Source organism: Streptomyces sp. NPDC088910, assembly GCF_044749865.1.
In the GTDB taxonomy this organism is placed as follows: Bacteria; Actinomycetota; Actinomycetes; order Streptomycetales; family Streptomycetaceae; genus Actinacidiphila.
Map to the genome: position 1 here is coordinate 590,463 of NZ_JBIVIV010000001.1, position 115,343 is coordinate 705,805.

The 115,343-nt window shown below is 71.7% G+C and carries 84 protein-coding genes and 4 tRNA genes (1 of these 88 only partly in view); 26 read left to right on the plus strand and 62 right to left on the minus strand.

Features of this window, described 5'->3' with window-relative positions; all coding sequences use genetic code 11:
- Window positions 1-5: 5 nt before the first annotated feature.
- On the minus strand, window positions 6-992 hold the full coding sequence (gene holA, locus ACIP4Z_RS02575; protein ID WP_355348876.1) for a DNA polymerase III subunit delta: 987 nt from the start codon (window positions 990-992) through the stop codon (window positions 6-8).
- Between the two features lie 60 nt (window positions 993-1,052).
- Here holA and ACIP4Z_RS02580 point away from each other — a divergent pair, with 60 nt between their 5' ends.
- The gene (locus tag ACIP4Z_RS02580) at window positions 1,053-1,292 is read left to right on the plus strand and encodes a hypothetical protein (protein WP_391047534.1); all 240 of its coding nucleotides are present in this window, start codon (window positions 1,053-1,055) and stop codon (window positions 1,290-1,292) included.
- 33 nt (window positions 1,293-1,325) lie between these two features.
- Here the strand turns inward: ACIP4Z_RS02580 and ACIP4Z_RS02585 are convergent, their stop codons facing one another.
- From ACIP4Z_RS02585 to ACIP4Z_RS02630, 10 genes are all read right to left on the minus strand, one after another.
- Window positions 1,326-2,630 carry an MFS transporter gene (locus tag ACIP4Z_RS02585; protein WP_401304477.1) on the minus strand — a complete coding sequence of 435 codons (1,305 nt, stop codon included), beginning with the start codon at window positions 2,628-2,630 and terminating at the stop codon, window positions 1,326-1,328.
- Window positions 2,627-3,250: a helix-turn-helix domain-containing protein gene (locus ACIP4Z_RS02590; protein ID WP_401304480.1), complete on the minus strand. Its 624-nt coding sequence runs from the start codon at window positions 3,248-3,250 to the stop codon at window positions 2,627-2,629. Before ACIP4Z_RS02590 ends, ACIP4Z_RS02585 begins: the two co-directional genes overlap by 4 nt.
- A gap of 58 nt (window positions 3,251-3,308) precedes the next feature.
- Window positions 3,309-5,822: a ComEC/Rec2 family competence protein gene (locus tag ACIP4Z_RS02595; RefSeq protein WP_401304483.1), complete on the minus strand. Its 2,514-nt coding sequence runs from the start codon at window positions 5,820-5,822 to the stop codon at window positions 3,309-3,311.
- Window positions 5,819-6,811: a helix-hairpin-helix domain-containing protein gene (locus ACIP4Z_RS02600; protein ID WP_401304485.1), complete on the minus strand. Its 993-nt coding sequence runs from the start codon at window positions 6,809-6,811 to the stop codon at window positions 5,819-5,821. Before ACIP4Z_RS02600 ends, ACIP4Z_RS02595 begins: the two co-directional genes overlap by 4 nt.
- Window positions 6,812-7,039: 228 nt before the next feature.
- A complete protein-coding gene (locus ACIP4Z_RS02605) occupies window positions 7,040-7,885 on the minus strand; it encodes a DegV family protein (RefSeq protein ID WP_355348894.1) in 846 nt (281 codons plus the stop codon).
- Between the two features lie 417 nt (window positions 7,886-8,302).
- The gene (locus tag ACIP4Z_RS02610) at window positions 8,303-8,869 is read right to left on the minus strand and encodes a hypothetical protein (protein WP_355348897.1); all 567 of its coding nucleotides are present in this window, start codon (window positions 8,867-8,869) and stop codon (window positions 8,303-8,305) included.
- A gap of 162 nt (window positions 8,870-9,031) precedes the next feature.
- Window positions 9,032-11,899, minus strand: coding sequence for a leucine--tRNA ligase (gene leuS / locus ACIP4Z_RS02615; protein WP_401304488.1), 2,868 nt, complete (start codon window positions 11,897-11,899; stop codon window positions 9,032-9,034).
- Between the two features lie 364 nt (window positions 11,900-12,263).
- Entirely contained in the window at window positions 12,264-14,231 is a 1,968-nt protein-coding gene (locus tag ACIP4Z_RS02620) for a protease pro-enzyme activation domain-containing protein (protein WP_401304491.1), read from the minus strand.
- A gap of 217 nt (window positions 14,232-14,448) precedes the next feature.
- Window positions 14,449-16,236, minus strand: a complete 1,788-nt coding sequence (locus ACIP4Z_RS02625; RefSeq protein ID WP_355348906.1) for a hypothetical protein — start codon at window positions 16,234-16,236, stop codon at window positions 14,449-14,451.
- Between the two features lie 217 nt (window positions 16,237-16,453).
- Window positions 16,454-16,526, minus strand: a tRNA-Ala gene (locus tag ACIP4Z_RS02630).
- 133 nt (window positions 16,527-16,659) lie between these two features.
- Here ACIP4Z_RS02630 and ACIP4Z_RS02635 point away from each other — a divergent pair.
- Complete coding sequence (locus ACIP4Z_RS02635; protein WP_401304494.1) at window positions 16,660-18,027, plus strand: glycosyltransferase 87 family protein; 1,368 nt, start codon at window positions 16,660-16,662, stop codon at window positions 18,025-18,027.
- An 87-nt stretch (window positions 18,028-18,114) separates the two neighbouring features.
- Window positions 18,115-19,203 carry an alkene reductase gene (locus ACIP4Z_RS02640; RefSeq protein ID WP_401304497.1) on the plus strand — a complete coding sequence of 363 codons (1,089 nt, stop codon included), beginning with the start codon at window positions 18,115-18,117 and terminating at the stop codon, window positions 19,201-19,203.
- Window positions 19,204-19,311: 108 nt separating this feature from the next.
- On the opposite strand, the gene ACIP4Z_RS02645 is transcribed toward ACIP4Z_RS02640, so the two are convergent.
- Window positions 19,312-19,533, minus strand: coding sequence for a hypothetical protein (locus ACIP4Z_RS02645; RefSeq protein ID WP_401304500.1), 222 nt, complete (start codon window positions 19,531-19,533; stop codon window positions 19,312-19,314).
- On the opposite strand from ACIP4Z_RS02645, the gene ACIP4Z_RS02650 reads away from it, so the two are divergent.
- Complete coding sequence (locus ACIP4Z_RS02650; protein WP_401304502.1) at window positions 19,532-19,726, plus strand: hypothetical protein; 195 nt, start codon at window positions 19,532-19,534, stop codon at window positions 19,724-19,726. The genes ACIP4Z_RS02645 and ACIP4Z_RS02650 overlap by 2 nt on opposite strands.
- A 186-nt stretch (window positions 19,727-19,912) precedes the next feature.
- On the opposite strand, the gene ACIP4Z_RS02655 is transcribed toward ACIP4Z_RS02650, so the two are convergent.
- The 6 genes from ACIP4Z_RS02655 to ACIP4Z_RS02680 all read right to left on the minus strand — a co-directional run bounded on the left by ACIP4Z_RS02655 (window position 19,913) and on the right by ACIP4Z_RS02680 (window position 24,226).
- Window positions 19,913-19,985 (minus strand) — tRNA-Ala (locus tag ACIP4Z_RS02655).
- Between the two features lie 148 nt (window positions 19,986-20,133).
- Window positions 20,134-20,787: a histidine phosphatase family protein gene (locus tag ACIP4Z_RS02660; RefSeq protein ID WP_355348981.1), complete on the minus strand. Its 654-nt coding sequence runs from the start codon at window positions 20,785-20,787 to the stop codon at window positions 20,134-20,136.
- Entirely contained in the window at window positions 20,784-21,218 is a 435-nt protein-coding gene (gene rsfS / locus ACIP4Z_RS02665) for a ribosome silencing factor (protein WP_355348921.1), read from the minus strand. Before rsfS ends, ACIP4Z_RS02660 begins: the two co-directional genes overlap by 4 nt.
- Window positions 21,219-21,448: 230 nt before the next feature.
- The gene (locus tag ACIP4Z_RS02670) at window positions 21,449-23,443 is read right to left on the minus strand and encodes a LytR C-terminal domain-containing protein (protein WP_401304506.1); all 1,995 of its coding nucleotides are present in this window, start codon (window positions 23,441-23,443) and stop codon (window positions 21,449-21,451) included.
- A 31-nt stretch (window positions 23,444-23,474) separates the two neighbouring features.
- Window positions 23,475-24,077: a nicotinate-nucleotide adenylyltransferase gene (gene nadD / locus ACIP4Z_RS02675; RefSeq protein ID WP_355348927.1), complete on the minus strand. Its 603-nt coding sequence runs from the start codon at window positions 24,075-24,077 to the stop codon at window positions 23,475-23,477.
- Between the two features lie 2 nt (window positions 24,078-24,079).
- Entirely contained in the window at window positions 24,080-24,226 is a 147-nt protein-coding gene (locus ACIP4Z_RS02680; protein WP_401305065.1) for a hypothetical protein, read from the minus strand.
- A 144-nt stretch (window positions 24,227-24,370) separates the two neighbouring features.
- On the opposite strand from ACIP4Z_RS02680, the gene ACIP4Z_RS02685 reads away from it, so the two are divergent.
- A complete protein-coding gene (locus tag ACIP4Z_RS02685) occupies window positions 24,371-25,504 on the plus strand; it encodes a M48 family metallopeptidase (RefSeq protein ID WP_355348930.1) in 1,134 nt (377 codons plus the stop codon).
- Here ACIP4Z_RS02685 and ACIP4Z_RS02690 read toward each other — a convergent pair.
- From ACIP4Z_RS02690 to galE (ACIP4Z_RS02715), 6 genes are all read right to left on the minus strand, one after another.
- Window positions 25,398-26,696, minus strand: a complete 1,299-nt coding sequence (locus ACIP4Z_RS02690) for a hypothetical protein (RefSeq protein ID WP_401304510.1) — start codon at window positions 26,694-26,696, stop codon at window positions 25,398-25,400. The genes ACIP4Z_RS02685 and ACIP4Z_RS02690 overlap by 107 nt on opposite strands.
- Window positions 26,697-26,762: 66 nt before the next feature.
- Window positions 26,763-27,197, minus strand: coding sequence for a hypothetical protein (locus ACIP4Z_RS02695; protein ID WP_188283116.1), 435 nt, complete (start codon window positions 27,195-27,197; stop codon window positions 26,763-26,765).
- 93 nt (window positions 27,198-27,290) lie between these two features.
- A complete protein-coding gene (locus ACIP4Z_RS02700; protein ID WP_401304513.1) occupies window positions 27,291-28,586 on the minus strand; it encodes a glutamate-5-semialdehyde dehydrogenase in 1,296 nt (431 codons plus the stop codon).
- A gap of 69 nt (window positions 28,587-28,655) precedes the next feature.
- Window positions 28,656-29,126, minus strand: coding sequence for a hypothetical protein (locus ACIP4Z_RS02705; protein ID WP_355348939.1), 471 nt, complete (start codon window positions 29,124-29,126; stop codon window positions 28,656-28,658).
- Window positions 29,127-29,309: 183 nt separating this feature from the next.
- Entirely contained in the window at window positions 29,310-30,470 is a 1,161-nt protein-coding gene (proB, locus tag ACIP4Z_RS02710) for a glutamate 5-kinase (protein WP_355348942.1), read from the minus strand.
- 153 nt (window positions 30,471-30,623) lie between these two features.
- Window positions 30,624-31,598: a UDP-glucose 4-epimerase GalE gene (gene galE, locus ACIP4Z_RS02715; protein WP_355348945.1), complete on the minus strand. Its 975-nt coding sequence runs from the start codon at window positions 31,596-31,598 to the stop codon at window positions 30,624-30,626.
- Between the two features lie 160 nt (window positions 31,599-31,758).
- Here galE (ACIP4Z_RS02715) and ACIP4Z_RS02720 point away from each other — a divergent pair, with 160 nt between their 5' ends.
- Window positions 31,759-33,456, plus strand: a complete 1,698-nt coding sequence (locus ACIP4Z_RS02720) for an FG-GAP repeat domain-containing protein (RefSeq protein ID WP_401304518.1) — start codon at window positions 31,759-31,761, stop codon at window positions 33,454-33,456.
- Window positions 33,457-33,554: 98 nt separating this feature from the next.
- On the opposite strand, the gene ACIP4Z_RS02725 is transcribed toward ACIP4Z_RS02720, so the two are convergent.
- Both ACIP4Z_RS02725 and galE (ACIP4Z_RS02730) read right to left on the minus strand, forming a co-directional pair.
- On the minus strand, window positions 33,555-35,717 hold the full coding sequence (locus ACIP4Z_RS02725) for a PIG-L family deacetylase (RefSeq protein ID WP_401304520.1): 2,163 nt from the start codon (window positions 35,715-35,717) through the stop codon (window positions 33,555-33,557).
- Window positions 35,718-36,029: 312 nt separating this feature from the next.
- A complete protein-coding gene (gene galE, locus ACIP4Z_RS02730) occupies window positions 36,030-37,001 on the minus strand; it encodes a UDP-glucose 4-epimerase GalE (RefSeq protein ID WP_391047568.1) in 972 nt (323 codons plus the stop codon).
- 334 nt (window positions 37,002-37,335) lie between these two features.
- On the opposite strand from galE (ACIP4Z_RS02730), the gene ACIP4Z_RS02735 reads away from it, so the two are divergent.
- Window positions 37,336-38,328: a hypothetical protein gene (locus ACIP4Z_RS02735; RefSeq protein WP_401304524.1), complete on the plus strand. Its 993-nt coding sequence runs from the start codon at window positions 37,336-37,338 to the stop codon at window positions 38,326-38,328.
- The gene (locus tag ACIP4Z_RS02740; protein ID WP_391160344.1) at window positions 38,325-41,147 is read left to right on the plus strand and encodes a stealth conserved region 3 domain-containing protein; all 2,823 of its coding nucleotides are present in this window, start codon (window positions 38,325-38,327) and stop codon (window positions 41,145-41,147) included. Before ACIP4Z_RS02735 ends, ACIP4Z_RS02740 begins: the two co-directional genes overlap by 4 nt.
- A gap of 38 nt (window positions 41,148-41,185) precedes the next feature.
- Here the strand turns inward: ACIP4Z_RS02740 and ACIP4Z_RS02745 are convergent, their stop codons facing one another.
- On the minus strand, window positions 41,186-42,931 hold the full coding sequence (locus tag ACIP4Z_RS02745; RefSeq protein WP_355348962.1) for a stealth family protein: 1,746 nt from the start codon (window positions 42,929-42,931) through the stop codon (window positions 41,186-41,188).
- Window positions 42,932-43,369: 438 nt separating this feature from the next.
- Between ACIP4Z_RS02745 and ACIP4Z_RS02750 the strand changes: the two genes are divergently transcribed.
- Both ACIP4Z_RS02750 and ACIP4Z_RS02755 read left to right on the plus strand, forming a co-directional pair.
- Entirely contained in the window at window positions 43,370-44,365 is a 996-nt protein-coding gene (locus ACIP4Z_RS02750) for a glycosyltransferase family 2 protein (protein WP_355348965.1), read from the plus strand.
- Window positions 44,362-44,805: a GtrA family protein gene (locus tag ACIP4Z_RS02755; protein ID WP_355348968.1), complete on the plus strand. Its 444-nt coding sequence runs from the start codon at window positions 44,362-44,364 to the stop codon at window positions 44,803-44,805. The genes ACIP4Z_RS02750 and ACIP4Z_RS02755 overlap by 4 nt, the downstream gene beginning before the upstream one ends.
- 42 nt (window positions 44,806-44,847) lie before the next feature.
- Here the strand turns inward: ACIP4Z_RS02755 and obgE are convergent, their stop codons facing one another.
- From obgE to ACIP4Z_RS02785, 6 genes are all read right to left on the minus strand, one after another.
- Complete coding sequence (gene obgE, locus ACIP4Z_RS02760) at window positions 44,848-46,290, minus strand: GTPase ObgE (protein ID WP_355348971.1); 1,443 nt, start codon at window positions 46,288-46,290, stop codon at window positions 44,848-44,850.
- 168 nt (window positions 46,291-46,458) lie between these two features.
- The gene (gene rpmA, locus ACIP4Z_RS02765) at window positions 46,459-46,713 is read right to left on the minus strand and encodes a 50S ribosomal protein L27 (RefSeq protein WP_031514533.1); all 255 of its coding nucleotides are present in this window, start codon (window positions 46,711-46,713) and stop codon (window positions 46,459-46,461) included.
- A gap of 14 nt (window positions 46,714-46,727) precedes the next feature.
- Window positions 46,728-47,048 (minus strand): 50S ribosomal protein L21, encoded by a 321-nt coding sequence (gene rplU / locus ACIP4Z_RS02770; RefSeq protein WP_355348975.1) that lies wholly within the window; start codon window positions 47,046-47,048, stop codon window positions 46,728-46,730.
- Window positions 47,049-47,499: 451 nt separating this feature from the next.
- Window positions 47,500-51,705, minus strand: coding sequence for a ribonuclease E/G (locus ACIP4Z_RS02775; protein ID WP_401304532.1), 4,206 nt, complete (start codon window positions 51,703-51,705; stop codon window positions 47,500-47,502).
- 216 nt (window positions 51,706-51,921) lie between these two features.
- Window positions 51,922-52,704 carry a TIGR03936 family radical SAM-associated protein gene (locus ACIP4Z_RS02780; protein ID WP_401304535.1) on the minus strand — a complete coding sequence of 261 codons (783 nt, stop codon included), beginning with the start codon at window positions 52,702-52,704 and terminating at the stop codon, window positions 51,922-51,924.
- Between the two features lie 216 nt (window positions 52,705-52,920).
- Window positions 52,921-54,192, minus strand: a complete 1,272-nt coding sequence (locus tag ACIP4Z_RS02785) for a hypothetical protein (protein WP_401304538.1) — start codon at window positions 54,190-54,192, stop codon at window positions 52,921-52,923.
- Between the two features lie 544 nt (window positions 54,193-54,736).
- On the opposite strand from ACIP4Z_RS02785, the gene ACIP4Z_RS02790 reads away from it, so the two are divergent.
- Entirely contained in the window at window positions 54,737-58,144 is a 3,408-nt protein-coding gene (locus ACIP4Z_RS02790; protein ID WP_401304540.1) for a CARDB domain-containing protein, read from the plus strand.
- Between the two features lie 98 nt (window positions 58,145-58,242).
- Here ACIP4Z_RS02790 and ACIP4Z_RS02795 read toward each other — a convergent pair whose 3' ends face one another.
- From ACIP4Z_RS02795 to ACIP4Z_RS02845, 11 genes are all read right to left on the minus strand, one after another.
- Window positions 58,243-60,168, minus strand: coding sequence for a TIGR03960 family B12-binding radical SAM protein (locus ACIP4Z_RS02795; RefSeq protein WP_401304543.1), 1,926 nt, complete (start codon window positions 60,166-60,168; stop codon window positions 58,243-58,245).
- Between the two features lie 172 nt (window positions 60,169-60,340).
- Window positions 60,341-61,960 carry a CHAD domain-containing protein gene (locus ACIP4Z_RS02800; protein ID WP_401304546.1) on the minus strand — a complete coding sequence of 540 codons (1,620 nt, stop codon included), beginning with the start codon at window positions 61,958-61,960 and terminating at the stop codon, window positions 60,341-60,343.
- Between the two features lie 93 nt (window positions 61,961-62,053).
- Window positions 62,054-63,253 carry a rod shape-determining protein RodA gene (gene rodA / locus ACIP4Z_RS02805; protein WP_355349549.1) on the minus strand — a complete coding sequence of 400 codons (1,200 nt, stop codon included), beginning with the start codon at window positions 63,251-63,253 and terminating at the stop codon, window positions 62,054-62,056.
- The gene (mrdA, locus tag ACIP4Z_RS02810) at window positions 63,250-65,460 is read right to left on the minus strand and encodes a penicillin-binding protein 2 (RefSeq protein WP_401304549.1); all 2,211 of its coding nucleotides are present in this window, start codon (window positions 65,458-65,460) and stop codon (window positions 63,250-63,252) included. Before mrdA ends, rodA begins: the two co-directional genes overlap by 4 nt.
- Entirely contained in the window at window positions 65,457-66,113 is a 657-nt protein-coding gene (gene mreD / locus ACIP4Z_RS02815) for a rod shape-determining protein MreD (protein ID WP_391047608.1), read from the minus strand. Before mreD ends, mrdA begins: the two co-directional genes overlap by 4 nt.
- Before the next feature lie 6 nt (window positions 66,114-66,119).
- The gene (mreC, locus tag ACIP4Z_RS02820; protein ID WP_391160352.1) at window positions 66,120-67,106 is read right to left on the minus strand and encodes a rod shape-determining protein MreC; all 987 of its coding nucleotides are present in this window, start codon (window positions 67,104-67,106) and stop codon (window positions 66,120-66,122) included.
- Between the two features lie 124 nt (window positions 67,107-67,230).
- Window positions 67,231-68,253: a rod shape-determining protein gene (locus ACIP4Z_RS02825; RefSeq protein ID WP_355349577.1), complete on the minus strand. Its 1,023-nt coding sequence runs from the start codon at window positions 68,251-68,253 to the stop codon at window positions 67,231-67,233.
- Between the two features lie 264 nt (window positions 68,254-68,517).
- Window positions 68,518-68,931 carry a nucleoside-diphosphate kinase gene (gene ndk / locus ACIP4Z_RS02830; RefSeq protein WP_188282321.1) on the minus strand — a complete coding sequence of 138 codons (414 nt, stop codon included), beginning with the start codon at window positions 68,929-68,931 and terminating at the stop codon, window positions 68,518-68,520.
- Between the two features lie 206 nt (window positions 68,932-69,137).
- Complete coding sequence (locus ACIP4Z_RS02835; RefSeq protein ID WP_355349537.1) at window positions 69,138-69,509, minus strand: DUF4233 domain-containing protein; 372 nt, start codon at window positions 69,507-69,509, stop codon at window positions 69,138-69,140.
- Between the two features lie 13 nt (window positions 69,510-69,522).
- Window positions 69,523-71,085, minus strand: coding sequence for a bifunctional folylpolyglutamate synthase/dihydrofolate synthase (locus ACIP4Z_RS02840; RefSeq protein ID WP_401304554.1), 1,563 nt, complete (start codon window positions 71,083-71,085; stop codon window positions 69,523-69,525).
- A gap of 114 nt (window positions 71,086-71,199) precedes the next feature.
- Window positions 71,200-73,833, minus strand: a complete 2,634-nt coding sequence (locus tag ACIP4Z_RS02845) for a valine--tRNA ligase (RefSeq protein ID WP_391160356.1) — start codon at window positions 73,831-73,833, stop codon at window positions 71,200-71,202.
- 118 nt (window positions 73,834-73,951) lie between these two features.
- On the opposite strand from ACIP4Z_RS02845, the gene ACIP4Z_RS02850 reads away from it, so the two are divergent.
- Window positions 73,952-74,929 (plus strand): hypothetical protein, encoded by a 978-nt coding sequence (locus tag ACIP4Z_RS02850; RefSeq protein WP_401304557.1) that lies wholly within the window; start codon window positions 73,952-73,954, stop codon window positions 74,927-74,929.
- A 128-nt stretch (window positions 74,930-75,057) separates the two neighbouring features.
- On the opposite strand, the gene clpX is transcribed toward ACIP4Z_RS02850, so the two are convergent.
- The 5 genes from clpX to ACIP4Z_RS02875 all read right to left on the minus strand — a co-directional run bounded on the left by clpX (window position 75,058) and on the right by ACIP4Z_RS02875 (window position 79,923).
- Window positions 75,058-76,341, minus strand: coding sequence for an ATP-dependent Clp protease ATP-binding subunit ClpX (clpX, locus tag ACIP4Z_RS02855; protein WP_188282316.1), 1,284 nt, complete (start codon window positions 76,339-76,341; stop codon window positions 75,058-75,060).
- Between the two features lie 165 nt (window positions 76,342-76,506).
- Window positions 76,507-77,181, minus strand: a complete 675-nt coding sequence (locus ACIP4Z_RS02860; protein ID WP_223187111.1) for an ATP-dependent Clp protease proteolytic subunit — start codon at window positions 77,179-77,181, stop codon at window positions 76,507-76,509.
- Between the two features lie 69 nt (window positions 77,182-77,250).
- On the minus strand, window positions 77,251-77,853 hold the full coding sequence (locus ACIP4Z_RS02865) for an ATP-dependent Clp protease proteolytic subunit (protein WP_355349570.1): 603 nt from the start codon (window positions 77,851-77,853) through the stop codon (window positions 77,251-77,253).
- A 399-nt stretch (window positions 77,854-78,252) separates the two neighbouring features.
- Window positions 78,253-79,638 carry a trigger factor gene (gene tig, locus ACIP4Z_RS02870; RefSeq protein ID WP_391116891.1) on the minus strand — a complete coding sequence of 462 codons (1,386 nt, stop codon included), beginning with the start codon at window positions 79,636-79,638 and terminating at the stop codon, window positions 78,253-78,255.
- A gap of 208 nt (window positions 79,639-79,846) precedes the next feature.
- Window positions 79,847-79,923, minus strand: a tRNA-Pro gene (locus ACIP4Z_RS02875).
- A 120-nt stretch (window positions 79,924-80,043) separates the two neighbouring features.
- On the opposite strand from ACIP4Z_RS02875, the gene ACIP4Z_RS02880 reads away from it, so the two are divergent.
- A tRNA-Gly gene (locus ACIP4Z_RS02880) sits at window positions 80,044-80,117 on the plus strand.
- Window positions 80,118-80,274: 157 nt separating this feature from the next.
- Here the strand turns inward: ACIP4Z_RS02880 and ACIP4Z_RS02885 are convergent.
- Window positions 80,275-80,727, minus strand: coding sequence for an Lrp/AsnC family transcriptional regulator (locus ACIP4Z_RS02885; RefSeq protein WP_355349524.1), 453 nt, complete (start codon window positions 80,725-80,727; stop codon window positions 80,275-80,277).
- 193 nt (window positions 80,728-80,920) lie between these two features.
- Between ACIP4Z_RS02885 and ACIP4Z_RS02890 the strand changes: the two genes are divergently transcribed.
- Window positions 80,921-82,003, plus strand: a complete 1,083-nt coding sequence (locus ACIP4Z_RS02890) for an asparaginase (protein WP_355349521.1) — start codon at window positions 80,921-80,923, stop codon at window positions 82,001-82,003.
- Here ACIP4Z_RS02890 and ACIP4Z_RS02895 read toward each other — a convergent pair.
- Together ACIP4Z_RS02895 and ACIP4Z_RS02900 are read right to left on the minus strand one after the other, a co-directional pair.
- A complete protein-coding gene (locus ACIP4Z_RS02895; protein ID WP_093715861.1) occupies window positions 81,968-82,162 on the minus strand; it encodes a hypothetical protein in 195 nt (64 codons plus the stop codon). The genes ACIP4Z_RS02890 and ACIP4Z_RS02895 overlap by 36 nt on opposite strands.
- A 134-nt stretch (window positions 82,163-82,296) precedes the next feature.
- The gene (locus tag ACIP4Z_RS02900; RefSeq protein ID WP_355349518.1) at window positions 82,297-83,442 is read right to left on the minus strand and encodes a PP2C family protein-serine/threonine phosphatase; all 1,146 of its coding nucleotides are present in this window, start codon (window positions 83,440-83,442) and stop codon (window positions 82,297-82,299) included.
- Between the two features lie 117 nt (window positions 83,443-83,559).
- Here ACIP4Z_RS02900 and ACIP4Z_RS02905 point away from each other — a divergent pair, with 117 nt between their 5' ends.
- Complete coding sequence (locus ACIP4Z_RS02905) at window positions 83,560-84,789, plus strand: GNAT family N-acetyltransferase (protein WP_401304564.1); 1,230 nt, start codon at window positions 83,560-83,562, stop codon at window positions 84,787-84,789.
- 6 nt (window positions 84,790-84,795) lie between these two features.
- Here the strand turns inward: ACIP4Z_RS02905 and ACIP4Z_RS02910 are convergent, their stop codons facing one another.
- The 5 genes from ACIP4Z_RS02910 to ACIP4Z_RS02930 all read right to left on the minus strand — a co-directional run bounded on the left by ACIP4Z_RS02910 (window position 84,796) and on the right by ACIP4Z_RS02930 (window position 88,080).
- A complete protein-coding gene (locus ACIP4Z_RS02910) occupies window positions 84,796-85,620 on the minus strand; it encodes a DNA-formamidopyrimidine glycosylase family protein (protein ID WP_355349512.1) in 825 nt (274 codons plus the stop codon).
- A gap of 8 nt (window positions 85,621-85,628) precedes the next feature.
- Complete coding sequence (locus tag ACIP4Z_RS02915) at window positions 85,629-86,117, minus strand: ribose-5-phosphate isomerase (protein WP_391160362.1); 489 nt, start codon at window positions 86,115-86,117, stop codon at window positions 85,629-85,631.
- Window positions 86,118-86,159: 42 nt separating this feature from the next.
- Window positions 86,160-86,744, minus strand: coding sequence for a biotin transporter BioY (locus tag ACIP4Z_RS02920; RefSeq protein WP_401304568.1), 585 nt, complete (start codon window positions 86,742-86,744; stop codon window positions 86,160-86,162).
- 243 nt (window positions 86,745-86,987) lie between these two features.
- Window positions 86,988-87,377 carry a VOC family protein gene (locus tag ACIP4Z_RS02925; protein ID WP_355349503.1) on the minus strand — a complete coding sequence of 130 codons (390 nt, stop codon included), beginning with the start codon at window positions 87,375-87,377 and terminating at the stop codon, window positions 86,988-86,990.
- 37 nt (window positions 87,378-87,414) lie between these two features.
- Entirely contained in the window at window positions 87,415-88,080 is a 666-nt protein-coding gene (locus ACIP4Z_RS02930; RefSeq protein ID WP_401304571.1) for a DsbA family protein, read from the minus strand.
- Between the two features lie 242 nt (window positions 88,081-88,322).
- Between ACIP4Z_RS02930 and pepN (ACIP4Z_RS02935) the strand changes: the two genes are divergently transcribed.
- The 3 genes from pepN (ACIP4Z_RS02935) (at window position 88,323) to ACIP4Z_RS02945 (ending at window position 96,638) form a co-directional block, all read left to right on the plus strand.
- Window positions 88,323-90,911, plus strand: a complete 2,589-nt coding sequence (gene pepN, locus ACIP4Z_RS02935) for an aminopeptidase N (RefSeq protein WP_401304574.1) — start codon at window positions 88,323-88,325, stop codon at window positions 90,909-90,911.
- A 1,019-nt stretch (window positions 90,912-91,930) separates the two neighbouring features.
- Window positions 91,931-93,091, plus strand: coding sequence for a hypothetical protein (locus ACIP4Z_RS02940; protein ID WP_401304576.1), 1,161 nt, complete (start codon window positions 91,931-91,933; stop codon window positions 93,089-93,091).
- A gap of 202 nt (window positions 93,092-93,293) precedes the next feature.
- On the plus strand, window positions 93,294-96,638 hold the full coding sequence (locus ACIP4Z_RS02945; RefSeq protein WP_401304578.1) for a S8 family serine peptidase: 3,345 nt from the start codon (window positions 93,294-93,296) through the stop codon (window positions 96,636-96,638).
- Window positions 96,639-96,770: 132 nt separating this feature from the next.
- Here the strand turns inward: ACIP4Z_RS02945 and ACIP4Z_RS02950 are convergent, their stop codons facing one another.
- Both ACIP4Z_RS02950 and ACIP4Z_RS02955 read right to left on the minus strand, forming a co-directional pair.
- Window positions 96,771-99,371, minus strand: a complete 2,601-nt coding sequence (locus tag ACIP4Z_RS02950) for an FtsX-like permease family protein (protein ID WP_401304581.1) — start codon at window positions 99,369-99,371, stop codon at window positions 96,771-96,773.
- Entirely contained in the window at window positions 99,368-100,228 is an 861-nt protein-coding gene (locus ACIP4Z_RS02955) for an ABC transporter ATP-binding protein (RefSeq protein WP_401304584.1), read from the minus strand. Before ACIP4Z_RS02955 ends, ACIP4Z_RS02950 begins: the two co-directional genes overlap by 4 nt.
- Before the next feature lie 591 nt (window positions 100,229-100,819).
- On the opposite strand from ACIP4Z_RS02955, the gene ACIP4Z_RS02960 reads away from it, so the two are divergent.
- Both ACIP4Z_RS02960 and pepN (ACIP4Z_RS02965) read left to right on the plus strand, forming a co-directional pair.
- Window positions 100,820-101,119 (plus strand): hypothetical protein, encoded by a 300-nt coding sequence (locus tag ACIP4Z_RS02960; RefSeq protein ID WP_401304587.1) that lies wholly within the window; start codon window positions 100,820-100,822, stop codon window positions 101,117-101,119.
- Window positions 101,120-101,539: 420 nt separating this feature from the next.
- Window positions 101,540-104,113, plus strand: coding sequence for an aminopeptidase N (gene pepN / locus ACIP4Z_RS02965; protein WP_355337183.1), 2,574 nt, complete (start codon window positions 101,540-101,542; stop codon window positions 104,111-104,113).
- A gap of 288 nt (window positions 104,114-104,401) precedes the next feature.
- Here the strand turns inward: pepN (ACIP4Z_RS02965) and ACIP4Z_RS02970 are convergent, their stop codons facing one another.
- On the minus strand, window positions 104,402-105,721 hold the full coding sequence (locus ACIP4Z_RS02970; protein ID WP_401304590.1) for an MFS transporter: 1,320 nt from the start codon (window positions 105,719-105,721) through the stop codon (window positions 104,402-104,404).
- 137 nt (window positions 105,722-105,858) lie between these two features.
- On the opposite strand from ACIP4Z_RS02970, the gene ACIP4Z_RS02975 reads away from it, so the two are divergent.
- On the plus strand, window positions 105,859-106,374 hold the full coding sequence (locus ACIP4Z_RS02975) for a MarR family transcriptional regulator (protein WP_355337179.1): 516 nt from the start codon (window positions 105,859-105,861) through the stop codon (window positions 106,372-106,374).
- A 187-nt stretch (window positions 106,375-106,561) separates the two neighbouring features.
- Here ACIP4Z_RS02975 and ACIP4Z_RS02980 read toward each other — a convergent pair whose 3' ends face one another.
- Together ACIP4Z_RS02980 and malQ are read right to left on the minus strand one after the other, a co-directional pair.
- Entirely contained in the window at window positions 106,562-106,813 is a 252-nt protein-coding gene (locus ACIP4Z_RS02980) for a hypothetical protein (protein ID WP_188282296.1), read from the minus strand.
- A 48-nt stretch (window positions 106,814-106,861) separates the two neighbouring features.
- The gene (gene malQ, locus ACIP4Z_RS02985; RefSeq protein WP_401304594.1) at window positions 106,862-109,075 is read right to left on the minus strand and encodes a 4-alpha-glucanotransferase; all 2,214 of its coding nucleotides are present in this window, start codon (window positions 109,073-109,075) and stop codon (window positions 106,862-106,864) included.
- Window positions 109,076-109,448: 373 nt separating this feature from the next.
- On the opposite strand from malQ, the gene ACIP4Z_RS02990 reads away from it, so the two are divergent.
- From ACIP4Z_RS02990 to ACIP4Z_RS03010, 5 genes are all read left to right on the plus strand, one after another.
- Window positions 109,449-112,955: a beta-N-acetylglucosaminidase domain-containing protein gene (locus tag ACIP4Z_RS02990; RefSeq protein WP_401304597.1), complete on the plus strand. Its 3,507-nt coding sequence runs from the start codon at window positions 109,449-109,451 to the stop codon at window positions 112,953-112,955.
- Between the two features lie 182 nt (window positions 112,956-113,137).
- A complete protein-coding gene (locus ACIP4Z_RS02995) occupies window positions 113,138-113,794 on the plus strand; it encodes a hypothetical protein (protein ID WP_401304600.1) in 657 nt (218 codons plus the stop codon).
- A 20-nt stretch (window positions 113,795-113,814) separates the two neighbouring features.
- A complete protein-coding gene (locus tag ACIP4Z_RS03000; protein ID WP_401304603.1) occupies window positions 113,815-114,846 on the plus strand; it encodes a hypothetical protein in 1,032 nt (343 codons plus the stop codon).
- Between the two features lie 27 nt (window positions 114,847-114,873).
- A complete protein-coding gene (locus ACIP4Z_RS03005) occupies window positions 114,874-115,164 on the plus strand; it encodes a hypothetical protein (RefSeq protein ID WP_401304606.1) in 291 nt (96 codons plus the stop codon).
- A gap of 15 nt (window positions 115,165-115,179) precedes the next feature.
- Window positions 115,180-115,343 carry the 5' portion of an alpha/beta hydrolase gene (locus ACIP4Z_RS03010; RefSeq protein ID WP_401304609.1) on the plus strand. The gene runs 1,774 nt beyond the window's last position, so 164 of the gene's 1,938 nt are visible here — the first part of the coding sequence; it begins with the start codon at window positions 115,180-115,182; its stop codon lies off the right edge, out of view.

The following is a 115,343-nucleotide window of genomic DNA, read 5'->3' on the forward strand; positions in this document are numbered from 1 at the left end:
TCCGGTCAGGAGCGGGCGCGGGACGCCTGGGCGATGGTGACGACGGCCTTCTCCAGGGCGTAGGCGGGGTCGGCGCTGCCGCCCTTGACGGCGGCGTCGGCCTCGGCGACGGCCCGCAGGGCGGTCGAGACGCCGTCCGCGGACCAGCCGCGGATCTGCTGCCTGACCCGGTCGATCTTCCAGGGCGGCATGCCGAGGTCCCTGGCGAGCTGGCCGGGGTTGGCGCCGCGCGGCGCGGAGGCGAGCTTGCCGATGGCGCGGACGCCGGAGGCCAGCGCGAAGGTGATGCCGGGCAGCGGCTGGCCGACGGACAGCGCCCAGCGCAGCCGCTCCAGCGCCTCCGCGGTACGGCCGGTGACGGCGAGGTCGGCGACCTCGAAGCCGGTGGCCTCGGCGCGGCCGGTGTAGTAGCGGGCGACCACGGCCGCGTCGATGGTGCCTTCGATGTCGGCGACGAGCTGCGCGCAGGCGCTCGCCAGCTCCCGCAGGTCGCTGCCGATCGAGTCGACCAGGGCCTGGGTGGCCTCGGGCGTCGCGGAGCGGCCCAGCGTACGGAACTCGCCGCGCACGAACGCCAGCCGGTCCGCGGGCTTCGTCATCTTCGGGCAGGCCACCTCGCGCGCCCCGGCCTTGCGCGCCGCGTCCAGCAGCGCCTTGCCCTTGGCGCCGCCCGCGTGCAGCAGGACCAGCGTGATCTCCTCGACGGGCGCGGCCAGATACGCCTTGACGTCCTTGACCGTGTCCGCCGACAGGTCCTGCGCGTTGCGCACCACCACGACCTTGCGCTCGGCGAACAGCGACGGGCTGGTCAGCTCCGCCAGCGTGCCCGGCTGGAGCGCCTCGGGGGCCAGGTCCCGCACATCGGTGTCCGCGTCGGCCGCGCGGGCCGCCATGACCACCTCGCGCACGGCGCGGTCGAGCAGCAGGTCCTCCTGGCCCACGGCGAGCGTGAGCGGAGCGAGCGGGTCGTCTGAAGCAGTCTTCCTGGCCATCGCCGCCCAGCATCCCACGGGGGTCGGACATCGCCGCACCGCGTCGGGGACACTGGTGCGGTGAGCGACGTACGACATGTGCTGGTGCTGCCCGACCGCGACGCCGCGGAGGAGGTCGCCGAGCTGCTGACCGCGCGCTTCGCCCTGCGCGAGGAACCGCACCTGGTCCGGGACGCCCTCGCGGGCGAGGACGACGCCGAGGACGCCCAGTGGCTGGTGGTCGTCGAGGACAGCGACGCCCGTCTCGACACGTCGGCGCTGGACGCGCTGGCCGCGCAGTTCGAGGGCTGGCTGGAGTAGCGGGGCGGGGTACGCGGGGCGGCCTGCGCGGGCCTACGTCGCTGCCGCCGTCTTCCGATCCGCCGCCGCTTCCGTCTCCGCTTGCGCTTCCGCCGCCGGGTCGGGCTCCTCGTCGGGGAGTTCGCGTATGCGCGGTATCGGCGAGGGCAGCAGCCACAGCACGCTGAGCAGGCCGCCGACGGTGGCGATCCACAGCGTCGGGCGCAGTCCGATCGCGCTGCCGAGGGTGCCGCCGACGAGCGCGCCGAGCGGGCGGACACCGTAGTTGACGGTGCGGAAGGCGCCGCTGACCCGTGAGCGCAGGGCGTCGGGTATGACGGCGCTCTGCAAGGAGCCGCTGGCGATGTCGAGCAGCATCAGGCCGAAGCCGGAGGCGAATTCAGCGGCGAAGAAGGCGGCGAGCAGCATCGGTGTCGGCCCGGTCGCCAACGGGATCAGGATCAGCGGCGCGGGGAACCCTATGAATCCCAGGACCAGGGTCGGCCCGACCCCGATCGACCGGGCGATCCGTCCGGTGAGCACCGCGCCGATCACGCTGCCGACCGCGCCGGCCCCGATGGCCATGCCCAACAGCCCCGCGTTCAGGCCGAGCTGTTCGACGGCGTAGAGGATCACCAGGGTGTGGAAGACGAAGTTGAAGAAGTTCACCGTCGCAGCCGCCGCCGCGAGCGGGCGCAGCACGCGGGAGCGGACGATGAAGCGCAGCCCCGCCGTGAAGTGCCCTTTGCGCGGCGGCGCGGCCGGTGGTTCCACCGGGTCTATCCGCGCGAGCAGCACGGCCGAGACCAGATACGAGCAGGCGTCGGCGAGCAGCGCGAGCGGTGCGGCGAGCACCTGCACGAGCAGGCCGCCGACGCTGGGGCCCGCCACGAACGAGAAGGCCCGGCTGCCGCTGGTCAGCGAATTGCCCCGCACATACTCCTCGGGGCGCACCAGCGACACGAACAGCGTGGCGTTGCAGACGTCGAAGACGACGGCGAGCGTGCCGACGGCGAAGGCGACCGCGTAGAGCTGCGCCAGGGTGAGCACCCCGAGGGCGTAACCCACCGGGAGCGAGACCATCAGGGCCGCCCTCAGCAGGTCGACGGCGATCATGGTCCGCCTGCGGCGACCGCGCCGGTCGGCCCAGGCCCCGGCCGGGAGCGAGAACAGCAGCGCGGGCAGCAGGCCCGCCAGCGACAGCCAGCCCATCTGGGCCGCGTCGGCGTGCAGCACGAGGACGGCGGCGAGCGGAATGGCCAGGAAGGTGATCTGGTCGCCGAGCAGCGAGACGGTCTGGCCCGTCCAGTACCGCCGGAAGGGGCGCTGCCTGAGCAGTTCCGGCACCACGGCGCTCACCTCTCCTCGGGGTCGGGTTCCGGAGGGCGGCCGTCCTCGGGGTGCTCGGGGTCGACGTAGCCGATCTGGAGGTAGGGCACCCGCCGGGCGCCCTCGGGGCGGCGGGCCGGGTCGTTGATCCGGTCGGCGTACCGGGCCAGGAGCGCGTCGATCTCCTCGCCGAGCGCGGTCAGTTCGTCGGGCGTCACATACAGGGACGTGTCCGTGAAGCGCTCGGCCTCCTGCCACGTCCGGGGCAGTGCGCCGCGCGTCTCGATGGCCCGCGTCATCCGGTGGAAGTAGTTCTCGGCGACGGCCACCGTCAGCGCCTCGGCCGCCGACGCGACCGCCGTGTCCTCGGAGTAGCCGGGCCAACTCGTGAACTCGGCCGTCGCCCGCCACGGCTTCTCCCGCCCGGGTCCTGGCGGTGCCTCTTCCACCAGGCCGTATTTGGCGAGTATCCGCAGGTGGTACGAGCAACTGGCGACGGATTCGCCGGTCAGCTCCGCCGCCCGCGTCGCCGTGAACGGCCCCTCGCGGCGGAGCAGCCCGACGAGCGACATCCGCGTGGGGTGCGCGTAGGCGCGCAGGGCGCGCGGGTCGGTGAGCTGGACCTTGGACTCCATCGGCTTGTCCTCCATGTATCTAAAGCTATCTTTAGAAAGCTTCCCTTACAAGCACTCCTTTACAAAGAATCCTTTATATTCCTGCCCCCTTCCCTGCCACGCTCGTCCGCAGCTCCCCCCGCCCGTCCTCGGCCACCGCGATCGACCCGTCGGTGTCCGTCCGCAGCACCACTGCCCCCAGCGCCCGCAGCGCCGCGACCGTCCGGGCCGCCGGATGACCGTAGGGGTTGTCCGCGCCGACCGAGATCACCGCGAGCCGCGGCCGCACCCGGTCGAACAGCTCCTCGTCCTGATACGCCGAACCGTGGTGCGCCACCTTCAGGACATCGACCCGCGGCAGATCCGGCGCCTGCGCCAACAGCCGCTCCTGCGCGGCCGGTTCCAGGTCGCCCATCAGCAGCAGCGTCAGACCGCCGGTGCGGACCAGCAGCGCCACACTGGCGTCGTTCGGCCCGTTGTCGGGCAGCGCCGCCGCACTGGGCGGCGGCCACAGCACCCGCCACTCCAGCGGGCCGAGACCGCGCCGCTCCCCCGCCGCCGCGAGCACCATCGGCACCCCGGCCGCCGCCGCTTCCCGCCGTACGGCCACGGCCTGCCGCGGCGGCTCGCCCAGCACCGTCGTCTCGATCGCGCCCACCCTGCGGCCCCGCAGCACCCCCGGCAGACCGTCCACGTGGTCGGCGTGGAAGTGCGTCAGGATCAGCAGCGGCACGGAGGTGACGCGCAGGTCCCGCAGGCAGCGGTCGACCTTGTCCGGCTCCGGCCCCGCGTCCACCACGACCGCCGCGCCCGGACCCGCCGACAGCGCCAGGGCGTCGCCCTGCCCGACATCGCACATCGCGAACCGCCAGCCGCCCGGCGGCCAGCCCGCCACGAACCTCGGCAGCTCCACCGGCCGCACCAGCGCGAGCAGCAGCAGGAACGCGCACACCACGCACAGCCACGGCCTGCGCCGCAGCACCCCGCCGCCGACCACGACGGCCGCCGTCAGCACCGCCAGCAGCGCCGCGCCCGCCCAGCCGCCCGGCCAGGCGACCTCGGCGCCCGGCAGCGCGGCGCCGTGCCGGGCCACCGCCGCGATCCAGCCGGTCGGCCAGCCCGCGAGCCACGCCAGCGCGCGGGCGGCGGGCAACGCGACCGGGGCGAGCGCCAGTGCCCCGAACCCGAGGACCGTGGCCGGACCCACCGCCGGTTCCGCCAGCAGATTGCACGGCACCGCGACCAGGCTGAGGCGAGCCGACAGCAGCACGATCACCGGGCCGCACACCGCCTGCGCGGCCCCCGCCGCCGCCAGCGCCTCCGCCAGCCTCGGCGGCACCCCCCTGGCCCGTAACGCCTCGCTCCAGCGGGGCGCCAGCGTTAACAGCGCGCCCGTGGCGAGCACCGACAGCGCGAAGCCGTAGGAGCGGGCCAGCTCCGGCTCGTACAGCACCAGCAGCAGCACCGCCGCGGCCAGCGCCGGGAGCAGGGACCGGCGGCGGCCGGTGCCGATGGCCAGCAGCGTGATCAGCCCGCAGGCGGCGGCCCGCAACACGCTCGGGTCCGGGCGGCAGACCAGCACGAATCCGAGCGTCAGGCCCGTGCCGAGCAGCGCCGTCAGCCGGAGCGGCAGCCCCAAGGAGGCGGCCAGGCCGCGTCGTTCGGCCCTGATCGCCACACCCGGCGGTCCGATCAGCAGGATCAGGACGATCGTGAGGTTGCCTCCGGAGACGGCCGTGAGGTGAGTGAGGTCGGTGGCCCGGAAGGCGGCCTTCAGGTCGGGTGTGAGGCCCGTGGTGTCGCCCACGACCAGCCCCGGCAGCAGCGCTCGGGCGTCCGAGGGCAGTGGGCGGCTCGCCTCCCGCAGGCCCGCGCGGAGTCGGCCCGCGACGCGCTGCGGCAGGCTCGGCGGTGCCAGGACGCGGGGCGGTCCCTGCGCCTTGAGCAGGGCGGCGGCCCTGTCCCCCGGCCGGTCCGCCGGGGCCAGCCGGGCCGTGACCGCGATCGTCGTGGACGGCAGCAGCTTCAGCCACCGCCCGACGTCCCCCTCGGCCAGCACCACCACCGGCGTCCTGACGCGCGTGCCGCCGACCCGTAACGCCTCTCCCCCGACGACGGCCGTCCGTGGCGCCTGGGCGGCTCCCCGTACCCGTGGGCGGGCCTCCGTCGGGTCGCCTGTCACCCGCAGCTCGACCTCCGCCACCGCCCCGCGCTCGGCCATCCCCGCCACCGGCCCCCGATACCGGTCCGCCTCCCCGAGCACGGCCGCGCCCGCCCCCACCGCCCCGCACAGCACCACCGCCGCCAGCGCCGCCCCCAACTCCCGCCGCCCGCCGCCCCTCACGCCTGCCGCCACCAACAGCGCCGCGCCCGCGAGGAGCGCCGCCAGCACCACCCCGGTCCCGACGCGCGTCCCCAGCCCCGGCCCGACCGCCGCCCCGCCCCACGCCGCGACCGCGGGGCACACCAACCGCCAGTCCGGCGGCCCCTCCTGCCGTGGGTTCGCGGCCCCGAGCCGCGAAGCCGCCGCCGCGTGCACAGCGGCCCGCTCGCTCGCCGCGGGTCCAGCGCCCTCCGGGTCGTCGTTGCCGGGCACGGGGCGGGTCATGGGTGGACCAGGGGCTTGAGGGTGGTGAATTTGCGGTCACCGATGCCGGGGACTTGGCGCAGTTGGTCGACGGAGGTGAAGGAGCCGTGCTGGGTGCGGAAGTCGAGGATGTGCTGGGCGAGGACGGGGCCGACGCCGGGCAGGGCGTCGAGTTGGGCGGCGGTGGCGGAGTTGAGGCTGACCGGGGAGCCGGGGGCGGCGGCTGCGGGGTCGCCGGGATCGGCCGGGGCACCGGGGGCCGGGGCGATGCCGACCAGGATCTGTTCGCCGTCGGTGAGGGGGCGGGCGAGGTTGAGGGTGCTGGTGTCCGTGCCGGGGAGGGCGCCGCCGGCGGCGGAGAGGGCGTCGGCGACGCGGGAGCCGGAAGGAAGCCGCCGTAGCCCCGGCTTGGCGACCTTGCCCGCGATGTCCACGGTGAGTTTCGGCGCGGGGGTGGTCGTGGCCGCCGACGCCATGGCCGAGGCGCCCACGGCCGTCAGCGGCCTCCCCGACGACGACAGCGGCGGCGGCACCGCGATCGTCCGGGGACGGCCCGCCACGAAGTGCTGCACCGCGAGGCCACCCGCGATGACCAGTACGGCCACCAACGCCAGCACCGTCTTGAACTCCAGCCCGCAGCGGACGAAGAGCCAGGTGCGCAGGCGTCGTACCGGACCGGTCGGTTCCTCGGCCACCGCGGGCCGCTCGGACAGCGGCAGCGGCAGCGGCAGCGGCAGCGGCAGCGGCAGCGGCAGCGGCTCAGGCGAGGGTTTGGCCGAGAGCGCAGGCGTGGACTCAGGCGAGGGCTCAGGCGTGGACTCAGACGTGGGCTTAGACGACGGCCCCGACCGTTCCGGTGGTTCCGACCGCGCCCCCGGCGGCCCTTCCCGCGCGCCGCGCTCCACCGCCGTACCGAACAGCGCGGCGGCGCGTTCGAGCACCTCGGCCGGGTCGGGGCCGGACTTTCGTTGCGGACGGATGGCGGTGCGGATCGGTTCCAGAGAGTTCATGGGTCCGATGCTGGACCCGATCACCGCCGAAAGATGATCTTGGTCTGAATCTGTGGACAACTCGGCGATTGTGGATAACTCCGTCACCCGTGAGGGTGATTCAGACCCCCGGCCGACGGCCCCGCCGACCGCTCACACCGCGCGCATCGCGCAGGCCGCGCACCTCGCAGGCCGCGCAGGTCGCCCACGCCGCCGAAGCCCCATGCCCCCAACGGGCACCCACCCCGCTCAGTGCGGCGAGATGACGACCCCGAGCAGCCCCGGCCCGGTGTGCGCGCCGATCACCGCGCCCACCTCGCTGACCACCAGGTCGTCGAGGCCCGGCACCCGCTCCCGCAGCCGGTCCGCGAGGGCCGCCGCGCGGTCGGCCGAGGCGAGGTGGTGGACGGCGAGGGTCACCCGGCGGGTGCCCGCCTGCTCGACGACGATCTCCTCCAGCCGGGTGATCGCCTTGGAGGCCGTCCTGACCTTCTCCATCAGCTCGATCCGGCCGTCGACGAGGCGCAGCAGCGGCTTCACGGCGAGTGCGGAACCGAACAGCGCCTGGGCGGCGCCGATCCGGCCGCCCCGGCGCAGATAGTCCAGCGTGTCGACGTAGAAGTACGCGGAGGTGGCGTCGGCCCGCTTCTCGGCGGCGGCGACGATGTCGTCCGGGGTGCCGCCCGCTTCCGCCGTCTCGGCCGCCGCGAGGACGGTGAAGCCGAGCGCCATCGCGACCATTCCGGTGTCGACCACCCGCACCGGTACCGCCGCCTCCTTCGCCGCGAGCAGCGCCGCGTCGTAGGTGCCGGAGAACTCGCCGGACAGGTGGAGCGAGACGATCGCCTCCGCGCCCGCGTCCGCGACGGCCTCGTAGACGGCGGCGAATTCGGCCGGGGACGGACGGGAGGTGGTGACCGGATGTCGCCGCTGGAGGGCTCGTGCCACGGCGGGGGCGGAGATTTCGGTGCCCTCTTCGAGGGCTTCGTCGCCGATGACCACGGTGAGCGGCACGACGGAGATGTTGTGCCGGCGCACGGCCTCGGGGTGGAGGTAGGCCGTGGAATCCGTGACGATGGCGACATGCGGGGACATGACGGGGAGGTTACCGGTGCGCAGGTCGGGGCGGTACTCGGGCCCTCACTGCCGGGCGGGCCGCTCTCCCCCGGCTGCCGCCGGGAGGTGCCCCACAAACGCCTGACGGGCTGATGGTTCGCTTCCGGCGCCCCGCCCCAGCCCCGGGGCCCGCCCGCACACGCCGGACGGGTTGACGCGTCGCTTCTGGCACCCCCGCCAGGCTCGGGCTTCGGCCGCACACGCCGGACGGGCCGCATTCGGCTTCTGGCGGCCCGCCAAAGGCTCACCCCTGGCGGCCCTCCGAGGGCTCACCCCTGGCGGCCCTCCGAGGGCTCACCCCTGGCGGCCCTCCGAGGGCTCACGCCTGCCACAACCGCCAACGGCTCACCCCTGACACCCCGCCAACAGCTCACCCCTCGCACCCCGCCAAAGGGCCTACTCCGCAGTCGGGCTCAGCTTCGGCGGAGCCGCAGGCTCCCAGTGGCGGAGGGCGGCCGATTCGATGTCGATCTGGTGGCGGAGGGCGGTGAGGTCGTCGGAGGCGAACTGGTGGGCGCGGTCCTGGGCGGCCCAGCGCAGGGAGTCCGCGGAGTGGGTGATGCGGTGGGCGCGGGTGGAGAGGTCGGGGAGGAGCGCGGCGAGGCGGGCGCGGTCGGGCTCGCGCTCCAAGAGGGCCAGCTCGCGGTCGAGGGTGCGGGCGTGGTCGTTGAGGCGGGCCATGAGACCGGCGGCCTCCGTCAGCGACGGGTCGTGTTCGAGGGCGCGGAAGGTGCTGTCGATGGCGGTGCGCAGGTCGATACGGAGCTGCGCGACCTGGCCCGCGGGGCCGGTGGTGGTGTAGCGGCGGGCCTTGAGCTGGGTGTCCTCGATGGCGCGGCGCGCCTGGGCCGAGGCGCGGGCGACACCGCGGCGCGCGGCGCGCACCGTCTTGACGGTGGCCACGACCCCGAGCGTGACGAAGGCGAGGAAGAGCACCAGGACGACGAAGCCTGCGATTTCCACGGGCGCTCTCCTCCAACCTCGAACGGCGGACACTCCACCATCCACCGTAGACGTCTCCACCGTAAACGGGAGGGGCAGGCCGCGGGATCCGGCCGATCCCCCAACCTGCCCCTTAAGGGTCGCGCTCCGCGAGGCGGCGCCCCCTGCGAAGCAGCCGCGGCCTCACACCACGATGTTGACCAGCTTCGGCGCCCGCACGATCACCTTGCGCACCGCCGCACCGCCCAGCGCCGCGACGACGGCCGGGTCGGCCAGCGCCTGGGCCTCCAGCTCGGTGTCGGAAATGGTCGGAGGAACCTCCAACCGTGCCCTGACCTTGCCCTTGATCTGGACGACGCACACGACGGCCTCGTCCTGCGCCAGGGCGGGGTCGGCGACCGGGAAGGGCTCGTGCACCAGGGAGGAGGTGTGGCCCAGCCTGCTCCACAGCTCCTCGGCGATGTGCGGCGCCAGGGGCGCGATCAACAGCACCAGGGGCTCGGCGATGGCGCGCGGCACGGGGCCGCCCGTCTTCGTCAGGTGGTTGTTCAGTTCGGTGATCTTGGCGATGGCGGTGTTGAAGCGCAGGCCCGCCATGTCGCCGGTGACACCGTCGATCGCCTTGTGCAGCGCGCGCAGCGTGGCCTCGTCGGGCTCGGCCTCGGAGACGGTCACCGCGCCGGTGGCCTCGTCCACGACATTGCGCCACAGGCGCTGCAACAGCCGGTACTGGCCGACGACCGCGCGGGTGTCCCAGGGGCGGGAGACGTCCAGCGGGCCCATCGCCATCTCGTACAGGCGCAGGGTGTCGGCGCCGTATTCGGCGCAGATCTCGTCGGGCGTCACGGCGTTCTTCAGGGACTTGCCCATCTTGCCCAGCACACGGCTGACGGGCTCGCCCTGGTAGAACCAGCCGCTGTCCCGCTCCTCGACCTCGACGGCGGGCACCGCGATGCCGCGCGCGTCACGGTAGACGAACGCCTGGATCATGCCCTGGTTGAACAGCCGGTGGAACGGCTCCACGGACGAGACGTGGCCCAGGTCGTGCAGCACCTTGTGCCAGAAACGGGCGTACAGCAGGTGCAGCACCGCGTGCTCGGCGCCGCCGACGTACAGGTCGACGCCGCCCGCGGGCTGCCCCTCGCGCGGGCCCATCCAGTACTGCTCGATGGCTGGGTCGACCAGCCGCTCGCTGTTGTGCGGGTCCAGATAGCGCAGCTCGTACCAGCAGGAACCGGCCCAGTTGGGCATGGTGTTGGTCTCGCGGCGGTACGTGCGGACGCCGTCGCCCAGGTCCAGCTCGACCGTCACCCAGTCCTCGTTGCGCGACAGCGGCGGCTCCGGGGAGGTGTCCGCGTCGTCGGGGTCGAAGGTGCGGGGGCTGTAGTCGTCGACCTCGGGCAGGGCGACGGGCAGCATCGAGTCGGGCAGCGCGTGCACGACGCCGTCCTCGTCGTAGACGACGGGGAAGGGCTCGCCCCAGTAGCGCTGACGGCTGAACAGCCAGTCGCGCAGGCGGTAGTTGACGGTGCCCTCGCCGATGCCGCGCTCGGCCAGCCAGGCGGTGATCACGGCCTTCGCCTCGACCACGCCCAGGCCGTCCAGGGACACCCCGGACCCGGCCGAGTTGACGATCGTCGCGTCGTACGACCCGAAGGCGTCGTCCCACTGGGCAGGGTCGGTGCCGCGGCCGTCGGTGGGGGCCACGACACAGCGCATCGGCAGTTCGAAGGCGCGGGCGAAGGCGAAGTCGCGGGCGTCGTGGGCGGGCACGGCCATGATGGCGCCGGTGCCGTAGCCCATCAGCACGTAGTCCGCGATGAAGACGGGGACATTTTCACCGCTGACGGGGTTTACGGCGAAGGCGCCGGTAAAGACGCCTGTCTTCTCCTTGGCGTCGGCCTGCCGCTCCACGTCGGACTTCGAGGAGGCGAATTTGCGGTAGGCGGCGACGGCCTCGGCGGGCGTGGCGTGGCCGCCGGTCCACACCTGGTGGGTGCCCTCGGGCCAGGCGTCGGGGACGATCGCGTCCACCAGGTCGTGCTCGGGGGCCAGCACCATATAGGTGGCGCCGAACAGCGTGTCCTGACGGGTGGTGAAGACCGTGATCGGGCGGTCGGCGCCGGCCACGGGGAAGTCGACGCGCGCGCCTTCGCTGCGCCCGATCCAGTTGCGCTGCTGCTGCTTGATGGCCTCGGGCCAGTCCAGCAGGTCCAGATCGTCCAGCAGCCGGTCGGCGTACGCGGTGATGCGCATCATCCACTGGCGCAGATTGGCCTTGAAGACGGGGAAGTTGCCGCGCTCGGAACGGCCGTCGGCGGTGACCTCCTCGTTGGCCAGCACGGTGCCCAGTCCGGGGCACCAGTTGACCGGCGACTGGGCGACGTACGCCAGCCGGTGGCCGTCCAGGACACCGGCGCGCTCGGCGACGGTCAGCTCCGCCCACGCGCGGCCGTCGGGGGTCGCGCGGACGCCGCCCTCGTACTGCTCGACCAGCTCGCTGATCGGGCGGGCGCGGGCGGCCTCCTCGTCGTACCAGGAGTTGAAGATCCGCAGGAAGATCCACTGGGTCCAGCGGTAGTACTCCGGGTCGATCGTGGCGAAGGAGCGGCGCTTGTCGTGGCCCAGGCCTAGCCGCCGCAGTTGCGCCGTCATCGTGACGATGTTGGCCTCGGTGGTGACCCGCGGGTGGGTGCCGGTCTGTACGGCGTACTGCTCGGCGGGCAGGCCGAAGGCGTCGAAGCCCAGGGTGTGCAGCACATTGTGGCCGGTCATCCGCTGGTGGCGGGCGTAGACGTCGGTCGCGATGTAGCCCAGCGGGTGGCCGACGTGCAGTCCCGCGCCCGAGGGGTACGGGAACATGTCCATGATGAATTTCTTGGGGCGCGCGGCCGTCTCGGGGTCGCCGTCCAGGTCGCCGCTGGGGTTCGGCGCCTCGTAGGTGCCGTGGGCCTGCCAGAAGTCCTGCCAGCGGCCCTCGATGTCCGCGGCCAGTTCGGCCGTGTAGCGGTGGGGCGCAGCCGTCTCGGCGGCCGGGGTGATCTCGCTCATCGTCCTCGGTACTCCATCGATGTCTTGACGGCTGCGGCCCGGAAGCCTGCTGCCCGTCGCTGCCTGCGGAAACAAAAAAGCCCCTCGCGCAGGAGGGGTGCCGCACTGACGGGGTTCTCGGTCAGCGCGGCTCGCTAAGCAGGAGGCTCACAGCTCGCATGGCATCAGGTTACCGCAGCGGGGGCGGGGCCCGCACCGAGGATCGCTCCCCGGTACGGGCCCCGCTTCACCGCGTCCGAAACGCTTCCGAAGCGCGTCCGCACGCCTCGGATCCGCGCCGGATCGGCGTAGAACCATGTCCGAAACGCGGAGGCGCGTCGGATCAGAACCGCGTCACACCGTTCTCAGAACCGCGTCACACCGTTCAGTGCTTGCCGTTCTTCTTCGGCGGCAGGTACGACTTCACGTAGTCGGCACCCGGGGTGCCGACGCCGGTGACGTCGTCGTAGCCGACCGTGGCGTGCAGCGACGCGTCCGCACCGAGGGTACGGAGCGAGGTGATCGTGCCGTCCGAGGCGTCGAAGGCGTTCGCGAAGTCGACACGCACGACGGCGAGACCCTGGCCCTGGCCCAGCGGGTGGTCGGTCACGTCGTGGTACGCGGACGTGCCGTACTTGTTGTAGATGAGCGGGTTGGCGAAGCCGATCGCGATGCCGTTACGGGCCTGCTGCGACAGCGCCTGGACGCCCGCGATCACCGGCGCGGCGAGCGAGGTGCCGCCGATCCGGTACTCGCTGTACTGGAGCGACCCGTCGGGGAAGGTCTGGGTCTGACCGACGAGGAAGCCGGTGTTCGGGTCGGCGACCGCGGCGATGTCGGGCTCGACACGCTGCTTGACGGTGCCGCCGTTGGCGAGCGCCAGCGAGTCGGGGACGACGCCGCGCTGGTAGTACGGCTGCGCGTACAGCTTGCTGGTGCCGCCGCCCGCGCCCGAGGTGTACGGGCCGGGGAAGCCCACCCAGGACTTGCCGTCGGCCGACAGCGGGGCGCGCTCGGTGCCCCAGCCGGTCTCCCACTTGTACTTGTCGTTCTTGCCGACCGCCAGCGAGGTGCCGCCGACGGAGGTGGCCCAGTCGGAGTTTCCGGGGGTGTCGGCCTGCTTCACACCGGTGGAGGCGACGTTGTCGCCGTTGTCACCGGAGGAGAAGTAGAAGCCGATGCCCTCGACAGCGCCCTGCTGGAAGACCTGGTCGTAGGCCGCGGCCACGTCCGGGGTCTCGTTGGCCTCGACGTCGCCCCACGAGTTGGAGACGATGTCGGCCAGGTGGCCGTCCACGACCTTGTTGAGCGTGTCGAGGAAGTCGTCGTCGTAGCAGGAGGCCGCGCCGAGGTAGACGATGTTCGCGTCGGGGGCGACCGCGTGCACGGCCTCGACGTCGAGCGTCTCCTCGCCGTACCAGCCGGACGCGCCGCACTCGTCGGTGTTGGTGAACTCGCTCGGCAGGACCTGCGAGAGCTGGCCCTTCTTGTACTTCTGGTCGCCGTTGCGCTTGGCGTACTGCGAGGCGTCGGCGGCGATGGTCGGCGAGGCGTACGCGTCGGTGATGGCCACCGTCACGCCCTTGCCGGTGTACTTGCCGGCGCCGTACGCGGCACGGAGCTGCTCACCGGTGTAGCCCTTGATCGCGTAAGGCGCCTTGGTGCCGTACGCGTTGGGGAGCTTGCTGTTGGTGTTCGAGCCGAAGTACGTGGAGAAGGGTCCGGCGTTCTTGAAGACCGCGTCCGGAGGCGGCAGCGTGTCGTCGTGGCTGGACTTCTTGGGTGCGTTGTCCAGGCCGGTGACGGTCAGCACCGCGCCCTTGAGCGAGGCGGGCGCGGACGCCGTGGTCGCCGGGGCGTGGTAAGTGTGGCCCGCCTTGGAGTAGTTGTGGAGCTGGGTGCCGAAAGCCTTCTCCGCGGCGGCCACGTCACCGGTCACGGCGATGTAGTGCTGGGAGGTCGCGGTCACCTTCAGGCCGGAGGACTTCAGCCAGTCGGTGACCTCGGCTATCTGGGCCTTCGTCGCACCGTAGCGCGACTGGGTCTGCGCGGTGGTCAGATAGTGACCGTAGTCAGCCGAGTTCGGATCCGAGACGGACTTGGCGTAGGCCGCGAGGCCCTTCGCGTCCCGTCCGGCCAGATAGACGCGGACGGACACCTTGCCGGTGTTCGCGGTCGCGCCCTTGTCTGCCTGGGTGGTGGCCCACTGCGGCTTGGTGCCGGAGAGGAGTTGGCGTCCGCTGGGCTGGTCGGCCGTGGCGGACTGGGTGCCAAGCGCGAGCGCGCCGGCGACCAGGGGCAGCGCGGCGGCCGCCACCAGTCCCACACGCGTTCTCTTGCGCTCAAATCTCATGAAACCCCCATGCGAAGCGAGTTGTCGCGAAGTGCGGTGTCGCCGCTATCCGTACGGCTCGTACCGCAGAGCGACACTCTTTCGCTGATCGGTTCATGTCAGGGGCATGGTTTTCCCAAGAGCGGGTCAAGGAACGGTAGCCACCGCCCGTCGTGCGTATGGCCGTTCAGGTCGCGTGCCCGATCGGGCGCGGGACCCGTCGGGGCCGCCCGCCCGGTCAGGCGGGGTGCTCGTCCAGCTTCTGGAACAGCCGGTGGAAGCGCAAGGTCGATCCCGCGGGAACGTCGGGAAGTTCACGCGACCGCAATCGCCAGGCGGCCACGACCGCGGCCGTCAACTCCGTACGGCAGGTGTCGCGGTCCATCTCCGGCACGCCCTGACTCTTGGCGTAGGAGCGGTACATGACCATGTCCCGCTCGGTACGCGGGCTGACCGGCCAGCCGCGCAGCAGCGTCTCGACCGCGCGCACCCCGCGCGCGAACCGCTCGTCCCCGGTGCGCGCGGCCAGCGCCTTGAACCCCGGTACGAAACCGGCCATCCGCCACTCGACGTCCCGCTCGTCGCGCAGCGGATCGGCCCACGCCAGATCGGCCAGCGACACCGCGGTGAGCCAGCAGGCGATCTCGGGGCGGCCGGACTTGCCCTCCGCGATCGACCACTCGTAGAAGAACCGCCGGGCCGCCTCACGGGAGTTGACCATCGTACGGATCCGGCCGACATGCTCCTGCGCGACCGCCGTCAGCTCGTCGTTCATGGCGTTGTGCCGCAGCACCACGACGAGGTTGACCACCCGGCGCAGGTCGTCGGGCTCCTCCTCCACGGCCGCGCGGGCGGAGCCGATCGCGTACTCGGGCGAGCTGCTCAGCTTCTGCGACATGTACCGGAACTCCTTGGCGTCCAGGCCGCTTCCGGGCCGGGTCGCCACGCGGATGCCGACGCGGGTCAGGCGGGCGTAGATGTCCTTCATGTCGACGCCGAGGCTGCGGGCGACGCGCAGCGCCGACTCGGCGACCGCGCGGTGCCTGACGAGCAGCCGGTCGCCCGCGCGGGCCGCCGCCGCCTCCTCGCCGAGCGGGATGACGATCTCCTCCTCGACCCGGCTCACGTCGATGTTGAGCGCCTCGGCGAGCAGCCGCGGCGACATCTCCCGCACATTGATGCCGTGCAGGGCGGCGATCATGAAGAAGGCGTACGCGAGCGTGCGGCCGTTGCTCAACGGGTAGTGGACCAGGCGTCCGAGCATCTGCTGCACATGGCCGTCGAGCCGGTCGCCGACGCGGACCCGGAGCATGCCGCCGAGCAGCGCGCCGTCCTCCAGGCTGGCCTCCTCGCCGCGGACCGCCGCGAGCAGCGCCGCCACGCGGTCCTCGACCTGGTTGTACGAGGCGAGCTGGCCGAGCGCCTGCGACCGCGTCCACGCCTCGACGATCTCCCGCGCGTCCACGCCGTCCTTGCCGAGGCCGCGCAGGGCGATCCGCTTCGGCGTGACGTTCAGCGTGTTCCACGGCAGCGAGTCGGCCCTGACGGCCCGCCAGTCGGTGTCCCGCGCGGCCAGCAGGAAGTGCAGGTCCGAGCGGCCCTCAAGTCGCCGCAGGACGTCGAAGCAGCCGGTCGCGATCTTCTCCGCGTCGTCCGAGACGAAGAGCGTGTTGCGGTCCGGGTCCAGCTCCGCGATCCACTTCAGGTCCAGGGTGTCGCCGGAGTCCCGCCAGTACACCCGCCAGTCCTCGTGGCTGCTCGCGAGATCGACGGCGACCTGCCGGATCAGCGTCGACTTGCCCTCGCCGCTGGGGCCCACCACCAGGTGCACGGTGCTCGCCGAGCCGCGCTCGTACAGCAGATTCCCGGTGATACGCGAGACCGCCTCGCGGCGCGGCACGTCCGCCAGCACCGTCTCCCAGGTCGGCAGGGCACCGTCGAAGTAGCGGACCAGACTCTCCCGCGAGGCCTCGCGCCGACCGGCGAGGAACTCACGGTCGATCAACTGCCAGTCCAGCTGGTCCAAGAGGTCTCTCCCCCGTCGCTTCCGCCCTGTGCGCCCAGGGTAGTTGACCAGCCGTCAGGCCGGTCGGGTGACGGATTCCGCGGCCGGTCAGCAGACCGGTCCCGCGGCCGGTCCGAAGCCGCGCCCCGGAGCCGCGCCCCGCAGGAGCCGACCGCCGCGCAACGGAAAAGAGCGAGATCCGTCCGCCTTCTGCGGACAGGTCTCGCTCTCTCACTCGTGGAGCTACGGGGAATTGAACCCCGGACCTCTTGCATGCCATGCAAGCGCTCTACCAACTGAGCTACAGCCCCGCGTGGTGTCGGGCGGTGGGCCCGGCGACTCGGGATACATTACACGGCCGCGGGCCGGGACCGCCAACTCGTTTCCGGCCGGTGGCGGGCCTCCGACCTCGGGGTTCTGTGACGGCGGGAGGAGCGTGGTGGCGTGGGCGCGGTACGGCGGCGGCGGGCGGCGGCGGTGACCGCGGCCGGGGTCGGCTGCCTCGCGTCCTTCGCCGGATTCTGGGCGGCGCAGCGCGGCGCGCACGTGTCGATGATCGACCTCATGGTGTACCGGGCCGAGGGCCTGACGGTACGCGGCGGCGGTGACCTGTACGCGATGCGGGCGACGTACGCGCGGCTGCCGACGACGTATCCGCCGTTCGCCGCGCTGCTGTTCGTGCCGCTGACGTGGCTGCGGCCCGGGGCGATGCGGACGGCGGCGACGGCCGGGAATCTGCTGCTGCTGGTGGCGCTGGTCGCGCTGTCGCTGCGGCTGGCCGGCCGTCCGGTACGCGCGCCGCGGGCCGCGGTGGTGCTCGCCGTGGCCGCGGCGGCGGTGTGGTGCGAGCCGGTGTGGACGACCCTGCGCTACGGGCAGGTCAATCTGCTGCTCGCGGTGCTGGTGCTGTGGGACCTGACCCGCCCTGCCGCGCACCGCTGGGCGGGGGCCGGGATCGGGATCGCCGCCGGGATCAAGCTGACGCCCGCGCTCTTCGCCGTCTTCCTGGCCGTGGCGGGGGCGGCGGCGCTGCGCCGGGAGGGAAGCGGCGCGCCCTATGTGCGGCGCGCGCTGGTGGCGGGCGGCACCTTCGCCGGTACGGTCGCGGTCGCGGCGCTCGCGCTGCCGTACGACTCGCGGCGGTTCTGGACCGGGGTGGTGCTCGCGCCGGACCGGGTCGGCTTCGGCGAGGACACCGCCAACCAGTCGCTGCGCGGGGTGGTCGCCCGGTTCCAGCACACCGGGGACCCGGGGACGGTCTGGCTGGCGGGCGCCGCCGTGGCGGGTCTGGCCGGGCTCGCGGTGGCCGTCGCGGCGCTGCTGGCCGGGGACCGGCTGCCGTACGGGCCCGCGTGGGCGGCGGTGGCCTGCGCCATGACGGCGCTGCTGGTCAGTCCGGTGTCGTGGTCGCACCACTGGGTGTGGGCGGTGCCGATACTGGTGCTGCTCGGCTCCGAGGCGCTGCGCCGCGGGGACTGGCGGTGGGCGGCCGGGACGGCCGCGGCCTGCGGTCTCTTCTGTTCCTTCGCGCTGTGGGCGGTGCCGCACGGCCCCGGACGGCTGGAGCTGCGGCAGAGCGGGCCGCAGATACTGCTGTCGGCCGGTTATCCGCTGGCGGCCGTGGCGTTCCTGGCGCTGGCGGGCGCGCTGGCCGTCCGCGCGCTGTACACCATGCCCTCCAGGCGCGTGTCAACCGCCGAAAGCCGTCGTCCGGCGCCGATTCCGGAGGCGGCTCCCGACCCCGCGCCGCCCCTGGTCACGGCGCCCGCCCCCGCTCCGGCCGCCCCGGCCGCTCCGGCCGGAAGTTCATGAATCCTCAACATTTCCGGGGCGGATCCGCGGTTACGGTGGCTTTCGGCCGACTACGAGCCCCGCCGCCGGACGAGCCTGGAGACCGCTTTGACCACCGCGTTCGACCCCCTCGACCTCGGCGGTGTGCGGCTGCCGAACCGTATCGCCATGGCACCGATGACCCGCAGCAGGGCGTACGGTCCCGGACTCGCCCCGACCGACGCCGCCGTGCGCTACTACGCGCAGCGCGCCTCCGCCGGGCTGATCGTCACCGAGGGCGCCCAGCCCTCCCCCGTCGGCCAGGGCTATCCCGACACTCCCGGTCTGCACAGCGACGAGCAGATCGCCGCCTGGCGCCGGGTCACCGACGCCGTGCACGCGGCGGGCGGCCGGATCTTCGCGCAGCTCATGCACACCGGCCGGATCGGCCACCCCTCCCTGCTGCCCGACGGCCTCGTACCGGTCGGCGCCTCGGCCGTCGCCGCCCAGGGCACGGTCTACACGCGGGACGGGCCGAAGGAGTTCGTCGTCCCCGAGGAGCTGACCGAGGACGGCATCCGGCAGACCGTGGCCGACCACGCCGCCGCAGCCCGCAACGCGATCACGGCGGGCTTCGACGGCGTCGAGGTGCACGCGGCCAACGGCTATCTGGCGCACCAGTTCCTCGCGCCCAACTCCAATGTCCGCACCGACGACTGGGGCGGCTCCCCCGAACGCCGGATACGGTTCGCGGTCGAGCTGGTCACGGCGGTGGCCGGGGCGATCGGCGCCGACCGTACGGGCCTGCGCGTCTCGCCCGGCAATCCGCTCGGCGACCTCCACGAGCCGGAGCCGGGACCGACGTATGTCGCGCTGGTCCAGGCGATCGAAGCGGTCGGCCCCGCGTATCTGCACCTCATCGAGAACGACGACCGGGCGCTCACCCTGGAGCTGCGCAAACGCTTCTCCGGCGCCCTCATCCTCAACGCCCGTACGGTCGGCCGCCCTTCGGGCCCGGAGGAGCTGGCGCTGATCGAGGACGGCACCGCCGACATGCTCTCGTACGGCGCCCTCTTCCTCGCCAACCCCGACCTGCCGCGCAGGCTCCGCGCGGGCGGACCGTTCAACACCCCGGACCGGGCCACGTATTACGGCGGCGACGAGCGCGGCTACACCGACTACCCGTCCCTGGACGCGGAGGACGCGCAGGACGCGTAGGACGCACCGGCACAGGCCCCGTGCCTCAGGCCCGGCGCCGCCCGCTCCGCCGCCACTCGACCGCGGCCACGGCGCCGACCGACGACACCGCCGCCATGGCCGCCGACATCACGGCGTAGGCGTGGGCCCGAGGATGAGCAGCACGGTGAGCAGCGTCACCGCGGCGCCGAGCACGACCAGGCCCGGCAGGTCGAGACCGCGCCGCACCGCGCCCGCCGCCCCCGGGGTCCCGGCAGCCGTGGCCGCGCCGGGCAGGCGGGTCAAGGTCTTCCGGCACCACGCGGTCGGCACCGGCAATCTGTCGTCCAGCTCGCTGAGCATCGACGGCATGTCCGAGCACCGCGTCGTCGTCTACACCCCGCTCGGCGCGCAGGACACCCGCCGGATCGAGCGCCTGCGCGCCATCCCCGACCCGGTCGTCGGCTGCCCCGAGCACGGCCGCCCGCTCTCCGAGATCCTGCGCGAGAAGGCCGAGCAGGCCACGCGGGAGGGCCGGAACGCAGAGATCCCGCTCCCCCGGTGAGGGAACGGGACCTTCGTACGTGGCGGGTGGACCGTGCTCCCGGGTACTCCCGCCTCGGCGTCCGGCCCGGCCGACCTCACGGGGCTCCGGGTGGCGAAGCCCCCGCGGTGCGAGGCGCAGCCGGGCAGAAACGACAGAGGGCGGAGTGACTCGCGTTTCCGCGAGCACACTCCGCCCTCGACCTTGTGGAGCTACGGGGAATTGAACCCCGGACCTCTTGCATGCCATGCAAGCGCTCTACCAACTGAGCTACAGCCCCGCGTCAGCGCGGGTTTCCCCGGCGACGAGAAGAAGCATAGCCGGTGAGCGCGCCGGAAACGAAATCCGCTGCACCGCCGCGCGCGGACGCGTCCCGGACCCGGTCGAGGGCCGTCCGGAGGCCGCCGCGAGCACGGTCCGGCGCGCGCTCAGGTGTCGTCGCCGAGGACCGGCTCCGGCAGGGTGCCCGCGTTGTGCTCAAGCAGCCGCCAGCCGCGGGCGCCCTCGCCGAGGACGGACCAGCAGCAGTTCGTCAGGCCGCCGAGCGACTCCCAGCTCGTGGACTCCAGGCCGAGCAGCCGTCCGATGGTGGTGCGGATGGTGCCGCCGTGGCTGACGACGACGAGGACGCCGTCGTCGGCGAGCTTGTCGGCGGCGGTCAGCACCACGGGGGCGGCCCGGTCGGCGACCTCGGTCTCCAGCTCGCCGCCGCCGCGCCGCACCGGCTCGCCGCGCTTCCAGGCCGCGTACTGCTCGCCGTAGCGCTCGACGATCTCGGTGTGGGTCAGGCCCTGCCAGGCTCCGGCGAAGGTCTCGCGCAGACCCTCGTAGTGCGTGACCGGCAGGTGGGTCACCGCGGCAAGCTCCGCGGCGGTGCCCGCGGCCCGGCGCAGGTCGGAGGCGATGATCGCGTCCGGCCGCAGCGCCGCGAGCAGCCGGGCGGCGCGGCGCGCCTGCGCCGTGCCCTCGGCGGTCAGCTCGATGTCGGTGTTGCCCTGGAAGCGCTGTTCGAGATTCCAGGCCGTCTGGCCGTGCCGCCAGAGCACGATCCGGCGGCCACGGCCGCCCTTGTTCCCGTTCAGTTCAGGTCTCCCTCGTCCTGCGCCTCCTGCGCCTGGGCGTGCTCGGCGCCCTTGCCGCGGGTCGCGACCGCGTCCTGCGGCAGCTCGATCTCCGGGCAGTCCTTCCACAGCCGCTCCAGGGCGTAGAAGACCCGCTCCTCGGAGTGCTGCACGTGCACCACGATGTCGATGTAGTCGAGCAGCACCCAGCGGCCGTCCCGCTCGCCCTCGCGCCGTACCGGCTTGGCGTCCAGCTCCTTGGCCAGGGTCTCCTCGATGCCGTCGACGATGGCCTTGACCTGTCGGTCGTTGGGCGCGGAGGCCACCAGGAAGGTGTCGGTGATGGAGAGGACGTCGCTGACGTCGTAGGCGATGATGTCGTGCGCGAGCTTGTCGGCCGCGGCCTGGGCGGCGGTACGGGTCAGCTCGATGGAACGGTCCGTGGCGGTCACTGAGGAGACTTTCGGGTCGGGGGCTGGTCACCCAAGGGTCTCACGACCCTCGGACAGCCCCCGACCCCTTTTCGATCACCGCGCGCCGGTGACCGCGCGCCGGTCACCACGGGCCGGTGACCGCGCGCCGGTCACCGTGGGCCGGAGCCCGCGCGCCGGTCACCATGCGCCGAGCGCCGCGGACCGGTCACCACGCTCGGTGACCGGCGACCGGAGCCCGCGGCGGGCGCTCACTGGCCCGTCTGCTTGTAGTCCTTGCCGAGCACCACCGAGATGTCCGCGGTCGCCGGCACCGTGCCCTTCTTCACCGCGCTCGCGGGCAGCCCCAGGGTGGACGCGACGTCCTTGGCCGCGGCCAGCCGCGCGTCGTCGCCGTAGACGATCTGCGAGAGGGCCTGGGACTTGTCCGCCGTGCCGCCCGGCACATAGGTGTACGTGCCGCCGTTGACGATCGCGGCCTGCGCCATCGGGCCCGACTTCTTGTCCCCGGTGGCGTCCTTGATCTGCACGCGGGCCTGCGCGGTCGCGTCGGAGGTCTTGACCGTGCCGCCGAGGATGTCCTTAACGACGCTGTCGCTGGTCTTCGCGGTGAGCGTGCCGTCCTTCTGCACCGGCAGCATCGCCGTGTCGTACGCGCCGGTCTTGGCCAGCTCCGCGAGCTGCGCGAGCGACGCGCCGAGCTGCTGGTCGGTCAGTGACGGGTCGAGGATCTGGGCCAGCGACTGGACGGTCTTGGTCGCGGACGCCGCGTCGCTGGGCATCTTCTTCAGCAGCGCCTGCATGACCTGCCCGAAGCGGCTGAGCTGCTTGGTCTGCGGCTCGCCCGGCGCGAGGTAGGTGGCGTACGCGACGGCCGCCTGGCCGGTCAGCTCGGTCTGCTTGCCCTGCCGGACCAGCGTCTTGTCCTTGTCCTTGCCGGTGCCCTTCACCTCGGCGTCGGTGTCGACGTAGACGTCGCCGAGCGAGTCGACCAGCAGTTCCAGATACGGGGTGTCCAGCCGCCAGGTGCCCTTGATGTCGGAGCCGAGCAGCGAGTTGAGGGCGTCCCTGGTCGGGCCGACGCCGTCGCCGACCGCCTTGTCCAGGGTGGTCGACGTGCCGTCCTCGGTGGTGACGTTGAGGGAGTTGGGCAGCAGGACCGTCGTGCCGCGGCCCTTGGTCTCGTTGTCCACCAGCAGCGCGGTGGCGGGCGCGCCCTTGTCGACCGGCATCAGGTGCACGACTATGACGTCGCGCTTCTGCGCGCCGCCCGCCGCCGCGGCCGGGCCCTTCGAGTCGCCGAGGCCGGGCAGCTTGCCCGCCTGCCACAGGTAGCCGACGCCGCCGAGCATCGCGAGCACGACCAGCAGGATCAGGCCGACCTTGCGGTTCTTGCCGCGCCGCTTGGCCTCCTCGCGGCGCTCGGTGCGCGACTCGGAGAACTTCAGCCAGTCGATGACCTCTTCCGACTCCTCCGAGTCCTCGTCGATGAAGGCGAACTGCTCGGTCAGATACTGCCCGTCGGGCCCCTTCGCCCCGCCCGCGGCGGCCGGCGACTGCCGCGTCCCGGGCTCCTCGTGGAAGACCGGCTGCTGCCCGGTGTCGTACACGGGCGGCTGCTGCCCGGTGTCGTACACGGGCGGCTGCTGCCCGGTCTCGTACACGGCGTGCCGGCCGGTGTCGTAGACCGGTTGCTGGCCCGTGTCGTAGACGGGCTGCTGTGGACCGGTGTCGTAGACCGGCTGCTGCCGGCCCGTGTCGTAGACCGCGTGCTGGCCGGTGTCGTACACGGGGGGCTGCTGGCCGGTCTCGTAGACGGTGTGCTGCCCGGTGTCGTACGCCTGCGGCTGCCCCGCGCCGTAACCCTGGCCCTGTCCCTGGCTCTGGCCCGGCGCGTGGCCCTGGCCCTGGCCGTAGCCGCCGGGGCCCGGTCCCTGTTCGTAGTACGGCTGTTGGGGCTGCTGCGGGATCCAGCCCTGCTGCTGGCCGGCGTAGGTCTGCGAGGGGTCGCCGTAGTACGGGTCCTGGTAGCCGGGGTGCGGCTGCTGCTGGGGGACGTGCGGCGGCGCCTGCTGAGCGGCCTGCTGCTGCGGCTGCTGCCCCTGTTGCTGCTGCGCGGGATGGGGCTGTGCGTACGGGTCGTAACCGTAGGGCTGCTGCTGGTAGTAGGGGTCTTGCGCGTAAGGGTCTCTCTCGTTCTCAGGACCGCCCTCGGCTTGCTGCCAACGGGGGTTTGCGTCGTTCACGAGGAACCCCTTCACGTGGTTCGTTGCGGAGCTACCCGGTCGCGTCCCGGTACAGCGCGCGTTTGTCGATGTAGCGCACTACACCGTCCGGAACCAAGTACCAGACAGGATCCCCCTTGGCCACCCGCTGGCGGCAGTCCGTGGAGGAGATCGCCAGCGCCGGGACCTCCACGAGCGAGACACCGCCCTCGGGGAAGCCCGGGTCCGACAGCGTATGCCCGGGGCGTGTGACCCCGATGAAGTGCGCGAGAGAGAACAGTTCCTCCGCGTCCCGCCAGGAGAAGATCTGGGAGAGCGCGTCGGCACCGGTGATGAAGAACAGCTCGGCGCCCGGGTGCTCGGCGCGCAGATCGCGCAGGGTGTCGATGGTGTACGTCTTGCCCGCGCGGTCGATGTCGCTGCGGCTCACCGAGAACTGCGGGTTGGACGCGGTGGCGATCACCGTCATCAGGTAGCGGTCCTCGGCGGCCGACACCTTCTGGTCGCTCTTCTGCCACGGCTGGCCGGTCGGCACGAAGACCACCTCGTCGAGGTGGAAGAGGCTGACGACCTCGCTGGCGGCGACCAGGTGACCGTGGTGGATGGGGTCGAAGGTGCCGCCCATCACCCCGATGCGGTGCTTCGCGTCCGGCATGGTCAGTCCCGGTTGAAGCGGGTCACGATCCACAGCAGGAGCAGCAGGGCGGCCAGTGCGCCGAAGCCGGTCACGTACGGGCTGAGGCTGTTGTGGTTGCCGCCCCCCTCGGCGAGTGTGGTCAGGGCGGAGGCTGCGGTGGACGACATGATCAGCGGGACCCTTTGCGATATCGGGGACGGGGGAGAAGACTCTCGGCACATCGTACGGGCGGGCGGAAGGGAACTTCGCGCAGGCTCCGCGCGTCCAGAGTATGTACCGGTTGGCTATCAGGGGGTTGGGCCAGTATGTCCGTGCCGAATGGACCGAACGACACGCAGGACGGTCAGAAGAACCTGCCGGGGCGCAACCGCAAGCGCTTCCCCGGTATCTCGTCGCGGGCGTACGAGCACCCGGCCGACAAGTCCGCGCTGGTGGCGCTCCGCAAGCTCAGCGGCTTCGACACGGTCTTCAAGGCGCTCAGCGGTCTGCTGCCCGAGCGGTCGCTGCGGCTGCTGTTCCTGTCGGACTCGGTGCGGGTCAGCGACGAGCAGTTCGCGCATCTCAACGCGATGCTGCGGGACGCCTGTTACATCCTGGACATGGAAAAGGTCCCGGCGATGTACGTGACGCAGGACCCGCAGCCCAACGCGATGTGCATCGGCATGGACGAGCCGATCATCGTGGTCACCACCGGCCTGGTCGAGCTGCTCGACGAGGAGGAGATGCGGGCGGTCGTCGGCCACGAGGTGGGCCACGCGCTGTCCGGCCACTCGGTGTACCGGACGATACTGCTCTTCCTCACCAGCCTGGCGCTGCGCGTGGCGTGGATCCCGCTGGGCAATCTGGCGATCCTGGCGATCGTCACCGCGCTGCGCGAGTGGTTCCGCAAGTCGGAACTGTCCGCGGACCGCGCCGGTCTGCTGGTCGGTCAGGACGTGCAGGCGTCGATGCGCGGTCTGATGAAGATCGCGGGCGGCAACCATCTGCACGAGATGAACGTGGACGCGTTCTTGAAGCAGGCCGACGAGTTCGAGGCGGCGGGCGACCTGCGCGACTCGGTGCTGAAGATCCTCAACGTGCTGCCGCGCAGTCACCCGTTCACCACGGTGCGCGCCGCCGAGCTGCGCAAGTGGGCGGGCAGCCGGGACTACCAGCGGCTGATGGACGGCCACTACCCGCGGCGCGAGGAGGACAAGGACACCTCGGTGTACGACTCCTTCAAGGAGTCCGCGACGCATTACGCCGATACGGTGAAGAGCAGCAAGGACCCGTTGATGGGGCTGATCCGGGACATCTCGTCCGGGGCGGGCGACATCGGCGGCAAGCTGCGCGACCGCTTCACAGGCTCGGGCTCGACGAACGGGGCGGCGGGGGCGTCAGAAGGCTCGGGCGACTCGCCCGAGGACTCGGGGCCGCCGTCCGAGCCGCAGCCGGGGATGGGCTGACCGAGGGGCTTCCCGGCCCGCCGGGCGCGCCCGCGGCGCCCCGCGGCAGCCATGTGGCGTTCGGCAGCACGCCCGGCGCCGTCGTGCTGCTCGGCCGCACGCCCTGCGCCGTCGTGCTCGCGGTGGCCGACGGCTGCCCGGTGGTGGCGTCGGTCAGCGGGGCGCAGACCGCGCCGACCGGCCGGTCGTGGCGGTACGGATCGGCTCCGGCGACCGCGCCGGGCGCCGACTGGCCGGCCAGTATCGGCCGGAAGTAGTTCTGTACGGCCGCGCCGCAGGCCAGCGGTCCCGCCGCCACATCGGCCTGGACGACCTGGATCTGGCGCTGGCGCAGGTCGGCGTGGCTGAAGCGGAATCGCATCTGGCGGCGCACGGTGAACAGCGACACGGCGTTGTCGGCGAATCCCGGCCGGTACAGCGCGTAGACGAACGTGTGGTCCGCGGCGATCTCCAGCTCGTCGTCGCCGGTCTCGGTGGCGTCCAGGGTGCCCTGCACGCGGATGCCGTCCCGGACCAGCCGCACCCGCGCCGCCGGGTCGAAGCGGACCAGCCAGCCGGTCGCCTCGTGGGTGCCGTCGGTGTACGGCCGGGTCAGGCTGCTGTCGAACTGGTCGAGCTGTCCGGGGTCGAGCAGAGCGCGGACACTGCTCACATCACCGCCGGTGACCGTCTCCTGATTGATCGACGAGTCGGTCAGATAGAGCTTCGCGGTGCTGAAGGCCTGCGTCACCTCGCCCACGCCGTAGTCGCCGATCCGGTGGATCGCGGGCATCGTGATGCCCTCGGCGCCGACCCGGTACGCCTCCGCGCGCTGTCCGCGGAAGGGCTCGGTCGCGGAGACCGAGGCGACCTTGCCGGACGGGACCAGCGGGATGACGGTGGCCCTGAGCTGTTCCGTGGCGTCCTGGCCGCGGCCCTTGTAGGGGTGCCTGACGCCCATGTAGATGGCGAAGCCGAAGGCGACGACGATGAGCGTGATGAGGGCGACCGCCTGCCGGGCGAGGCCGCGCGGCAGCGCGTGCCGGACGCGCACCGCCCGGTCGGCGTCGTCCAGCCGCTCCTGGGCGGAGAACTCCTGGATCCGGGCAGCCCGGACGAACGACTCGTCGAACACGACGGATCGGTACTCGTCCTCACCGCCTCCGGGGACGCCCTCGGGCGTGCCCTCAGGAGGATTTCCAGGCCCGCTCATATCACAAGGTTAAGTCTCTGGGCGTGCGAATAAACGCCCTGGTACCGGTCAACTTATGACAGGAGATCAGGGAAGCCGGTTCGCGGCGACCGGAGGCAGACTGCTCTGTGTGCCGACCGGGCCGCTGGACGGCGGGGGGACCACCGGTGGTCGGGTCGCGCCGCCCGCGCCGCGGTAGACCGCGGCGAAGGTCAGGGCGACCACCCCTATGCCCATGACCACGGCCAGGGCCCAGGCCACCGGACGGTGCCAGCGGGTACTGCTCCCGCGGTACGGCCGTCCGGCCGGGTAGAGGTCGTCGGAATCCGGTACTCCCGCTTCGTCCAGTTCGGGGACAGCGGCGTGAGCACCGGCTCGATTCCGACCCGGCCAGCCGGGCGGTAGCGCGGGACCTTCGGCGACGGCAAGCATCCGTTCCTTGGCCGAGGGCTCATGGAACAGAGCGGACCGTACGAATTCTTCGTCGAGGACTACGGAGGCGAACTCGTCATCGTCCGGCATCTGTCCAGAGTAATGCGGAAGTTGGTCCTTTGGGCAGGGGAATCCGGACTGTCTGTGGGCCGTCCGGAGGACACTTCCGCGTGTCGGCGGGTGTCAGCGGATGTGTCCGTCACCCGTGACGACGTACTTGGTGGAGGTCAGTTCCGGCAGTCCCATGGGGCCGCGGGCGTGCAGTTTCTGGGTCGAGATGCCGATTTCGGCGCCGAAGCCGAACTGGCCGCCGTCCGTGAACCGGGTCGAGGCGTTGACCAGCACCGCGGCGGCGTCCACCCGCTGGGTGAAGCGGCGCGCGGCGGCCTGCGAGGACGTCACGATCGCCTCGGTGTGGCCGGAGGACCACAGCCGGATGTGCTCGACGGCCGCGTCCAGGCTCTCCACGACCCCGGCGGCGATGTCGTAGGACAGATACTCCGTCTCCCAGTCCTCCGCGGTGGCGGGCACGACGGTGGCCTTGCTGCCGCTGCTCTCGGCCAGCGCCTGCACCCGCGGGTCGCCGTGCACGGTGACCCCGGCCTCGGCGAGCGCGTCCAGCGCGCGCGGCAGGAAGCGGTCGGCGATGTCGCGGTGCACCAGCAGGGTCTCCGCCGAGTTGCAGACGCTGGGGCGCTGTGCCTTGGAGTTGATCAGCACCTGCACGGCCATGTCGATGTCGGCCTCGGCGTCCACGTACACATGGCAGTTGCCGGTGCCGGTCTCGATCACCGGAACGGTCGAACCCTCGACGACGGTACGGATCAGGGCGGCGCCGCCGCGCGGGATCAGCACGTCGACCATGCCGCGGGCGCGCATCAGCTCGGTGACGGAATCGCGGCTCTCGCCGGGCACGAGCTGGACGGCGTCGGCGGGCAGTCCCGCGCCGCCGACCGCGTCGCGCAGCACGGTGATGAGAGCGGTGTTGGAGGCGTACGCGGAGGAGGAGCCCCGCAGCAGCACCGCGTTCCCCGACTTCAGGCAGAGCGCGGCGGCGTCGACCGTCACGTTGGGCCTGGCCTCGTAGATGATGCCGACGACGCCGAGCGGGACGCGGACCTGCCGCAGCTCCAGGCCGTTGGGCAGGGTGGAGCCGCGCAGCACCTCGCCGACCGGGTCGGGCAGCCCCGCCACGTGCCGGACGTCGGCGGCGATGGCCGCGACCCGCTCACGGGTGAGGGTGAGCCGGTCCACGACGGTGTCGCCGGTCCCGGCCGCGCGGGCCCGCGCCACGTCCTCGGCGTTGGCCGCGACGATCTCCTGGGTGCGGACGATCAGCGCGTCCGCGATGGCCAGCAGGGCGTCGTCCTTGACGGACCGCGGCAGCGGGGCCAGGTCCGCGGCGGCGGCCCGCGCGCGGTACGCGGCGAGCAGCACGGGGGACTTGGGCAGCGGCGAGGGCAGCGGCGGGTGGGTCATGGAAGCAGGGTACCGGCCCGCCACCGGCCGGTTGGCAGGTCCCGCGACAGTGCTCCGCGGGGACGGGCCCTAGAACGGGTGTACGCCCACCGGGACGGCCGGCGGCGGTCCGTAGCCCTCCGCGACGCGCTGGTGGTAGGTCGCGCGGTCGATGACTTCCAGGCCGACGGTCTCCCAGGGCGGCAGGCCCGCCGTCGAGCGGTGCTCGCCCCACAGCCGCAGCGCGATGGCGGCGGCGTCGTGCAGGTCGCGGGCCTCCTCCCAATAGCGGATCTCCGCGTGGTCGGTGGCGTACCGGCTGGTGAGCAGGAAGGGGTGGTCGTGGGCGAGCTGCTCAAGACCGCGTCTGACCTCGGTCAGCGGGGTCTCGGGGCCCGAGACGCTGAGCGTGACGTGCCACAGCCGGGATATCGCTCGTTCGGCGGGGAGCGCTTCCCGCTCGGGGTCCCCGTCGATGTCGTCACTGATGTCGTTGCCGACGCTGACCAGCGTGCGTTCCCCCGTACCCCTGGTCAATGGCCCTGGGCGCCCTCGTCTCACCGGCGGCCTCCCTGTGGGTTGCGTTCCGCGAGCGCCGTCCGCACCGGTAAGCGCTGACGACTCCTCCGCATCAAAGTTGACCAGGCTCCGGCGGGCCGCGGGGGCGTTTTCGGCAAGAAGGCCCGAACCAAGGTCCTGAGGAGATCCCCGGACATTGACCGGGGAGTCAAGGGTTCCGGGGGCTCAGGGGCGCAGAAGTACCAGGTCGTCACGGTGGACGACCTCGCGTTCGTAGGCGGGGCCGAGTTCGACGGCGAGGTCGCGGGTGGAGCGGCCGAGCAGCCGGGGCAGTTCGCGGGCGTCGAAGTTGACCAGTCCGCGGGCGACCGCGTGCCCGGCCTCGTCGAGCAGGTCGACGGGGTCGCCCGCGACGAAGTCGCCGTCCACGGCGGTGACCCCGGCGGGCAGCAGCGAGCTGTGCCGCTCGGTGACCGCGCGGACCGCCCCGGCGTCCAGCCGCAGGGCGCCGCGCGGGGTGGAGGCGTGCGCGAGCCACAGCAGCCGGTCGGCGGAGCGTTTGCCGGTGCGGTGGAAGTGGGTGCCGGTGGGGCGCCCGGCCAGCGCGTCGGCGGCGTGCACGGCGGAGGTGAGGACGACGGGGATGCCCGCCTCGGCGGCGATCCTGGCGGCCTCGACCTTGGTGACCATGCCGCCGGTGCCGACCCCGGCCTTGCCCGCGCTGCCGATGGTGACGCCCGCCAGGTCCTCGGGTCCGGCGACCTCGGTGAGCAGGGTCGCGCCCGGCGTACGCGGGTCGCCGTCGTAGAGCCCGTCGACGTCGGAGAGCAGGACCAGCAGGTCGGCGCGGACGAGGTGGGCGACGAGGGCGGCGAGCCGGTCGTTGTCGCCGAAGCGGATCTCGTCGGTGGCGACGGTGTCGTTCTCGTTGACCACCGGGAGCGCGCCCATGGCCAGCAGTTGGTCGAGGGTGCGGTAGGCGTTGCGGTAGTGGGCGCGGCGGCTGACGTCGTCCGAGGTGAGGAGCACCTGGCCGACGCGGACGCCGTACCGGGCGAAGGAGGCGGTGTAGCGGGCGACGAGCAGGCCCTGGCCGACGCTGGCGGCGGCCTGCTGCCTGGCCAGGTCGCGGGGGCGGCTGGCCAGGCCGAGCGGGGCGAGTCCCGCGGCGATGGCGCCGGAGGAGACCAGGACGATCTCCTTGTCCGGCCGGCCGCCCGGTCCCGCGCTCGCGCCGGTGCCCGAGCCGCGGACCGAGGCCAGGACGTCGACGAGCGCGTCCACCCGGTCGGCGTCCAGTCCCCCGGCGGCCGTGGTCAGCGACGACGAGCCGACCTTGACCACGACCCTGCGGGCCTCCACCACGTCCTGCCGTGCCGTTGTCACGTACGTCCCTCGTATCGCCGCTGTCACGCCTGTCCCGAACCGGCGCTCCGGCCGGTGCCGTCACGCGCCCCGGCCCCCGGCCGTCTCCGGTCCGTTTCCGGTCCGTCTCCGGTCCCTCTCCGGCCCGTTTCCGGATCGCGTCCGGAGGACCGGCTACCGCGGCGGGTGCTGGAGCTGCCAGGCCGCCCAGGCCGAGGTGACCATCGCGCGCACGTCGTACTGGGCGGTCCAGCCCAGCTCCCTGCCGATCGCCTCGGCGGAGGCCACGACACGGGCCGGGTCGCCCGCGCGGCGCGGGGCCAGTTCGGGTTCCAGCTCAGTGTGACCGGAGACCTCGCGGATCAGGTCGACCATCTCGGCCACCGAGACGCCCTGGCCGCTGCCGATGTTCAGCACCAGCGACGCCTCGGGGTCGCGGGTCAGGCGGCGGGCGGCGGCCAGGTGCGCGCCGGCCACGTCCTGGACGTGGACGTAGTCGCGCACGCAGGTGCCGTCGGGCGTCGGGTAGTCGGTGCCGAAGATCAGCGGGCGGCGGCCCTGCGAGATCCGCTGGAAGACCAGCGGGACGATGTTGGCGGCGCCGCGGTCGCCCAGTTCGGGCGCGGCGGTGCCCGCCACGTTGAAGTAGCGCAGCGACGCGGTGGCCATGCCGTGCGCCCGGCCGGCCGCGGCGATCAGCCACTCCCCCGCGAGCTTGCTCTCGCCGTACGGGCTCATCGGCGCGCAGGGCGTGTCCTCGGTGACCAGTTCGACGTCCGGCATGCCGTACACCGCGGCGGAGGAGGAGAAGACGAAGCGCCGCACGCGCGCGTCGACCGCCGCCTCCAGCAGGGTCTGAAGGCCGGTCAGATTCTCCCGGTAGTAGAAGAGCGGTCGCTCGACGGACTCGGCGACCTGCTTGCGGGCGGCGATGTGCACGATCCCCTCGACCGCGTGCGCGGCCAGCACCCGGTCGAGCGCGGCCCGGTCCAGGACGCTGGCGCGCTCCACCGGAACTCCGGACGGCAGCCGTTCGGTGTCACCGGCGGTGAGGTCGTCGAGGACGACCACCTTTTCTCCGCCGTCCACCATCGATTTGACGACATGCGATCCGATGTATCCGGCTCCGCCGGTGATCAGCCAGGTCATCGCCCCAGTCTAGTCGGCGTTGCCGCGGTGAATTCAGGGGCGCTCGATCGGCACGCGGTCTAAGGTCTGTCGGACCCCTCACCTAGACTCGCCGCGTCCGAACCGGACGGGTCTTCGCATCGGGTTCGGCATTCATCACACTCACATCCCAGGGGGGATTGTGTCCGAAGCACAGCCGGTGCGCTTTTCCAAGCGCCGCCGCCTCGTCGCGGTGTGCACCACCGGCGTCCTCGCTCTCGGCGCTCTGGCGCTGAGCACGAACGCGCAGGCCGACAGCGGCCCGCAGCACAGGATCACCCGGCCGACGGCGCCCAGCGGGCCCGCGCCGACGCTCACGCTGCCCAAGCAGGCCAAGCAGTACTCCACGAAGGCGGCGGCGGGGCCGCTGCGGTACGACCCGGACGGAGACGGCTACGCCGACCAGCTCTACCGGGGCAACAACCGGCACTACTACAACTTGCTCACCAAGGACAACGACGACGACGGCGACCTCGGCGCCAGCAGCGACGGCACCCTGTACAAGGACGTCCTCACCCCGGGCAGCCTGGACGGGCAGGGCACCGGCATCCTCGCGCTGACCAACTCGGGCCGCCTGTCGTACTTCGGGGCGGGGAGCTTCCCCAACGGCAGCGCGCGGTGGACCGGCACCGGCTGGTACGTCTACAACAAGCTGGTCGCGACCGACGACATCACGGGGGACGGCAAACCCGACATCGTCGCGCGCACGCCGGCCGGTCAGCTCTATCTGTACGAGGGCACCGGCAACGCTTCCGCTCCGTTCAAGGGCAAGGTGCTCGTCGGTTCCGGCTGGAACCAGTACGACCAGCTCACCAGCCCCGGTGACATGAACGGCGACGGCATCAGCGACCTGATCGCCCGTAAGACGGACGGCACGCTGTACTTCTACGCCGGTACGGGCAACGCCGCCGGTCCGTACGCGGCCCGCGTCGCCATCGGCACGGGCTGGAACGCGTACAACCAGCTCGTCGGCACCGGTGACGGCTCGGTCCTGGCGAGGGCCACGAATGGCACTCTCTACATCTACCGGCAGAACGGCGCGGGCGGTTTCGCGCCCAAGCAGGGCGGCTACAAAGACTGGAACGTGGAGCTGTTCGCGGGCGCGGGTTCCAACCCGGCCTACGGCAAGAAGGAGCTCTACGGTCTGTCGACCGGCGGCACCTTCTACTGGTACTACACCAACAACAACGGGACGCTCGCCGCGCGCCAGCAGGTGTCGGGCGGCTCGGGGGGGTACAGCACCTTCGCACTGGCCTCGTCGCTGGGTGACTACGGGTACGCCGACCTGCTGTTCCGGGACGGCACCAACCTGTGGAACCTGGATTCCGACGTGAGCAGCCCGCTGGCCACCGGCTGGGGCGGCTACAACCTCTTCGTCGGCCCCGGTGACCTCAGCGGTGACGGCAAGGGCGACCTGCTGGCCCGTGACACCTCGGGCAACCTGTACCTCTACCGGGGCCAGGGCACCGGCGCGGCGCTGACCGGCCGCCTGCTGGTCGGTCCCGGCTGGGGTGCGTACAACGCCATCGTGGGCGCCGGTGACTTCACCGGTGACGGCCTGGCGGACATCGTCGCGCGCACCAGCGACGGCACGCTCTACCTGTACAAGGGGACGGGCGTCAGCTCCCGCCCGTTCGAGACCCGCGTCAAGATCGGCACGGGCTGGAACCGCTACAACAAGCTGGCGTCGCCGGGCGACATGGACGGTGACGGCCGCGCCGACCTGCTCGGTGTGGACGCCAGCGGCAATCTGTTCAGCTACAGCTCCACCGGCACGGGCCAGTTCAAGGCTCCGGTGAAGCAGGGCGGCGGCTGGAACGGCTACAGCCGTCTGTTCTGAGACGTCCTGTGGTGTCCGCCGCCTGTTGAGTGGACGGACGAGGGCGCCCGCACCTTCCCGGTGCGGGCGCCCTCGCGCGTCACGGCCGACAACCCGTGCTATCTCGTGGCCAGTTGGGTGAACGTGCCGGTGCCGTGGACGCGGGTGACGCCCGGGGTGGCGTTCACGGTGAAGGAGACCAGGGCCGTACGGTCGGTGCCCGCGACGAGCACGTCGGGGCGGCCGACCGCGAAGGGCTCCGTCGGGGTACTGGCTGTGGCGGCGGCCGGTCCCTTGCCGTATTCACCGTGCACCAGCAGCGCGTTGCCGAAGTCGGCGCGTACGGCCAGCAGCGGGTTGGTCTCCGCGCCCCGGCCGCTGAGCAGGGCGACCGGGCCGAAGCCCGCGTCGCGCACGGCGGAGGCCGGAATCCAGCGACCATGCCGTCCCGCGGTGAGGCGTTCGACCGCGATCTCGGCGGTTTCCGGCCTGCGGAAGGCCAGCAGCAGCGAACCGTCCGCCGCGGTCACCGCTTCGGGCACCTCGCCGGGCACGCCGGTGTGCCGCAGGGGACGGCCGACCAGTTCGGCGCTCGGGGTGGACTGAGTCCACTGGTGGACCCCTTGGTGGCCCGCGGCGAAGACGTGGATCCGGCCGTCGTGGTCGACGGTCGCGGTCAGCCCCTCCTGGACCTGGCCGCCGGCGAGTTGCTGCCACGGCGACCACTGACCGGAGGCGTCGCGGACCCGCGTGCTCAGACCCTTGGAGGCGTTGCGGACGAAGACGTGGATCCGGCCGTCCTTGCCGATCACAGCGGTCGGCGGCCCGACCCTGCGGCCGCGGACCGGATTCGCCTCGGGGCTGCCGAGGCTGCGCCAGCCCCGGATCGCCCGGTCGCCGTCTTCGCCGGCGGACTTGCCCGAGGCACCCACCTGCTGGTCGAGCACCACGACCTCCCGGGTGTTGTCGCCCGGCGCGGCCGACAGACCGGAGAAGCGCAGGCCGAACAGCAGATGGTGGCCGTGCTTGTCGGTGACGACGCTGAGCGCGGGGGTCAGCGGGCCCCCGCCGAGGTCCTCAGGCGCATTCCAGTGTCCGCTTGCCGGCGCGGTCTCGGTCCAGCGGGCGGCCCGGGTGCCGAGCACGCCGTACACGGTGAGCCTGCCGTCCTTGGCGGCCACCGCCTGCGGACCAGAGGTCGGGTAGCGGTAGTGGGTGCTGCGGACCCAGCCGCGCGGGGACTTCAGCGCGTCGCCCTGGCCGACGCTGTAGTCACCGCAGCCGCCGGTGTCGCCGCACTTCCAGCCCGGAGCGCCGCCGTACACATCGAGCACGTCCGCCTTGAAGCGGACGGTGGCCTGCGGGAGATTGTGCGGCCAGCGCTGGTTGTAGTAGCCGCGGTAGGCCTCGGTGAGGAAGGTCGGGACCGGGCCGCCGCTCGCCGCGGCCTTCTCGGTCCACTGCGCCATGGCCCGCCAGGTGAACAGCGCGGTGGCGGTGTGGTCACGGTGGTCGGAGTAGCCGACCTGGTCGCTGTCGCGCGGGTACCGCGCGTTGTGGACCTGGATGTCCGGGTCGGGGTCCATGGTGCGGATCAGCGTCGGCCGGAAGGTGGTGAACAGGAAGGCGAGCGCGTCGATCAGCGTCTGCCGGTCGAAGGTGTGGGCGGCGCGTACCGGGCCGTCGGGCAGCGGTACGGTCCGTACCGTCCCGTCCACGGCCCAGAGCTTGTCGATGCCGAAGGTGCCGCCGCCGCGCACCGGAGTGTGCATGTCGATCCGCAGGAAGACCAACTCGGCCCGCCTGCCGTCGTGTTCGAGGGTGTTGACCTCGGCTGCGCCGCCGTGAGGCAGGGCGAGCGCGGTACGCGTCCACGGCGTGAAGATCTCCGCGCCGAGCATCCGCGCGTACGCCTGCCGCAGCCCCTGCTGCCGCGCGGAGACGTACGCGGGTACGTTCGCCAGCGGGCGCGGGTGGCCGGGGGCGCGGTTCACGCCGAAGGAGTCGCCGCTGGTCACGTAGACCGTGACGACCGGCACATGACGGTCGATGGTGGCGGCGGTGTCCGGATTCATGAAGTACAGGTCGTCGTCGGGGTGCGCGACCACCTGCATCACGAGCGGTGCGGCGGGGGCGCCGAAGGTGACCCGCGCGGAGGCGGGCAGTACACCGCCGGTCGGGGGCGGCCCGAAGACGACCGGCGCTCCCGTCATCCTCGGCTTGGCCGCGGTGCTCCGACCCGTACAACCCGCGACCGTGGCCGCCGCGAGTGCGCCCGCCATCGAACCCACCACGACCCGGCGTCCGGGACCCCTGCTTGCTTGTTCCAGCATTCGGTCCAACGTTCCGGCTCCGTTCACCTCTCGTGTGATCATTTCGACCACCCGCTGCACAAGAGGGACAATTTCGAGCCGGGGTTTCTTCGCTTTGATGTGACCGTCATCACATGTCCGGGTCAGGCAAGTACCGGAAGCAAAAGCCGAAAAGGCCGGAATGCATTGACCTGCGGAACCGGCTGGTCAGCCGCATGAAAAAGGGGAGCCGGACTCACCGCGAGTGAGTCCGACTCCCCGAATCGGAATGGCGCGCCCCGGTTACTCCGGGTGTCGCAACTGCCAGCCCGCCCAGGCCGAGGCCACCATCTCGCGCACGTCGTAGACGGCCTTCCAGCCCAGTTCCCTGCCGATCGCGTCGGCGGACGCCACGACCCTGGCCGGGTCGCCGGGCCGACGCGCGGTGACCTCCGGGGCGATCCCGGTGTGACCCGAGATCTCCTGGATGATGCCGACCATCTCCGCCACGGAGACGCCCTCGCCCCGGCCGATGTTCAGCACCAGGGCCGCCTTCGAGTCCTCGGTGAGCCGGCGGGCGGCGGCGACGTGCGCGGACGCGATGTCCTCGACGTGGATGTAGTCGCGGATGCAGGTGCCGTCCGGCGTCGGGTAGTCGTCGCCGAAGATCAGCGGAGTCCGGCCGCGGGAGAGCCGGTCGAAGACCATCGGCACCAGGTTGAAGATCCCCGGGTCGCCCAGCTCGGGGGCGGCCGCGCCCGCGACGTTGAAGTAGCGCAACGACGCGGTGGCCATCCCGTGCGCCCGCCCGACCGCGGTGACCAGCCACTCTCCGGCCAACTTGGTCTCGCCGTACGGGCTCATCGGCTCGCACGGGGTCTGCTCGGTGACCAGGTCCACGTCGGGCATTCCGTATACGGCCGCGGAAGACGACAGGACGAAGCGCTGCACCCGCGCCTCGACGGCGGCCTCGAGTACGGTCCGCAGACCCTCGACGTTCTCCCGGTAGTACCACAGCGGGCGCTCGACGGACTCTCCGACCTGCTTCTTCGCCGCGATGTGCACGATGCCCCGGACGTCGTGTTCGCTCAGCGTCCGGTCGAGCAGCGCCCGGTCCAGGACGGTGCCGCGTACCAACGGCACACCGGCCGGCAGGCGTTCGGGATCTCCGGTGCTCAGATCGTCGACGACGACCACCTGCTGTCCATCGGCAACGAGCGCCCTGACAACGTGCGAACCGATATAACCAGCGCCGCCGGTAATCATCCAGGTCATGGCCGAACCCTACCAACGGCGACCACGGGGAAGACCTGCCGGACCGAGCCGCCGCTCAGGGCGCGCACGGCAAGCGGGGCCGCACGGACGACTCCGGGAATCGACTCGGCGTTCCCGCCGCGTTCACCCGCTGTGCGATCATTTCCACCGCCTCGACTCACAGCGGGTGGCAGTGACACGGCTCCGGCGGAACCAGTGATCCACTTCACACATTCGATTGGCCCGCAGGTGAACAGCCATGGTCAGGAATTGCAACATTCGGCCAACTTGCTGATGTTTGGCATCCTTGACAGGATGCGTTGGCTGACCAATGAGAATGGGAGACACGTGCGCCGTGAGTGATTCGCTCCTGCCCTACGCGGTGGGCGCGGTAAAGCGCGCCCGCACCCTGGCGGTACGAGCCCGCCGCAAGGTCGAGCGGATGAACACTGTGCCCGCGCTCGGTACAGGCATCAGACCGCGACCGATGATCACCCCGGTCCACCTCTCAGTGCTCGGCGGCCGCACGCTGAACCTCGCGGTGCCCTTCTCCCGGCACACCGCCGGCCCCTCCGCGGCCCGCCTCGAACTGATCCACGGCAACCATCGGGTCAGTGTCGACCTCGCCCTGGAGCCGGAGTCCGACACGTCCCTGCTGCTCACCGCGACGGTACCGCTGCGGTACACCGAAGGTGAGAACGACACGGGGCGCGGGCTGCTGCTCAGTGCGGGGCTCTGGCGGTTCTGTGTCGTCGTCACGGACGAGGGCGGTCGTGAGACCAGATCCGACCTGGCCGCCCTGGCGTTCGCCGCGGTGCACGGCCCGATGCTCCCGACCTCGCCGTCCGAGTCCAGCGGCGCGGTCTTCCGGCCGGTGCGCTCGGTGGACGGCCGCGCCATGCTCAAGGTCACAGCCCCCGCCCACCAGGCCGAACTCGTCAGATTCGACCTGCTCTGGGACCGGGTGACCGTACACGGCCGACTGCTGGCCGCACGGCACCCGGTGACCGAGTACACCGCCGAGGTCGTACGCCGGGGAGCCAACAAATCCGTCTCGGCGGCGCTCGATTGGGACGGCGACAACTTCACCTTCGACCTGCCGTTGCGAGCCATGACCGACGGTCCGGGCGTCCAGCGCACCTGGGACGTCCAACTGCGCGGGGGGCGCGCCAAGCTGAAGGTCGCCAAGCGGCTCACCCAGGTGCGTCATCCCAAGCAGGTCTTCCGGACTCCCTTTCGCATCATCGCCCTGGACGACGGTTCCTTGACCCGTGCGCACGTCTATCTCACGCCTGCCGGTGCCCTTGCGGTGGCCTGCGCGGCCATCGGAACCAACGAGGACGCATGAAGATCACATTTCTGCTCACCTGGGGCGACGAGATGGGCGGCACGGAAATGGCCGCCTACACCCAGGCGATCCATCTCTCCGCCCGGCACGAAGTCGAAGTGCTGAGTGTCTTCAAGACCCGCCTGGAGCCGTTCTTCGCGGAGGCGAAGCAGATCAAGCGGCGCTACCTGGTGGACAGGACCGGCGCCTACGGGCGTCCGGTACGCCGCAGCACGCTGGACGAGGAAGCGTGCAGGACGCTGCAGTCGCTGCCCAGCGAACTGATCAAGCCGGTCTGGGAGAACACCTTCGACCAGCTCTCCGACATCGAGATGACCGCCGCGCTGCCCGCGCTCGACTGCGATGTGCTGATCACCACCTCCCCGGCCCTGATGGCCGCCGCCGCGGAACTGGCTCCGGCCCGTGTGGTGACCGTGCACGAAGAGCACCGCGCTTCCCAACTGCGCGGCGTAGCCGGTGAACCGCTGCTGGTGTACGGCCCGCGGATCGACGCCCTGGTGTCGCTGACCGAGCGCACGAACGACTGGTTCGCCGACTCGCTCGGCGACGCGGCGCCCGAGCTCGTCACCATTCCCAACGCGGTGTCCGACGGCTACCGCCCGCGCTCCGACCTCCAGAACAAGGTCATCGTGCTGGCCGCCCGCATGACCCCGGAAAAACAGCTCAACCACGCCATCCAGGCGTTCCACCAGATCTCCGGCGACTTCCCCGACTGGAAGCTCCGGATATTCGGCGACGGCCCCCAGGAAGTGCGGCTGCGCCAGCTCGTCGAAGGATTCGGCCTGCAACTGCGGGTCGAACTGGTGGGCCGCTCGCAGCAGATGGACGAGGAGTGGGCCAAGGCCGGGCTCTGTGTCCTGCCCTCGCGCAACGAAGCCTTCCCGCTGGTGCTCCTGGAGATGTTCGCCGCCGGTGTGCCGGTAGTGGCCTACGACATCGTCACCGGCCCGGCCGAGATCATCAGGCACGACGTGGACGGGCTGCTGGTGCCGCCCGGTGAGATCGACCTGCTGGCCGAGGCGATGGCCCGGCTGATCGGTGACGAGCAGACTCGGCACGCCTTCGGCAAGGCGGCGCGCGAGGGCGTCTACGAGCGCTTCAGCGGTGAGGACATCACCGCCCGCTGGGAGGAGTTGTTCACCCGGCTGGTGGCCGAGCGCGACAACCCGCAGCGCCTGGGACGACGTGCCGACCGGGCGGCGCTGCGGGTGGTGGCGGGCGGCACGCGCAACTTCACCGTGGCCGCGCCCGTCTCGCCGCTGGCGAATTCCACCGACGAGCAGAAGGCCCGGGAGGTGATGATCCAGGCGCAGGACCGCAAGCTGGTGCGCTCCGCGGGGCGGCTCGCCGAGGTCCGCGACGACGTCAACGGGCCCCAAATGCTCGCGACCAACCTGGAGATCAGCGCCACCGTCCTTGAGGACGTCGGCATTCCGTACGTCCTGCTGCGGGCCGACGGCGTCCAGCACCGGCTCGCGGTACCGGTCGAGGAACGGCCCCGGGTGCTTGAGGCGCTGGCCACCGCCCTGCACGGCAAGGCGGTCTACGCCGAGCTGATCTCCCCGCGTGGCGCCGCGCCCGGAGCGGTGCTGGCGGAACGGCTGCGGGACGTCGGCGAGGTGGCCGGGCTGCGGATCTTCAAGCCGGTGGTCACCGGCAGCCGTACCCTGCGCTACGGGCCCGCGTACGGCTGCAGCGTGGAGTTCTGGTCCGTCGACGAGGAAGACGGCTGGCGTTCCACCCCACGGGCCACGACGCTCCTTGGGCGCCGGTTGCCGTCCCTCGAACCCACCGCGAAGCTGCGGGTGGGCGAGCGGGACTACCCGACGCTCTCGCAGTTCACCAAGCAGTTGATGTGGGATGTCGACCAGCCCATCGACGTCGTCTACACCTGGGTGGACGGCGACGACACCGCATGGCAGGACCGCCGCAACGAGGCGCGCCGCCGACGCGGACTGCCGGTCTCGGAGAACACGGACGTCGACAACGGCGACGTGAGGTTCCGCAACCGCGACGAACTGCGCTACTCACTGCGGTCGCTGGAGATGTACGCGCCCTGGGTGCGCAACATCTATCTGGTGACCGACGACCAGGTGCCGCCCTGGCTCGACACGTCGTGCCCCGATGTGAAGGTGGTGAGCCACCGGGACATCTTCGCCGACCCGAGTTGCCTGCCCACCTTCAACTCGCACGCCATCGAGAGCCAGATCCACCGGATCGAGGGCCTGTCCGAGCACTTCCTTTATCTCAACGACGACGTCTTCATGGGCCGCCCGGTCACACCCGAGCTGTTCTTCCTCAGCAACGGCATGGCGAATTTCTTCCGGTCGCCGACCGCCGTACCGCCGACCGAGCCGTCGGACGAGGACGAGGGCTACTTCGCCGCGGCCAAGAACAACCGCAAACTGCTGGAGGACGCCTTCGGACGGACCGCCACGCAGAGCTTCCTGCACACGCCGCACGCGCTGCGCCGCAGCGTGCTCGCGGAGATCGGCGAGAGGTTCCCGGAGGAGGTGGCCAGGACCGCGGCCAACCCCTTCCGCGGCAACAGCGACCTGTCGATCACGTCGTCGCTGCACCACCACTACGGCTACCTGACCGGCCGCTGCGCGCCCGGCAGGATCTCGTGCAGCTACGTCAACGTCGGCAACTACGACCACCACTCGGTGCTCGGCCGACTGCTCGCGTCCCGCAACTACGATGTCTTCTGCATCGGCGAGTCGCCCGACGCCGAGGTGCCCGCCGAGGAGCAGGCGCGCGTGATGTACGCCTTCCTCAACGCCTACTACCCCGTGAAGTCCCGCTTCGAGCGGGACTGAACGGGGCAGGCGCCGGCGACAGCCCGCCCGGTGCCGGGCTACTCCTTCTCGAAGGGGCTCGGCACCGGGAAGTACGCGTCGAGGAACGGGGTGATCAGGTCCTTCTGGCCGGTCGCGTCGTTCTCCGTGGAGACCGTGTCGTTGATGCAGAAGACGGTCTTGTCGCGGTTGGCGAGCAGCCGGCCGAGCCGGGTCTCGGTCCAGGGGTGGGTCAGGTCCAGGTAGGTGTACGGCAGGTCGTTGGACGGGATCGCGCGCCTGGTGTGGAAGGCGTAGTAGTGGTGCAGCGACGAGGCGACGGAGATGTCGTCCATGCTGCGGAAGTGGCTGGACTCGGTGTGCCGGTACTCGGCGGCGAACTCGTCCTCGATCTCGTCCAGGACGCTGCGCCGCAGGGCGTGCGGCATGTGCTTCATCTTCTGCACGAGGACGGCGCCGTAGCGCTCCTCGATCAGCCGCCGGTTGTTCTTCCCGGCCGCCGCGACCGGCGGGTCGGCCTCCGTCTTCTCGCCCAGCGGCACCAGCGCGGGTGAGGGGAAGAACTTCGTCAGGCCGTTGGCGAGGAAGAAGTCCTGCGGCGTCACCTCGTTGCCGAGCAGCACGTCGTCGTTGAAGTACAGGAAGTGCTCCGACAGGCCCTCGATGTGGTGCAGTTGGCTCTCGATGGCGTGCGAGTTGAAGGTCGGCAGCGAGCCGGGCGAGCGGAAGATCTGCCGGTGGCTGACCACCTCGATGCCGGGGTGCTCGGTCTTCAGCCAGGACGGCGTCTGGTCGTCGGTGACCAGGAAGATCTTCCGGACCCACGGCGCGTACATGTGCAACGAGCGCAGTGAGTACCGCAGTTCGTCACGGCTGAGGTAGCGCGCCGCGTTGGCCGCCTCGTCGTGGTACGCCGCGCCGGTGAAGTCCGCGCGGCGGCGCAGCCACGCCGGGTCCGCGCCGTCCACCCAGGTGTAGACGACATCGACCGGGAAGCGGATCTCGTCGGTGGTGTGGATCGCGAAGTGCTCGCGGGTACGGACCTCGAAGCGCGGGCCCGCGCCGGTGTCGCGCGGCGCGAGGTCGGTGAAGAACGCCTCGGGCGCCTGCACGGTCTTGGCGTCGGCGGGGACGGCCTCGGCGAATTTGCCGGGGCGCGGCGCCACGAGCGCGCCGTCCTCCTCGCGCCAGAACTCGATGTCGCAGCCGTAGCGGGTGCCGAGCGCCAGGCCCTTGCTCTCGTCGGTGCGGTACCAGGTGAGGCGGAAGACCCCGGCGCCCGCCAGACGGCGCCAGGACGGCTGCTCGTAGCCCGGCAGCGACTCCTCGGGCACCGGGGAGTTCCCCTTGACCGCGGTCACGTAGCCGGGCTCCTCGGCGCACAGCGCGGTCAGCGCGGCGAGCACCGCCTCCCGGTCGCTCTCGTGGACGGCCACGGCCGAGGCGGTGTGCGAGCGGCCCCGTACGCAGAAGTGGTCGAGACCGGCGGCGGACAGGCAGCCGAGGACCGCGTCGAGGTTGGCCCTGCGGGCCGCCAGCGGGGTCACGCCGGGGACGATCAGCGCGACCTTCGCCTCGCGGTTGACCGTGATCACCGTGCGGTCCGGACGGTCCACCAGCGCCTGGTGGCGCTTGCCGACCCTGGCCGCCCTGGCCCGCTCGGCGGCGGCGGTCGCGCCCGCGATGCGCAGCTTCACCTGCTTGCGCAAGTCCGAGTCGACGCGGGAGGCGATCTTCCGTCGGGCGCTCTCCGGTACTGCTCGTCGGTAGACCCCCAGCAGTCGGGGTGCCTCGGGATTACGCACGGCGGGCGGCTCCTCATCGATTGCGGGGCCCGCCGCGACGCGGGCCGTTGACGTACGACGACGGCCCGTACGGTGGTCCGGGCCGATACCTCAAGTATGCCTTGCGTTCTCCAAGGGGCCGCGTGCGGTATACCTGTCCGGAACTCCGGCCGCGCGCGACGTTACACGTAATGCGGAATCAGGAATTCGGTTGCCCATCGTTGGGTGAATTCTTCATTGAGCAGCAAGGGCGCTTCGCGTAACTTTCCCCGACGCCTTGTTCGGCGCCCAAAGCAGGGCCACGGGCCGTCCTACGCTGACGCAGAGCGTGCGGGATCACGTGCGGATCCGTCCGCCGGGACCGCACTCGCCCAGCACTCACTCAGCACTTACCCAGCGCTCGCCCTGAATCCGCACCGCATCCGCCCTGCATCCGCGTACGGCGCCGAAAGTGATCTCATGCGACTGTCGATCGTAGTTCCCTGCTACAACGAAGAAGCCGTGATCGAGCTCTTCGACGTACGCATCCGGGAGACCCTCACGGCGCTCTCCGTCGATTACGAGCTGTGCTACGTCGACGACGGCAGCTCCGACCGCACCCTGGAGCGGCTGCGGGCCCTGGCCGAGAACCGCGAGGCGAGCACGCGATACGTGTCCTTCAGCCGGAACTTCGGCAAGGAGGCGGGCATCCTGGCCGGGCTCAAGGAGACGACCGGGGACGCGGTGGTCGTGATGGACGCCGACCTCCAGCACCCGCCGGAGCTGATCGCGCGCATGCTGGAGCTGCACCGCGCCGGGCACGACCAGGTGATCGCGCGGCGCACCCGCGAGGGCGACAAGAAGCTGCGCACGGCCGCCAGTCGGCTCTACTACCGGATGATCAACAAGTGGGTGGACGTCGAACTGACCGACGGCGTCGGGGACTTCCGGCTGCTGTCGCGGCGCGCGGTCGACGCGCTGCTCGCGATGCCGGAGTACAACCGCTTCTCCAAGGGCCTTTTCTCCTGGATCGGCTTCGACACCGTCACCTTCGACTACCGCAATGCCGCGCGGGAGGCGGGCGAGACGAAGTGGCACTTCGGCGCGCTCATCAATTACGGCATGGACGGGCTGATCTCGTTCAACAACCGGCCGTTGCGGCTGGCCATCTATCTGGGAATGGCGCTCAGTGCCGTCGCGGCGGCGTATGCCGTGGTCGTCACCGTCATGGCGATGATCAAGGGGCCCGACGCGCCCGGTTATGTGACGCTGCTCGTCGCCGTCGTCGGTCTGGGCGGGCTCCAGATGCTGATGCTGGGGTTGATAGGCGAGTACATTGGGCGCATCTACTACGAGACCAAGCGACGGCCGCACTTCCTGGTCAAGGAGACGAACGCGCCGCGGGCCTTCGGGGTGGCACGGCAGGCCGGCGCCGCACCGACGAGCGCGTCGCTGCCCCGGATGGAGATCCGTTGAGCCTGGCCGGCACCCGCTCACCGCAACTGCTCCAGATCGTGCGGTTCGCCCTCGTGGGCGGGGTCAACACCGCCACCTTCTACGGCTTCTACCTGGCCCTGCACCCGTGGATGCCGTACTTCGCCGCGTACACCCTGGCGTTCGTGCTCAGCATGATCGGGTCGTTCTTCCTGAACACGTACTTCACGTACCGGACGCGGCCCACCTGGCGGAAGTTCCTGCTCTTCCCGCTGACCAACCTGACCAATTACGTGGTCACGAGCGTCGGCGTCTACGCCCTCGTGGAGTGGGCGGGCATGAACGACAAGATCGCCCCGCTGGCCGCCGCGGCAGCCGCCATCCCCTTCACCTACCTGCTGAGCCGCCGGATTCTCACCCCGCCGTCCGCGCTCGCCGAGCCCGACCCGAACCGCCCCTCCCCGGCCCACGCGGACGCCTGACCCACCCCGACCGGCCCCCTTCCCAGGGGGCCGGTCGCGCGTTTACTTGAACGGGTCGAAGCCGTGGTACTCCTCTTCGGCGTCGTCCCGCTCGGCCTGCTTGTCGCGGCGGCGGGTGACGGCGGCGCGGGGGGCGTCGAAACGGTGGTCCTCGCCGCGGCGGCCGAGCATTTCGGCGCCGGCGGCCATGCTGGGCTCCCAGTCGAAGACGACGGCGTCCTCGTCGGGGCCGATGGCGACGGCGTCGCCGGCGTTGGCGCCGGCCTTGAGGAGGGCGTCCTCGACGCCGAGGCGGTTGAGGCGGTCGGCGAGGTAGCCGACGGCCTCGTCGTTGGAGAAGTCGGTCTGGCGGACCCAGCGTTCGGGCTTCTCGCCGTGCACGCGGTACAGGCTCTCGCCGTCGTGGGTGACGGTGAACCCGGCGTCGTCGACGGCCTGCGGGCGGATGACGACGCGGGTGGACTCCTCCACCGGCTTGGCGGCCCGCGTCTCGGCGACGATCTTCGCCAGGGCGAACGACAGCTCGCGCAGCCCCTCGTGGGAGACGGCCGACACCTCGAAGACCTGGTAGCCGCGGCTCTCCAGCTCCGGCCTGATGATCTCGGCGAGGTCGCGCCCGTCGGGCACGTCGATCTTGTTGAGCACGATCAGCCGCGGCCGGTCCTCCAACCCGCCGCCGTACGCCCGCAGTTCCTCTTCAATGATGTCGAGGTCGCTGGCGGGGTCGCGGTCGGACTCCAGCGTCGCGGTGTCCAGCACGTGCACGAGCACCGAGCAGCGCTCGACGTGCCGCAGGAACTCCAGGCCGAGGCCCTTGCCCTGGCTGGCGCCGGGGATCAGACCCGGTACGTCCGCGATCGTGTAGACGGTCGAACCGGCCGTCACCACACCGAGGTTGGGCACCAGCGTGGTGAACGGGTAGTCGGCGATCTTCGGCTTGGCGGCCGACAGCACCGAGATCAGCGAGGACTTGCCCGCGCTCGGGTAGCCGACCAGCGCCACGTCCGCGACCGTCTTCAGTTCCAGGACGATGTCCCGCGCCACACCGGGCTCGCCGAGCAGCGCGAAGCCGGGCGCCTTGCGGCGGGCCGAGGCCAGCGCCGCGTTGCCGAGGCCGCCGCGACCGCCCTGGCCCGCGATGAAGGTGGTGCCCTGGCCGACGAGGTCGGCCAGCACATTGCCGTCCTTGTCCTGCACCACCGTGCCGTCGGGCACCGGCAGCACCAGGTCCGTACCCTCCTTGCCCGACCGGTTGCCGCCCTCGCCGGGCTTGCCGTTGGTCGCCTTGCGGTGCGGGCTGTGGTGGTAGTCGAGCAGCGTCGTGACGTCCTGGTCGACGACGAGGATCACGTCGCCGCCCCGGCCGCCGTTCCCGCCGTCGGGGCCGCCCAGCGGCTTGAACTTCTCCCGGTGAACGGAGGCGCAGCCGTGGCCTCCGTTACCCGCGGCGACATGCAGCTCGACGCGGTCCACGAAGGTGGTCATGGCATTCCTCCAGATACGTACGGGGTGGTGCGGATGTGCACGGGGTGGTGCGGTACGCGCGCTTTCACGCGTTCCAAGACGTAACACGCCGAGGGCGGCCCCGCTTCCCTGGTCGGGAAGCGAGGTCCGCCCTCGGAGGTGAAACTGTGTCGCTCTACGGTGCCTGGATCAGGCGGCCGGAACGATGTTCACTACACGACGCCCACGCTTGGTGCCGAACTCGACCGCACCGGCGGAGAGGGCGAACAGCGTGTCGTCCTTGCCGATGCCGACGCCGGAGCCGGGGTGGAAGTGCGTGCCGCGCTGGCGGACGATGATCTCACCGGCGTTGACGACCTGGCCGCCGAAGCGCTTGACGCCGAGCCGCTGAGCGTTGGAGTCGCGACCGTTCCGAGTGGACGATGCGCCCTTCTTGTGTGCCATCTCTCCTCAGTCCCTTACTTCGCAGCCGTGGGGATGCCGGTGATCTTCAGCGCCGTGTACTGCTGGCGGTGACCCTGGCGACGGCGGTAGCCGGTCTTGTTCTTGTAGCGCAGGATGTCGATCTTCTGGCCCTTGTGGTGGTCCACGATCTCGGCCTCGACCTTGACACCGGCCAGCACCCACGGGTCGCTGGTGACGGCGTCGCCGTCGACGACGAGCAGCGTCGAGAGCTCGATCGCGTCGCCCACCTTGCCCGTGGGAATCTTGTCAACCTCAACGATGTCGCCGACAGCCACCTTGTGCTGACGACCACCGCTACGCACGATTGCGTACACGCGGATCTCACTCTCTCGCTCTTGAAATCGGACCCCTGATGCCAGCCGTCCCGATGGTGCGCGGGGGGCCTCTCCCGGCGGACCGGGAGGGATTTGCTCAGAAGTGGGCGCACAAACGCCGAAGGTCAAGACTACGGAGGGCCTCCGGCCCGGTCAAATCCGCCCTCCCGCACCCGTGAACGGTCGCGCGCCCCGTCACGGCACCGGCAAAGTGCGCTGCCATCGCGCAAGGGCATGTTTTTAGGGGCGCGGGGAACTGCGCGGCCGGCCCCCGCCGGGCTGTCAGCCAGAAGACCACCGCATCTGCCCCGCTGGGGCCGGTTCCTGGGCCGCGCCACCACCGGTGGCCGAGCGCGCAGTTCCCCCGCGCCCCCGGCGGGGCACAGCCCACCCGCAGGGTGGACGCGCGTGGCCCGCGCCCGGGGCAGGGCGCGGGCCACGCGGGGCCGGACTACTCGGAGGGCGCGGCCGACTTCTTGGCGGCAGCCTTCTTCGTGGTCGTCTTCTTGGCCGCGACCTTCTTCGTCGCCGTCTTCTTGGCGGCAGCCTTCTTCGTGGCGGCCTTGCGCGGCGCCCGCTTCTTGGGCTCCGCGTCAGCGGCATCGGCGGCCGGTGCCTCGGCCGGGACGACCACGACAGCCGCGTCGTCGGCGCCCGAAGGCGACCCGGCGGGAGCCGTCACCTTGCGCGTGGCACGACGACGGGCGCGCGCCGGGGGCTCCGTGGAGACCTCGGGCTCGGGCGCGGCCTCGACCGGGGCCGTGGGGGCCTCGGCGGGGACGACCACGACGGCGGCGTCCTCGGAGACCGCGGGAGACCCGGCGGGAGCCGTCACCTTGCGGGTGGCGCGACGACGGGCGCGGGCCGGGGGCTCCGTGGAGACCTCGGGCTCGACGGTCGGCGCCTGCTCGATGACGGGCTCGCTGACCGGGACGACCACGACGGCCGGTTCCGGCTCGTGGTCGGCCGCGGGCGGCGCGCCCGCGGGCGAGGTGGCCTTACGGGCGCCGCGCCGCCGGGAGCGGCCGCGGCTGCCGTGGGCGGCGGCCTCGGCCTCGGCCGCGGTGCCGAACCACTCCTCCTCGGGGTCGCCGACGGTCGGCACCAACTCGGCCTCGCCGACCTCGATCGGCTCCAGCTCGGGCAGTTCGTCGGCCGAGTCGACCGAGTCGGCGTCGTCCGCGTCTGCCTCCAGCACGTGCTCGTTCTCGTGCTCGTGGTCGTGACCGTCGCCCGCCGCGCCGCCGTTGCCGGACTTGCCGCGCCGCTTGCGCTTGCCGCCGCCACCGCCGGTGGTGGTCGCCTGGTCCATGTGGACGATGACGCCGCGCCCGTTGCAGTGCACGCAGGTCTCGGAGAAGGACTCCAGCAGGCCCTGGCCGACCCGCTTGCGGGTCATCTGCACCAGGCCGAGCGAGGTGACCTCGGCCACCTGGTGCTTGGTCCGGTCCCGGCCCAGGCACTCCAGCAGCCGCCGCATGACCAGGTCGCGGTTGGACTCCAGGACCATGTCGATGAAGTCGATGACGACGATGCCGCCGAGGTCCCGCAGCCTGAGCTGGCGGACGATCTCCTCGGCCGCCTCCAGGTTGTTGCGGGTGACGGTCTCCTCCAGGTTGCCGCCCTGCCCGGTGAACTTGCCGGTGTTGACGTCGACCACGACCATCGCCTCGGTCTTGTCGATCACCAGCGAACCGCCGGACGGCAGCCACACCTTGCGGTCCAGCGCCTTCAGAAGCTGCTCGTCGATGCGGTACGTCGCGAAGACGTCGATCTCCGAGGTCCAGCGCGACAGCCGGTCCGCCAGGTCGGGCGCGACGTGGGTGACGTACTCGTGGATCGTGCTCCACGCCTCGTCACCGCTGACGATGACCTTCGAGAAGTCCTCGTTGAAGATGTCGCGGACGACGCGGACGGTCATGTCCGGCTCGCCGTAGAGCAGCGTCGGCGCGTTGCCGCTCTTGGCCTTCTTCTGGATGTCCTCCCACTGTGCCTGGAGGCGTTCGACGTCGCGGCGCAGCTCGTCCTCGCTGGCGCCCTCCGCGGCGGTGCGGACGATGACGCCCGCGTCCTCGGGGACGATCTTCTTGAGGATGGTCTTCAGCCGGGCCCGCTCGGTGTCGGGGAGCTTGCGGCTGATGCCGGTCATCGAGCCCTCGGGCACGTACACCAGGTAGCGGCCGGGCAGCGAGACCTGGCTGGTCAGGCGGGCGCCCTTGTGGCCGATCGGGTCCTTCGTCACCTGGACGAGGACCGGCTGGCCGGACTTGAGCGCGGACTCGATACGGCGCGGGCCGTTGCCCATGCCGAGCGCCTCGAAGTTGACCTCGCCCGCGTACAGGACGGCGTTGCGGCCCTTGCCGATGTCGACGAACGCGGCCTCCATGGACGGCAGCACGTTCTGCACCTTGCCCAGGTAGACGTTGCCGACGTAGCTGGTGGCCTGCTCCTTGTTGACGTAGTGCTCGACGAGGACGTTGTCCTCCAGCACGCCGATCTGGGTGCGCTCGCCGTTCTGCCGGACCACCATGACGCGCTCGACGGCCTCGCGGCGCGCCAGGAACTCCGCCTCGGTGATGATCGGCACGCGGCGGCGACCCTGCTCGCGGCCCTCCCGGCGGCGCTGCTTCTTGGCCTCCAGGCGCGTGGAGCCCTTGATGGACTGCACCTCGTCGGCGCCGGTGCCGCCACCGGACTCCGACTTCTGGCGCGGCTCGCGGACCTTGACGACCGTGCGCTCCGGGTCGTCGCCGCCGTTGGCGGAGTCGTCGGCGCCGGAGTCGGAACCGCGACGGCGACGGCGCCTGCGGCGACGGCTGGTGCTGGAACCCGAGCCGTGGTCGTCGTCGTGCGCCGACTCGTCGGCGGAGTCCTCCTCGTCGTCGCCCTCGGACGACTCGTCCTCGTCGTCGGAGGAGGCGGTGTCCTCGTGCTCGCTGGACTCGCCCCGGCGACGGCGGCGACCGCCGCGGCGGCGACGGCGAGACGGGCGGTCATCGCCGTCGTGCTCGCCGTCGGCGTCCGCGTCGTTGTCCTGCTCGTCGTCCGCGTCGGGGTCGGCCTCGTCCACGTCCACGGCGGTGGCCGCCTCGGCGGTCACCGGCTCCGCGGCGGAGCCGCCACGGCGACGGCGACGGCGGCGCGGGCCGCTGTCCCGCTCCTCGGTCTCGTCCTCGTCGGCGACGGCGGGCTCCTCCGCGACGGCGCCGGCCGCCACGGGCTCGGCCGTGGGCGCCTGGAAGACCGGCGGCTGGAAGACGGCCGTCGGCGGACGCGACGCCCTGCGGCGTCCGCGCGCCGGGCGCTCCTCGGTCCTGACCTCAAGGGTGATGGACGCGACGGGGATGCCGAACGCCTCGGCGAGGGCGGCCACCGCGTTGGCGTTCGCCTCCTCGACCGTCTGGCCGTAGCCGCGGATCTCGTACGCGTCGTCGACCTCGACGTTCCACTCGTCGCCGTCCTGGAGCGCCTTCCCGGTGTACTCGAAGCGCTCTTCCGGCGTGTCGTGCGCACTGGCGGTGACGGTGTCGCTCTCGGCCTCGGCCTCGTCCCGCGGTGCCAGCGCGCCCGGCTTCAGCCGCCGGGAGCCGTCGCCCGCGGAGAACGTCGCCGCAGGGGCTCCGGCCGTGCGCTTGCGCGACCGCCGGGCGCGCGGCTCCGGCTCGGCGGCCGGGGCGGGCGGCGCCACGGGCGCCGCGGGTGCGGGGGCCTCGGCGATCTCGCCCGCGGTGCCGTCGGCGGCGGGCGCCTCGGCGGGCGCGGCCACCTTGCGCGTGGCACGGCGGCGGGCACGCGGCGGGGCCGCGTCCCCGGCGGGGGCCTCGGCGGCGGCGGGGGCCTCGGCGGCGGGCTCGGCGGTCACCGCGTCGGGCGTACCGCCGTCAGGGGCATCGCCCGCAGCGGTCTCGTCGGCGGTGGAGGCGGCCGGGGCGGCCACCTTGCGCGTGGCGCGACGGCGGGCGCGCGGCGGGGCCGCGTCCCCAGCGGGGGCCTCGGCGGCGGCGGGCTCGGCGGTCGCCGGGGCGGGCGTACCGCCGTCAGGGGCATCGCCCGAGGCGGTCTCGTCCGCCGTCGAGGCGGCCGGGGCCGCCACCTTGCGCGTGGCCCGGCGGCGAGCGCGCGGCGGCGCGGCGGGGGCCTCGTCGGAGGCGGCGGTGTCGTCAGCGGCGGAGCCGGACGCCGCAGCGGTGTCCGTACCGCCGTCAGGGGCATCGCCCGCAGCGGTCTCGTCGGCGGTGGACGCGGCCGGGGCGGCCACCTTGCGCGTGGCGCGACGGCGAGCGCGCGGCGGGGCGGCCGCCTCGGACGCGGAGGCGTCATCGGAGGCCGGAGCCAGGCTCTCGGCGGTCTCGGAACTCATGGGGGCGGCCGTGGCGGCGTCGGAGGCGGCCTCGTCACCGGCGGTCACGGCCGGGGCCGCGACCTTGCGGGTGGCGCGACGACGAGCGCGCGGCGGGGCGGCCGCCTCGGACGCGGAGGCGTCGTCGGAGGCCGGAGCCGGGGCCTGGGCCGCGGGCTCGGCGGGGGCGGAGCCGCCGGCGGCGTCGGTCGGGGGGCCCGCGGGGCGGGAGGCGGCCCGGCGGCGGCGCGGCGGCGCGGCCTCGGCGGCGGGCTCGGATGTGGGGGTGGGTTCGTTGGAGTCGGTCTGGTCGTGCATTCGGGCAATGCTCCCGTCGAGCTCCCGGGCGCCGCGTCCATGTCCGGTGCGGCGGGCCGCTTGGTCGCGGTGCCGCTGTCCGGGGGCGCGGGCGCCGCACGGGAGCTGCTGTGTCGCTCGTCGGCACCGCGTCGGCGGGTCGACGAAAGTCTCATGTGGTCTGCGGCGCCGGACCCGGGTGGCTCCCTGGTGCGTCGGCGACGCGTGACGACGTGGCTACGCGGACCCGGCAGGTACCGTCACAGCGTCGCGATCATGCGCGAGCGGGTCGGTGACCGTGCCGGACTCCTCGTCGAGCGGCCCCTGCGCCAGCCTGGTCACCGCTGCGGGGACCGGCGGCGCGAGGTCGGCCGTCGCATGGAGGCCGGACAGTACGTCGTCGGGCCGTACGGCAGGTGTCAGGTGCCGTACAACCAGCCGCAGTATCGCACAGGCGCGGTCCTGCGGCCTATCGGCACCCTGTTCGGACATGTCCGCGTCGTGCCCGGCGCCGTTGTCCGGCGTGTCGTCCACGACTTCCAGGCGCGTGACGGCGCCGCGGGTGTCGAACGTGCGGATGCCGTTCTTCGTCTTGCGCTGTACTTCCACGATCTCCGCGGCGAGGAACGCCGCGACGGCCTGTCGTGCCTCGGCCGGGTCGACACCGTCGAGCCTGACCTGCCAGACGGACGCCTCGAGGCGTTCGGCGAGTCCCGAGGTCCGGGCCTCGACCGCCTCGATGACGTCGAGTCCCGCGGGCAGCGACTCGTCGAGCAGCAGCCGCAGCTTCTCCGGGTCGACGCTGCGCGCGAGGGCGATCTCCAGATACTCCGCCTCGCTGCCGACGCCGGTGGGTGCGGCGTTGGCGTACGACACCTTGGGGTGCGGGGTGAAGCCCGCCGAGTACGCCATCGGCACCTCGGCGCGGCGCAGGGCCCGCTCGAAGGCGCGCTGGAAGTCGCGGTGGCTGGTGAACCGGAGGCGGCCACGCTTGGTGTAGCGCAGTCGAATGCGCTGCACCGCCGGTGCGGGCGGCGGACCTTCGGGCTGTCGCTTGCCCAGTGTCGTTCAGTCCCTCGTGCGTACTCGTGTCCCGGGAGCCCGTCACCGGGCCCGCTTGTCTTTCACAAGGTTACGCCGCGTCGCGCGTTGCTGTTGACGGGTGACCCCCGCCCTGTGGACAACCCGGGGTCGACAGTCTCGGGGGAACGCCCTGAACCGGTGCCGGTCCCCCGCTCAGCGGTGGGTCGGCGGACGCCGCTTGGCGAGGTCGGGGCCGGGCTGCTTACGGTGGCGGGCCGCCGGCCGGGGCAGCGCTTGCGTGGCGTGCGCGCTCGCCACCAGCGCGTCGGCGGGATCGGGCGCCTCTGATACGTCGGCCGCGTCCGTCGCCGGTGCCGGACCGAACGCCCCCGGCTCGTACCCGGCCCGCCGCGGCGGCAGCCGCCGCTCGGCGGCGCCGACCGGATCGCCGAAGAGCGCCCTGCGGGTCTCGGCGCGCAACTCGCGCAGCGAGCGGCGGGCGTCGGCGACCGCGTCCTTGACCGGCTGCCGGACCGCGCGCCGGTACCAGCGGCCCGCGGCCCGTACGGCGCGCAGTGCGGGAGCGCCGGTCCGGCTCCAGACCCAGGCGGCGGGGACCGCGATCAGCACGCGGGCCAGCCACGCGACGCCGCGGCCGACGGCGCGCGAGACATAGCCGGTCACCCGCCAGGCGTGGCCGAGCGCCGCGCCGATCTCGCGTGCGACGGGGACGACGACGCGCCGCCACACGAAGCCGACCGGCAGCACGACCAAGGTTCTGACCAGCCAGAGCAGGCCGAGCCACGTCATCCGCAGCGTCCACGCGAGGCCGCGGCCGACCGGCGTGAGCACGTACCGCCACAGCGCGGCCAGCGGCCACACCAGCGCGTACCGCACGAAGAAGACGACAGCCGCGGCGAGTGCGAGGGCGACGGGCACCAGGAGGGAGTGCCAGAGCCAGCGGGCGGGCACGGCGAGGAGGTAGTGGCCGAGCCAGGAGGCGCCCGCGCCCAGGCCCGCACCGAGGGTCAGCAGCGTCCAGCGGACGGCGCGGCCGACGGGCGCGAGGACGTACGTGTAGAGGGCGGTCAGGGGGACGACGAGCAGCCAGTGCGCGAGCAGTCCCGTGCCGGCGCCGAGCATGCGCAGTGTCCAGGCGGCGGCGTGGCCGAGCGGTACGAGCACGTACCGCCACAGGGCGACGAGCGGGACCACGACCAGGTAGCGGGTCAGGAAGACGGCCGGGATCACCACCAGGGTGCGCACCGCCCAGGCGAGCGCGGCGCCGAGGACCCGCAGCGGCGGGAGCAGCAGGCGGCGCCATGTCCAGCGCAGTCCGGCCGAGGTCGCGCGCCCGGCCGTCGCGAGCGCGTCCCAGAGCAGGCGCAGCGGCAGCACGACGGCGAAGGCGACAAGACGGACCGGCATACGTATGGCGACGGTCAGGCAGCCGTCGCCGCTCCCCCGCGGGTGTTCCAGAGCCATGCGGTGAACCTACCCGCAGGGCTTGGCGGGTTGGCGTACCGCGCGGTGTCCGCAGCCGGATCGGCACCCGGCGGATACCGCCCGGAGACGTCGCGCGGCGGCGGCCGGGCGCATGACACGGCCGCGTGACACGGCCGCGTGGCACGGCCGCGCACACGGGCCGGAGCGCGGCTCGACGTACTCCGGCGAGCACTTCTGCGAGTACGGCTCCACGCACGCCTCGAAGCGCGGCTCGCGGCACCGCGCGAAAACGCTCCGCCACGGCGCGGGCCAGGGGCCTTGCGCAGGTCCCGCCCCGTCAAGTCGGCGGCGGCGCGCATGTGTTGGGGATGCGCGGGTCTTGTCAACAAATCGAATGACGTGCGTAAACCGTTGACAAGCCGGTGACACGATCGCAACATGTGACTCGCAAAAAGCTGGTCAATGCTCTCTCAATTCTTCACATCTGTATGCAACTTCACGGCAGGAGCCGCCTCGCGTCCTGCGAACCCCGCGCGTCCCGCGCGTCGTCCGCGCTCTCTCGTTCCGACTGAACAGAGGACACATGAAACGGAAACAGCTCAGCCGTCGGCTGATCACCGGCCTGGTCACCGCCGGTCTGATCGCCATCGGGCTCCTGCCACTGTCCGGGGCCGCCGCCGCGGCCGACCGGCCCAACCTCGCCTCGGGGAAGGCCGCTTCGTCGAGCGGCGCGGTGGGCGGATACCCCGCCTCCGCGGTCACCGACGGCAACCAGGGCACGTACTGGGAAGGGCCGAACAACACCTTCCCGCAGTGGGTGCAGGTCGACCTCGGCGGCAGCGGTGCCGCCGTCGACCAGGTGGTGCTCAAGCTGCCGGCCGGCTGGGAGGCGCGCACCGAGACCATCGCGGTGCAGGGCAGCACCGACGGCGCCGCCTTCAGCACGCTGTCCGCCGCGCAGGGCCGCACCTTCAACCCGGCTTCCGCCAACACCGTGACGGTCGACTTCAGCGCCGCGACGGTCCGCTACGTACGGCTGAACATCACGGCCAACACCGCGTGGCCGGCCGCGCAGATATCCGAGCTGGAGATCCACGGCACGACGGTCACCGACCCCGGCGGCCCCGGCCCCGGCGATCCCGGCCCCGGTGACGGCACGGGCAAGGACCTGGCGCGCGGCAAGCCGATCGAGGCGTCCTCGACGGCCCAGTCCTTCGTCGCGTCCAACGCCAACGACGGCCAGGTCGGCAGCTACTGGGAGTCCAACGGCTTCCCGTCGACGCTGACGGTCAAGCTCGGCTCCGACGCCGACATCACCTCCGTCGTCGTCAAGCTCAACCCCGACGCCGCGTGGGGTCCGCGCACGCAGAACATCCAGGTGCTTGGGCGCGGCCAGAGCGCGACCGGCTTCACCTCGCTGAAGGCCAGGGCCGACTACGCGTTCAGCCCGTCGAGCAACCAGAACACCGTGACCATCCCGGTCACCGGCCGGGCCGCCGACCTCCAGCTCGGGTTCTTCTCCAACTCCGGCGCCCCGGGCGGCCAGGTCGCCGAGGTGCAGGTCATCGGCGTACCCGCGCCCAACCCCGACCTGACCGTCACCGCGCTGTCGTGGACCCCGACCGCCCCGGTCGAGACCGACACCGTGAACGTCAGCGCCACCGTGAAGAACATCGGCAGCGCCGCGTCGCCCGCGACCACCGTCAATGTCAGCGTCGGCGGTGTCGTCGCGGGCAGCGCCCCGGTGGCCGCCCTCGCCGCCGGTGCGTCCGCCACCGTCCAGGTCGCCGTCGGCAAGCGGGCGGTGGGCAGTTACACCGTCTCGGCCGTGGTCGACCCCAATGGCACCGTCATCGAGCAGAGCAAGGACAACAACAGCCTCGCCTCACCGACGAAGCTGGTCGTCGCGCAGGCGCCGGGCCCCGACCTCGAAGTGCTCGGCATCACCTCCAACCCGGCCAGCCCCGCGGTCGGCGCGGCCGTCTCCTTCACCGTCTCGGTGCACAACCGCGGCACCACCTCGACGGGCGTCGCCACCGTCACCCGCCTCACCGTGGGCGGCACCACGCTCGACACCAGCACCCCGGCGATCGCCGCAGGCGCGACCGTCACCGTGAACGTCACCGGCACCTGGACCGCGACCAGCGGCGGCGCCACCCTCGTCGCGACCGCGGACGCCACCAACGTCGTCGCCGAGACCAACGAGACCAACAACACCTTCTCCCGCTCGATCGTGGTCGGGCGCGGCGCCGCCGTCCCGTACACCGAGTACGAGGCCGAGGCCGCCACCTACCAGGGCACGCTCCTGGAGACCGACCCGCTGCGCACCTTCGGCCACACCAACTTCGCGACCGAGTCCTCGGGCCGCAAGTCGGTACGGCTGAACACCACCGGTCAGTTCGTGGAGTTCACCTCCACCAACCCGACCAACTCGATCGTGGTGCGCAACTCGATCCCCGACGCCGCGAACGGCGGCGGCATCGAGGCCACGATCAGCCTCTACATCAACAACACGTTCAACCGGAAGATCACCCTGTCCTCGAAGCACAGTTGGCTGTACGGCGACACCGACGGCCCCGAGGCGCTGACCAACTCGCCGCAGGCGGACGCCCGTCGGCTGTTCGACGAGTCCAACGCGCTGCTGTCGACGACGTATCCGGTGGGCACCAAATTCCGCCTCCAGCGGGACGCGACCGACACGGCGTCGTTCTACGTCATCGACCTGATCGACCTGGAGCAGGTGGCGCCGCCGAAGGCCAAGCCCGCCGAGTGCACGTCGATCACCGAGTACGGCGCGATCCCGGACGACGGGATCGAGGACACCGCCGCGATCCAGCGGGCCGTGACCGCCAACCAGAACGGCCTCATCAACTGCGTGTGGATCCCGGCGGGCCAGTGGCGCCAGGAGAAGAAGATCCTCACCGAGGACCCGCTGCACCGCGGCCAGTACAACCAGGTCGGCATCAGCAACGTCACGATCCGCGGCGCGGGCATGTGGTACTCGCAGCTCTACTCGCTGATCCAGCCGCAGGACGCCGTGGGCAGCATCAACCACCCGCACGAGGGCAACTTCGGCTTCGACATCGACAACAACACGCAGATCTCCGACATCGCGATCTTCGGCTCCGGCCGCATCCGCGGCGGTGACGGCAACGCCGAGGGCGGCGTGGGCCTCAACGGCCGGTTCGGCAAGAACACCAAGATCAGCAACGTGTGGATCGAGCACGCCAACGTCGGTGTCTGGGTCGGCCGCGACTACGACAACATCCCCGCCCTGTGGGGACCGGCGGACGGCCTCGAATTCAGCGGGATGCGCATCCGCGACACCTACGCCGACGGCATCAACTTCACCAACGGCACCCGCAATTCGAAGGTGTTCAACTCCTCCTTCCGCACCACGGGCGACGACTCGCTCGCGGTCTGGGCCAACAAGTACGTCAAGGACCAGTCCGTCGACATCGCGCACGACAACCACTTCGTGAACAACACCATCCAGTTGCCCTGGCGCGCCAACGGCCTGGCGATCTACGGCGGTTACGGCAACACCATCGAGAACAACCTCGTCTACGACACGATGAACTACCCGGCGATCATGCTGGCCACCGACCACGACCCGCTGCCGTTCTCCGGCCAGACGCTGATCGCCAACAACGGCATCCAGCGCGGCGGCGGCGTCTTCTGGGGCGAGGCGCAGAAGTTCGGGGCCATCACCCTGTTCGCCTCCACCAGTGACATCACCGGCGTCACCATCCGGGACACCGACATCGCCGACTCCACCTACGACGGGATCCAGTTCAAGAACGGCGGCGGCGCCATGCCGGGCGTCACCATCAGCAACGTCACCATCGACAAGTCCAACAACGGCGCCGGGATCCGCGCCCAGGGCGGCGCGCGGGGCAGCGCCAATCTGTCCCACGTCACCATCACCAACTCCGCCAACGGCAGCGTCCTCATCGAGCCCGGATCGCAGTACGTGATCAACGGCTCGTAACCGAAGGCTCTCGCCCCCCGAAAAAACCCGTGGCCCCGCACGCGTCCTGCGTGCGGGGCCACGGGCCGTGTCGCGCTACCTCGCGGCGGCGCCGACCGTCACTTCACGACCGACAGCGGCAGCAGCTTCTGCCCCGTCGGGCCGACCTGGATGTGGGTGTCCATCTGCGGGCAGACACCGCAGTCGAAGCACGGCGTCCAGCGGCAGTCGTCGACCTCGGTCTCGTCCAGGGCGTCCTGCCAGTCCTCCCACAGCCAGTCCTTGTCGAGACCGGAGTCCAGGTGGTCCCAGGGCAGGACCTCCTCGGCGGTGCGCTCGCGGGTGGTGTACCAGGACAGGTTGACGCCGAAGGCGGGCAGTTCGGCCTCGGCGGCGCGCAGCCAGCGGTCGTAGCTGAAGTGCTCGCGCCAGCCGTCGAACCGGCCGCCGTCCTCGTAGACGGCCCGGATGACGGCCGACACCCGGCGGTCGCCGCGGGAGAGCAGGCCCTCGATGATGCCGGGCTTGCCGTCGTGGTAGCGGAAGCCGATGTTGCGGCCGTACTTCTTGTCGCCGCGGATCGCGTCGCGCAGCTTCTCCAGCCGGGCGTCGGTCTCCTCCACGCCGAGCTGCGGGGCCCACTGGAAGGGGGTGTGCGGCTTGGGCACGAACCCGCCGATGGAGACCGTGCAGCGGATGTCGTTCTGCCCGGTGACCTCGCGGCCCTTGGCGATGACCTTCTTCGCCATGTCGGCGATCTGGAGGACGTCCTCGTCGGTCTCGGTGGGCAGCCCGCACATGAAGTAGAGCTTCACCTGCCGCCAGCCGTTGCCGTACGCGGTGGCCACGGTACGGATCAGGTCCTCTTCCGAGACCATCTTGTTGATGACCTTGCGGATCCGCTCGGAGCCGCCCTCGGGGGCGAAGGTCAGACCGGAGCGGCGGCCGTTGCGGGTCAGCTCGTTGGCCAGGTCGATGTTGAAGGCGTCGACGCGGGTGGACGGCAGCGACAGGCCGATCTTGTCGTCCTCGTACCGGTCGGCGAGGCCCTTGGCGACCTCGGCGATCTCGGTGTGGTCGGCGGAGGACAGCGAGAGCAGGCCGACCTCCTCGAAGCCGGTGGCCTTCAGGCCCTTCTCGACCATCTCGCCGATCCCGGTGATGGACCGCTCGCGCACCGGGCGGGTGATCATGCCCGCCTGGCAGAAGCGGCAGCCGCGGGTGCAGCCGCGGAAGATCTCCACCGACATCCGCTCGTGCACGGTCTCGGCCAGCGGCACCAGCGGCTGCTTGGGGTACGGCCACTCGTCGAGATCCATCACGGTGTGCTTGGACACCCGCCACGGCACGCCGCTGCGGTTGGGCACGACGCGGGAGATCCGGCCGTCGGCCAGATACTCCACGTCGTAGAAGCGCGGCACGTACACCCCGCCGGTCCTTGCCAGCCGCAGCAGCACCTCGTCCCGGCCGCCGGGACGGCCCTCGGCCTTCCACGCGCGGATGACCTCGGTCATCTCCAGGACGGCCTGCTCGCCGTCGCCGATGACGGCCGCGTCGATGAAGTCGGCGATCGGCTCGGGGTTGAACGCGGCGTGGCCGCCCGCCAGCACGATCGGGTCGTCCAGCGTGCGGTCGGCGGCGAGCAGCGGGATGCCCGACAGGTCGAGCGCGGTGAGCATGTTGGTGTAGCCCAGCTCCGTGGAGAAGCTGAGGCCGAACACGTCGAAGGCGCGGACCGGGCGGTGCGCGTCGACCGTGAACTGCGGCACATCGTGCTCGCGCATCAGCGCTTCGAGGTCGGGCCACACGCTGTACGTGCGCTCGGCCAGGACGCCCTCGCGCTCGTTGAGCACCTCGTAGAGGATCATGACGCCCTGGTTGGGCAGGCCCACCTCGTACGCGTCCGGGTACATCAACACCCAGCGGACGTCGGTGCTGTCCCACTCCTTGACGGTGGAGTTCAGCTCGCCGCCGACGTACTGGATCGGCTTCTGGACGTGCGGGAGAAGTGCTTCCAAGCGCGGGAAGACCGACTCGACAGGCATCTCGGCGACTCTCATCAGACGGCTGGGACTCCCCCGGCCGGCGGCGTGGGGGCTGGGTGACCCTCAAGGGTACCCGTGTCTCGCGGCGGCCCGGTCCCGCTCATCCGTCACGGCCTCGCCGCGCCCAGGCCCCGGCCACATGCAACGCCCCCCGCCGCGCGCCGGCCCCGGCTCAGATGTCGCGGTCCGCCGACCGCCAGACATCCGGCAGTTCCGCCTCCACGGCCGCCGCTCTGGCCCGCTCGGCCGCGATCAGCGCCGTGTACGCCTCGGTGGGCTCCCCCGCCTCCCGTGCCTCCCGCGCGGTACGGCCGAGCGCCGCCCGGCACATCACGCTGTCCTGGTGCTCGCCGAGGAGCTGCTGGACGGACTTCATCCGGCCGGTGTGGGCGGCGGCCCGCTTGCCGAGCACCGGCTGCGCGGCCTCGCCGCAGTAGCGGGCGCGCTTGGCGGATTTGCGGGCCTCGTGCAGCGCGATGTCGCGGTCGTCGCCTGGCGGCAGCGCCAGCGCGGCCTGGATCTGCCGCCGCAGCCGCAGGTGGTCGCGGCCCACGGCGGCGGTGGCGGCCTCGTGGGCGGGCGCGGCGGCCGACACCAGGAACGGCGGCAGCACGAGCAGCGCCTCCAGGCGGTCGAGCAGCGCGAAGTAGCGGGTCCCGTTCAGCACCCGGACCAGGGCCGCGTGGGAGCGCGCGTGGCTGTCGGCGGCCAGGCCCCGCAGCCGGTCGCGTACGGCCGCGGTGACCAGCGCGGGGTCGGCCTCGGCGAGCAGCCCGTCCACGCGGTCCGCGAGGACCTCGCGGTCGCGTTCGGTGCCGAGGACGGCGGCCAGCCACTTCAGCTCCGCGCCGAGCGGGTCGGTGGCACCGCGGTCCAGTTCCCTGCGGAAGCTCTTGAGGGCGCTGCGGGCCCTGCGGGTGGCGACCCGCATCCGGTGCACGGCGTCCGCCTGGTCGCGCCGCACCAGCGGGTCGAGCGCGAGGATCGCGGTGAGCTGTTCGCGCAGGTACCCGGTGGCGACCTCGCCCGCGGTGGCGGGGGTGCCGGGCGGCGCGGGCGGTTCGGCGAGCCGGTCGCCGAGCGCGCGGGCCAGTTTGGAGCGGGAGGCCGAGCGGCGCTGTCCCGCCGCCGTCAGCCGTTCCTCGACGGCGTCCAGCAGGGCGGGCGGGCCGCGCATCAGCTCGACCTCGGTCTCGGTCCAGCTCGGGCCGTCCGCCCCCGCGTCGGCGTCGGCGCCGGTCTCGTACGCACCGGTCTCGTACGCACCGGTCTCGTACGCACCGGTCTCGTCGGCACCCGCCTCGTAAGCACCCGCCTCGTACGCGCCCGCCGCGTACACATACGCCCGGACCTCGTCGTGGGCGATCTCGGCGAGCGCGCCGCCCTCCGCGTCCAGCAGCAGGGTTCGGTGCCGGGTGGTGCGCAGCCGGACCACCGGGTTCAGCGGGCGGCCCCTGAGCAGCGCGGCGACCTCGGTGCGCAGCTCCTCGGGCGGGGCGTCGTCGGCGGCGCCCAGCGGGACACGGACCTCGGTGCGGGTGTCGGGCTCGCCGGTGGGCAGTTTCAGGTGCCAGCCCGCGTCCTCGCCCCCGGTACGGCGGCGGAGCGTGGTGCGGTGGGCGGCCAGCGCGAGGCCGGCGGTGTCGTAGTAGACGGCGTCGAGGAGGACGGGGTCCAGGCGCCGGATTCCGGCGACGGACGGCAGTCCTTCGAGGTCGGGAGGCGTCAGGGGGCGGCCGGGGCCGTCACCGGCCTCGTACTTGCGTTCGGTCTCGCGCACTCGCTGACCCATGCTCGACGGTAACCGGGCACCCCGCCCGCGAGCAATGGCGCGGCCGGCCGGGACGGGATCCGCGGACCCCTTCCGACCGGCCGGGCCCGCGCGTCACGCCGACATCGGCCGCTGCATCCGTACGGACTGCAACAGACCTATGGCCACACAGTTGGCGAACATCGATGATCCGCCGTACGACACAAAGGGCAAGGGGATACCCGCGACCGGCATGATGCCCAGCGTCATGCCGATGTTCTCGAAGGACTGGAAGGCGAACCAGGCGACGATTCCGGCGGCGACGATCGTGCCGTACAGGTCGGTGGCATTGCGGGCGATGGCGCAGGCCCGCCACAGGATGAGGCCGATCAGCGCGATGATCAGGGCGGCGCCGAGGAAGCCCAGTTCCTCGCCCGCGACCGAGAAGACGAAGTCCGTCTGCTGCTCGGGCACGAACTGCCCGGTGGTCTGGCTGCCGTGGAACAGGCCCTTGCCGAGCAGGCCGCCGGAGCCGATGGCGATCCGCGCCTGGCTGGTGTTGTAGCCGACGCCCGCCGGGTCCAGGGCGGGGTTGGCGAAGGCCGCGAAGCGGTCGATCTGGTACTTGTCCAGGATGCCGAGCTGCCAGACGGCGAGGGCGCCGCCGATCCCGGCGGCGATCAGGCCGAACACCCAGCGGTTGGACGCGCCGGAGGAGAGCAGCACCCCGAGCACGATCGCCGCCATCACCATCACCGAGCCGAGGTCCGGCATCATCATGATGATCAGGATCGGCAGCGCGGCCAGGCCCAGCGACTGGAGCACGGTCCGGTGGTCCGGATGCTCGCGGTCGCCCGCGTCCACCCGCGCGGACAGCACCATCGCCATGCCGAGGATGATCGCGACCTTCACGAATTCCGACGGCTGGAGCGAGAAGCCGCCGCCGATCACGATCCACGAGTGCGCGCCGTTGACGGTCGAGCCGAGCGGGCTGAGCACCGCGAGGATGCCGAGGATCGCCAGCACGTAGTAGAACGGCACGATGCCGCGCATCCTGCGGTGCCCTATGACGACGACACCGATCGCGAGACCCGCGCCGATCCCGGCGTTCATCAGGTGCCGCATCAGGAAGTAGTACTGGTCGCCGTGGGTGAGATTGGTGCGGTTGCGGGTCGCGGAGTACACCAGCATCGTGCCGATGGCGGTCAGCGCGAGGGACGCGAAGAGCAGCACCCAGTCCATCCGGCGCGCTATCGAGTCGCGGGCGAAGAGCTTGCCCAGCGTGGACCGCTCGGGGGTGAAGCGGCGGATCGAGTAGCTGTTGGTGGCACTCATGACCAGGATTTCCTGCCCTGCAGCAGCTTCTCGGTGCGGGTCGGGGTGAGGGCCGCGAGCACCGGGCCCGGGTCGCCCGGCGTGCCGTGCTGCGACGGCGTCAAGGTGGTGTCGGAGGCGGGCACGACGACGCCGTCACCGGAGATCTTCGGCAGCGCGGCGACCGGCTTGGGCATGATGCCCTTGCTCGCGTCGATCTTCGGGCCGTCCTTCTCGATGCCGTACATCGCCTCGTAGATCCGGCGGACCGCGGTGCCCGAGGCGCCGGAGCCGGTACCGGCCTGCGAGATCGTCATCACGATCGTGTAGTCCTTGGTGTACGTGGTCAGCCACGAGGTCGTCTGCTTGCCGGAGACCTCGGCGGTACCGGTCTTGGCGTGCAGCGTGATCTTGTCCTGCGGCCAGCCGGCGAACTTCCAGTTGGCGGTACCGTCCGTGACGACGCCCGCGGTGGCCTTGTTGATGTACTTCAGCGTCGACTTGGAGTCGGGCAGCTTGCCCGCCACCTTCGGCTTGATCGGCGTGACGGTCTTGCCGTCCGCGCTGACCACGGCCTTCCCTATGGTCGGCTGGTACAGCGTGCCGCCGTTGGCGAGCGCCGCGTAGATCCGGGCCATCTGGATCGGCGTGACGAGCGTGTCGCCCTGGCCGATCGCGTAGTTGACGGAGTCACCGGCGCGCAGCACGTAACCGTCGGTGCAGTTCTCCCGCGCGATGGCGGTGGCCAGGTCGTTCTTCTTACTGGTCTTCTTGAGCTTGCACCAGTAGTCCTTCATCGCGTCGTAGTAGCTCTGCTTCCACTGACGGTCGGGGACGCGGCCGGTGACCTCGCCCGGCAGGTCGATGCCGGTCTTGGCGCCGAGGCCGAACTGGTGGGCGGTCTTGTAGAACCAGTCCTTGGGGTGCTTGGGGTCGGTGCCGCCGTCCTTCTGCCACTGGTCGTACGCGATGCCGTAGAACACGGTGTCGCAGGAGACCTCCAGGGCGCGGCCGAGCGAGATGTCGCCGAAGCTCTCGTTCTCGAAGTTCTTGAAGACCTGGTTGCCGATGGTCATCGACGAGGTGCAGGGGTAGCCGCCGTTGATGTCGTAACCGGCGTTGACGGCCGCCGAGGTGGACACCACCTTGAAGGTGGAGCCGGGCGCCGACTGGCCCTGCGTGGCGCGGTTGAGCAGCGGGTAGTTGGACTCGGTCTCGTTGAGCGCCTTGTAGTCCTTGGCGGAGATCCCGCCTACCCACTCGTTGGGGTCGTAGGTGGGGGCGCTGGCCATGGCGATGACCTGGCCGGTGTTGTTGTCCAGGACGACGGCCGCGCCGGAGTCGGCCTTGTAGTTCTGGTGGGTGATGCTGTCGTACGTCTTGCGCGCGTCGGCCATGGCCTGCGCGAGTTCCTTCTCGGTGAGCGCCTGGACCTTGGAGTCGATGCTGGTCACCAGGTTCGCGCCGGGCTGCGCCGGGGTGTCGCCCGCCTTGCCGATCACCCGGCCGAGGTTGTCGACCTCGTAGCGGGTCACGCCCGCCTTGCCGCGCAACTGCGCGTCGTAGACGCTCTCCAGGCCGGAGCGGCCGATCTGGTCGGAGCGCTGGAGCGGCGCCTCGGTCTTCTCCGAGGCGGTCAGCTCCGCGTCGGTGACCGGCGACAGATAGCCGAGGACCTGAGCGGTGTTCGCCTTGGAAGGACCGGGGTAGCGGCGTACGGCGGTGGGCTCGGCGGTGACGCCGGGGAAGTCCTCGCGCCGCTCCATGATCTGGAGCGCCTGCTGGGTGGTGGCCTCGTCGGTGATCGGGATCGGCTGGTACGGCGACCCGTTCCAGCACGGCTTGGGCGTCTTCGCGTCGCACAGCCGCACCTTGTCGGTGACTTCCTTGGGGGTCAGCCCGAGGACACCGGCGAGCCGGGTCAGTACGGCCAGGCCGTCGTCGCGCTGCTTGAGCAGGTCGGTACGGGAGGCGGAGACCACCAGGCGCGTCTGGTTGTCGGCGAGCGGCACACCGCGGTCGTCGAGGATCGAGCCGCGGACGGCCGGGGTGACGACCTGCTGGATGTGGTTGTTCGCGGCCTTCTGGTCGTACTCCTGGCCGTTGCGGATCTGGAGGTACCACAGGCGTCCGCCGAGGGTGAGCAGCAGGGACACCACGAGGATCTGGAGGATCACCAGGCGGATCGTGACCCGGGAGGTGCGCCCGGTCTCCGGGATGTTGCTCACCTTCTGGCCCCCCTGGGCATCGAGGCCATCGTCTTGGCCCGGCCGAACAGGCCGCGCTGCGGGCTGATCCCGGAACCGGTCCTGGTACGGGTGGGCCGGGTGCGCAGCGCGCTGCCGCCGAAGCCGCCGGTCGGGTCCTCGGTGAGCGGATCGTGGTCGAAGCGTCTGGCCAGGGCCATCACGAGCGGCACCACGAAGGGCGCGAGCAGCAGGTCGTAGACGGTCGCGGTGAACACCAGCTTGGGCAGGCCCACGTGGGCGCCCGCGGTGTCGCCGACGAGGCTGCCGACGCCCGCGTACAGCAGCGTGGTGCCGACGGCCGCGCCGATCACGACGAGCATGGGTCCGGCGGCCGTGCGCAGTTGGCCGCTCTCGGGCTTGGCGAGTCCCGCCAGGTAGCCGATGACGCACAGCACGAGCGCGTAGCGGCCGACCGCGTGGTCGGCCGGTGGCGCGAGGTCGGCGAGCAGTCCCGCGCCGAAGCCGACCAGGCAGCCGCCGACGTGGCCGTAGGCGATGGCCAGGCCGAGCACGGTCAGCAGCAGCAGGTCGGGGACCGCGCCGGGCAGGTGCAGCCGGGCCAGCACGCTGACCTGGGCGACCATGGCGATCACCACGAGGACGGTGGAGAGCACGATCCGGTTGAGGCGCACGGTGTCTCAGCCCCTCTTGCCGTTGCTTGTCGTATTTTCCGTGGTGCCGGCCGTGGTGCCGGGGGTGGCGCCGCCGGTCGGGGTCGAGCCGGGCTTGGGCGTGGATGTGGGCTTCGGCTTGGGCGACGGGGTCGGCTTCGGCGGCAGCACGCTGTCGCGCGGGTCGGCACGCGGGCCCTGGACGACGACACCGACGATGTCCAGCCGGGTGAAGCCGACGAACGGCTGCACCTGGACGGTCTTGGTGAGGTTGCCGCCCGAGGGGTCGACGCCGACGACCTTGCCGACCGGCACGCCCGGCACGAACGGCTTGCCCGCCTCGGAGCCGAAGGTGACCAGCCGGTCGCCGTTGTGCACCGTGGCCTTGCCGTTGAGGAGCTGCACGCGCATCGGCTGGTTGCCCTGGCCGGTGGCGAAGCCCAGCTCCATGGAGCCCTCCATGCGGGTGCCCACGGTGAAGTCCGGGTCGTTGGCGAGCAGCACCGTGGAGGTGGAGGGGCCGACGGTGGTGACCCGGCCGACCAGGCCGTCACCGTCGATGACCGTCATGTCGCGGGTGACGCCGTCCTTGCTGCCCGCGTCGATGGTGACCGTCCAGGAGAATCCCTGCGCGGCTCCTATCGCGATGACCTGCGCGCCCTTGATGGCGTACTGCCCGGCGCCCGCGGTCTTCAGCAGCTTGTCCAGCTCCGCCGCCCGGTTACGGGTGACGTCCTTGCTGCCGAGCTGCTGCTTGAGCGCCTCGTTCTCGCGTTGCAGGCGGCTGATGGTGCTGTTGCGTCCGCCGGAGTCGCGGACCGCGTCTATGGCGTTGCCCACCGGGTCGACAACGCCTGACACGGAGTTCTCGACGGGGCCGAAGACGGACTGCGCCGCCTGCCGTGGCCGGTCGAGCGGTGAGTCCTCACCGCCCCTGATGTCCACGGTGATCAGCGCGAACGCGATCACCACCAGCAGCACCAGCAGAAGCCGGCTCTCTCGTGTGTCCCTCACGGGCGCCAGTCCGTGCCTTCCTCATCGGACCTGCCGCCGCTGTGCACCGCGGCCGGTCAGAGCTTGTGGGGCGGGTTCCCGCCGTCGCTGCGGGCGACCGGTGAGCCCGTGTGCTGCCCGTGCCTCATCTGCGTGGCGAGGAGTCGAGCACCTGCTGGAGTGCCTCGAATTCCTCGACGCACTTGCCCGCGCCCAGCGCCACGCAGTCCAGCGGCGACTCGGCGATGTGAATGGGCATTCCCGTCTCGTGCCGCAGCCGCTCGTCCAGGCCGCGCAGCAGCGCGCCGCCGCCGGCCAGCACGATCCCGCGGTCCATGATGTCGCCGGACAGCTCGGGCGGGCACTTGTCCAGGGTGGTCTTCACCGCGTCGACGATCGCGTTGACCGGCTCCTCGATGGCCTTGCGCACCTCGGCCGCGGAGATCACCACGGTCTTGGGCAGGCCGCTGACCAGGTCACGGCCGCGGATCTCGGTGTGCTCGTCGTCGTCCTTGGAGGCGAAGGCGGAGCCGATGGTGAGCTTGATCTGCTCCGCGGTCCGCTCACCGAGCAGGAGGCTGTACTCCTTCTTGATGTGCTGGATGATCGCGTTGTCCAGCTCGTCACCCGCGACGCGGATGGACTGGGCGGTGACGATGCCGCCGAGGCTGATCACCGCGACCTCGGTGGTGCCGCCGCCGATGTCCACCACCATGTTGCCGGTGGCCTCGTGCACCGGGAGCCCGGCGCCGATCGCCGCCGCCATCGGCTCCTCGATGATGTGCACGGTACGGGCGCCGGCCTGCGTGGTCGCCTCGATGACGGCGCGTCGCTCGACTCCGGTGATGCCGGAGGGCACGCAGACGACCACCCGCGGGCGGGCCAGGTACCGCCGCTTGTGGATCTTGAGGATGAAGTAGCGCAGCATGCGCTCGGTGATCTCGAAGTCGGCGATGACGCCGTCCTTCAGGGGGCGCACCGCGACGATGTTGCCGGGGGTGCGGCCGATCATCTTCTTGGCCTCGGAACCGACCGCGAGGATGCCGCCGGTGTTGGTGTTGACGGCCACGACCGACGGCTCGTTCAGGACGATCCCGCGGCCCCTGACGTACACCAGCGTGTTGGCCGTCCCGAGGTCGACTGCCATGTCACGGCCGATGAACGACATGTTGTTCGCCATGTGGATACGTCTGGCCTTCCCGAGCTTGAGCGGAGATTCCATCGTAGTCGCGCCCGGCGGGGCACGGGGTCGGGGTTCCGACGTCATTGTCATCAGAACACACAGCGGACCTCTGTAATGGTGACGCCGTGTCGGGGTGTTTGGTTCCCGATCGCCGACGGCATATGCCCGAGGCGGCGGGATTCCCCCGGGCGCCTGGTCAGACGGGGCGTCAGCAACGGTACTCCGTACCCGAACAGCCTGGTCCCGGGATTAGGCCAGACCGGGGAAGAAGATCTTGATCTCGCGCTCGGCGGACTCCTCGGAGTCCGAGGCGTGGATCAGATTCTCCCGGACAATCGTCCCGAAGTCCCCCCGAATGGAGCCCGGCGCGGCGGCGATCGGGTCGGTCGGACCGGCCAGCGCGCGGACGCCCTCGATGACCCGCTCGCCCTCGACGACCATCGCGACCGCGGGGCCCGACGCCATGAAGTCCATCAGCGGCTCGTAGAACGGGCGGCCGACGTGCTCGGCGTAGTGCTGCTCCAGCGTGCCGCGGTCCAGGGTGCGCAGTTCGAGCGCGGCGACGGTCCAGCCCGCCTTGCGTTCGATGCGGCCGACGACCTCGCCGATCAGGCCGCGGCGGACGGTGTCCGGCTTGAGAAGGACAAGGGTGCGCTGCGACACGGGACGGCTCCTGCTGTGTGCGGTCTACGGGTTCGGTGTACGGGTTCTCTGTACGGGTGCGGCGTGCGGCCGGCGGGGTGCGGCCGCGGGGGACGCGGCCGTATGGGCTCCGGCCGGCGGGGGGCGAAGTACGACGAGCCTACAAGGGCGGGCGGTGCCCGGCGGACACCGGGCCGGGACGGACGGGACGGACGGTGCGGCTGGGGTCACGCTTCCTGGGCCCGCGCACGGTCTTGTGCCCGCGCCTCGGCCTGCGCCGCGTGCCGGGCCTTCAGGACGTCCACCTTGCGCCCGTAGTGGATCGCCGCCCACCACAGACCGGCGAAGATCACGCCGAGGAAGAACATCGTGCCGACCCAGTACCCGCTGACCACCAGCGCGGCCTGGAGCACCCAGCCGACGGTCAGCGCGCCCGGCCGGGTGAGCATCCCGCACAGCAGCACGCACAGCGCCATGGCGATCCCGCACACCGTCCAGACGGTGCCCATCGACAGGTCGGGATGCTTCATCGCGACCAGACCGGCGAAGCCGATGACGAAGAACTCGCCGATCAGCGTGCTCGCGCACAGCGTCCGCATCGTCCCGCCCCCTTCACTTGCGGCCCAGCAGCAGCCGGGCCTCTCCCACGGTGATGACGGAACCGGTGACCAGCACTCCGGCCCCGGAGAACTCGCCCTCGTCCTCGGCGAGCGTGATCGCCGCCTCCAGCGCGTCGTCCAGCCTCGGCTCGACCTGCACCCGGTCGTCCCCGAACACCTCGACGGCCAGCGCCGCCAATTCGTCCACGTCCATCGCGCGGTGCGTCGAGTTACGGGTGACGACGACCTCGGAGAAGACCGGCTCGAACGCCTCCAGCAGCCCGCGGACGTCCTTGTCGCCGCTCGGCCCGACCACACCGACCAGGTGCGTGAAGCCGAACGCCTCACCGACCGCCGCCGCCGCGGCGGCCGCGCCCGCCGGATTGTGCGCCGCGTCCAGGACCACGGTGGGGCTGCGGCGCACCACCTCCAGGCGGCCGGGCGAGGTGACCGAGGCGAACGCGGCCCGCACGGTGTCCATGTCGAGGGTGCGCGACTGGGTGCTGCCGATGCCGAAGAACGCCTCGACGGCGGCCAGCGCGACCGCCGCGTTGTGCGCCTGGTGCTCGCCGTGCAGCGGCAGGAAGACCTGTTCGTACTCGCCGCCCAGGCCGCGCAGCGTCAGCAGTTGCCCGCCGACGGCGACCTCGCGGTGCACGACGCCGAACTCCATGCCCTCGCGGGCGACCGTCGCGTCCGCCTCCACGGCCCGCTTGAGCAGCGTCTGCGCCGCGTCGGCGGGCTGCTGGGCCAGGACGGCGGTGGCGTTCTTCTTGATGATGCCGCTCTTCTCCACCGCGATCTCGCCGGGCGTGGAGCCCAGCCGGTCGGTGTGGTCGAGCGCGATCGGGGTGACCACGGCGACCTGGCCGTCCACCACGTTGGTGGCGTCCCAGCCGCCGCCCATGCCGACCTCGACCACCGCGACGTCGACCGGCGCGTCCGCGAAGGCCGCGTACGCCATCCCGGTGAGCACCTCGAAGAACGACAGCCGGTGCGGCTGCGCGTCGTCCACCATGCCGACGAAGGGCTGGATGTCACGGTAGGTCTCGATGAACCGCTCGGCGGAGATCGGCGCGCCGTCCAGGCTGATCCGCTCGGTGACGGACTGCACGTGCGGGCTGGTGTAGCGGCCGGTGCGCAGGTCGAAGGAGAGCAGCAGCCGCTCGATCATCCGGGCGGTGCTGGTCTTGCCGTTGGTGCCGGTGATGTGGATCGCCGGGTAGGCGCGCTGCGGGTCGCCGAGGACGTCCATCAGCGCCGTGATCCGGTCGAGCGAGGGCTCCAGCTTCGTCTCGGGCCAGCGGCCGAGCAGCTCCTCCTCGACCGTGCGCAGCTCCCGGTCGACGGCGGGGTCCGCGGGCCGCGCCGGTACGTCGTCCTCGGCCGCGACCGGGCTGACACCGGCCCGCAGCGTCCGGCTGCCCGCCTCGATGACGGCCAGGTCGGCCTCGCGGAGGGTACCGTCGGCCGCCCCGTCCGCGTCCTCGACGTCGTCGTCCACGTCGTAGGCGGTGTCCTGGATTTCGTACGCGTCGTCTTCGGGGCCGTCGCCGTTGTGCGGGTGCTCGCTCACAGCGCCCAGTCTACGGAGCCCGCGAGCGGAAACGGCCACGGGCCCGGACCGCGGGTGCGCGGTCCGGGCCCGTGGCACACGGTGGCCCTTCGGGGCGGGCGGCCCTCGGTGCGGTCAGGCCGAAGGGAGGGCCGCGATCTGCGCGGTGATCCGGGCGATGTCGGCCTCGGCGGTCGCCAGCCGCGTACGGATCTTGGCCACCACCGGCTCGGGCGCCTTGCCGAGGAACGCCTCGTTGCCCAGCTTCTTCTCTGCGTCGGCCTTCTCCTTCTCGGCCAGGCCGAGGTCCTTGGTGAGCCGCTTACGCTCGGCCGGAACGTCGATCGTGCCGGACAGGTCGAGCGCGACCGTGGCGCCCGCGACCGGCAGCGTCGCGGTGGCGTGGAAGTCCTCGCCCGCGGGCTGGAGCCGGAGCACCTGGCGGATGGCGTCCTCGTGCGGCGCGAGCAGCGTCCCGTCCAGGGTCAGCAGCGCCGGGACCTTCTGGCCGGGCTGGAGCCCCTGGTCGGAGCGGAAGCGGCGGACCTCGGTGACCACCCGCTGGACCTCGGCGATCTCCGCCTCGGCCGCCGCGTCCCGGAAGCCGCTGTCGCTCGGCCAGTCCGCGACGACCAGCGACTCGCCGCCGGTCAGCGTCGTCCACAGCGTCTCGGTGACGAAGGGGACGATCGGGTGCAGCAGCCGCAGCATCACGTCCAGGACCTCGCCCAGGACCCGCCCGGAGACCCGGGCGCCGTCGCCGCCCGCGAAGAAGACGGTCTTGGACAGCTCCACGTACCAGTCGAAGACCTCGTCCCACGCGAAGTGGTAGAGGCTGTCGCTGAGCTTCGCGAACTGGTAGTCGTCGTACAGGCCGTTGACCTCGGCGACGACCGTGTTCAGCCGGGACAGGATCCACCGGTCGGTGGCCGACAGCTCCTCGGGCGCGGGCAGCGGGCCCTGGACGGTGGCGCCGTTCATCAGCGCGAAGCGCGTGGCGTTCCAGATCTTGTTGGCGAAGTTGCGGGACGCCTGGACCCAGTCCTCGCCGATCGGCACGTCCGCGCCGGGGTTGGCGCCGCGGGCCAGGGTGAAGCGGACGGCGTCCGAGCCGTACTTGTCCATCCAGTCCAGCGGGTCCACCGAGTTGGGGTTGGACTTGGACATCTTCTTGCCGAATTCGTCGCGGACCAGGCCGGTCAGCGCGATGGTGTGGAACGGCGGGGTGCCGTCCATCGCGTACAGGCCGAACATCATCATCCGGGCGACCCAGAAGAAGATGATGTCGTGCCCGGTGAGCAGGACGTCGGTCGGATAGAACTTCTCCAGATCCGGCGTCTGTTCGGGCCAGCCCAGCGTGGAGAACGGCCACAGGGCGGACGAGAACCACGTGTCCAGGACGTCGGAGTCCTGCGTCCAGCCCTCGCCGGACGGCACCTCGTCGTCCGGTCCGACGCAGATCTGCTGGCCGTTCGGCCCGTACCAGACGGGGATGCGGTGGCCCCACCACAACTGGCGCGAGATGCACCAGTCGTGCATGTTGTCGACCCAGTCGAAGTACCGCTTGTTCAGCTCCGGCGGGTGGATCCTGACCCGGCCGTCGCGGACCGCGTCGCCGGACGCCTTCGCCAGCGGCTCGACCCTGACCCACCACTGGAGGGACAGCCGCGGCTCGATGGTGGTCTTGCAGCGCGAGCAGTGGCCGACGGAGTGGACGTAAGGACGCTTCTCCGCGACGATCCGGCCCTGTTCGCGCAGCGCCTCGACGATCGCGGACCGCGCCTCGAAGCGGTCCAGGCCCTGGAAGGGGCCGGGCGCGGTGATGACCGCGCGCTCGTCCATGACGGTCAGCGACTCCAGGCCGTGCCGCTGGCCGATCGCGAAGTCGTTCGGGTCGTGCGCGGGCGTCACCTTGACGGCGCCGGTGCCGAACTCCGGGTCGACGTGCGTGTCGGCGACGACCGGGATCGTCCGGTCGGTGAGCGGCAGCTTGATCCGCTTGCCGACCAGGTGCCGGTACCGCTCGTCGTCCGGGTGGACGGCGACGGCGGTGTCGCCGAGCATCGTCTCGACGCGGGTGGTCGCCACGACGACCGTCTCGTCGCCCTCGCCGTACTTCAGCGAGACCAACTCGCCGTCGTCGTCCTGGTAGTCGACCTCGATGTCCGAGATCGCCGTCATACAGCGCGGACACCAGTTGATGATCCGCTCGGCGCGGTAGATCAGCTCGTCGTCGTACAGCTTCTTGAAGATGGTCTGGACGGCCTTGGACAGGCCCTCGTCCATGGTGAAGCGCTCGCGGGACCAGTCCACGCCGTCGCCGAGGCGGCGCATCTGGCCGAGGATCCGGCCGCCGTACTCCTCTTTCCACTGCCAGACGCGGTCGACGAACGCCTCGCGGCCGATGTCGTGCCGGGACTTGCCCTCGTCGGCGAGCTGCTGCTCGACCTTGTTCTGGGTGGCGATGCCCGCGTGGTCCATGCCGGGCAGCCACAGCGACTCGTAACCCTGCATCCGCTTGCGGCGGGTGAGGGCGTCCATCAGCGTGTGCTGGAAGGCGTGACCCAGGTGGAGCGTGCCCGTGACGTTCGGCGGCGGGATGACGATGGTGTACGCGGGCTTGTCGCTCTTCGCGTCCGCCTCGAAGTAGCCGCGTTCTACCCAGCGCTCGTACAGCGCCCCCTCTACCTCGGCCGGCGTGTAGGTCGTCGGCAGTTCGGGGGTGCTGTGCGGCCCGCGGTCGGGGCTCTGCTGAGAGTTGTCGGTCACGGCACGATTCTACGGTGGCGGACCATCCCGTTACGAATCCGTATCGCCCCCGCTGTAAGAACCCGATAAAGGATCGGCGAGGATGGTCCGACGGTCGTAAACGAGGGGACCACCTGACATGAGTGACAACCAGCCGCCGCCGAACCCGTACGGGCACCAGCCCCAGCAGGGCGGATACGGGCAGCCGCAGCAGGGCGGATACGGGCAGCCGCAGCAAGGTGGTTACGGCCAGCCGCCGCAGCAGCCGTACGGCCAGCCCCAGGGGCAGCCCGGTTACGGCTACCCCCAGCAGGGCCCGCCGCAGCAGGCGCCGTACGGGCAGCCGCCGCAGCAGCCGGGCTACGGCTACGGCGGCCAGCCGCCCGTGCCGCCGCAGGGCGGTGGCGGCGGGAAGCGCACCGGGATCATCATCGGCGCCGTGGTGGCGCTGGTCGCGATCGGCGCCGGGGTCTTCTTCCTCACCAAGGGCAGTGACGGCGACAACAGCGCCAACGGCGGCAAGGGCGGCGGCGGCAAGAGCACCGTCAAGAACGACGGCAAGCAGTACAAGCTCATCACGCCCGAGACCGTCGCGGAGACGTACAAGAAGTCGAAGGACGCGGACACCGGCGACGGCTTCGACGCCAAGGACGTCACGCTGCTCAAGACGCTCGGCGTCACCGACCCCCAGCAGGTCAGCTCGGGCTACACCAGCGGGTCCCAACTCACCGGCAAGCTGCTGGAGTTCAGCGGTGTCTACGGCAAGGTCGCGGACCCGCAGAAGGTGGTCGACGGCATGTTCGCCGACCTGAAGAAGCAGGCCGCCGACGACAAGGAATCCGGCGGCGGCAAGACCGAACTGGTCGGCAGCCCGCAGAAGGTGCAGCCCGCGGGCATGGACGACGCCGTCATGTCGTGCCAGAACACCAAGTACACCGAGGGCAGCAAGTCGTTCACCACACCGATCTGCCTGTGGGCCGACTACAGCACCGTCGGCTACACCCTGCCGGTCGACCTGGCGACGGCCACCACCGGTGTCGGCAGCGGCATGCCGATCGACGAGGCGGCGGCGCTCACCGCGAAGGTCCGCAAGGACGTGCGCGTCCCGCTCAACTGACGCCGTACGCCGACGCGTTCGGCGTGAGCGTTCCGCGGTCAGCCGTTCCGCGGGGCCGTTCCGCGCAGACGGAAGGGGGCGCCCGGATCCACCGGGCGCCCCCTTCGCGTGTGCTCGTATCTGTGGCGCTACGCGCTCTTCTGCTCGCCCTTGCCGACGATGCGCGGCTCACGCGGCACCAGCGTCGGGTTGACGTTGGAGTGCACCACATCGGCCGTGATGACGACCCGGGCCACGTCCTTGCGGGACGGCACCTCGTACATCACCGACTGGAGGACTTCCTCCATGATGGCCCGCAGACCGCGGGCGCCGGTCTGCCGCAGGATCGCCTGGTCCGCGATGGACTCCAGCGCGCCGTGCTCGAACTCCAGCTCCACACCGTCGAGTTCGAAGAGTTTTTGATACTGCTTCACCAGCGCGTTGCGCGGCTCGACCAGAATCTGGAGGAGCGCCTCGCGGTCGAGGTTGTGCACGCTGGTGATGACGGGCAGCCGTCCGATGAACTCGGGGATCATGCCGAACTTGACCAGGTCCTCGGGCATGATCTCGGAGAACTGGTCGGCCATGTCCAGCTCGCGCTTGGAGCGGATGGTCGCACCGAAGCCGATGCCCTTGGCGCCCGCGCGGGACTCGATGATCTTCTCCAGACCGGAGAAGGCACCGCCCACGATGAACAGCACGTTCGTGGTGTCGATCTGGATGAACTCCTGGTGCGGGTGCTTGCGCCCGCCCTGCGGCGGCACCGAGGCCGTCGTGCCTTCCAGGATCTTCAGCAGCGCCTGCTGCACGCCCTCGCCGGACACATCGCGGGTGATCGACGGATTCTCGCTCTTGCGGGCGACCTTGTCGATCTCGTCGATGTAGATGATCCCGGTCTCGGCCTTCTTGACGTCGTAGTCCGCCGCCTGGATCAGCTTCAGCAGGATGTTCTCGACGTCCTCGCCCACGTAACCGGCCTCGGTGAGGGCGGTCGCGTCCGCGATGGCGAACGGCACGTTGAGCATGCGGGCCAGCGTCTGGGCCAGCAGTGTCTTGCCGGAGCCCGTCGGGCCGAGCAGCAGGATGTTGGACTTCGCCAGCTCGATCGCGTCGTCGTGCCCGCGACCGGCGTTCTCACCCGCCTGGACCCGCTTGTAGTGGTTGTACACCGCGACCGACAGGGCCTTCTTCGCGGGCGTCTGCCCGACCACGTAGCCCTCGAGGAACTCGTAGATCTCCCGCGGCTTGGGCAGGTCCTCCCAGCGCACCTCGGAGGACTCGGCCAGCTCCTCCTCGATGATCTCGTTGCAGAGATCGATGCACTCGTCGCAGATGTACACACCAGGGCCTGCGATGAGCTTCTTCACCTGCTTCTGGCTCTTTCCGCAGAATGAGCACTTCAGCAGGTCGCCGCCGTCACCGATGCGTGCCACGAGGTGTTTCCCCTTCGCCTGGGATCCGCCGAGATCAACGGAGCCTGGTGCTTCTCTCATCGACGGTACCTTGCCGCGACCCCCGTGTGGGCCCCCCTTGGACGTACTCACTCAGTGGAGTCCAAGGAGGGCCACCCGCGCGACCGGTCCGTTGTCCGACTGTGTTCAGACCGTCACAGAGGTCTTGCGGGTCGAGACGATCTGGTCGACCAGCCCGTAGGCCAGCGACTCCTCGGCGGTAAGGATCTTGTCCCGCTCGATGTCGTCGCGGATCTGCTCGATCGGCGTCGTGGAGTGCTTGGCCAGCATCTCTTCGAGCTGCTGCCGCATCCGGATGATCTCGTTGGCGGCGATCTCCAGGTCGGAGACCTGCCCGCGGCCGGTCTCGCTGTACGGCTGGTGGATCAGCACCCGCGCGTTCGGCAGCGCCATCCGCTTGCCGGGGCTGCCGGCGGCCAGCAGGACCGCGGCGGCGGACGCCGCCTGGCCCATGCAGACCGTCTGGATGTCCGGCTTCACGAACTGCATCGTGTCGTAGATCGCCGTCAGCGCGGTGAAGGAGCCGCCGGGGCTGTTGATGTAGACCGAGATGTCCCGGTCGGGGTCCATGGACTCCAGGCACAGGAGCTGCGCCATGACGTCGTTGGCCGACGCGTCGTCGATCTGCACGCCGAGGAAGATCACGCGCTCCTCGAAGAGCTTCGCGTACGGGTCGTACTCGCGCACGCCCTGCGAGGTGCGCTCGACGAAGCGCGGAATGATGTAGCGGGCCTCGGCACCGAACACACCGGGCCGCTCGGCCTCGGTGCGCTCGTACAGGCCGCTGCCGGGGAAGTTCATGCTGTTCACGTCCACCGTCCTGGTGATGATGCGGAAGCTGGGTGCTGTCGGCTGGGGTTCCTGAACGGATCAGGCGCCGGTGCCGCCACCGCCCGGGACCTCCGTGGCGGACAGCATGACGCCGTCCAGCAGGCCGTACTCCTTGGCCTCCTCGGCGGAGAACCAGCGGTCGCGGTCGGAGTCCTTGGTGATCTGGTCGAAGCTCTGCCCGGAGTGCTGGGCGATCAGCTCGGCCATGCGGCGCTTGGTGTGCAGCAACTGCTCGGCCTGGATCTTGATGTCGGTGGCGGAGCCGCCGAGACCCGCGGAGGGCTGGTGCATCAGGATGCGGGTGTTCGGCAGGGCGAAGCGCTTGCCGGGGGTGCCCGCGGTCAGCAGGAACTGGCCCATCGAGGCGGCCATGCCCATGGCGATCGTCACGACGTCGTTCTTGATGAACTGCATCGTGTCGTAGATCGCCATACCGGCGGTCACGGAGCCGCCGGGGCTGTTGATGTAGAGGAAGATGTCCTTGTCCGGCTCGGCTGCCAGGAGAAGGAGCTGGGCGGTGATCTTGTTGGCGATGTCATCGTCGACCGCCTGGCCGAGGAAGATGATTCGCTCGCCGAGCAGTCGGTTGTAGACCTGGTCGCCGAGGCCACCGAGAGTCGGCTCGCCGGCGGCGGAAGGCATCGGAGTCGTCACGTATCCACCTGCTCGTTGTCGGACGGCCGTGAAGCCGTCACAGGGTCTTCGTCCGGGCCGGGGCCGACCCCTTCTGGTGCCGAGCCCCCGCCCTCCTACTTACGGACCCTAACGCGCAGGTGGGGCCCAGCAATCCCCTACGCGGAACTGTTCGCTGCCAGCGGAGACCAAGACGCCGCGCCGGCACAGGGGGTTGGTGGCCCGGCCCGGACGTGCCTGCGCGTTCACCTCGCGGAGGCGGGTGCTTCGAGGGGCGCGGGGAACCGCGCGACACGTCCCCACCGGCCGGTGGTCCGAGAACAACCGTGACTGCCCCCTCCGGGGCCGGTGGTGACGTGCAGCCGTCGTCGTGGCTGATCGCGCGGTTCCCCGCGCCCCTGACGGGGCTCAGGCCTGCTCGACAGGCTCCGGCTTCTCGTCGGCGGCCTCGACGGCCTCAACCGTCTCGCCGTCCTCGTCCTCTTCGTCCTCGAGGTCCACGACCTCACCGTTGGTGTCCGTGACCTTGACGGACTCCACGACGACCGCGAGCGCCTTGCCGCGGGCGACCTCGCCGACGAGCATCGGCACCTGGCCGCCTTCGACGACGGCCTGGGCGAACTGGTCGGGAGACATCCCGGAGGTCGCCGCACGGCGCATGAGGTGCTCGGTCAGCTCCTCCTGGTTGACGGAGAGCTTCTCCTTGTTGACCAGCTCGTCCAGCAGGAACTGGGTCTTGATGCCCTTGACCGCCTGGGCCTCGAGCTCCGCGTCGTACTCCTCGCGCGTCTTGCCCTCGCGCTCCAGGTACGTGTCCCAGTCCAGACCCATCTGCGGGAACTGGTGGTGCTCCAGGTTGTGGGTCCTGGTCTCGATCTCGTCCTTGAGCAGCTTCTCCGGGATCGGCACCTCGGACAGCTCGATGAGCGCGTCGAGGACCTTCTCCTGGGCGGCGGTCGCCTGGTCGTACTGCTTCATCCGCTCCAGGCGCTTGCGGCTGTCCGCGCGCAGCTCCTCCAGGGTGTCGAACTCGCTCGCGAGCTGGGCGAAGTCGTCGTCCAGGGCGGGCAGTTCGCGGGCCTGTACGTCGGAGACGTCGACCTTGACCTCGGCGGCGCTGCCGGCGGCGGAGCCGCCCTTCAGCTCGGAGGTGAAGGTGGCGGAGCCGCCGGCCTCCAGGCCGATGACGGCCTCGTCGATGCCGTCGAGGAGCTGGCCGGAGCCGATGGTGTAGCTGACGCCCTTGGCGACGCCGTCCTCCAGCACCTCGCCGTCGACGGAGGCTTCGAGGTCGACGATCACGACGTCGCCCTCGGCCGCCGCGCGCTCGACCGTGGTGGTCGAGGCGAAGCGGTCACGGAGCTGCTCCAGCGAGGTGTCGACGTCCTCGTCGGTGACCTCGACGGCGTCCACGACGACCTCGATGCCGGAGTAGTCCGGGATCTCGATCGCGGGGCGGATGTCCACCTCGGCGGTGAACTTCAGCTCGTCACCGTCGTTGAACTCGGTGATGTCGACGTCGGGCTGGCCGAGTACGTTCAGCTCACCCTCGTTGACCGCCTCCGTGTAGAACTTCGGCAGCGCGTCGTTGATGGCCTCTTCGAGGACCGCGCCACGGCCGAACCGCTGGTCGATGACGCGCGCAGGGATCTTGCCCTTGCGGAAGCCCGGCACCGTGACCTGCTGGTTGATCTTCTTGTACGCCGCGTCGAGGCTGGGCTTGAGCTCCTCGAAGGGCACCTCGACAGTGAGTCGAACCCGAGTCGGGTTCAGAGTCTCGACGGCGCTCTTCACGGTTGGGTCTCCTTGGGGGCTTTACGTTGATGGGGGCGGCCGGATCATCCGGTGATCTCGCCGGATCGTCCGGTGATCTCGTCCGGCAAGCAGTACACGGCATGCCGCGCGCTCGGTCGCCAGCGGCCCATCCTACCGGTACCACAATGCGCACGGTCCGGGCCTTCGTGCCCCGGCCCCCAGAATCCCCTCGGGATCGCGGAACCGCTGGTCGGGGTGGCCGGATTCGAACCGACGGCCTTCCGCTCCCAAAGCGGACGCGCTACCAAGCTGCGCCACACCCCGCTGGTGCGACACGTAGAGTACATGCCCCCGTACGCGTGGGCAGCCGGTATTCCCCCGCCGGTTCACCGGTTCGACCGGCTACTATCCGATGTGCCACAATCACTGGCGCATCACACTCCCGCGGGCGTAGCTCAATGGTAGAGCCCTAGTCTTCCAAACTAGCTACGCGGGTTCGATTCCCGTCGCCCGCTCCACGGCCTCCGGCCCGGTCGGTACCACTCGACCGGTGTCCGGGGGCTTTCTGTTTCCCCGGGCCGCGACCGGCGCCGGGTCGGCCGGGGTCGGCCCGGATCGGCCGGGGTCGGCCGGGGTCGGCTCGGGTCGGCGCGGATCGGCCCGGGTCGCGGCCTTCTAGTCGACCGGGATGCCCTGGGGGGACTTGATGCGCTTCATGATCATCTGGGAGTTGACGTCGCTGACGCCCGGCAGGTCGATGAGCTGGTCGGTCCAGAAGCGCTCGTAGGCGTCGGAGTCGGCGACGGCGATGCGCAGGAGGCAGCCGGGGGCGCCGTAGAGGCGGTAGGCCTCGACGACGTCGGGGGTGGACTGGACCTCGGCCTCGAAGGCGGCGACGGAGGCGCGGTCGCGGCGTACCTCGACGGAGGCGAAGACCTCGAAGCCGCGGCCGACGGCGGCCGGGGCGACGACCGCGCGGTAGGTCTCGATCACTCCGTCGTCCTCCAGCTGCCGCACCCGGCGCAGGCACGGGGAGGGCGTGAGGCCGACCCGCTGGGCCAGTTCCTGGTTGCTCAGCCGGCCGTCGGCTTGGAGCTCGCGCAAGATTCGTCTGTCGATGGCGTCCATGGTGGCAATACCTACCACTCGGTGGCCGAATACCGGTCGGTACGAGCAATCAAATGTCAGGTCTACGCGCATATCATTGCACCGGGTGCAGAGTGGGTAAGTGTCACCCCGAGGAGTGGGGACATCCGGCGGCGTCCGGAGAGCCCCGCGCGAACGCACCGGACGCGCACAATCAGACGGAGGCGAAGGCATCGTGCGACACGTCGTGGTCATCAGCACCGGGGGCACCATAGCCAGCCGATGGCAGGGCGACGGGTACGCGGCGGAGGCGGCAGGGCAGGAAGTGCTCGCCGCCGGCGCGGTGCCCGAGGGCGTCGAGGTCCGGGTGGTGGACCTGTTCACCGTCAACAGCTCGCGCCTGACCACCGACCACCAACTGCGGCTGCTGCACGCCGTGCACGAGGTGCTGGCCGATCCGGCGGTGGACGGCGTGGTGGTCACCCACGGCACCGACACCCTGGAGGAGTCCGCCTTCTTCCTCGACCTCTTCCACGGCGACCGCCGCCCGGTGGTCTTCACCGGCGCGCAGAAGCCGCTGGACGCGGAGGACGGCGACGCGGCGGGCAATCTGTACGACGCGCTGCTGACCGCGGCCACCGGCCGCGACATCGGCGCGGTGATCGTCTTCGCGGGCCAGGTCTGGGCCGCCCGCGGCACCGTCAAGCAGCACACCGTGGACGCGCACGCCTTCGGCGCGCCGGACGGACTGCCGCTGGGCCGCGTCGAGTTCGGCCGGGTGACGTGGGGCCGCCGCCGTCCGCGCCCCGAACCGCTGCCGCTGCCCGCGCCCGGCGCCGTACCGCCGCGGGTGGACGTCCTGATGCACCACAGCGACGGCGACACCGTGCTCTTCGAGGCGGCGCTGGGCGCGGGCGCGCGCGGCGTCGTCGTGGTCGGCACGGGCGCGGGGAACGCGAATCCGCAGGTCGCGGAGGCGGTACGGAAGGCGACGGCGGACGGCGTCCTGGTCGCGGTCAGCACGCGGGTCGCGGCGGGCGCGGTGGCGCCGCTCTACACCGGCGGCGGGGCGGTCGACCTGGTGGCGGCGGGCGGGCTGCTGGCGGGCACTCTGCGTCCCGGCCAGACACGTATCGCGGTGCTGGCGACGCTGCTCTCGCTCACGTCGCCGTCCTCGGACCTCCCCCGCCTGCCCTCGGAGCAGGACGGACGGTCCGGCACGGGCACCGCCACCGCCGCGTTGCGGCGGATTCTGGAGGCGGCCCCGCAGGCGCTGCCCGCGTCAGAGCTTTATCTGGTTGATGGTGTCGGCAAGTGAGGTCAGGAATCGGTTGACCGACGGCGCCATGTTGGTGGAGGCGAGGAAGAAACCGAAGAGGGCCGCCACTATCGCCGGACCCACCTTGATGCTCTTCCCCCGGATCATGACCACCAGGATGATCGCCAGCAACAGCACTACGGACAGGGAGATGGCCACAGCGGTTCACTTCCTCTTCACGGTACGCCTCGCCGGTCCGGGAGCATGGAGCCGCGCCCCCGCCCCGCCCGGTCCCATGGTGCCATCGGGGAACGACAGTTGGACCCGAAGGCCCATAGTCCCATTCCCGTCGGCTAGTCCCTGCACACCACGAGTAGCGCCCGGTCGTCGTTGACATCCTTGGCGACCGCTTCGATCAACCGCCAGGCGGAGCCCCGGAATCCGGTCGCCACGAAGCGGTCCGCCTCGCCGATCAGCCGGTCGATGCCCTCGGAGATGTCCTTGTCCGGCGTCTCCACCAGGCCGTCCGTGAACAGCATGAGGACGTCCCCCGAGCGCAACGTCCCCTTCACGCCGTGGAATTCGGCCCCGTCGTAGACCCCGAGCAGCGGGCCCTCCGCGGCCTTCTCCTCCCACCGGCCGCTGCCCGCGTGCAGTTGCACCCCTGGGAGGTGCCCGGCGGACAGCAGTTCGTAGTCGCCGCTCTCCAGGTCGAGCACCAGGTGCACGGAAGTGGCGAAGCCCTCGTCCCAATTCTGCCGGAGCAGATAGCCGTTGGCGGCGGTGAGGAAGGAGTGCGGCGGCAGCGAGCCGAGCAGGCCGCCGAAGGCGCCGGACAGCAGCAGCGAGCGGGAGGCGGCGTCCATGCCCTTGCCGGAGACGTCGGTGAGCACGGCCTCCAGCGTCCGGCCGCCGACCGAACCGCGGGTGGCCACCACGAAGTCGCCGGAGAAGGACTGGCCGCCCGCCGGGCGCAGCGCCATCTCGGCGTGCCAGCCCGCGGGCAGCCGCGGCAGTCTGCTCTGGACCCTGATCCGCTCCCTGAGGTCGAAGAGCATGGTGTGGCCGCCCCGCCAGGGCACGCCGACCCGCGCCCTGAACTGGGCGATGACCAGGCCGGTGAGCGCCACCGCGGTGACCACCAGGACGGTGCCGGGCGTGACGCGGGCCGGGCCCTCGCGGTACGGGCCGAGCGCCGCGGATTCCGCGACCAGCGCGACGGCGGAGGCCGCGTAGAGGAGCAGCAGGCTGGAGGGGCGCAGCAGCAGGCCGCCGGTGAGGATCGGCAGGACCAGGGAGCTGGGCGGGCACCAGACGGGCAGGCTCACGGTGGTGTACGCCAGCGCGGGGACGGTGAGGATCAGTACGGTGAGGCCGACCCAGTCGGAGGCGCCGCCGCGGAAGTAGTCGACCCCGGCCCTGCGCACACCGAGCCGGGCCCGGTGCAGCCATCTGCTCCACCGCAGCCCGAGCCCCTCGCCCGCGACGCCCTTTGCCATGTCTTGGCGACCCTATCGACCGTTCGCCCCGCCGTGCAGGGCGGATACCCCCCGACCTGTCACGTAGACGGCGGAAATACGTTCGCCCGCGGACGGCGCGGCTGGTAGGCAGGGCCTATGACGACGGAACTGCGGGTGCTGGAACGGGACGACTGGGAAGAGTTCTACGGCCGCCTGGAGCGGGCTTTCGGCGGGCCGGCCGAGCCCCCGGAGGAGCGGGGGCTGTGGCGTGAACTGACCGAGCTGGAAAGGTCGTTGGCGGTGTGGGACGGCGGGGAGATCGTCGGCACCGCGGGCGCCTTCTCGTTCCGTGTGACGGTGCCCGGCGGGGCGTCGCTGCCCGCCGCGGGCGTGACCATGGTGAGCGTGCAGCCGACGCACCGCCGCCGCGGTGTGCTGACCTCGATGATGCGCAGGCAGCTCGACGACGTGCGCGAGGGACCCGAACCGGTCGCCGTGCTGACCGCGTCGGAACCGGCGATCTACGGCCGGTTCGGCTATGGCACGGGCACGTTGCAGCTCCGCGGCAACGTCGACACGACCAGGACCGCCGTCAGGGCCCTGCCGGGCGTGGACGACGTACGGCTGCGGCTGGTGCCGCTGGAGGCGGCGGGCGAGGCGTGCGAGGCCGTCTACGCGCGGGTGGTGCCGACCCGGCCCGGCATGCTGGCCAGGCGGCCCGGCTGGGAGCGGGTGCCGCTTCTCGACGCCCCGGCGAGCCGGGACGGCGCGGGCGAGCGGCTGTGCGTGGTGGCCGAGGTGGACGGTGAGGTACGCGGTTACGCGCGCTACTCGGTGAAGCTGTCGTGGAGTTCCTTCGGTCCCGACAACATCGTGAAGCTGAGCGACGTCGAGGCGCTGGACCCGGTGGTCTACGCGGCGCTGTGGCGCTATCTGTCCTCCATCGACCTCACCTCGCGGGTGGCGTTCTACAACCGGCCGGTCGACGACCCGCTGCTGCACCTCCTGTCCGACGTACGCCGCGGTGAACTGGCCTTCCGCGACAGCCTGCACGTGCGTCTGGTGAATCTCGGCGAGGCGCTGGAGGCGCGGACGTACACCGCCCCGGTGGATGTGGTGCTGGAGGTGGAGGACGCCTTCTGCCCCTGGAACGCCGGGCGTTGGCGGCTGTCGGGCGACGCGAAGGGCGCGACGTGCGAGCGGACCGCGGACGCGGCCGACCTGGCGCTGTCCGTCAAGGAGTTGGGCGCGGCCTACCTGGGCGGGCCGACGCTGCGCGGGCAGGCGGAGGCGGGGCTGGTACGTGAACTGCGGCCGGGGGCGCTGGCGGAGGCGTCCAGGGCGTTCCGCGGGGACGTCGAGCCGTGGCTGCCGCACGGCTTCTGAGATCGGTCAGCTCACCGGCGGATGCGCGGGCTGGCAGACCGGGCACCAGAAGAGATTGCGGGCCGCGAGCGGCCGGGTGCTGATCCCGGTGCCGCACACCAGGCAGGGCTGTCCGGTGCGCCGGTAGACGTACACCTCGCCGCCGTGGTCGTCCTGGCGCGGCGGGCGGCCCATCGCCTCGGGGGTGTGCTCGGGGCGCACGGTGTCGATCCGGTTGGTCCGTACGCCCTCGCGCATCAGCGTCACCAGATCGGACCACATCGCGTCCCACCGCTGACGCGGCAGTTCACGCCCCGGCAGGAACGGGTCGACGCCGTGCCGGAAGAGCACTTCGGCGCGGTAGACGTTGCCGACGCCCGCGATGACCTTCTGGTCCATCAGCAGCGCGGCGACGCTGATCCGGGAGCGGGACAGCCGCTGCCACACCCGCTCGGGGTCGTCGCCCGGCCGCAGCGGGTCGGGGCCGAGGCGGTCGTGTATCGCCCGCTTCTCCGGCTCGGTGATCAGCTCGCAGGCGGCCGGGCCGCGCAGATCCGCCCAGTGCGCGCGGTTCGCCAGCCGCAGCCGTACGGTGTCGGTCGGCGGCGGCGCCTTGCCGTCGCCGAAGGTGACCTTGCCGATCAGGCCGAGGTGGATGTGCACCCAGCCGGTCGCGCCGAAGCCCAGGAACAGGTGCTTGCCGTGGGCCTCGGCGCTCTCCAGCACCTGCCGGTCGACGAGCGCGGCGCTGTCGGAGAACTTGCCCTGCGGGCTGCTCGCCCGGACCGCCCCGCCGCCGAACCGCTCGCGGTGGTCGGCGGCCAGGCGGTGGATCGTGTGGCCTTCCGGCATCGCCCGCGTCAGCCCTGGCGGGGGTGGTGGTCCGGGACCGGCGGCAGCTCGCCGGTGGCCTCGTACGCGCTCAGCATGTCGATACGGCGCTGGTGGCGCTCCTCGTGCGAGTACGGGGTGGTGAGGAAGATCTCCACGAATTTCGTGGCCTCCGCCTCGGTGTGCATCCGGCCGCCGATGCTCAGCACGTTCGCGTCGTTGTGCTCCCGCGCCAGCGACGCGGTCTGCTCGCTCCACGCCAGCGCCGCGCGGACGCCCTTGACCTTGTTCGCGGCGATCTGCTCGCCGTTGCCCGACCCGCCGATCACGATGCCGAGGCTGCCCGGCTCCCCCGCCGCGCCCTCGGCCGCCCGCAGGCAGAACGGCGGGTAGTCGTCCACCGCGTCGTAGATGTGCGGCCCGCAGTCCACGGGCTCGTGGCCGTGGACGGTCAGCCACTCCACGAGGTGGTTCTTGAGTTCAAAACCGGCATGATCGGACCCGAGGTAAACGCGCATGCGATGAGTTTTGCATGTCCGGCGGGCCGGAGCGGGAGTGCCCTACCGGGTGAGCCGCCAGGCCGCGGGGAGCAGGCCCATCGCCAGGACGGCCTTGAGCGCGTCGCCCAGGAGGTACGGGGTCAGGCCGAGGGAGACGGCCTGGGACGCGGACAGATGGGCGGACCAGGCGAGGTAGGGGACGCCGATCGCGTAGATCACCGCGGAGCCGAGGACCATGACGCCCGCGGTGCGCGCGACGGTGCGGTCGCCGCCCCGGCGGGCGAGGGCGCCGACCACGCCGGAGGCCAGGAGCATGCCGAGGATGTAGCCGAAGCTGGGCATGGACCAGCCGGAGGCGCCCTCGGAGAACCAGGGGAGCCCGGCGACACCCGCGGCGGCGTACAGGGCGAGGGAGGCGAAGCCGCGGCGGGCGCCGAGGGCGGTGCCGACCAGCAGCGCGGCGAAGGTCTGGCCGGTGACCGGGACGGGCGAGCCGTGCACCGGGACCGAGAGCTGCGCGGCCAGGCCCGTGAGCACGGCGCCGCCGACGACCAGAGCGGTGTCGCGGACGCGCGAGGCGGGCAGCAGGTCGGCCAGGACCGCTCCGGGGGCTCGGGAAACGGCGACGGATTCGGCGGTGGTCATCGGTACTCCGCGGGGTGAGGACGGTCGGGGACACCGTGACGCTAACGCAGCGGCCGAGCGTGATCATCGTGAGAAGGGAACAAAGCCGCGAGCGACCGGTTGGAGACTTCCGTGCACCGTCAAGTTATCGGCGCGGTCCGGGGAGTCGGGGAGTTTCGGCAGGTCGCGTGAGGCATCTCACGTCCGTGACATGCGTCGGGGCGGGACCTCGCGGGCCCGCCCCGACTGCCGTGCCGGTCAACGTCACTTGTGGGGTTCGATCAGATCCCACCGGTTGCCGTAGAGGTCCTGGAAGACCACGACCGCGCCGTACGGCTCGTAGCGCGGCTCCTCCTCGAAGACGACCCCGGCGGCGACCATCCGTTTGTAGTCGCCGTCGAAGTCGTCGGTGGTGAGGAAGAGGCCGACCCGGCCGCCGGTCTGGTCGCCCACGCGGTCCGCCTGGGCGAGGTTGCCCGCGCGGGCGAGCAGCAGCGCCGTCTCGGACGAGCCGCGGGGCGCGACCACCACCCACCGGCCGCCGTCCGCGCGGGGCGTGTCCTCGCGCAGCTCGAAGCCGAGCGCGCGGGTGTAGAAGTCGATGGCCTCGTCGTAGTCACGCACGACGAGCGCCACCAGCCCTAGATGTGCCATCGGCGCGGCACCCCGTCCCGAACCCGGTCCCCCGCGCTCACTCGAAGCTCGGGCCCTTGGTGCGGGTGCGCTTGATCTCGTAGAAGCCGGGGATCGAGGCGACCAGCAAGGTGCCGTCCCAGAGCTTGGCGGCCTCCTCGCCGCGCGGGGTGGGGGTGACGACCGGGCCGAAGAAGGCGATCTGCTCGCCGTCGTCGCCGGGGACGGCGATGACGGGGGTGCCGACCTCCTGGCCGACCTTGTCGATGCCTTCCTTGTGGGAGGCGCGCAGCTCGGTGTCGTACTCGTCGGAGTCCGCGTAGTCGGCGAGTTCGGCGGGCAGGCCGACCTCTTCGAGCGCGGCGACGAGGGTCTCGCGGGTCTTGGGCAGGCCCTGGTTGTGGAAGCGGGTGCCGAGGGCGGTGTAGAGCCGGCCCACGTACTCCTCGCCGTACTTCTGCTGGGCGGCGACGACGACCCGGATCGGGCCCCACGCGTCGCGCAGGAAGGTGGCGTACTCCTCGGGCAGCGTGTCGAGCTTGTCCTCGTTGAGCACCGCCAGGCTCATGGCGTGCCAGCGCACCTCGACCGGGCGGACCTTCTCGACCTCCAGCATCCAGCGGGAGGTCATCCACGCCCAGGGGCACAGCGGGTCGAACCAGAAGTCGGCCGGGGTCTTGTCGTTGCCTGGCCGGTTGTCGGTCTCGGGGGCGGTCGCGGTCACTGCGTACTCCTCGAACGGATCGTGCCGGGGCGTGCCGGGCGGCACGGGGGGCATGTGGGCTCACGGGGACATGAGTCCTCTGTCGCACAACGCGCGACCGGCGCGACGGCATTCCCCGTACCCCTCCCCCGTACGCCCCCCGTGGGAGGATGCGGGACGCTGTGACCACCCGGGAGACCCCCGGGGCCGCCCATGAGCCCACAGACCCGCTGGGCCTGTGAGAACAGACAAAGGAGTCGCCCGTGCCCGGCGAGAACCTCAGCCGCGAGGAGGCCCGTGAGCGGGCCTCGATCCTGTCCGTCGAGCGCTACGACGTGGCCCTCGACGTACGGTCGGCGGTGGACCCGGCCGACGCGGGCGGGGACCGCACCTTCCGGTCGACGACCGTGATCGACTTCCGGTGCTCGCGACCCGGCGCCTCGTCGTTCGCGGACCTGCTCGCCCCGGCCGTCACCTCCGTCCGGCTCAACGGCCGGGAGCTGGACCCGGCGGCCGTCTTCGACGGCACCCGGATCGCGCTGGACGACCTCGCGGAGCGCAACACCCTCGTGGTCGACGCGCGTTGCGCGTACAGCAGGACCGGCGAGGGGCTGCACCGCTTCGAGGACCCGGAGGACGGCGAGGTCTATCTGTACACGCAGTACGAGCCCGCCGACGCGCGCCGCGTCTTCGCCAACTTCGAACAGCCCGACCTGAAGGCGCCGTTCACCTTCCAGGTGACCGCGCCCGAGGGCTGGACGGTGCTGAGCAACAGTGAGCGGGACGGCGAGCCGGTGCCGTACGAGGGCGACGGCGGCGGCGCGGTGTCGCGCTTCCTGCCGACGCAGCCGATCTCGACGTACATCACGGCGGTCGTCGCGGGCCCGTACCACGTGGAGCACGACCACTACTCGCGGACCTTCGAGGACCGGGCGGTGCTCGACGTGCCGTTGAGCGCGCTGTGCCGCAGGTCGCTGGCCCGGCACTTCGACGCGGACGAGATCTTCACGGTCACCAAGCAGGGCCTGGACTTCTTCCACGACAACTTCGACTACCCGTACCCCTTCGGGAAGTACGACCAGGCGTTCGTGCCCGAGTACAACATCGGCGCGATGGAGAACCCCGGATGTGTCACCTTCCGGGAGGAGTTCGTCTTCCGCGGCAAGGTCACCCGCGCGTCGTACGAGGGCCGGGCCAATGTGATCCTGCACGAGATGGCGCACATGTGGTTCGGCGACCTGGTCACCATGCGCTGGTGGGACGACCTGTGGCTGAAGGAGTCCTTCGCGGACTTCATGGGCGCCTTCGCGATGGTGGAGGCCACGCAGTACGACGCCGGGTGGATCACCTTCGCCAACCGGCGCAAGGCGTGGGCGTACCGCGCCGACCAACTCCCCTCCACGCACCCGGTGGTCGCCGACATCCGCGACCTCCAGGACGCGAAGCTGAACTTCGACGGCATCACGTACTCCAAGGGCGCCTCGGTGCTCAAGCAACTCGTGGCGTACGTGGGCCGGGACGCCTTCCTGGAGGCGGCGCGCCGGTACTTCAAGCGGCACGCGTACGGCAACACCACGCTCGCCGACCTGCTGGCGGTGCTGGCCGAGACCTCGGGCCGCGACATGGCGCAGTGGTCGCGCGCGTGGCTGGAGACGGCGGGCGTCAACTCCCTGACCCCGCAGGTGGTCTACGGCGCGGACGGGAAGATCACCGAGCTGTCGGTGCTCCAGACCGCCGCCGAGTCGCACCCCGAACTGCGCCCGCACCGCGTCGCGGTGGGCCTGTACCGGCGGGTGCCGGGCGGCGCGCTCGAACGGTACGCGCGGGTCGAGACCGACGTGTCGGGCCCGGTGACCGTGGTGGACGGCCTGGCCGGCCAGGACCGGCCCGAGCTGGTGCTGGTCAACGACGACGACCTGACGTACTGCAAGATCCGCTTCGACGAGGTGTCACTGGACACGCTCCGCGCCCATCTCGGCGACCTCACCGACCCGTTGGCGCGGGCACTGGCGTGGTCGGCGGTGTGGAATCTGACCCGTGACGGGCTGATGCCCGCCCGTGACTACCTCGGTCTCGTGCTGCTCTTCGCGGGCTCCGAGAGCGACATCGGGGTGCTCCAGTCGCTGCACCAGCAGGCGCGCTCCGCGCTGTCGCACTACGTGGCGCCCGACCACCGCGAGGAGGCCGCCAGGTCGCTCGCCGAGGGCGCGCTGCGGGAGCTGCGGCAGGCGGAGCCGGGCAGCGGCCACCAGTTGGCGTGGGCGCGGTTCTTCTCCTCCGTGGCCTCGTCGGCGGCCGATCTCCAGTTGCTGCGCGGGCTGTTGGACGGCTCGGCGAAGATCGACGGGCTCGACGTCGACCAGGAACTGCGCTGGACCTTCCTCGAGACCCTCACCGCCGAGGGCGACGCGGACGCGGCGGCAGTCGCGGCCGAGCGCTCCCGCGACGACACCGCCTCCGGTCACCGGCACGAGGTGCGCTGCCTGGCCGCGCGGCCCTCCGCGCAGGTCAAGGCGGCGGCCTGGGCCGATGTCGTGGACTCCGACCGGCTCTCCAACGCCTTGGTCGAGGCCACCATCGCGGGCTTCGCTCAGCCGGGGCAGCGGGGGTTGACGGCGCCGTACGTCGAGCCGTACTTCGCCTCGATCGAGCGCGTGTGGGGCGAGCGGTCAATTGAGATCGGCATGGCGGTGGTGCGGGGTCTGTTCCCGCACCACCAGGGTCCTGAGGCGCTGGCCGCGGCCGACGCGTGGCTCTCCTCCCGCGCCGACGCGGCGCCCGCCTTGCGGCGCTTGGTCGTTGAGTCGCGCGACGACCTCGCGCGGGCGCTCCGCGCCCAGTCCCTGCGGTGAGCTGACGGGGGGTGTCTTTGCCCGCCCCGCCCACCCGTGCGGGTGCTTTCTCCGTCTGCGGGTGCCGCTTGTGCCTGGGTCGGTGCCGGTCCGGGGCACCTCCTCGAAATGCGGCTGCCTGGTACCTGTGTATCCGGTGCCCTTCTTGTCACCGCATTTCTGCGGGGGCACCCCGGCCCGTCCCCTCCGGGTACGTCGGCGTCCGACGGTCCGGTGGGGGTGGCCGGGAGGGGGGGTGGGTGGGCTCGGGTACGTCGGCGTCCGCCTGTCCGGTGTGGTGGCGGACGGGGGTGGGTGGGGGCCAGGCCCTGCGCCCCGCCAACCTCTCGGCGGGGTGAGCGAAAGGCGGTGAGTGGGGGTGCGGGCCCTGCACCCCCCGACCTCCCGGCGAGGTGGGCGAAAGGCGGTGAGTGGGGGTGCGGGCCCTGCGCCCCCCGACCTCCCGGCGGGGCGGAGACAGGCGGTCTCCGCCGATGCCCACAGCGGAGGGACACCTCCCCCAGTTACAGCGCACGGGCGGACGCCGACGTAATGGAGCCCGCCCACCCCCTCGCCGCCCCCACTGGCCAGGCGGAGGCCAACGGACCCTGACCCACCCACGCCCGCCCCGGCACCACAGCGGACCGTCGGCCGCCGACGCACCCCAGCCCACCCACCCCCCTCCCGGCAACCCCCACCGGCAGGCGGACGCCGACGTACCGGGAGGGGACGGGCCGGGGTGCCCCCGCAGAAATACGTTGACGGCCGGGTACCGAATGCGCGAAGGCCAGGTGATACGGATTTCGAGGAGGTACCCCGGACCGGCACCGACCCAGGCACACGCGGCACCCGCAGACGACAAAACACCCGCACGGGTGGGCGGGTGGGCAAAGAGCAGGCCCCCGGAGGGGGTCACCCGAATAGGTGAAAAGGTAAGCTCGGCATGCGAACACGTGGACTTTAGCCCAGGCTTGTCCGGGTTTGTCGACGGGCGTGTAACAGCGGTTAGTGACGGGGCCGGCGGCGGGAACGACCACGGCATGAGCATCGAGAACCCCCACTCACACCGCACCGCCGACCACCTCCGCACCGCCCACAGCGTCTTGTCGGTCCGTCAGCTCAGGGAGCGCGGCGTGACGCCGGGCGTGATCGCGGAGCGGTGCCGCCCGGGAGGGCCGTGGCAGCAGGTGCTGCCGCAGGTGTACCTGCTGCACTCCGGGCCCCCGAACAGCGCGGAGCGCCTGGAGGCGGCGCTGCTGTACGCGGGCCGCGATCCGGGAGCGCACGGCCCGCTCGGCGGCGGCCGGGAGGCGATGGTGACCGGGCTGGCCGCCCTCGCCCTGCACCGCTTCTCTTCGGTGCCGCCGCTGCCGGGGCTGCCGCGGATCGACGTCCTGGTGCCGCGGCAGCGCAGGCTGCGCGACGCGGGCGACGTGGCGATCCGCAGGACCAACGCGCTGCCCCGCCCGCAGGAGGTCGCCGGACTGCCCTGCGCGCCGGTGCCGCGCGCCCTGGCCGACGCGGTCGCGGAGCTGGACGACGCCGAGACGGTGCGGCGGCTGCTGACCGAGGCGGTGCGCGGCGGGCACTGCGACGCGGGCGCCGTACTGGAGGAGCTGGAGCACGCGCGACTGTTGGACCGGCCGCAGGTGGCGGCGGCGCTGGACGCGCTGCTCGCCGAGGGCCGGTCGGTCGCCGAGGACCGGCTGATCGCGATGGTGCGCTGCCACGCGCTGCCCGACCCGGTGTGGAACGTCGACCTGCGGCTGCCGGGCGGCCCGCCGCTGGGCGGGGTCGACGCGTACTGGCCGGAGCACGCGGTGGCGGTGGAGATCGACGCGCGCACCGCACGGCCGGGCACGGCGGCGGGCGAGGACGGCCACGGTGACGTATACGCGACGGACGCGTACGGGGACGGGGACGCGTACGGACCGGGCGGCACGTACGGTCCCGGCGGCGCCTTCGACCAGCTCTTCGACCGGGCCTTCGAGCACGGTTTCGAGAACGCCGAGGACGACGCGGTGTGGTCGCGCTACGCCCGTGAGCGGGAGCGTCTGGAGGCGCTGGGCATCACCGTCATCCACCTCACTCCGGCCAAGCTGAGGGACTCCGCCGAGCAGCAGGCGGCGATCGTCAGGACCGCGCTGATGGCGTCCGCCGACCGGACACCCGCCGCGTATGTGGTGGTCACCCCGAGGTGACCACCCGTCACACGAGGAAGCGGGGTCCCGGCGATTTACCCCGACCCGTACCGTATTCGTCCTGATGGCGGTTGGCGGAAACACGTCATGCCCAGACCATTGGACGGTCAACACTCCCCAAAGGGGAGTCAATTCCAGCAATGTGAGCGATCGACCGGCTCCGTTTTCCGAACAGACCACCTCGGTCCGAACAGGGATGCCCATGCCACTCGCTCACATTCCCGGCAAGAGACGCGCGGCCCGTATCGCGCTGGCCGCGGGTCTGGTTGCCGCGCTGTCGGCCGCCGGGCCCGCGCTCGCGATCGCGGACGCGCCCGCCTCGCCCTCGTCGCCCTCCTCCACCCCCGCGCCCGGCCCCGGCTCGCCGGACAAGGGCGCCGCCGACAAGGGCGGAGCCGCGGACAAACTCGGGTCCGCGGACGCCTCGCTGCTGGCCAAGGCCAAGGCGGACGGCGACAAGAACGTCACCTTCATGGTCGCCACCAAGCCCGGCAGCACCGGCCAGGTCGCCGACAAGCTGGACGCGCAGGGCGCCAGCGTGGGTCTGCGGTACGACAAGATCGGCTATGTGCGGGCCACCGTGCCGACCGGCAAGGCGGACCAGGCCATCGCGGCGGCGCAGAAGCTGTCCTCGGTCATCGCGATCGACCTCAAGCAGGAGATCAAGCTCGACGACCCGACCCCGGCGGCGGACACCACCGCGGCGGCGGCCAAGAACGGGAAGGCGTCGGCCACGACGTACCCCGGTCCCGGCAAGGACACCCCGGCCAAGAACCCGTACCAGCCGGCGTTCGAGACCGGCGCGGTCGACTTCGTCAAGGACAACCCGAAGTACGACGGCCGCGGCGTGACCATCGGCATCCTGGACTCGGGTGTGGACATCGGCCACCCGGCGCTCCAGAAGACCACCACCGGTGAGCGCAAGATCGTCGACTGGATCACCGCGACCGACCCGATCCTCGACGGCGACGCCACCTGGCGCCCGATGGTGACCGCGGTCTCCGGCCCGGCCTTCACCTCCTCCGGACGCACCTGGAAGGCGCCCGCGGGGAACTACTACTTCAGCACGTTCGCCGAATCCGCCACCATCGGCGGCGACATGAACGGCGACCTGAACCGCGACGGCGACACCACCGACAAGTGGGGCGTGCTGTACGACCCGGCCGCCGGTACGGTCCGCGTGGACCTGAACGACAACGGCGACTTCACGGACGACACCGCGATGGAGCCGTACAAGGACGGTTTCCAGATCGGCCACTTCGGCACCGACAACCCGGCGACGCCGATCTCCGAGTCGATCCCGTTCACCGTCGAGATCCGCAAGAACGTGCCCATGGACCCCTACGGCGGGACCTGGGTCGGCAAGACCGCGGACTTCGTGAACTTCGGCCTCGTGGAGTCCGAGCACGGCACGCACGTGGCGGGCATCACCTCCGCCAACAGCCTGTTCGGCGGCAAGATGAACGGCGCGGCGCCCGGCGCGAAGATCGTCTCCTCGCGCGCCTGCACCTGGAGCGGCGGCTGCACCAGCATCGCGCTCACCGAGGGCATGATCGACCTGGTCGTCAACCGGCACGTGGACGTGGTCAACATGTCCATCGGCGGTCTCGGCGCCCTCAACGACGGTGCCAGCGCCCGCGACCAGCTCTACAAGGAGCTGATCGACACCTACGGCATACAGCTCGTGATCTCCGCGGGCAACGACGGCCCCGGCGTCAACACCATCGGCGACCCCGGCCTCGCGGACCACGTGCTCAGCGTCGGCGCGTCCATCTCCAAGGAGACCTGGGCGGCCAACTACGGCTCGCAGATGACCGTTCCGTACTCGATGATGCCTTTCTCCTCGCGCGGCCCGCGTGAGGACGGCGGCCTCGCCCCGGTCATCACCGCGCCCGGCGCGTCCATCAACACCATCCCGACCTGGGAGCCGGGCGGGCCGGTGAAGGAGGCGGGTTACACCCTGCCGCCCGGCTACGCGATGCTCCAGGGCACCTCGATGGCGTCCCCGCAGGCCGCCGGAGCCTCCGCGCTGCTGCTGTCCGCGGCCAAGGCCAAGCACCTGACGGTCAGCCCCGCGCAGCTCCGTACCGCGCTGACCAGCACCGCCAAGTCGATCCCCGGCACGCAGACCATCGACCAGGGCGCCGGTCTCATCGCCGTCGGCCCGGCCTGGAACCTGCTCAAGCAGGGCGGCAAGACCAACACGTACACGGTCAAGGCGCCGGTCAACACGGTGCTGAAGGACTACCTCGTCACCCCGGGCTTCGGCACCGGCGTGTACGACCGTGAAGGCGGCCTCCAGGCCGGGCAGTCGCGGACGTACGACGTCACCGTGACCCGTACCAGCGGTCCGGTCTACGCCCAACTGCACACGCTCACCTGGGCGCACAACGACGGCACGTTCAAGGTGGCCAGCCCGCTGGTGCTGCTGCCGCTGAACAAGCCGGTCACCGTGAAGGTCACCGCGAAGCCGAAGTCGGTGGGCGCGCACAGCGCGTTGCTGAACATCGACGACCCGCTGACCCGCGGCATCGACTCGCAGATGTCGGCCGCGGTGCTCGTCTCCACCCCGGTCGCGGGCCCGTCGTACACGCTGACCCGCTCCGGCAGCATCGAGCGCGACACCACGAGGTCGTACTTCGTGACGGTCCCGGCGGGCGCGACCTCGCTGGAGGTCGCCATGGACGGGCTCAAGACCGGCAGCCAGACCCGGTTCCTGACGATGCACCCGTACGGTGTGCCGCTCGACTCGACCCAGACCATCGACTGCTACCCGAACTACGACAACCCCAACAACAAGTGCCGCCCGGACGTGCGCTCCTACGCCAACCCGATGCCGGGCGTGTGGGAGATCGCGGTCGAGGCGCGCCGCACCTCGCCGCAGCTCGACAACCCGTACAACCTGTCGGTGACGCTGCTCGGCGTGGCCTTCGACCCGGCGGTCAAGACGGTTCCCGAGGCCAAGGTCGGCACGCCGACCCCGGTCGACTGGACGGTCACCAACGGCTTCGCCCCGATCCAGGGCAAGCTCAAGGGCGGCCCGCTCGGCTCGGCGTTCACCGCCAAGCCGACGATCGCCGACGGTGACACGCAGACCACCACCTTGACGCTCGGCCCCGGCGCCTCCCGGCTCGACGTGTCGATCGGCGGGACGTCCGACACGGCCGCCGACCTCGACCTGTACGTCTACCGGGACGGGGTGCTCGTCGCGCAGTCCGCCAGCGGCGGCTCCGACGAGCGGGTCAGCCTGGCCAACCCGCCCGCGGGCACGTACACCTTCGAGGTGGACGCCTACGCCGTACCGGCGGGGACGACCACCTACGACTACGAGGACGTCTACTTCTCCGACGCCCTCGGTACGGTCACGGTGGACGACACCACCACGGTCAACCTGCCGCACGGCGCCTCCGCCAAGGTCTCGGCCTCGCTCCTGGCCTCGGCCGCGGCGCCCGAGGGACGCAAGTTCTTCGGTGAGGTGCAACTGCTCAACGCGCGCGGCTCGGTCGCGGGCAAGGGCAGCGTGATCATCACGAAGACGACGCCGTAACGGAGTTGTCCTTCGGGGGGTGCGGGGCTCTCGGCCCCGCACCCCCGGTACGTACGTGAACAGGGCGGCCGTCTTCCTGACGGCCGCCCTGTCCGCTGCACCGAACGCGTTCAACTCACCGTGTCCGGTGGGCTATTCGCGGGCCGCGCCCGCCGCCGCCGGGTTGGCGCGCAGCAGCGCGCGGGCCGGAAGGGCGGTGGAGAGCAGGCCGATGACCGTCGCGGCGCCCGCGAGGCCGAGAGCCGTGCCCGGCGGGATGTACGGGCTCGCGCCGGTCAGACCGCGGGCGATCGGGACGAGGGTGATCCACGCGATGGCAGCGCCGATCAGCAGCCCGGCCGCGGCGACCAGCAGCGCCTCCAGGCGGACCATGCCGAGCACCTGGCGGCGCGTGGTGCCCGCCAGCCGCAGCAGCGCGACCTCGCGGCGCCGGTCCAGCACCGTCATCACCAGCGTGTTCGCGGCGGCGACCGCGGCGAATCCGCCGAGGACGGCGGCCATGACGCTGTTCGCCCAGGCGTTCAACTCCAGCTCCTTGTCGGCCTGCTGGCGGTACCCGGCGCGGTCGGTGACCGTGAGCCCGGCGACGCCCAGCCGCGACAGGTCCCGCGCGACGGCCGTACGGTCCGCGCCGGGCGCGTCGTGCACCAGCACCTGCGTGTCGTACGCCGTCCGCGCGTGGTCGGCCACCGCCGTGCGCGGCATCAGCAACTGGCCGATGCCCAGGCCGCGTTCGTACGTCGCCACGACCGTGGGCCGCACCCGGGTGCCGTCGCCGAGCCACAGCGGGATCCGGTCGCCGACCTTCACCTTCGCCGTACCGGCGAGCAGCGAATCCACGGCGACGGTCCGGCCGTCACCGGTCAGCGCGCTCAACGAGCCGGTCTTGACGCCCAGTTGGAGGACGTCGGGCAGCTTGCCCGGGTCTCCGGAAACGCCCAGCAGGGACGCGGAGTTGAGCGAGCCGGAAGCCCGGTAGAGCGCGCCGGTGCGCAGGACGCCGACCGCGCCGTCCACGCCGGGCACCTTCGCGGCGCGCTGCGCGGTGTCGGCGGGCACCCCCGCGCCGGACGAGCCGAGCACCTGGTCGGCGACGACGCCGTCCTTGATCTGGTGGGCAGCCTCGTGCTTGAGCGAGCCCTGCATGCACAGGAGCGTGCCGCAGAAGGCGGTGACCAGCACGATCGGGGTGATCGCGGAGGCCAGCCTGCGGGCGTTGGCCCGGCTGTTGGCGGCGGCGAGCTGCGAGGCGGCGCCGCCCGCGCGCAGCGGCAGGCCGAGCAGCGCGGCGGCGGCCCAGGCCACGACGGGCCCGAGGAAGGCCACGCCGACCATGAAGCAGAAGACGATGCCGAGGGCGACGTTCGCGGCGTCCTCGCCCGTGGTGTGCGCGGCGACGGCGGCCAGGACGCAGCCGCCCGCGACGGCCGCGGCGCCGAGCACGGTCCTGATGACGCCGGGCCTGCGGCGCTCCACCGCGGCCTCGCCGAGCGCCTGGCTCGGCCGGGCCTTCGACGGGCGGCGGGCGGCCAGATATCCGGCGGCCAGCGCCGCGAGCAGGCCCGCGCCGACCGCGCTCACCATCGGGATCCAGCCGGTGCTGAGCGTCACCCCGGCCGGGACGGCGTCCCGGTGGACGAGCTGCCTCACCCACCAGCGGGCCAGCGCCACGCCGGGCAGGATGCCCGCGGCGCCCGCGATCGGCGCCACCAGCATCGCCTCGGTCGCCACGGTGCGGCGGATCTGCCGCGGGGTCGCGCCGACGGCGCGCAGCAGCGCGATCTCCCGGCCGCGCTGCCCGATCGCCAGCGCGACGGTGCCCATCACCACGAACACGGCCGTCGCCGTGGCGATCCCGCCGAACGAGGCGCCGATGGCCGTCAGCATCTCCTTGCCCTCGGCCAGCTCCGGGTGCTCGGCGAGACCGCGGCCGTCGCCGGTGCGTACCTTCGCCGGGTCGCCGGGGGCGCCCTTGACCGCGGCCTTCACCTGCCGGGCCAGCTCGTCCGTGCTGACGCCCTTGGCGGGCAGCACGGCGATGGCGTCGGTGCGGCCCGGGTGTCCCGACAGGCGGTCGGCGACGGGGTCGGCGAAGTAGGCCGAGGCGCCGGCCGTGGCGCTTGCTGTAGCGCTTGCTGTAGCGCTTGCCTTGGTGCCGTCTTTCGCGCCGGCGCCGGTGCTGGTCTCCGTGTCGGTCAGGCCCGAGACCTTGTACGTGGTCGCGCCCGTCGGGGCGGTCAGCGTGAGGGTGTCGCCGACGCCGACGTGCGCCGCCCGGGCGGTGGCCGCCGCCAGGGCGACCTCGCCCGTACCGGGTGCCCGCCCCCGCACCACCGTGCTCGCGTCGATCGCGTGGGCCGACCAGTCGCGGCCGGTCAGCGGCGGCAGCGTCTTCGACTGCACCGGGAAGGCCGTGTCGGGTACGGCCGCCGACACGCCCGGCGCGCGGGCGATGCGGTCGGCGAGCGCCGTGTCCACGCGGGGCTGGTCCGGCAGCGACGCCGCGTCGCTGTCGGCGTCGTCGCCGTGCCCCGTGGTGATCCGCGCCGACGGGTCGGCCGCCACCACGACGGGCGTGGCCGCGTACCGCACCGGCTTCACATGCGCCGTGATCCCGGTCTGGAGCATGCTGCCGCACGCCGTGATGACGGCGGACGCGAACAGCAGCGCGACGAAGGTGCCCACGAAGGACGCGGGCCTGAAGCGCACGGAGGCGCGGGCCAGGCCGTTCATGCCGCCGCCCCCACCCGTCCCGCGCCGCGCCCGGTCTCGCGCCGGGTCTCGCGCTGGGTCTCGCGCTGGGTCAGCGCCACCATCCGGTCCGCGACCGCCGTCGGCTCGGGGTGCCACAGCTCGTCAGCGAACGAGCCGTCCGCCAGGAACAGCACGCGGTCCGCGTACGACGCCGCCACCGGGTCGTGCGTCACCATCACCACGGTCGCGCCGAGCCCGTTCACCGCGTGCCGCAGCAGCCCCAGCACCTCGCGGGCCGTCCCCGTGTCCAGCGCCCCCGTCGGCTCGTCCGCGAAGATCACGTCAGGCTCCGTGACCAGCGCCCGCGCGATGGCCACGCGCTGCTGCTGCCCGCCGGAGAGCTGGCCGGGGCGGCGCCTTCCGTGGCCTTCCAGGCCCACCTGGGCCAGCAGCTCCGCCACCCGGCGCCGGTCGGGGCGCTCGCCCGCCAGGCGCCGCGGGAGCTGGACGTTCTGCTGCACGGTCAGCGACGGCAGCAGATTGAACGACTGGAACACGAACCCGATGCGGCTGCGCCGCAGCTCCGTCAGCCGCTTCTCGCTCAGCGCGGTGATCTCCACCCCGCCCAGCAGCACCTGCCCGGCGCTCGGCTTGTCCAGTCCGGCCGCGCACTGGAGGAACGTGCTCTTCCCCGAGCCGGAGGGGCCCATCACCGCCGTGAAGCTGCCGCGGGGCAGCCCCAGATCGATGCCGCGCAGCGCGTGCACCGCGGCCTCGCCGCGGCCGTATGTGCGCCGCACTTCTCTCAGCTCCACCGCGTACGGCGTGGCTGGCGTGCCTGTCGTTTCGGCGTCCGCCGCCTTCTGTGCCCGCTTGCGTTCGCGCCGCGACGCCATCTCTTTCCCCTCAGCTCAGTTCGTTTCCCGACCCTCTCGACGCTACGGAGCCGCGCTCGCCCGAACCATGGCGTCCCCTGGCGTCCCCATGGTGGGGACAACCCCCGTCCCGGCGTGACGGCTGCCGCCGTTGTCTTGTCTTTCCCGCCCGCCCACCCGTGCGGGTGCTTTCTCCGTCTGCGGGTGCCGCTTGTGCCTGGTCGGTGCCGGTCCGGGGCACCTCCTCGAAATGCGGCTACCTGGTCGTGGGTATCCGGCACCCTCCCTGTCACCGCATTTCTGCGGGGGCACCCCGGCCCGTCCCCTCCCGGTACGTCGGCGTCCGACGGTCGGTGGGGGTTGCCGGGAGGGGGGTGGGCGGGTGGGCTCGGGTACGTCGGCGCCCGCCTGCCGGTGGGGGTGCCGGGAGGGGGGTGGTGGGCTCGGGTACATCGGCGTCCGCCTGGCCGTGGGGGGTGGGTGGGCTCGGGTGCGTCGGTGGGGGCCAAGGGGCTGCTGGCGGGTGGGGGCTGGGGGGCGTTGGTGATCGTTGGCAGGGTCGGGTGGAATGGGGGGTGTTGATCACTCTCATGCGATGGGCGAGGAGTTGGCGTGGCCCGATGGATGGTCCTGATAAGTCCGGTCGGCGGTTCGCCTCACGGGCCCTATCGGGTTGACACCCTCACCGAGTTCGAGGCCAGCCATGAGGAAGCGCCGGGCGTCTTCCTCAACCTGGTGAACACCTTCGACCGCGACGTGCGCAAACCCCGGCGCAGGCAGGCGTTCAAGTGCTCCGAGCGGACGTACGTCCTCCGTGTCGAGGGGTACATGAAACAACTCGAGTACCGCTTCGAGCTCGCCGAACTCGTAGCCGACACCGCTGCCCCAGACCTTCCCGACACCATCCCGTAGCCCACCCCCGTCCCTGCCACGGCAGCGGAGAGACCACCGCCGACGGGCTTCACCCCCCACTGCCTCCCTCCGCCGGCCACCCCCACCGGACCGCCGGACGTCGACGTACCTACGCCCACCCCACCCCCCGGCCACCCCCACCGGACAGGCGGACGCCGACGTACCCGGAGGGGACGGGCCGGGGTGCCCCCGCAGAAATGCGGTGACAAGAACGGCACCGGATACACAGGTACCAGGTAGCCGCATTTCGAGGAGGTGCCCCGGACCGGCACCGACCCAGGCACAAGCGGCACCCGCAGACGACAAAGCACCCGCACGGGTGGGCGGGCGGGAAAAGACAAAGCCCTGGCGGCGAGCCGTGGAACGGAAACGTGCCGTGCGAGGATGGGCGTCTCATCTGACGAGAAGGAGTGGGCCACCGTGCCTGGTACGAACCTCACGCGTGAGGAGGCGCAGGAGCGTGCGCGCCTGCTCACCGTGGACGCTTATGACATCGAGCTGGACCTGCGCGGCGCCCAGGAGGGCGGCACCTTCCGGTCGGTGACCACCGTACGGTTCGAGGCCGCCGAGGCGGGAGCGGAAACGTTCATCGACCTGGTCGCCCCCCTCGTGCACGAGGTGGTGCTCAACGGCGAGCCCCTGGACGCGGCAGCCGCGTTCAAGGACTCGCGGATCGCGCTGCCCGGCCTGCGCTCCGGCGAGAACGAGCTGCGAGTCGTCGCGGACTGCGCGTACACCAACACCGGCGAGGGCCTGCACCGGTTCGTCGACCCGGTCGACAAGCAAGCATATTTGTACACGCAGTTCGAAGTACCGGACGCCCGCCGCGTCTTCGCCAGCTTCGAGCAGCCGGATCTGAAGGCGAGCTTCGCCTTCACGGTCCAGGCCCCGGCCGGCTGGACGGTGATCTCGAACTCCCCGACGCCCGAGCCCCCGGCGGACGGCGTGTGGGTGTTCGCGCCGACCCCGCGCATCTCGTCGTACATCACGGCCCTGATCGTCGGCCCGTACGCGTCGGTGCACAGCAGTTGGGAGGGGAACGGCCGCAGCGTGCCGCTGGGCATCTACTGCCGTCCCTCGCTGGCGGAGTACCTGGACGCCGAGGCGATCTTCGAGGTCACCCGGCAGGGCTTCGACTGGTTCGAGGAGAAGTTCGCGTACGCGTACCCCTTCCCGAAGTACGACCAGCTCTTCGTGCCGGAGTTCAACGCGGGCGCGATGGAGAACGCGGGCGCGGTGACGATCCGCGACCAGTACGTGTTCCGGTCGAAGGTCACGGACGCCGCGTACGAGACGCGGGCCGAGACGATCCTGCACGAGCTGGCGCACATGTGGTTCGGCGACCTGGTCACCATGGAGTGGTGGAACGACCTGTGGCTGAACGAGTCGTTCGCCACGTACACCTCGATCGCCTGCCAGGCGTACGCGCCGGGCTCGAAGTGGCCGCACTCGTGGACGAGTTTCGCCAACTCGATGAAGACGTGGGCGTACCGGCAGGACCAACTGCCGTCCACGCACCCGATCATGGCGGAGATCAACGACCTGGACGACGTGCTGGTCAACTTCGACGGCATCACGTACGCCAAGGGCGCCTCGGTGCTGAAGCAGCTCGTCGCGTACGTGGGCGAGGACGAGTTCTTCGCGGGCGTGCAGGCGTACTTCAAGCGGCACGCGTGGGGCAACACGCGGCTGGCGGATCTGCTGGGCGCGCTGGAGGAGACCTCGGGGCGCGACCTGAAGACCTGGTCGAAGGCGTGGCTGGAGACGGCGGGCATCAATGTGCTGCGGCCGGAGGTGACGGTGGCCGAGGACGGTACGGTCGCCTCGCTCGCGGTACGGCAGGAGGCCCCGGCGCTGCCCGTCGGCGCGAAGGGCGAGGCCGTGCTGCGCCCGCACCGGATCGCGGTCGGCGCGTACGACCTCGTGGACGGCAAGCTGGTACGGACCCAGCGCGTCGAGCTGGACGTCGTTGGCGAGTCGACGCAGGTGCCGTTCCCCGCGGGGACGCCGCGCCCGGCCGTCATCCTGCTCAACGACGACGACCTGTCGTACGCGAAGGTGCGGCTGGACGAGCAGTCGCTGGCCGTGGTCCGCGACCACGTCGGGGACTTCACGGAGTCGCTGCCGCGCGCGCTGGTGTGGGCGTCGGCCTGGGACATGACGCGGGACGGCGAACTGGCCGCCCGTGACTACCTGGAGCTGGTGCTGCAGGGCATCGGCAAGGAGACCGACATCGGTGTGGTGCAGTCGCTGCACCGGCAGGCGAAGCTGGCGCTCGACCTGTACGCCGACCCGGCCTGGCGCGACACCGGCCTGGCGCGGTGGACCGAGGCGGCGCTGGAGCACCTGCGGACGGCGGCGCCGGGCAGCGACCACCAGCTCGCCTGGGCACGCGCGTTCACCCTCGCGGCCCGCACCGACGCCCAACTGGATGTACTGGCCGGGCTGTTGGACGGCACGGTGACGTACGAGGGACTGGCCGTCGACACGGATCTGCGGTGGGCGCTGCTGTCCCGGCTCGCGGCGACCGGCCGCGCGGACGAGAAGGCGATCGACGCGGAGCTGGCGCTCGACCCGACCTCGGCGGGCGAGCAGCACGCCGCGGCGGTACGGGCGGCGCGGCCGAGCGCCGAGGTCAAGGCGGCGGTCTGGGCCTCTGTCGTGGAGGACGACAAGCTGCCGAACGCCGTGCAGGAGGCGGTGATCGGCGGCTTCGTGCAGACCGACCAGCGCGAGCTGCTGGCGCCGTACACCGAGCGGTACTTCGCGACGGTGAAGGACGTGTGGGACTCGCGCAGCCACGAGATGGCCCAGCAGATCGTGGTCGGCCTCTACCCGGCTCTCCAGGTCTCGCAGGCCACCCTGGACGCCACCGACGCCTGGCTGGCGTCGGCCGATCCGGCCCCGGCGCTGCGTCGCCTGGTCGTGGAGTCCCGCTCCAGTGTGGAGCGTTCGCTGCGGGCCCAGGCTGCCGACGCCGCCGCCGCCGGCTGACCGTCCGGCCTTCTTGCCACCGGGGCCCCGGACCGCCGTCGCGGTCCGGGGCCCCGGTGCGGCTGCCGCCCTCCTGCGGGTCACCACCCGCCCCGGCGGGGCAGTTCGCTTGTCGCCGGACCACCCGCCGGTGGGGGCTTGTCGCGCAGTTCCCCGCGCCCCTAAAAGCCAGGCCCTGCGCAAGGTGAACGCACGGGGGCCGCGCCCCGAAAGACCAGGTCCCGCGCAAGGTGAACGCACCGGGGCCGCGCCCCGGAAAGGCACGTCCCGCGCAAGGTGAACCCAAGGCTAGGCCGCGAGGGCCGGGGCCGGGGTGGGCGTCGGGCAAGGGGGCGCCGGGAGGGGGGCGAGGCGGACCGCGGCAGCGGGAAGTCGGGGCTCGAGGCGGAGGAGAAGGGCGGCGGCGCAGAGCGCCGTGAAGGTGAGCAGGGCCCAGGGAAGCCGGGAGTCGGCGGCGAAGAGGGCCGTGAAGAGCGAAGGGGCGAGGGTCGCGGCCAGGGACCAGGAGAGCTGGTAGGTGGCCATGTAGCGCCCGCGCAGAGCCTCGGGGGCGGCGGCGACGGCGAGCGCGCTGGAGGACGGATTGTGCACCAGTTCGGCGACCGTGTAGAGCGCCACCAGCGCGAACACCCCACCGGCGACGGCCCATCCGGCTTGCGGCCGTACCGCGCCGAACACCCCGAGCCCCACGAAGGCGGCGGCGAAGATCACCGCGCCGAGCGCGGCGGACCGGGTGCGGCGGGCGCCGCGCCCGCGGACGCGCCGGGCGACGTGGACGCCGCCGACGGCGCACAGCACGGTGTTGACGGTGAAGGCCGCGCCGGTCAGCGACTGCGGGCCGTTCAGGGTGCCCGCGATGAAGAGCGGGAAGAGCACGGCGAGCGCCGAATAGCCCAGCGCGGTGAGGAAGTTGGCGGCGGTGAGGCCGAGGAAGGCCCGGTCGGCGAGGACGAGCCGGTAACCGGCGGCGGCGGGCCGCTCGGCCGTCGCGGAACCGTCCGGCACCCGCGGGGCGCGGATACTCCGTATCAGCAGGGCGGCGACGCCGAAGCTCAGCGCGTTGAGCCAGGCGGCAGCGGTGAAGCCGCGGTCACCGGCGACGGTGATGACCAGCGAGGCGAGCAGCGCCCCGGCGCCGAGCCCGGCGTTGCGCAGGGCGCGGGCGGCGGCCTGGAGGCGGTCGCGGTCGAGGCCGCTTGCGACCTCGCCGATGTACGCCTGCTGGACGGCGGGGAAGGCGCGGTCGCCGAAAGCGGTGCCGAGGGCCACGACAGCGAAGGCGGGCAGTGAGGTCGCGAAGGGATAGAGCGCGAATCCGGCGCCGCGCACCCCGTAGAGCAGGAGTTGGACGCGGCGGGCGCCGTAGCGGTCGACGGCGGTCCCGGCGAGCGGCAGGGCGCCCATGCCGATGAGTCCGACGACGGTCAGGACGGCGCCGACCACGGCGAAGGAGAGCCCGGTGATGTGGTGGAAGAAGACCAGGCTGAAGGGGATGTACATCCCGGAGCCGACCGAGTCGACGCCCATCGCCCCGAGCAGGGCCCGCTCCCCCGGAATCCGGGCGACGGCGGGTCGTGCGGTGGTGGCTCGCGTACGCGGCAGCGACATGGTGAAGCTCCCCGATCCCGGTTCCGGTTCCGAACGAAGGCCGACCGGTCAGGTCGACAGAAGATAGCTTAGCACTAAGCTACTTACTTGTAAGCTACTTTCTTGCCGTCGAGCGACCCCGCCCCGATACTGAGGCCATGACTCAGGAACCCCTCGACGTCGTCGACGCCATCACCGGTCAGTGGAAGTCCGAGCGCCCGGACCTCGACACGCTCCCGATGGCCGTCTTCGGCCGGATCTACCGGATCGCGCGCCTGATGGGCGACCGGATGGAGAAGGAGTACCAGCGGTACGGCATCGGCCGCGGCGAGTTCGACGTGCTGGCGACGCTGCGCCGCTCCGGCGAGCCGTACACCCTCTCGCCCCGGCAGCTCTCGGCCGCCCTGATGCTCACCACCGGCGGGATGACCGGCCGGCTGGACAAGCTGGAGCGGGCCGGGCTGCTGGACCGCGCGCCCGATCCGAACGACCGCCGCGGCCTGCGCGTCTCCCTCACCGAGAAGGGGCTGCGGGTGATCGACCAGGCGGTCGGCGCCGGGCTCGCCCTCCAGAAGGCGACGCTCGACGCCGTCGAACCGGCGCAGGCGGAACAGCTCGCCGACCTGCTGCGGCTGCTGCTGGCCGCGTCGGCGGAACCGGGCGCCCGGCGCTGAGACCCGCCACCCCCAAACCCGCCACGCGCAGACCCGCCACCCGCGGACCCGTCACGCGCAGACCCGGCACCCGCAGACCCGTCACCCGCCCGCGGGCCCGACGCCGCGCGGGCAGCACAAAGCCCCCTGGCGCGCCGGGAAGTCCGGCGCCGAGGGGGCGAAGGGGCCCGAGGGCCGAGTGCCGCGGCTACTGCTTCGGGTGCTCCTGCTCCTTGCGGGTCTTGTCGGTCACCATGACCAGACCCGCGATGACCCCGAACAGGACGAGCGGGGCGAGCACGAACAGGCTGAGCGTCTCGATGACGCTCAGGCCGGAACCCGGGTCGTCGCCGTCGTCGCGGGCGAGCGCGAACGCCGGGGTCGACATGAGCAGCATGAGCGTCGTACCGGCGGTGATGACTCCGGCGCGCACGGCCTTCTTGGTGAGCTTCTTGTCCACGCCCTCAATGTAGTGAAGCCCCTCACGGGCCGCGCGCCCGGGGTGTCCTTACGGGTGTTCCGGGCCTTCCGGGTGTTCCGCCGCCCCGGCCCCGGCCACGACGGCCGGCCCGCTCCCGGCCGCGACGGCCGCCCCGGCCCCGGCCCCGGCGGTCGCCGGGCTCCCGGCCGCCGCCGCGACCGCCTTGTCTCCCGCCTCCGCCATCGCCTGCCGTACGTCGTCCACGAGCGCGTACAGCCGCGGCGAGACGGCGATCCGGTCCAGGGTGAGCGGGGTGCCGTCGGCGTCGGCGACGGGCAGCCGCCAGTTCGGGTACTGGTCCCAGGTGCCGGGCAGATTCTGCGGGCGGCGGTCGCCGACCGCGTCCGGCAGCCAGATGCCGACCATGCTCGCGGGCGTACGCGCCAGGAAGCGGTGAACGGCCTTCACCACCGCCTCCTCGTCGACCGCGCCCTCCGGCAGCAGCCCGAGCCGGCCGAGCAGCGCCAGCCACTCCGCGACCTCGGCGGCGTCGGCCGCCTCCTCCTCCGCGAGCGGGCGGGTCAGCAGCCCGAGCCGGTGCCGCAGCTCGACGTGTTCGCCGGTGAGCCGGGCCGCCGTGCTGGGCAGGTCGTGGGTGGTGACGGTCGCCAGGCACGACTCGCGCCACGCCTCGGGCATCAGCGGACGGCCGTCGCCGCCCTCGGGCCCGGTCCCCTCGTAATCGCGTTCGAACCACATCACCGAGGTGCCGAGGATGCCGCGGCCCGCCAACTCCTCGCGCACGCCGGGCTCGACGGTGCCCAGGTCCTCGCCGATCACCACCGCGCCCGCGCGGTGCGCCTCCAGGGCCAGCAGGCCGAGCATCGCCTCCGCGTCGTAGCGGACGTAGGCGCCCTCGGTCGGCGGGCGGCCCTCCGGCACCCACCAGAGCCGGAACAGCCCCATGACGTGGTCGATCCGCAGGCCGCCCGCGTGCCGCAGCATCCGCGCGATGAGGTCGCGGTACGGCGCGTAGCCGGTCGCGGCCAGCGCGTCGGGGCGCCAGGGCGGCAGACCCCAGTCCTGGCCGCGGGAGTTGAAGGCGTCGGGCGGCGCGCCCACCGACATGCCCGTGGCCAGGACGTGCTGCATGGACCAGGCGTCGGAACCGGCGGGGTGCACGCCCACGGCCAGGTCGTGCACGACGCCGATGGTCATGCCCGCGTCCCGCGCGGACCGCTGCGCGGCGCCGAGTTGGGCGTCGGTCAGCCAGCTCAGCCAGCAGTGGAAGTCGACCCGGTCCATGTGCTCGCTGCGGGCCCGCGCGACCTGCGGCGAGCGCGGGTCGCGCAGCCCCGCGGGCCACTTGTGCCAGTCGGCGCCGTGCAGTTCGGCCAGGGTGGACCAGGTGGCGTGGTCGTCGAGGGCCTGGCCCTGCTCGGCGAGGAAGTCGACGTAGGCGGCGCGGCGGCCGGGGCTCAGCGGCACCTCGCGCAGCAGCTCCAGGGCCTCGGCCTTCAGCGCCCAGACCGCGTCCCGGTCGATCAGCGCGTCCTTGAGCAGCACGGTGTCGCGCAGCGCGGCGGCCCTGCGGGACAGCGCGTCGGCCTTCTCCCTGGCCTCGCCGGACAGGTACGCGTACTCCGGCACCTCCTCGATCCGCAGGTACACCGGGTCGGGGAAGCGGCGGGAGGACGGGCGGTACGGGGAGGGGTCGGTGGGCGGGCCGGGGGCGGCCGCGTGCAGCGGGTTGATCTGGACGAATCCGGCGCCCAGCGTCCGTCCCGACCAGGCGGCGAGGTCGGCGAGGTCACCGAGGTCGCCCATGCCCCAGGAGCGCTGCGAGAGCGTGGAGTAGAGCTGCGCCATGAAGCCGAAGGCGCGTCCCGTCGGGCCCGCCAACCGCTCGGGCGCCACGATCAGGTCGCCTCTGGAGGTACGTCCGTCGGCGGTGGCCGCGCGCAGCGCGTACCGCCCCGGCGGGGGCGTCACGGCGGGGTCCAGCGCCTCGCCCGTCTCGGTCTCGACGGTGAGCCGGGTGTCCTCGGGCAGTGCGCGCAGCGTCTGCGCGAGTGTGCCGCGGCCCGATCTGAGCACCGTGCACGGCGGGAGCAGCCGGTTGGCCCGGCGCGTCTCGTACGCCGTGAGGGCGGACTTGACCGCGCTGGGCGTCGAGGCGTCCACGCCGAGCGCCGCGAGGACGGCGACGACCGTCTCCTCCGGCACCGGGACCTCCCGCCCGGGTGCCGGCCGGTACGTCACGTCCACGCCATAGAGCCCGGCAAGCCGCACCCGGTCCATCGGGCCTCCGCATTCGTCAGTCAAGGGGTTGATCGGTCGGTCACGCGTCCTCGCTCGCACGGGTTTGTCCCGGGAGCCGCACTGACCCCTACCCCGACGCCGCGCGCTGTACCCGGAGGCGCGCCGCGCCGCTCGTTCGAGGGGAGTTCCGGAAGGCGGCCCGCGGCCCGTCCGCGACGCGCCGAAAGGGCCGCCCGTGACCCTCCCGCCCCCTGCCTGCGGCGGAAGGCGGCGGAAGGCGGCAGCGAGGCGACCGGGAGGCGGACGGAAGCCGGCGGCAAAGCGGAGGAAACTCCAGCCACATTGACACCGCACCGCGAGGAGTGATGGGCTCGGCGTCCGTCGTCGGTGCAGCACTCCGCAAGGAGGAACCGTGCAGGCCCTCCGGAGGAGTTCCGCCGCAGCCATCGCGGCCACGTTCATCGGCGGCTGGCTGGCCCAGTCGCCCGCCGCGACCGCCGCTCCCGCGCCGCCGAGCACACCGCCCGCCGGGACCAGGACGGACACCGCGGCCTCCCCGCGGCCCCCGGCGGTGTGGCCGCGCCCTCAGAGTCTGCGCGCGCAGGGGCAGTTCGCGCGCGTGACGAGGACGGTGACGCTGGTCGCGGGCACGGACGCCGACCCGTACGCGCTCGATGTGATCGAGGACGCGCTGCGCGGCGCGGGCGCTCAGGAGATCCGCAGGTCGGACACGCCGGGGTCCGGGCTGACCGTCTACGCGGGCGACGCGGCGCAGCCCCGGCTGACCGCGCTCAAGGCCCCCGAGCAGGACGACTTGGCGTCCGGCGGCTACCGGCTCGCGGTGGACGGCGGCACGGTGGCGCTGGCCGGAGCGGGCGAGGACGGCCTGTTCCACGCGGCGCAGACGCTGCGTCAGCTCGTGACCAGCGACAGCGGCGGCGAGCGCGGCTTCGCGGGCGTGGTCGTACGCGACTGGCCGACGGCGGCGGTGCGCGGGGTGACCGAGGGGTACTACGGCGTGCCGTGGACGCAGTACCAGCGGCTGTCGCAACTGGACTTCCTGGCCAGGACCAAGCAGAACCGCTATCTGTACGCGCCGGGCGACGACCCGTACCGGCAGGCGCAGTGGCGCGACCCCTATCCGGCGGGCCGGCGCGCGGACTTCAGGGCGCTGGCGGAGCGGGCGGCGCGGGACCATGTGACGCTGGCGTGGGCGGTGGCCCCCGGGCAGGCGATGTGCTTCTCGTCGAAGTCCGACCAGCGGGCGCTGGAGCGGAAGCTGGACGCGATGTGGGCGCTGGGCGTGCGGGCGTTCCAGTTGCAGTTCCAGGACGTGAGCTACAGCGAGTGGCACTGCGGCGCGGACGCGCGGGAGTTCGGCTCGGGGCCCGACGCGGCGGCGCGCGCCCAGGCGAAGGTCGCCAACGTGGTGGCCGCGTATCTGGCGCGGCGCTACGGCAGCGCCGATCTGTCGCTGCTGCCCACGGAGTACTACCAGGACGGCACGACCCCGTACCGCACGGCGCTGGCGAAGGCGCTGAGCCCGGACGTGACGGTCGCCTGGACCGGTGTCGGGGTGCTGCCCGCGCGGATCACCGGCACCCAAGTGGCGGACGCGGCGGCCGCGTTGAAGCACCCGCTGGTGACGGTGGACAACTACCCGGTGAACGACTTCGCGCCGGGCAGGCTCTTCCTCGGCCCGTACACCGGCCGTCAGCCCGCGGTGGCGACGGTCTCGGCGGGGGTGCTGGCGAGCGCGATGCAGCAGCCCGCCGCGTCCCGTATCCCGCTGTTCACGGCGGCGGACTTCGCCTGGAATCCGCGCGGTTACGACCCGGCGGCCTCCTGGCAGGCGGCGATCGACGACCTGGCGGGGCCGGATCAGGCGGCCCGTGCGGCGCTGCGCGCGCTGGCGGGGAACGAGGCGTCGTCGGCGCTCGGCGGCGACGAGTCGGCGTATCTGCGCCCGCTGACCAAGGAGTTCTGGGCCGCGCTGGACTCCGGCGACCGCGCCCGGCTGACGGCGGCGGCGGCGGCCCGGCTGCGGTCGGCCTTCACGGTGATGAGCGGCGCGCCGCACGCCCTGCGCGGGCTCGCCGACGGCACCTTCGGCGCCGAGGTGCGGCCGTGGCTGGACCGGCTGTCGGCGTACGGGACGGCGGGCGGGCACGCGGTCGACATGCTGGTGGCGCAGGCGGCGGGCGACGGCGCGGCGGCCTGGAAGGCCCGGCAGTCGCTGGACCGCGGCCGGGCGGCGCTGACGCAGGGCACGGCGAAGGTCGGCGAGGACGTGCTCGACGGCTTCCTGTCGCGGGCGGTCGACGACGGCGACGCCTGGTCGGGGCTGCGCGCGGACGGCAGGACCGCGACGGCCACGCTCGCCTCGGGGCGCGGCACCGACCCGTCGGCGATGGTGGACGGCAAGAATTCCACGGCGTGGTCGAGCAACGCTCCCCCGCAGCCCGACGACTCCTTCGGGGTCGATCTCGGGACGGCCAAGCAGGTCGGCTCGGTGCGGATCGCGATGGGCGACGGCAGCGGCTCCGACGACTTCCTGCACGACGCGGTCCTCGAACTGTCCGCGGACGACGGCACCGGCTGGCACCGGGTCGGCGAGTACCACGACCAGGCGGTGATCTCGGCGACGCTCCCCGCGGGCACCCGCGCCCGCCAGGTGCGGCTGCGCGCGAGCGACGGGCAGTCGGGGGCGGTGACGGTGCGGGAGTTCACCGTGTCGGTGAGCGGCGAGGTGGCCCCGACGGCCAGCGGTCCCGACGACGCGTCGGCCGTGGTGGACGGCGACCTCTCCACCTCGACCGCCGCGGATTCCGACGCGGGCGCGCTGACGGTGGACTTCGGCGGCGCGCGGCTGCTGGACAGCGTGACGATCGCCGCGTCCGGTGCGCGTACGGGGTCGGGCGCCCCCGCCGCCGCGGTCGATCCGGCGCCGGGGCCGATGGCGGGTTCCCCCTTCGGGCCGCATCCGATCGCCGTACGGGACACGGGCCCGCCCACCCGCACGGCCACCGGCCGGGTGACCAAGGCGCCCGCGGCCGTGGAGGTGCACACCCCGGGCGGCGGCTGGCAGCGGATCGGCAGCCTGACCGCGGACTGGACGGAGCTGCCCGCGGGGGTCGTCGCCGACGCGGTACGGCTGTCGGACGGCGCCGGGGTGCACGAGGTGGTGCCGTGGTTCGCCGGGGCGCCGCGCGTCACGTTCGACCAGCCGGAGGTGGACGCCGAGATCGGCGGCTCCGCCGTCCCGGTGACGGCGTCGGTGGCCTCGGGGCTGCCGCGCGACGAGAAGGCGGCGGTCTCGGTGGCCGCACTGAAGGGCGGGGCGACGGCGACCGCGCCCGCGTCGGTCCCGCTGCGGCGGGGCGCCGCGGGAGCGGTGCCGCTGAGCGTGTCGGTGCCCGCGGGTACGGCGCCCGGCACGTACAGCCTGCCGGTGCGGATCACCGTGGCGGGCCGCACCGTGGAGCGGCGGATCACCGTACGGGCGCGGGTGCGGACCGCGGGGCCCGATCTGCTGCGCGGCGGCGCGGCGACGTCCTCGGGTGACGAGACCCCGGACTTCCCGGCCTCCGCGGTGGCCGACGGCGACCCGGAGACCCGCTGGTCCTCGCCGGTGGACGACCACGCCTGGGTGCAGGTGGAGCTGGCGGCCCCGGCCCGGGTCGGCAGGGTCGTCCTGCACTGGCAGGACGCGTACGCGGCCGGATATCAGGTGCGGACCTCCGCCGATGGAGTGACCTGGCACACGGCGGCCACGGTGACCGACGGCGGCGGCGGGACCGAGACGGTGTGGCTCGACGCGCAGGACGGCACCCGGTACGTGCGGGTGCAGGGCGAGCGCCGGGCGACCAAATTCGGCTACTCGCTGTTCGGCGTCGAGGCGTACGCGGTGGCGGACTGAATGGTGGCGGGCACATAGGCGCTTCGGCGGACGCCTGAGGACACCCTGTGTGGCTTGTGTCGCGGTTGGGCAAACCCGCTTCCGACACCTCACGAGCAACGCATAGTGTGAGGAGCCACTAACACATCGCTAGTGGCGTCACGCCTCACGACGACGCCGTTGCCACACAGGGGGACTCGTCCGTGACACGAAGTTCGGTGCCGGCTGCCGCGCTGACCACCACCGCACTTATCCTGCTCACCGCATGCGGCGGAAGCGACGGGGACAACGGGTCGGACAAGATCGCCTCGACACCGCCGGCCAGGGCCACGACGAGCGCGAGCGCGTCGCCTTCGGCGAGTGCGACGGCTACCGTCCAGCGCCCGGTGATCAGCTTTCCGCCAGGTTCCAAAACGGTGTACGCGGACCAGCACACGGGAGACCCGGAGAAGGACGCGGTTCTCGCTGACGAATCGCATGCGGTCGACTCGGCATACGCAGCCATCCTGGAGGGCAAGGCCCGTACACCGGCCATGGAGTTCTACAACTCCGGCACGGCGCTGCGGGACGCCATCGACTTCGTCCAGGGTTGGCTGGACAAGGGCGACACCTGGGTCGGCACTGTCCGGTACTTCGACCGCAAGGTTACTTTGCGGAGTGACGGATCCGCGGTGGTTATTTACTGCTCCGACGAGACCAAGGCGTTCGTCAAGTCAACCAAGACGGGCAAGGTCAGCCAGGACAGCGCCTCAGCGGATGACTACGTGCTCTACAACGAGCGGTTGCTCAAGAGCGGTCAGGGCGTGTGGATTCTCAACAGCGTGACGCCGAAACGGGGGGCGAGTGAATGCCAGCCGTAAGCTCCCCTACCAGGGCCCTTATGGCTCTGGCCGCAGCCGTGACGCTGCTGACGGTCACGCCCGGTATTGCCCATGCCGGGATCGGCGGGCCTGGTACCAAGGGGCGAGCCAAGCCACCTGCTCACCCCAAGTCCGAGGGGACCGCTGACGGCGGAAAGATCTCAGCCCTCGCCGGCGTCCAGTTCGACCTCTCCAAGAACGGCACTGGTCCCAAAACAGGCGCCGTCACCCCTGTCTCCAACTGGACACCACCCGCGTGCTGGTACGCCCCCAAGTACGACTCCGAAGGCGCAGCTCGGGACTTCCTGGGGTATGACCGCAGCCCGAACCACACCGGCATGGAAGACGCTCAGTGGGTCAGGGACCGGTACGTCAACGGGCACCCGTACACCAATTTCAACCTGGCCAAACAGGGCACGGGCTACTGGTGGGGCACATTCTTCGACGAGAACCAACTCACCGATCCCGCCGCCGACGATTGCACCAAACCGCCGTTCTGGGTCGACACGGGTGCCCCTCCACCGCCGGTCAAGAACGCCGTCACGCCGGAGATCCTCGCACAGCTCGCCTATGCCCAGATCCTCATCCCGCAAGGCAAAGCGAACCTCAACCCGGACGGCACCCTCATCGTGAACGTGGCCACATGGGTGTGGATGGACCACACGACATTCCACCCGGTGTCCGTACGGGCCTACGTCTCGGTCCTCGGCATCGAGGCGACGACGACGGCTACCCCCATCGGTCTGCACATCGATCCCGGCACCGATGACGCCACCCTCATTCCGGCCTCGGGGGACTGCCCCATCGACGCCCACGGCAACGTCGGAACCCCGTACGCCAAGGGAGCAGACAGCAACAATCCGCCGTGCGGGGTCACCTACCATCGCTCCACCCAGAACCAAGGCCCCTACCCGCTCAAGGCCACGGTCACGTGGAAGATCAGCTGGACCGGCACCGGCCAGCCCACGCCCGTAGCTCTGCCGGACGGAACTTTCGGAACTCCGCAGGACGCTTTCGTACGCGAATACCAAACGGTAGTTGTGAACCGCTGAACGCATCGGCACTCGGGGGGAATCACCATGACGGATCTCACCGTCAACGAAGCGGACATGCAGTCGCTGAGCGCCGCTCTTGGGACAGCACTTCTCGAACTGACAGCACTCCAGCACTCCTTGCACCACATGAATCTGGATCCGGTGGGAGCGCCGCCGCTGCTGGATGAGCAGACGACCTACACCCGTACGCGATACGACGACGTCACCGATCTTGGCAAGAACCTCAGCGACAGGATCGATGACGTCGAGCGGGTCGGACCCACCCTCCAACGCACCGACCACCAACTGTCGGACAACGCGCCGCAGACGCGGTGAAGGAGGGAGACAACCGTGGGTCTCTCTCGTTATCCGACACTTGGGTTCGACCCGACTCCTGGCGACCCCGAAGGCGTCACCACGCTCGCGGGCGAATGGCAAGACGCAGCATTCCTCATGATCAAGATAGCCATGAAGCTGGACAGCACTGAGGGTGCGCAAGCCCGGTGGCGGGGCAA

Excerpts from the sequence above, each read along its gene's own strand:
- holA (WP_355348876.1), bottom strand. The coding sequence starts at position 992 with ATGGCCAGGAAGACTGCTTCAGACGACCCGCTCGCTCCGCTCACGCTC.
- ACIP4Z_RS02590 (WP_401304480.1), bottom strand. The coding sequence starts at position 3,250 with ATGGAGGACAAGCCGATGGAGTCCAAGGTCCAGCTCACCGACCCGCGC.
- ACIP4Z_RS02595 (WP_401304483.1), bottom strand. The coding sequence starts at position 5,822 with ATGACCCGCCCCGTGCCCGGCAACGACGACCCGGAGGGCGCTGGACCC.
- ACIP4Z_RS02600 (WP_401304485.1), bottom strand. The coding sequence starts at position 6,811 with ATGAACTCTCTGGAACCGATCCGCACCGCCATCCGTCCGCAACGAAAG.
- ACIP4Z_RS02605 (WP_355348894.1), bottom strand. The coding sequence starts at position 7,885 with ATGTCCCCGCATGTCGCCATCGTCACGGATTCCACGGCCTACCTCCAC.
- leuS (WP_401304488.1), bottom strand. The coding sequence starts at position 11,899 with ATGAGCGAGATCACCCCGGCCGCCGAGACGGCTGCGCCCCACCGCTAC.
- ACIP4Z_RS02620 (WP_401304491.1), bottom strand. The coding sequence starts at position 14,231 with ATGAGATTTGAGCGCAAGAGAACGCGTGTGGGACTGGTGGCGGCCGCC.
- ACIP4Z_RS02650 (WP_401304502.1), top strand. The coding sequence starts at position 19,532 with ATGTCCGAGCACCGCGTCGTCGTCTACACCCCGCTCGGCGCGCAGGAC.
- ACIP4Z_RS02645 (WP_401304500.1), bottom strand. The coding sequence starts at position 19,533 with ATGCCGTCGATGCTCAGCGAGCTGGACGACAGATTGCCGGTGCCGACC.
- nadD (WP_355348927.1), bottom strand. The coding sequence starts at position 24,077 with ATGCCGGACGCGAAGCACCGCATCGGGGTGATGGGCGGCACCTTCGAC.
- ACIP4Z_RS02680 (WP_401305065.1), bottom strand. The coding sequence starts at position 24,226 with ATGTCGTCCACCGCAGCCTCCGCCCTGACCACACTCGCCGAGGGGGGC.
- ACIP4Z_RS02690 (WP_401304510.1), bottom strand. The coding sequence starts at position 26,696 with ATGAGCGGGCCTGGAAATCCTCCTGAGGGCACGCCCGAGGGCGTCCCC.
- ACIP4Z_RS02695 (WP_188283116.1), bottom strand. The coding sequence starts at position 27,197 with ATGCCGGACGATGACGAGTTCGCCTCCGTAGTCCTCGACGAAGAATTC.
- ACIP4Z_RS02700 (WP_401304513.1), bottom strand. The coding sequence starts at position 28,586 with ATGACCCACCCGCCGCTGCCCTCGCCGCTGCCCAAGTCCCCCGTGCTG.
- galE (WP_355348945.1), bottom strand. The coding sequence starts at position 31,598 with ATGACCTGGCTGATCACCGGCGGAGCCGGATACATCGGATCGCATGTC.
- ACIP4Z_RS02725 (WP_401304520.1), bottom strand. The coding sequence starts at position 35,717 with ATGGCGGGCGCACTCGCGGCGGCCACGGTCGCGGGTTGTACGGGTCGG.
- galE (WP_391047568.1), bottom strand. The coding sequence starts at position 37,001 with ATGACCTGGATGATTACCGGCGGCGCTGGTTATATCGGTTCGCACGTT.
- ACIP4Z_RS02740 (WP_391160344.1), top strand. The coding sequence starts at position 38,325 with ATGAAGATCACATTTCTGCTCACCTGGGGCGACGAGATGGGCGGCACG.
- ACIP4Z_RS02750 (WP_355348965.1), top strand. The coding sequence starts at position 43,370 with ATGCGACTGTCGATCGTAGTTCCCTGCTACAACGAAGAAGCCGTGATC.
- obgE (WP_355348971.1), bottom strand. The coding sequence starts at position 46,290 with ATGACCACCTTCGTGGACCGCGTCGAGCTGCATGTCGCCGCGGGTAAC.
- rpmA (WP_031514533.1), bottom strand. The coding sequence starts at position 46,713 with ATGGCACACAAGAAGGGCGCATCGTCCACTCGGAACGGTCGCGACTCC.
- ACIP4Z_RS02775 (WP_401304532.1), bottom strand. The coding sequence starts at position 51,705 with ATGCACGACCAGACCGACTCCAACGAACCCACCCCCACATCCGAGCCC.
- ACIP4Z_RS02785 (WP_401304538.1), bottom strand. The coding sequence starts at position 54,192 with ATGGCTCTGGAACACCCGCGGGGGAGCGGCGACGGCTGCCTGACCGTC.
- ACIP4Z_RS02790 (WP_401304540.1), top strand. The coding sequence starts at position 54,737 with ATGAAACGGAAACAGCTCAGCCGTCGGCTGATCACCGGCCTGGTCACC.
- ACIP4Z_RS02795 (WP_401304543.1), bottom strand. The coding sequence starts at position 60,168 with ATGCCTGTCGAGTCGGTCTTCCCGCGCTTGGAAGCACTTCTCCCGCAC.
- ACIP4Z_RS02800 (WP_401304546.1), bottom strand. The coding sequence starts at position 61,960 with ATGGGTCAGCGAGTGCGCGAGACCGAACGCAAGTACGAGGCCGGTGAC.
- rodA (WP_355349549.1), bottom strand. The coding sequence starts at position 63,253 with ATGAGTGCCACCAACAGCTACTCGATCCGCCGCTTCACCCCCGAGCGG.
- ACIP4Z_RS02825 (WP_355349577.1), bottom strand. The coding sequence starts at position 68,253 with ATGTCGTTCATCGGCCGTGACATGGCAGTCGACCTCGGGACGGCCAAC.
- ACIP4Z_RS02835 (WP_355349537.1), bottom strand. The coding sequence starts at position 69,509 with ATGCGGACGCTGTGCGCGAGCACGCTGATCGGCGAGTTCTTCGTCATC.
- ACIP4Z_RS02850 (WP_401304557.1), top strand. The coding sequence starts at position 73,952 with ATGAGTGACAACCAGCCGCCGCCGAACCCGTACGGGCACCAGCCCCAG.
- ACIP4Z_RS02860 (WP_223187111.1), bottom strand. The coding sequence starts at position 77,181 with ATGAACTTCCCCGGCAGCGGCCTGTACGAGCGCACCGAGGCCGAGCGG.
- ACIP4Z_RS02865 (WP_355349570.1), bottom strand. The coding sequence starts at position 77,853 with ATGCCTTCCGCCGCCGGCGAGCCGACTCTCGGTGGCCTCGGCGACCAG.
- ACIP4Z_RS02885 (WP_355349524.1), bottom strand. The coding sequence starts at position 80,727 with ATGGACGCCATCGACAGACGAATCTTGCGCGAGCTCCAAGCCGACGGC.
- ACIP4Z_RS02900 (WP_355349518.1), bottom strand. The coding sequence starts at position 83,442 with ATGGCAAAGGGCGTCGCGGGCGAGGGGCTCGGGCTGCGGTGGAGCAGA.
- ACIP4Z_RS02905 (WP_401304564.1), top strand. The coding sequence starts at position 83,560 with ATGACGACGGAACTGCGGGTGCTGGAACGGGACGACTGGGAAGAGTTC.
- ACIP4Z_RS02910 (WP_355349512.1), bottom strand. The coding sequence starts at position 85,620 with ATGCCGGAAGGCCACACGATCCACCGCCTGGCCGCCGACCACCGCGAG.
- ACIP4Z_RS02915 (WP_391160362.1), bottom strand. The coding sequence starts at position 86,117 with ATGCGCGTTTACCTCGGGTCCGATCATGCCGGTTTTGAACTCAAGAAC.
- ACIP4Z_RS02920 (WP_401304568.1), bottom strand. The coding sequence starts at position 86,744 with ATGACCACCGCCGAATCCGTCGCCGTTTCCCGAGCCCCCGGAGCGGTC.
- ACIP4Z_RS02925 (WP_355349503.1), bottom strand. The coding sequence starts at position 87,377 with ATGGCACATCTAGGGCTGGTGGCGCTCGTCGTGCGTGACTACGACGAG.
- ACIP4Z_RS02940 (WP_401304576.1), top strand. The coding sequence starts at position 91,931 with ATGAGCATCGAGAACCCCCACTCACACCGCACCGCCGACCACCTCCGC.
- ACIP4Z_RS02945 (WP_401304578.1), top strand. The coding sequence starts at position 93,294 with ATGCCACTCGCTCACATTCCCGGCAAGAGACGCGCGGCCCGTATCGCG.
- ACIP4Z_RS02950 (WP_401304581.1), bottom strand. The coding sequence starts at position 99,371 with ATGAACGGCCTGGCCCGCGCCTCCGTGCGCTTCAGGCCCGCGTCCTTC.
- ACIP4Z_RS02955 (WP_401304584.1), bottom strand. The coding sequence starts at position 100,228 with ATGGCGTCGCGGCGCGAACGCAAGCGGGCACAGAAGGCGGCGGACGCC.
- ACIP4Z_RS02970 (WP_401304590.1), bottom strand. The coding sequence starts at position 105,721 with ATGTCGCTGCCGCGTACGCGAGCCACCACCGCACGACCCGCCGTCGCC.
- ACIP4Z_RS02975 (WP_355337179.1), top strand. The coding sequence starts at position 105,859 with ATGACTCAGGAACCCCTCGACGTCGTCGACGCCATCACCGGTCAGTGG.
- malQ (WP_401304594.1), bottom strand. The coding sequence starts at position 109,075 with ATGGACCGGGTGCGGCTTGCCGGGCTCTATGGCGTGGACGTGACGTAC.
- ACIP4Z_RS03000 (WP_401304603.1), top strand. The coding sequence starts at position 113,815 with ATGGCTCTGGCCGCAGCCGTGACGCTGCTGACGGTCACGCCCGGTATT.
- ACIP4Z_RS03005 (WP_401304606.1), top strand. The coding sequence starts at position 114,874 with ATGACGGATCTCACCGTCAACGAAGCGGACATGCAGTCGCTGAGCGCC.